Source organism: Burkholderia sp. AU6039, assembly GCF_002223365.1.
Classification (GTDB): domain Bacteria; phylum Pseudomonadota; class Gammaproteobacteria; order Burkholderiales; family Burkholderiaceae; genus Burkholderia.
This window is the reverse complement of record NZ_NKFK01000002.1, coordinates 1-111664: the sequence shown is the minus strand read 5'-3', so window position 1 is coordinate 111664 and position 111664 is coordinate 1. Positions and strand designations below refer to the sequence as shown.

General features: G+C 64.4%; 117 protein-coding genes, 5 tRNA genes, 1 rRNA gene and 1 riboswitch (1 of these 124 cut by a window edge). Of the genes, 13 read left to right on the top strand and 110 right to left on the bottom strand.

Going from position 1 to position 111664, the window contains the following annotated elements; all coding sequences use genetic code 11:
* Positions 1-128 carry the end of a hypothetical protein gene (locus CFB39_RS39170; protein ID WP_144030224.1) on the top strand. 346 nt of this gene lie to the left of the window's left edge, so 128 of the gene's 474 nt are visible here — the last part of the coding sequence; its start codon lies off the left edge, out of view; it ends in the stop codon at positions 126-128.
* Between the two features lie 63 nt (positions 129-191).
* Complete coding sequence (locus CFB39_RS02095; RefSeq protein ID WP_089472036.1) at positions 192-1121, top strand: hypothetical protein; 930 nt, start codon at positions 192-194, stop codon at positions 1119-1121.
* Positions 1122-1485: 364 nt separating this feature from the next.
* Here CFB39_RS02095 and CFB39_RS02090 read toward each other — a convergent pair.
* The 7 genes from CFB39_RS02090 to CFB39_RS02060 all read right to left on the bottom strand — a co-directional run bounded on the left by CFB39_RS02090 (position 1486) and on the right by CFB39_RS02060 (position 6627).
* Positions 1486-1561: transfer RNA gene (locus CFB39_RS02090), tRNA-Thr, on the bottom strand.
* 18 nt (positions 1562-1579) lie between these two features.
* A complete protein-coding gene (locus CFB39_RS02085; protein ID WP_089439080.1) occupies positions 1580-2107 on the bottom strand; it encodes a ClpXP protease specificity-enhancing factor in 528 nt (175 codons plus the stop codon).
* A 71-nt stretch (positions 2108-2178) separates the two neighbouring features.
* Positions 2179-2790, bottom strand: coding sequence for a glutathione S-transferase N-terminal domain-containing protein (locus CFB39_RS02080; RefSeq protein ID WP_006400565.1), 612 nt, complete (start codon positions 2788-2790; stop codon positions 2179-2181).
* 92 nt (positions 2791-2882) lie between these two features.
* Positions 2883-3641 carry a cytochrome c1 gene (locus tag CFB39_RS02075; RefSeq protein ID WP_071335456.1) on the bottom strand — a complete coding sequence of 253 codons (759 nt, stop codon included), beginning with the start codon at positions 3639-3641 and terminating at the stop codon, positions 2883-2885.
* 21 nt (positions 3642-3662) lie between these two features.
* Positions 3663-5045, bottom strand: a complete 1383-nt coding sequence (locus CFB39_RS02070; RefSeq protein WP_089424344.1) for a cytochrome bc complex cytochrome b subunit — start codon at positions 5043-5045, stop codon at positions 3663-3665.
* The gene (gene petA / locus CFB39_RS02065) at positions 5042-5662 is read right to left on the bottom strand and encodes a ubiquinol-cytochrome c reductase iron-sulfur subunit (protein ID WP_039366620.1); all 621 of its coding nucleotides are present in this window, start codon (positions 5660-5662) and stop codon (positions 5042-5044) included. The genes CFB39_RS02070 and petA overlap by 4 nt, the downstream gene beginning before the upstream one ends.
* 218 nt (positions 5663-5880) lie before the next feature.
* Positions 5881-6627 (bottom strand): Nif3-like dinuclear metal center hexameric protein, encoded by a 747-nt coding sequence (locus tag CFB39_RS02060; protein ID WP_089424343.1) that lies wholly within the window; start codon positions 6625-6627, stop codon positions 5881-5883.
* 21 nt (positions 6628-6648) lie between these two features.
* On the opposite strand from CFB39_RS02060, the gene CFB39_RS02055 reads away from it, so the two are divergent.
* Positions 6649-7854 (top strand): Do family serine endopeptidase, encoded by a 1206-nt coding sequence (locus CFB39_RS02055; RefSeq protein WP_089424342.1) that lies wholly within the window; start codon positions 6649-6651, stop codon positions 7852-7854.
* Positions 7855-8064: 210 nt separating this feature from the next.
* Here CFB39_RS02055 and tatC read toward each other — a convergent pair whose 3' ends face one another.
* From tatC to CFB39_RS01910, 29 genes are all read right to left on the bottom strand, one after another.
* A complete protein-coding gene (tatC, locus tag CFB39_RS02050; RefSeq protein ID WP_046544799.1) occupies positions 8065-8853 on the bottom strand; it encodes a twin-arginine translocase subunit TatC in 789 nt (262 codons plus the stop codon).
* 41 nt (positions 8854-8894) lie between these two features.
* Positions 8895-9425: a Sec-independent protein translocase protein TatB gene (gene tatB / locus CFB39_RS02045; protein WP_089424340.1), complete on the bottom strand. Its 531-nt coding sequence runs from the start codon at positions 9423-9425 to the stop codon at positions 8895-8897.
* 26 nt (positions 9426-9451) lie between these two features.
* Positions 9452-9682 carry a Sec-independent protein translocase subunit TatA gene (tatA, locus tag CFB39_RS02040; RefSeq protein WP_021161850.1) on the bottom strand — a complete coding sequence of 77 codons (231 nt, stop codon included), beginning with the start codon at positions 9680-9682 and terminating at the stop codon, positions 9452-9454.
* Between the two features lie 93 nt (positions 9683-9775).
* Positions 9776-10141: a histidine triad nucleotide-binding protein gene (locus CFB39_RS02035; protein ID WP_021161851.1), complete on the bottom strand. Its 366-nt coding sequence runs from the start codon at positions 10139-10141 to the stop codon at positions 9776-9778.
* Positions 10142-10172: 31 nt separating this feature from the next.
* Entirely contained in the window at positions 10173-10565 is a 393-nt protein-coding gene (locus tag CFB39_RS02030; protein ID WP_089472035.1) for a DUF4870 domain-containing protein, read from the bottom strand.
* Positions 10566-10634: 69 nt separating this feature from the next.
* A complete protein-coding gene (locus CFB39_RS02025) occupies positions 10635-11000 on the bottom strand; it encodes a phosphoribosyl-ATP diphosphatase (protein ID WP_006751798.1) in 366 nt (121 codons plus the stop codon).
* Entirely contained in the window at positions 10997-11413 is a 417-nt protein-coding gene (gene hisI, locus CFB39_RS02020; protein ID WP_089472034.1) for a phosphoribosyl-AMP cyclohydrolase, read from the bottom strand. The genes CFB39_RS02025 and hisI overlap by 4 nt, the downstream gene beginning before the upstream one ends.
* Complete coding sequence (gene hisF, locus CFB39_RS02015) at positions 11413-12186, bottom strand: imidazole glycerol phosphate synthase subunit HisF (RefSeq protein WP_089472033.1); 774 nt, start codon at positions 12184-12186, stop codon at positions 11413-11415. The genes hisI and hisF overlap by 1 nt, the downstream gene beginning before the upstream one ends.
* A gap of 107 nt (positions 12187-12293) precedes the next feature.
* The gene (gene hisA, locus CFB39_RS02010) at positions 12294-13049 is read right to left on the bottom strand and encodes a 1-(5-phosphoribosyl)-5-[(5-phosphoribosylamino)methylideneamino]imidazole-4-carboxamide isomerase (protein ID WP_089472032.1); all 756 of its coding nucleotides are present in this window, start codon (positions 13047-13049) and stop codon (positions 12294-12296) included.
* A 164-nt stretch (positions 13050-13213) separates the two neighbouring features.
* Entirely contained in the window at positions 13214-13855 is a 642-nt protein-coding gene (gene hisH / locus CFB39_RS02005) for an imidazole glycerol phosphate synthase subunit HisH (protein WP_089424337.1), read from the bottom strand.
* Positions 13852-14472: a YchE family NAAT transporter gene (locus CFB39_RS02000; protein ID WP_039366649.1), complete on the bottom strand. Its 621-nt coding sequence runs from the start codon at positions 14470-14472 to the stop codon at positions 13852-13854. The genes hisH and CFB39_RS02000 overlap by 4 nt, the downstream gene beginning before the upstream one ends.
* Positions 14473-14538: 66 nt before the next feature.
* Positions 14539-15126, bottom strand: a complete 588-nt coding sequence (hisB, locus tag CFB39_RS01995; RefSeq protein ID WP_006477126.1) for an imidazoleglycerol-phosphate dehydratase HisB — start codon at positions 15124-15126, stop codon at positions 14539-14541.
* 65 nt (positions 15127-15191) lie between these two features.
* On the bottom strand, positions 15192-16265 hold the full coding sequence (hisC, locus tag CFB39_RS01990; protein ID WP_089472031.1) for a histidinol-phosphate transaminase: 1074 nt from the start codon (positions 16263-16265) through the stop codon (positions 15192-15194).
* A 144-nt stretch (positions 16266-16409) separates the two neighbouring features.
* Positions 16410-17726 carry a histidinol dehydrogenase gene (hisD, locus tag CFB39_RS01985; protein WP_089424335.1) on the bottom strand — a complete coding sequence of 439 codons (1317 nt, stop codon included), beginning with the start codon at positions 17724-17726 and terminating at the stop codon, positions 16410-16412.
* A gap of 24 nt (positions 17727-17750) precedes the next feature.
* Positions 17751-18404 carry an ATP phosphoribosyltransferase gene (gene hisG, locus CFB39_RS01980; RefSeq protein WP_089472030.1) on the bottom strand — a complete coding sequence of 218 codons (654 nt, stop codon included), beginning with the start codon at positions 18402-18404 and terminating at the stop codon, positions 17751-17753.
* Positions 18401-19750, bottom strand: coding sequence for a UDP-N-acetylglucosamine 1-carboxyvinyltransferase (murA, locus tag CFB39_RS01975; RefSeq protein ID WP_069246963.1), 1350 nt, complete (start codon positions 19748-19750; stop codon positions 18401-18403). The genes hisG and murA overlap by 4 nt, the downstream gene beginning before the upstream one ends.
* Before the next feature lie 14 nt (positions 19751-19764).
* Positions 19765-20004, bottom strand: coding sequence for a BolA family protein (locus CFB39_RS01970; protein ID WP_006477131.1), 240 nt, complete (start codon positions 20002-20004; stop codon positions 19765-19767).
* A gap of 56 nt (positions 20005-20060) precedes the next feature.
* Positions 20061-20816 carry an ABC transporter permease gene (locus CFB39_RS01965; RefSeq protein WP_089460352.1) on the bottom strand — a complete coding sequence of 252 codons (756 nt, stop codon included), beginning with the start codon at positions 20814-20816 and terminating at the stop codon, positions 20061-20063.
* Entirely contained in the window at positions 20813-21739 is a 927-nt protein-coding gene (locus CFB39_RS01960; RefSeq protein WP_059522281.1) for an ABC transporter ATP-binding protein, read from the bottom strand. Before CFB39_RS01960 ends, CFB39_RS01965 begins: the two co-directional genes overlap by 4 nt.
* Before the next feature lie 192 nt (positions 21740-21931).
* The gene (locus CFB39_RS01955; RefSeq protein WP_089472029.1) at positions 21932-22207 is read right to left on the bottom strand and encodes a lipid asymmetry maintenance protein MlaB; all 276 of its coding nucleotides are present in this window, start codon (positions 22205-22207) and stop codon (positions 21932-21934) included.
* Positions 22204-22833, bottom strand: coding sequence for a phospholipid-binding protein MlaC (locus CFB39_RS01950; protein WP_050013177.1), 630 nt, complete (start codon positions 22831-22833; stop codon positions 22204-22206). Before CFB39_RS01950 ends, CFB39_RS01955 begins: the two co-directional genes overlap by 4 nt.
* A 111-nt stretch (positions 22834-22944) precedes the next feature.
* On the bottom strand, positions 22945-23910 hold the full coding sequence (locus CFB39_RS01945) for a VacJ family lipoprotein (RefSeq protein ID WP_089472095.1): 966 nt from the start codon (positions 23908-23910) through the stop codon (positions 22945-22947).
* Positions 23911-23940: 30 nt separating this feature from the next.
* Positions 23941-24513, bottom strand: coding sequence for an outer membrane lipid asymmetry maintenance protein MlaD (gene mlaD / locus CFB39_RS01940; RefSeq protein ID WP_089472028.1), 573 nt, complete (start codon positions 24511-24513; stop codon positions 23941-23943).
* Positions 24514-24537: 24 nt separating this feature from the next.
* On the bottom strand, positions 24538-25305 hold the full coding sequence (mlaE, locus tag CFB39_RS01935; RefSeq protein ID WP_006486220.1) for a lipid asymmetry maintenance ABC transporter permease subunit MlaE: 768 nt from the start codon (positions 25303-25305) through the stop codon (positions 24538-24540).
* Positions 25302-26123, bottom strand: a complete 822-nt coding sequence (locus tag CFB39_RS01930; protein WP_006477138.1) for an ABC transporter ATP-binding protein — start codon at positions 26121-26123, stop codon at positions 25302-25304. The genes mlaE and CFB39_RS01930 overlap by 4 nt, the downstream gene beginning before the upstream one ends.
* 84 nt (positions 26124-26207) lie before the next feature.
* The gene (gene thiE, locus CFB39_RS01925; RefSeq protein ID WP_089472027.1) at positions 26208-27332 is read right to left on the bottom strand and encodes a thiamine phosphate synthase; all 1125 of its coding nucleotides are present in this window, start codon (positions 27330-27332) and stop codon (positions 26208-26210) included.
* Entirely contained in the window at positions 27329-28144 is an 816-nt protein-coding gene (locus CFB39_RS01920; RefSeq protein ID WP_089472026.1) for a thiazole synthase, read from the bottom strand. The genes thiE and CFB39_RS01920 overlap by 4 nt, the downstream gene beginning before the upstream one ends.
* Before the next feature lie 49 nt (positions 28145-28193).
* Positions 28194-28391 carry a sulfur carrier protein ThiS gene (gene thiS / locus CFB39_RS01915; RefSeq protein WP_011350713.1) on the bottom strand — a complete coding sequence of 66 codons (198 nt, stop codon included), beginning with the start codon at positions 28389-28391 and terminating at the stop codon, positions 28194-28196.
* 32 nt (positions 28392-28423) lie between these two features.
* Entirely contained in the window at positions 28424-29560 is a 1137-nt protein-coding gene (locus CFB39_RS01910; RefSeq protein ID WP_089472025.1) for an FAD-dependent oxidoreductase, read from the bottom strand.
* A gap of 225 nt (positions 29561-29785) precedes the next feature.
* A riboswitch (TPP riboswitch) is annotated at positions 29786-29909 on the bottom strand.
* A gap of 269 nt (positions 29910-30178) precedes the next feature.
* On the opposite strand from CFB39_RS01910, the gene CFB39_RS01900 reads away from it, so the two are divergent.
* The 4 genes from CFB39_RS01900 (at position 30179) to CFB39_RS01885 (ending at position 35546) form a co-directional block, all read left to right on the top strand.
* Positions 30179-31948, top strand: coding sequence for an ABC transporter ATP-binding protein/permease (locus CFB39_RS01900; protein WP_089424329.1), 1770 nt, complete (start codon positions 30179-30181; stop codon positions 31946-31948).
* Positions 31945-32721, top strand: coding sequence for an SDR family NAD(P)-dependent oxidoreductase (locus CFB39_RS01895; RefSeq protein WP_089472024.1), 777 nt, complete (start codon positions 31945-31947; stop codon positions 32719-32721). The genes CFB39_RS01900 and CFB39_RS01895 overlap by 4 nt, the downstream gene beginning before the upstream one ends.
* Before the next feature lie 220 nt (positions 32722-32941).
* Positions 32942-34204 (top strand): MFS transporter, encoded by a 1263-nt coding sequence (locus tag CFB39_RS01890; RefSeq protein WP_089472023.1) that lies wholly within the window; start codon positions 32942-32944, stop codon positions 34202-34204.
* A gap of 25 nt (positions 34205-34229) precedes the next feature.
* Positions 34230-35546, top strand: coding sequence for a D-amino acid dehydrogenase (locus CFB39_RS01885; protein ID WP_089472022.1), 1317 nt, complete (start codon positions 34230-34232; stop codon positions 35544-35546).
* Between the two features lie 114 nt (positions 35547-35660).
* Here the strand turns inward: CFB39_RS01885 and thpR are convergent, their stop codons facing one another.
* The 6 genes from thpR to CFB39_RS01850 form a co-directional block, all read right to left on the bottom strand.
* Positions 35661-36239 (bottom strand): RNA 2',3'-cyclic phosphodiesterase, encoded by a 579-nt coding sequence (gene thpR, locus CFB39_RS01880; RefSeq protein WP_089472021.1) that lies wholly within the window; start codon positions 36237-36239, stop codon positions 35661-35663.
* Positions 36236-37726, bottom strand: a complete 1491-nt coding sequence (locus tag CFB39_RS01875) for a sodium:alanine symporter family protein (RefSeq protein ID WP_089472020.1) — start codon at positions 37724-37726, stop codon at positions 36236-36238. Before CFB39_RS01875 ends, thpR begins: the two co-directional genes overlap by 4 nt.
* Positions 37727-37885: 159 nt before the next feature.
* Positions 37886-38965, bottom strand: a complete 1080-nt coding sequence (locus tag CFB39_RS01870) for a phytanoyl-CoA dioxygenase family protein (protein ID WP_089472019.1) — start codon at positions 38963-38965, stop codon at positions 37886-37888.
* A 61-nt stretch (positions 38966-39026) separates the two neighbouring features.
* A complete protein-coding gene (locus tag CFB39_RS01865) occupies positions 39027-40493 on the bottom strand; it encodes a glutamate synthase subunit beta (RefSeq protein ID WP_089424322.1) in 1467 nt (488 codons plus the stop codon).
* Between the two features lie 85 nt (positions 40494-40578).
* Complete coding sequence (locus CFB39_RS01860; RefSeq protein ID WP_089424321.1) at positions 40579-45282, bottom strand: glutamate synthase-related protein; 4704 nt, start codon at positions 45280-45282, stop codon at positions 40579-40581.
* Positions 45283-45571: 289 nt separating this feature from the next.
* Positions 45572-46285 (bottom strand): transposase, encoded by a 714-nt coding sequence (locus CFB39_RS01850; RefSeq protein ID WP_006477151.1) that lies wholly within the window; start codon positions 46283-46285, stop codon positions 45572-45574.
* Between the two features lie 193 nt (positions 46286-46478).
* Here CFB39_RS01850 and CFB39_RS01845 point away from each other — a divergent pair, with 193 nt between their 5' ends.
* Positions 46479-47204: an OmpW family protein gene (locus tag CFB39_RS01845; protein ID WP_089472018.1), complete on the top strand. Its 726-nt coding sequence runs from the start codon at positions 46479-46481 to the stop codon at positions 47202-47204.
* A 170-nt stretch (positions 47205-47374) separates the two neighbouring features.
* Here the strand turns inward: CFB39_RS01845 and ugpQ are convergent, their stop codons facing one another.
* The 12 genes from ugpQ to CFB39_RS01785 form a co-directional block, all read right to left on the bottom strand.
* On the bottom strand, positions 47375-48148 hold the full coding sequence (gene ugpQ, locus CFB39_RS01840) for a glycerophosphodiester phosphodiesterase (RefSeq protein WP_089472017.1): 774 nt from the start codon (positions 48146-48148) through the stop codon (positions 47375-47377).
* Positions 48149-48175: 27 nt separating this feature from the next.
* Positions 48176-49261, bottom strand: a complete 1086-nt coding sequence (locus CFB39_RS01835) for a sn-glycerol-3-phosphate import ATP-binding protein UgpC (protein ID WP_089430498.1) — start codon at positions 49259-49261, stop codon at positions 48176-48178.
* Positions 49262-49293: 32 nt separating this feature from the next.
* Entirely contained in the window at positions 49294-50139 is an 846-nt protein-coding gene (gene ugpE, locus CFB39_RS01830; RefSeq protein ID WP_039366729.1) for a sn-glycerol-3-phosphate ABC transporter permease UgpE, read from the bottom strand.
* Complete coding sequence (gene ugpA, locus CFB39_RS01825) at positions 50136-51020, bottom strand: sn-glycerol-3-phosphate ABC transporter permease UgpA (protein ID WP_089424317.1); 885 nt, start codon at positions 51018-51020, stop codon at positions 50136-50138. The genes ugpE and ugpA overlap by 4 nt, the downstream gene beginning before the upstream one ends.
* A 106-nt stretch (positions 51021-51126) precedes the next feature.
* Positions 51127-52461 carry a sn-glycerol-3-phosphate ABC transporter substrate-binding protein UgpB gene (ugpB, locus tag CFB39_RS01820; protein WP_089472016.1) on the bottom strand — a complete coding sequence of 445 codons (1335 nt, stop codon included), beginning with the start codon at positions 52459-52461 and terminating at the stop codon, positions 51127-51129.
* Positions 52462-52551: 90 nt separating this feature from the next.
* Complete coding sequence (locus tag CFB39_RS01815; RefSeq protein WP_089424315.1) at positions 52552-53760, bottom strand: deoxyguanosinetriphosphate triphosphohydrolase; 1209 nt, start codon at positions 53758-53760, stop codon at positions 52552-52554.
* A gap of 41 nt (positions 53761-53801) precedes the next feature.
* Complete coding sequence (gene aroB / locus CFB39_RS01810) at positions 53802-54881, bottom strand: 3-dehydroquinate synthase (RefSeq protein ID WP_089472015.1); 1080 nt, start codon at positions 54879-54881, stop codon at positions 53802-53804.
* Positions 54878-55432 (bottom strand): shikimate kinase, encoded by a 555-nt coding sequence (locus tag CFB39_RS01805; RefSeq protein ID WP_089424313.1) that lies wholly within the window; start codon positions 55430-55432, stop codon positions 54878-54880. Before CFB39_RS01805 ends, aroB begins: the two co-directional genes overlap by 4 nt.
* A 40-nt stretch (positions 55433-55472) precedes the next feature.
* Positions 55473-57104 carry a type IV pilus secretin PilQ gene (locus tag CFB39_RS01800; protein WP_089472014.1) on the bottom strand — a complete coding sequence of 544 codons (1632 nt, stop codon included), beginning with the start codon at positions 57102-57104 and terminating at the stop codon, positions 55473-55475.
* Entirely contained in the window at positions 57101-57970 is an 870-nt protein-coding gene (locus CFB39_RS01795) for a pilus assembly protein (protein ID WP_089472013.1), read from the bottom strand. Before CFB39_RS01795 ends, CFB39_RS01800 begins: the two co-directional genes overlap by 4 nt.
* Positions 57967-58575: a fimbrial protein gene (locus CFB39_RS01790; protein ID WP_089472012.1), complete on the bottom strand. Its 609-nt coding sequence runs from the start codon at positions 58573-58575 to the stop codon at positions 57967-57969. The genes CFB39_RS01795 and CFB39_RS01790 overlap by 4 nt, the downstream gene beginning before the upstream one ends.
* Positions 58572-59498 (bottom strand): competence protein ComA, encoded by a 927-nt coding sequence (locus CFB39_RS01785; protein WP_089472011.1) that lies wholly within the window; start codon positions 59496-59498, stop codon positions 58572-58574. The genes CFB39_RS01790 and CFB39_RS01785 overlap by 4 nt, the downstream gene beginning before the upstream one ends.
* Before the next feature lie 220 nt (positions 59499-59718).
* Here CFB39_RS01785 and CFB39_RS01780 point away from each other — a divergent pair, with 220 nt between their 5' ends.
* The gene (locus CFB39_RS01780) at positions 59719-62109 is read left to right on the top strand and encodes a penicillin-binding protein 1A (RefSeq protein WP_179257635.1); all 2391 of its coding nucleotides are present in this window, start codon (positions 59719-59721) and stop codon (positions 62107-62109) included.
* A gap of 91 nt (positions 62110-62200) precedes the next feature.
* Here CFB39_RS01780 and cyaY read toward each other — a convergent pair whose 3' ends face one another.
* The gene (gene cyaY, locus CFB39_RS01775; RefSeq protein ID WP_069246934.1) at positions 62201-62530 is read right to left on the bottom strand and encodes an iron donor protein CyaY; all 330 of its coding nucleotides are present in this window, start codon (positions 62528-62530) and stop codon (positions 62201-62203) included.
* A 36-nt stretch (positions 62531-62566) separates the two neighbouring features.
* Between cyaY and CFB39_RS01770 the strand changes: the two genes are divergently transcribed.
* A complete protein-coding gene (locus CFB39_RS01770; RefSeq protein ID WP_089455451.1) occupies positions 62567-62842 on the top strand; it encodes a lipoprotein in 276 nt (91 codons plus the stop codon).
* A gap of 78 nt (positions 62843-62920) precedes the next feature.
* Here the strand turns inward: CFB39_RS01770 and msrQ are convergent, their stop codons facing one another.
* The 5 genes from msrQ to CFB39_RS01740 form a co-directional block, all read right to left on the bottom strand.
* Complete coding sequence (gene msrQ / locus CFB39_RS01765; RefSeq protein WP_089472009.1) at positions 62921-63607, bottom strand: protein-methionine-sulfoxide reductase heme-binding subunit MsrQ; 687 nt, start codon at positions 63605-63607, stop codon at positions 62921-62923.
* A gap of 20 nt (positions 63608-63627) precedes the next feature.
* Positions 63628-64623 (bottom strand): protein-methionine-sulfoxide reductase catalytic subunit MsrP, encoded by a 996-nt coding sequence (gene msrP / locus CFB39_RS01760; RefSeq protein ID WP_089424306.1) that lies wholly within the window; start codon positions 64621-64623, stop codon positions 63628-63630.
* A 158-nt stretch (positions 64624-64781) separates the two neighbouring features.
* Entirely contained in the window at positions 64782-65972 is a 1191-nt protein-coding gene (gene ccsB / locus CFB39_RS01755) for a c-type cytochrome biogenesis protein CcsB (RefSeq protein WP_071335435.1), read from the bottom strand.
* A gap of 4 nt (positions 65973-65976) precedes the next feature.
* Complete coding sequence (locus CFB39_RS01750; RefSeq protein ID WP_089472008.1) at positions 65977-68193, bottom strand: cytochrome c biogenesis protein ResB; 2217 nt, start codon at positions 68191-68193, stop codon at positions 65977-65979.
* A 204-nt stretch (positions 68194-68397) separates the two neighbouring features.
* Positions 68398-69051 (bottom strand): cytochrome c, encoded by a 654-nt coding sequence (locus CFB39_RS01740; protein WP_089472006.1) that lies wholly within the window; start codon positions 69049-69051, stop codon positions 68398-68400.
* A gap of 214 nt (positions 69052-69265) precedes the next feature.
* Here CFB39_RS01740 and yihA point away from each other — a divergent pair, with 214 nt between their 5' ends.
* Together yihA and hemB are read left to right on the top strand one after the other, a co-directional pair.
* Positions 69266-69925, top strand: a complete 660-nt coding sequence (gene yihA / locus CFB39_RS01735) for a ribosome biogenesis GTP-binding protein YihA/YsxC (protein ID WP_089444802.1) — start codon at positions 69266-69268, stop codon at positions 69923-69925.
* A gap of 252 nt (positions 69926-70177) precedes the next feature.
* Positions 70178-71176, top strand: a complete 999-nt coding sequence (gene hemB, locus CFB39_RS01730) for a porphobilinogen synthase (protein WP_089424302.1) — start codon at positions 70178-70180, stop codon at positions 71174-71176.
* Between the two features lie 152 nt (positions 71177-71328).
* Here the strand turns inward: hemB and dsbD are convergent, their stop codons facing one another.
* The 49 genes from dsbD to CFB39_RS01480 all read right to left on the bottom strand — a co-directional run bounded on the left by dsbD (position 71329) and on the right by CFB39_RS01480 (position 109363).
* Complete coding sequence (gene dsbD, locus CFB39_RS01725; RefSeq protein WP_089472005.1) at positions 71329-73185, bottom strand: protein-disulfide reductase DsbD; 1857 nt, start codon at positions 73183-73185, stop codon at positions 71329-71331.
* Positions 73178-73504: a divalent-cation tolerance protein CutA gene (gene cutA, locus CFB39_RS01720; protein WP_089472004.1), complete on the bottom strand. Its 327-nt coding sequence runs from the start codon at positions 73502-73504 to the stop codon at positions 73178-73180. The genes dsbD and cutA overlap by 8 nt, the downstream gene beginning before the upstream one ends.
* Positions 73505-73706: 202 nt before the next feature.
* Positions 73707-74102: a 50S ribosomal protein L17 gene (rplQ, locus tag CFB39_RS01715; protein ID WP_006477175.1), complete on the bottom strand. Its 396-nt coding sequence runs from the start codon at positions 74100-74102 to the stop codon at positions 73707-73709.
* Between the two features lie 138 nt (positions 74103-74240).
* On the bottom strand, positions 74241-75218 hold the full coding sequence (locus CFB39_RS01710) for a DNA-directed RNA polymerase subunit alpha (protein ID WP_006477176.1): 978 nt from the start codon (positions 75216-75218) through the stop codon (positions 74241-74243).
* A gap of 124 nt (positions 75219-75342) precedes the next feature.
* Positions 75343-75966, bottom strand: a complete 624-nt coding sequence (gene rpsD, locus CFB39_RS01705; protein ID WP_021161733.1) for a 30S ribosomal protein S4 — start codon at positions 75964-75966, stop codon at positions 75343-75345.
* A 154-nt stretch (positions 75967-76120) separates the two neighbouring features.
* On the bottom strand, positions 76121-76522 hold the full coding sequence (gene rpsK, locus CFB39_RS01700; RefSeq protein WP_004197937.1) for a 30S ribosomal protein S11: 402 nt from the start codon (positions 76520-76522) through the stop codon (positions 76121-76123).
* A 28-nt stretch (positions 76523-76550) separates the two neighbouring features.
* The gene (gene rpsM / locus CFB39_RS01695; RefSeq protein ID WP_006477178.1) at positions 76551-76916 is read right to left on the bottom strand and encodes a 30S ribosomal protein S13; all 366 of its coding nucleotides are present in this window, start codon (positions 76914-76916) and stop codon (positions 76551-76553) included.
* 38 nt (positions 76917-76954) lie between these two features.
* Positions 76955-77071 (bottom strand): 50S ribosomal protein L36, encoded by a 117-nt coding sequence (gene rpmJ, locus CFB39_RS01690; RefSeq protein WP_004199844.1) that lies wholly within the window; start codon positions 77069-77071, stop codon positions 76955-76957.
* 20 nt (positions 77072-77091) lie between these two features.
* A complete protein-coding gene (gene infA, locus CFB39_RS01685; RefSeq protein WP_004521905.1) occupies positions 77092-77310 on the bottom strand; it encodes a translation initiation factor IF-1 in 219 nt (72 codons plus the stop codon).
* 7 nt (positions 77311-77317) lie between these two features.
* Positions 77318-78667: a preprotein translocase subunit SecY gene (gene secY / locus CFB39_RS01680; RefSeq protein WP_006482915.1), complete on the bottom strand. Its 1350-nt coding sequence runs from the start codon at positions 78665-78667 to the stop codon at positions 77318-77320.
* A gap of 42 nt (positions 78668-78709) precedes the next feature.
* Positions 78710-79144 carry a 50S ribosomal protein L15 gene (rplO, locus tag CFB39_RS01675; protein WP_006477180.1) on the bottom strand — a complete coding sequence of 145 codons (435 nt, stop codon included), beginning with the start codon at positions 79142-79144 and terminating at the stop codon, positions 78710-78712.
* A gap of 26 nt (positions 79145-79170) precedes the next feature.
* Positions 79171-79353 (bottom strand): 50S ribosomal protein L30, encoded by a 183-nt coding sequence (gene rpmD / locus CFB39_RS01670; protein WP_006400644.1) that lies wholly within the window; start codon positions 79351-79353, stop codon positions 79171-79173.
* Between the two features lie 15 nt (positions 79354-79368).
* The gene (gene rpsE, locus CFB39_RS01665) at positions 79369-79887 is read right to left on the bottom strand and encodes a 30S ribosomal protein S5 (protein WP_006482895.1); all 519 of its coding nucleotides are present in this window, start codon (positions 79885-79887) and stop codon (positions 79369-79371) included.
* A gap of 14 nt (positions 79888-79901) precedes the next feature.
* Positions 79902-80267 carry a 50S ribosomal protein L18 gene (gene rplR, locus CFB39_RS01660; protein ID WP_006477183.1) on the bottom strand — a complete coding sequence of 122 codons (366 nt, stop codon included), beginning with the start codon at positions 80265-80267 and terminating at the stop codon, positions 79902-79904.
* A gap of 12 nt (positions 80268-80279) precedes the next feature.
* A complete protein-coding gene (gene rplF, locus CFB39_RS01655) occupies positions 80280-80810 on the bottom strand; it encodes a 50S ribosomal protein L6 (RefSeq protein ID WP_006758786.1) in 531 nt (176 codons plus the stop codon).
* A gap of 18 nt (positions 80811-80828) precedes the next feature.
* On the bottom strand, positions 80829-81224 hold the full coding sequence (gene rpsH, locus CFB39_RS01650) for a 30S ribosomal protein S8 (RefSeq protein WP_011350677.1): 396 nt from the start codon (positions 81222-81224) through the stop codon (positions 80829-80831).
* Positions 81225-81238: 14 nt separating this feature from the next.
* A complete protein-coding gene (gene rpsN, locus CFB39_RS01645) occupies positions 81239-81544 on the bottom strand; it encodes a 30S ribosomal protein S14 (RefSeq protein WP_011350676.1) in 306 nt (101 codons plus the stop codon).
* 7 nt (positions 81545-81551) lie between these two features.
* Positions 81552-82091 carry a 50S ribosomal protein L5 gene (gene rplE / locus CFB39_RS01640; protein ID WP_006477186.1) on the bottom strand — a complete coding sequence of 180 codons (540 nt, stop codon included), beginning with the start codon at positions 82089-82091 and terminating at the stop codon, positions 81552-81554.
* Positions 82092-82107: 16 nt separating this feature from the next.
* Positions 82108-82416, bottom strand: a complete 309-nt coding sequence (gene rplX / locus CFB39_RS01635; RefSeq protein ID WP_006477187.1) for a 50S ribosomal protein L24 — start codon at positions 82414-82416, stop codon at positions 82108-82110.
* Between the two features lie 9 nt (positions 82417-82425).
* Positions 82426-82794: a 50S ribosomal protein L14 gene (gene rplN, locus CFB39_RS01630; protein ID WP_006482918.1), complete on the bottom strand. Its 369-nt coding sequence runs from the start codon at positions 82792-82794 to the stop codon at positions 82426-82428.
* Positions 82795-83103: 309 nt separating this feature from the next.
* Complete coding sequence (gene rpsQ, locus CFB39_RS01625) at positions 83104-83376, bottom strand: 30S ribosomal protein S17 (RefSeq protein WP_006477189.1); 273 nt, start codon at positions 83374-83376, stop codon at positions 83104-83106.
* Entirely contained in the window at positions 83373-83567 is a 195-nt protein-coding gene (gene rpmC / locus CFB39_RS01620; RefSeq protein ID WP_006400652.1) for a 50S ribosomal protein L29, read from the bottom strand. The genes rpsQ and rpmC overlap by 4 nt, the downstream gene beginning before the upstream one ends.
* 9 nt (positions 83568-83576) lie before the next feature.
* Complete coding sequence (gene rplP / locus CFB39_RS01615) at positions 83577-83993, bottom strand: 50S ribosomal protein L16 (protein WP_006482873.1); 417 nt, start codon at positions 83991-83993, stop codon at positions 83577-83579.
* Positions 83994-83995: 2 nt separating this feature from the next.
* Entirely contained in the window at positions 83996-84796 is an 801-nt protein-coding gene (gene rpsC / locus CFB39_RS01610) for a 30S ribosomal protein S3 (RefSeq protein WP_006482899.1), read from the bottom strand.
* Between the two features lie 11 nt (positions 84797-84807).
* Entirely contained in the window at positions 84808-85137 is a 330-nt protein-coding gene (rplV, locus tag CFB39_RS01605) for a 50S ribosomal protein L22 (RefSeq protein WP_004199272.1), read from the bottom strand.
* 12 nt (positions 85138-85149) lie between these two features.
* Positions 85150-85425 carry a 30S ribosomal protein S19 gene (gene rpsS / locus CFB39_RS01600; protein WP_004199273.1) on the bottom strand — a complete coding sequence of 92 codons (276 nt, stop codon included), beginning with the start codon at positions 85423-85425 and terminating at the stop codon, positions 85150-85152.
* 10 nt (positions 85426-85435) lie between these two features.
* Positions 85436-86263, bottom strand: a complete 828-nt coding sequence (gene rplB, locus CFB39_RS01595) for a 50S ribosomal protein L2 (protein ID WP_006482900.1) — start codon at positions 86261-86263, stop codon at positions 85436-85438.
* Between the two features lie 2 nt (positions 86264-86265).
* Positions 86266-86580 (bottom strand): 50S ribosomal protein L23, encoded by a 315-nt coding sequence (gene rplW, locus CFB39_RS01590; protein WP_004199275.1) that lies wholly within the window; start codon positions 86578-86580, stop codon positions 86266-86268.
* On the bottom strand, positions 86577-87197 hold the full coding sequence (rplD, locus tag CFB39_RS01585) for a 50S ribosomal protein L4 (RefSeq protein ID WP_011350675.1): 621 nt from the start codon (positions 87195-87197) through the stop codon (positions 86577-86579). Before rplD ends, rplW begins: the two co-directional genes overlap by 4 nt.
* A complete protein-coding gene (rplC, locus tag CFB39_RS01580) occupies positions 87197-87847 on the bottom strand; it encodes a 50S ribosomal protein L3 (RefSeq protein ID WP_006482922.1) in 651 nt (216 codons plus the stop codon). Before rplC ends, rplD begins: the two co-directional genes overlap by 1 nt.
* Positions 87848-88025: 178 nt before the next feature.
* On the bottom strand, positions 88026-88337 hold the full coding sequence (rpsJ, locus tag CFB39_RS01575) for a 30S ribosomal protein S10 (protein WP_004199280.1): 312 nt from the start codon (positions 88335-88337) through the stop codon (positions 88026-88028).
* A gap of 287 nt (positions 88338-88624) precedes the next feature.
* A complete protein-coding gene (gene tuf, locus CFB39_RS01570) occupies positions 88625-89815 on the bottom strand; it encodes an elongation factor Tu (protein ID WP_011350666.1) in 1191 nt (396 codons plus the stop codon).
* A 39-nt stretch (positions 89816-89854) separates the two neighbouring features.
* Entirely contained in the window at positions 89855-91957 is a 2103-nt protein-coding gene (fusA, locus tag CFB39_RS01565) for an elongation factor G (RefSeq protein WP_089472003.1), read from the bottom strand.
* A gap of 123 nt (positions 91958-92080) precedes the next feature.
* Entirely contained in the window at positions 92081-92551 is a 471-nt protein-coding gene (gene rpsG / locus CFB39_RS01560; RefSeq protein ID WP_006477195.1) for a 30S ribosomal protein S7, read from the bottom strand.
* A 172-nt stretch (positions 92552-92723) separates the two neighbouring features.
* Entirely contained in the window at positions 92724-93104 is a 381-nt protein-coding gene (gene rpsL, locus CFB39_RS01555; protein ID WP_006400662.1) for a 30S ribosomal protein S12, read from the bottom strand.
* Between the two features lie 227 nt (positions 93105-93331).
* A complete protein-coding gene (gene recQ / locus CFB39_RS01545; RefSeq protein WP_089472002.1) occupies positions 93332-95179 on the bottom strand; it encodes a DNA helicase RecQ in 1848 nt (615 codons plus the stop codon).
* A 239-nt stretch (positions 95180-95418) separates the two neighbouring features.
* Positions 95419-99663, bottom strand: a complete 4245-nt coding sequence (gene rpoC, locus CFB39_RS01540; RefSeq protein ID WP_046544763.1) for a DNA-directed RNA polymerase subunit beta' — start codon at positions 99661-99663, stop codon at positions 95419-95421.
* 21 nt (positions 99664-99684) lie between these two features.
* A complete protein-coding gene (gene rpoB, locus CFB39_RS01535; RefSeq protein ID WP_039339224.1) occupies positions 99685-103791 on the bottom strand; it encodes a DNA-directed RNA polymerase subunit beta in 4107 nt (1368 codons plus the stop codon).
* Positions 103792-104168: 377 nt separating this feature from the next.
* On the bottom strand, positions 104169-104543 hold the full coding sequence (rplL, locus tag CFB39_RS01530) for a 50S ribosomal protein L7/L12 (RefSeq protein ID WP_021161757.1): 375 nt from the start codon (positions 104541-104543) through the stop codon (positions 104169-104171).
* Between the two features lie 63 nt (positions 104544-104606).
* Positions 104607-105104: a 50S ribosomal protein L10 gene (rplJ, locus tag CFB39_RS01525; RefSeq protein WP_021161756.1), complete on the bottom strand. Its 498-nt coding sequence runs from the start codon at positions 105102-105104 to the stop codon at positions 104607-104609.
* Between the two features lie 308 nt (positions 105105-105412).
* A complete protein-coding gene (gene rplA, locus CFB39_RS01520; RefSeq protein WP_006482906.1) occupies positions 105413-106111 on the bottom strand; it encodes a 50S ribosomal protein L1 in 699 nt (232 codons plus the stop codon).
* The gene (gene rplK, locus CFB39_RS01515) at positions 106112-106543 is read right to left on the bottom strand and encodes a 50S ribosomal protein L11 (protein ID WP_006477201.1); all 432 of its coding nucleotides are present in this window, start codon (positions 106541-106543) and stop codon (positions 106112-106114) included.
* A 142-nt stretch (positions 106544-106685) separates the two neighbouring features.
* Positions 106686-107243, bottom strand: coding sequence for a transcription termination/antitermination protein NusG (gene nusG, locus CFB39_RS01510; RefSeq protein WP_006400672.1), 558 nt, complete (start codon positions 107241-107243; stop codon positions 106686-106688).
* Position 107244: 1 nt separating this feature from the next.
* Complete coding sequence (gene secE, locus CFB39_RS01505; RefSeq protein ID WP_006482892.1) at positions 107245-107625, bottom strand: preprotein translocase subunit SecE; 381 nt, start codon at positions 107623-107625, stop codon at positions 107245-107247.
* 43 nt (positions 107626-107668) lie between these two features.
* Positions 107669-107744, bottom strand: a tRNA-Trp gene (locus tag CFB39_RS01500).
* Between the two features lie 59 nt (positions 107745-107803).
* Complete coding sequence (gene tuf, locus CFB39_RS01495) at positions 107804-108994, bottom strand: elongation factor Tu (protein WP_011350666.1); 1191 nt, start codon at positions 108992-108994, stop codon at positions 107804-107806.
* 66 nt (positions 108995-109060) lie between these two features.
* Positions 109061-109135 (bottom strand) — tRNA-Thr (locus tag CFB39_RS01490).
* A 24-nt stretch (positions 109136-109159) separates the two neighbouring features.
* Positions 109160-109233: transfer RNA gene (locus tag CFB39_RS01485), tRNA-Gly, on the bottom strand.
* 44 nt (positions 109234-109277) lie between these two features.
* A tRNA-Tyr gene (locus tag CFB39_RS01480) sits at positions 109278-109363 on the bottom strand.
* Between the two features lie 876 nt (positions 109364-110239).
* Here CFB39_RS01480 and CFB39_RS39165 point away from each other — a divergent pair.
* The gene (locus CFB39_RS39165) at positions 110240-110803 is read left to right on the top strand and encodes a hypothetical protein (RefSeq protein WP_144030222.1); all 564 of its coding nucleotides are present in this window, start codon (positions 110240-110242) and stop codon (positions 110801-110803) included.
* Positions 110804-111538: 735 nt separating this feature from the next.
* Here CFB39_RS39165 and rrf read toward each other — a convergent pair.
* Positions 111539-111651: ribosomal RNA gene (rrf, locus tag CFB39_RS01475) — 5S ribosomal RNA — on the bottom strand.
* Positions 111652-111664 lie beyond the last annotated feature (13 nt).

Below are 111664 nucleotides of genomic sequence, written 5' to 3'. Positions count from 1 at the left end.
AAGATTTCAACAATCTGCCATTCGGCAACGGCGCTTCCGTTGTGATTAGACACAACCCGACCGGACGGCCCAGTACGTTCCTGAATCCCGCAGGCACTGAATCTGTAACCTACAACTACTCGTATTGATGAGTACACGCCCCGCTTGAGAAATCAGCGAGGCGTTTTTGATTTCACGACGCGGGGTTTTAAATGGAAATCAACTCTAACGTTTCGACGATAACGCAAAATAGCGGCACTGCTAAATCACCGACAACACCTGCGGCCAGCGATTCGACCGGCGCTGCTGCTTATGCATCCACTTTGGCTCAATCGACATCGACACAAGCCGATAGCGTGACGCTGAGCGGCGAAGCAATTATGCTCTCGCGGTTATATGGCGGTTCCGAAAAGGGAATCCCGGCAACGCCGTTAGTCGGACCGAAAGACGTTGGTGCTGCTGATCCGGTTATGTGGCTTAACGCAGACGACCGTAGCGCGTTGTCGGATCTGTACGGGTATGCACAGCAGACCGGCGCTGACCTGCATTACGTTGACGATATCGCGTTTCAGCTTGCCTATTATCGGCAAACTGCAGGTACAGTAGTATCGAACTGGACGACTAACCCGATGTACGATAAGGAAGGCCATCGCCTCACATCTTCTTTCAGCGACAGAGACGTGGCATCCGCGAAAGTGATTCAAGATAACAGCAAGAATACCAAACTGGATAAGGGCTTTTTGAATTACGTATTGGATCAAGGTTACGGCCAGAACCACATTATGAATTTCCAGTTTCTGGAGAAATTCGTCACCCACGGCTCAAATTCCGCCGACAAGAATTCTAATGGGGCGGAATTTGGAATATACGCACCGACGCCCAGATCGATTGTCACCGCCTCCAAAGATATCGAACTCAAGCGTCCGGAACCGGATTTCATAAACACAAATGGCGTGTTCACCATTACCGCAAAAGGTACGAAAAACGGCTTTTCACTGGTGAATGGTCAGCCGGTTCAGCAACAGAAAGCGAATACCGTTCAGGCACAAACCGGACATTTTTCGATCAATATTGATAAACCGTCTTTCGCAAAAATGCTACTTTCGACGCTGAAAGGCGCGCTGTTAAACCTAACGCGGTAGCCCACTAAAAAAGCGACGTGATATAAGTTACGCAGCAGATAAAACTACGCGCCTGCACGATAGATCGAGCCCGCCATATGCGGGCTTTTCATTTGGTGGGAAGCTTCGCCTTAATGTTCAAAGGCAAATCGTACAATTGAACATAGCGCTCACCGGCTATGACGATTTACCACTCATAGTCCGACAGGAACTGTCGGAGCTTCGGGCCATTGCCTTGCTTGTTGTCCGCGACACCGCGCAATTCAGTCCCTTCGACGACCAAACGCTCGCCGTGGCCAATGTTGGAGTAACGCGGTTTGTAGAACAACGCTTTGATTGTAGAACAAAAAAATGCGGGCCCCATCTCTGGGACCCGCATGGGTATTGGTGCCGGCTGCAGGACTCGAACCCGCCACCTGATGATTACAAATCAACTGCTCTACCAGATGAGCTAAGCCGGCGTAGCGCGAGATTCTACCTCATTTCACGATCTTGAGGCGAGGTCTGCTGCCACCTTTTGAACCGTCGCCATCGCCGTCGGTTTTCGGCGGTTCGTCGGCGCCTTCGGAGGGCTCCTCGTTCGCGCCGCTGTCGGCCACCGGCGTCAACACCGCAGGCGATTCGTCGCGCTGCGCTTCATCCGTCTGCGCCGCTTCATCATCGAACGCACCCGAATCCGCGCCTTCACCCGCGACCGCATCGACCTGGAACGCCATGCCCTGCCCGTTCTCGCGCGCATAGATCGCGAGCACGTTGGCAACCGGAATCTCGATCTTGTGCGCCTTCCCGGAGAACCGAGCCGTGAACTCGATCCACTCGTTGCCCATCTGCAACTGGCTCGTCGCCTCGAAGCTGATGTTGAGCACGATCTCGCCGTCACGCACGAACTGACGCGGCACGCGCGTCGAGTTGTCGACCCTCACCGCGATATGCGGCGTGTAACCGTTATCGGTGCACCACTCGTACAACGCGCGCAGCAGATAAGGCTTCGTTGAAATCTCTTGCATCACAATCCTCGAACCCGGAGCGGGGGCGCGGCATGCCGCGCCGCCCTCTCCGTCATGCACTCATTGCACCATCAACGACGCATGACCTTTTCGGACGGCGTCAGTGCTTCGATGTAGGCCGGACGGCTGAAGATCCGCTCGGCGTACTTCATCAGCGGCGCCGCGTTCTTCGACAGCTCGATGCCGTAGTGATCCAGACGCCACAGCAGCGGCGCGATCGCGACGTCGAGCATCGAGAATTCCTCGCCGAGCATGTACTTGTTCTTCACGAAGATCGGCGCGAGCTGCGTCAGGCGATCGCGGATCGCAAGGCGTGCCTTCTCGTGGTTCTTCTCCGCTGCCTTGCCCTTCTCGTTCTCGAGCGTGCTGACGTGGACGAACAGTTCCTTCTCGAAGTTGAGCAGGAACAGGCGTGCACGTGCGCGCTGCACGGGGTCGGCCGGCATCAGTTGCGGATGCGGGAAGCGCTCGTCGATGTACTCGTTGATGATGTTCGATTCGTACAGGATCAGGTCGCGCTCGACCAGGATCGGCACCTGACCGTACGGGTTCATCACCGAAATGTCTTCCGGCTTGTTGAACAGGTCGACGTCACGGATTTCGAAGTCCATGCCCTTCTCGAACAGCACCAGCCGGCAACGCTGGGAGAACGGGCAAGTTGTGCCGGAATACAGAACCATCATGTTTGCGTTTCCTCAAAAAAGCCGAGGGCCGGCACGCGGCGAACCCCTTCCGGGGTTCCACCTTGCGCCGGCCCCACGCCGGTCAGGCGTGATTACTTGATATCTTTCCAGTACGCGGCATTGAGCCGCCAGGCCAGGAAAGTCAGGACACCGAGAAAGATCAGCACCCATACGCCGAGGCGTTTACGGGTCTGCTGAGCCGGCTCGGACATCCAGGTCATGTACGCCACCAGGTCGGCAACCGCAGAATCATAATCCACCGCGGACAGTGTCCCCGGTGTGACCTGCTGGAAGCCGACGAGCGTATGGACCTTCTCGCCCGTCTCCTCGTCCGTCTTGTCTTCGAATTTGGCGGTGCGCTGCCCCTGCAGCTGCCACAGTACATGAGGCATGCCGACGTTCTCGAACACCGCGTTGTTCCAGCCGCTCGGCCGTGTATCGTCGCGGTAGAAGCTCCGCAGATACGTATACAGCCAGTCGCGGCCGCGCGCGCGCTCCTCGACCGACAGGTCGGGCGGCGAGGTGCCGAGCCAGTTCTTCGCGTCTTCGGGCCGCATCGCGACGGACATCGTGTTGCCGACCTTGTCGGTCGTGAACAGGAGATTCTTTTCGATCTCCTTCTGGGATATGCCCAGATCCGTCAGACGGTTGTAGCGCATCAGGTTCGCGCTGTGGCAGTTCAGGCAATAGTTTACAAACAATTGCGCGCCGTGCTGAAGCGAAACGAGATTTTCCGTGTTATCGGGCGCCCGGTCGAGCGGAAAATTACCTTCCGCCCGAACCGCCGGCGCCGCCAGCAGCGCACACGCGGTCGCCCCGATCAGCGCGAGTGTCGAAAGCAGTTTCTTCATGTCGTTCTCTCCTCGCTCACGTTAATGGGGCTTGAAGCGCACCCGCTCCGGCGGCTGCTTGAACGTGCCAAGCGGCGTCCAGACGGGCATGCCGAGGAAGAACGCGAAGTAGATCAGCGCACAGGCCTGCGCGATCAGCGTCGAGGCCGGCGATGGCGGCCGCGTGCCGAGGAACCCGAGGGTCAGGAACGCCACGACGAAGATCCCGAGGAACACCTTGTGGAATAGCGGCCGATAGCGGATCGACTTCACCGGGCTGCGGTCGAGCCACGGCAGGAAGAACAGCGAGACCACCGCGGAACCCATCACGACGACGCCCCAGAACTTCGACTCCGTCAGGTACATGAACACGACGATCGCCGCGGCCAGCACCGGCAGGCCGACCTTCCACTTGCCGCGCGCGCGGATCAGCGCGAGCACGCCGAGCAGCGCGATCACGATCATCAGGACGATCTTGAACGGGTCGGTGGTCGCGCGCAGCATCGCGTAGAACGCGGTGAAGTACCAGACCGGCGCGATCTCGGGCGGCGTCTGCAGCGGGTTCGCCGGGACGAAGTTGTTCGCCTCGAGGAAGTAGCCGCCCATCTCCGGCGAGAAGAACACGATCAGCGCGAACACCATCAGGAACACGCACACGCCGAGGAAATCGTGCACCGAGTAGTACGGATGGAACGGGATGCCGTCGAGCGGCACGCCGTTCTCGTCCTTCTTCGCCTTGATCTCGATGCCGTCCGGGTTGTTCGAGCCCACTTCGTGCAACGCGACGAGGTGCGCGATCACGAGGCCGACCAGCACGAGCGGAATCGCGATCACGTGGAACGCGAAGAAGCGGTTCAGCGTGACGTCCGACACGACGTAGTCGCCGCGAATCCACAGCGACAGGTCGGGGCCGACGAACGGGATCGCCGAGAACAGGTTCACGATCACCTGCGCGCCCCAGAACGACATCTGGCCCCACGGCAGCAGGTAGCCGAAGAACGCCTCGGCCATCAGGCACAGGAAGATCGCGCAGCCGAAGATCCACACGAGTTCGCGCGGCTTGCGATACGACCCGTAGAGCAGCCCGCGGAACATGTGCAGGTAGACGACCACGAAGAACATCGACGCGCCCGTGGAGTGCATGTAGCGGATCAGCCAGCCCCACGGCACCTCGCGCATGATGTACTCGACCGACGCGAACGCGAGCGTCGAGTCGGGCTTGTAGTTCATCGTCAGGAAGATGCCGGTGACGATCTGGTTGACGAGCACCAGCAGCGCGAGGGAGCCGAAGAAGTACCAGAAGTTGAAGTTCTTCGGCGCGTAGTACTCGGAAACGTGCTTCTTCCAGGTGGACGTGAGCGGGAAGCGCTGATCGATCCAGCCGGTGAGACCTGTCGTGGAGACTTCCTTGTTGTCGGCCATCACGCTTCTCCTTTCTCGTCCTTGCCGATCACGAGGGTCGTTGCCGACGTGAACATGTAGGGCGGGATGTCGAGATTCTGAGGCGCCGGTTTGTTCTTGAACACACGGCCGGCGAGGTCGTAGGTCGAACCATGGCACGGGCAGAGGAAGCCGCCCGGCCAGTCGTCCGGCAGGTTCGGCTGCGGACCCGGCGTGAAGCGTTGGCTTGGCGTGCAGCCGAGGTGCGTACACACGGCCATCACGACGAGAATGTTCTTGCGATCGGCCCGCGCGCGATATTCGTTCGCGCAATACGCGGGCAACGGCATCGTATAGGGCTTTTCGGTGGTCGGATCGGCCACTTCCTTGTCGGCCTTGACCACATCGGCGAGCATCGCGTCGGTGCGGTTCAGGATCCACACCGGCTTGCCGCGCCACGGCACGGTCACCATTTCACCGGGCTTCAGCCCGCTGATGTCGACTTCGACCGGTGCACCGGCCGCTTTCGCTTTCGCGGACGGCGCAAGCGACGCCGCGAAAGGTATGACGGTGGCTACGCCTCCCACGCCACCTGCTACGGATGTCGCAATCAGCCAGGTACGGCGGCCGCTGTCGACGCGTTTCTCTTCCTTGTCTCGCATCACACGCCCCACTTCTGAGTTGGATTTTCCGTCACGACTTTTCATTCCGCCGCTAGTTTGCGCGAATGGAGTCGCCATTTACAAGGCCCGGAGATGAAAATCCCTTCGAAGTGATTGATAGTTAAGGGTTTTCCCCCACTATCGGAGCGATTAAATCATTTCACTTTTAAGCATCCGCTACATTGCGAGATTTCGATGCGCTGCCGCAAATCCGGCATTCAGACCGGGTTATGGATATCGATAAAAAGGTGTTCGATATCGAATTCTTCCGACAAGTGGGCGCCAAGTGCTTGGATTCCGTAGCGCTCGGTCGCATGGTGCCCTGCCGCAACGAACGCGACGCCGCTCTCGGCAGCCGTGTGCGTCACGTATTCGGACACCTCGCCGGTCAGGAACACGTCCGCGCCGGCGTCGATCGCCGCGTCGAAATAGCTTTGCGCGGCGCCCGTGCACCACGCGATGCGGCGCAGCTGCATGTCCGGATCGCCGAGCACGAGCGGCGTGCGGCCAAGCGTGCGTTCGACCTTCGCGACGAAGTGCTCGAGCGTGACGGGCATCGGCAGCGTCGCCATCCAGCCGAGGTCGCCTTCGCCGAACCGCTGCTCGCCGATCAGGCCAAGCCGGTCGCCGAGCTGCGCGTTGTTGCCGAATTCGGGATGCGCGTCGAGCGGCAGGTGGAACGCGAACAGGTTCAGGTCGTTCGCGAGCAGCAGCTTCAGGCGCTGGTACCTGCGGCCCGTGATCTGCGGCGGCTCGTTGCGCCAGAAATAGCCGTGATGGACCAGCACGGCATCTGCCCCCCATTCAAGCGCGGCTTCGAGAAACGCGACCGACGCCGTCACGCCGGTAGCGATCTTCTCGATCTTGCGGCGCCCCTCGACCTGGAGGCCATTCGGGCAATAGTCCTTGAAGCGCGCGGTTTCAAGGGTATTGTTCAAGTACAATTCAAGTTCGATCCGATCCATATAAACCTCTAATCCATTCAGATGCTTAGACGCTTCTGGCTGTTCTTCGCGCAGGCGGTTACCGTGCTGCTCGCGCTGATGTTCATCGTCGTGACGCTCAAGCCGCAATGGCTGCAACGGCAAGGACAGCTCGGCAAGCAGCTCGCCACGCCGATCGTTGCGCTGCGGGAAGTCGCGCCGGGCATCGGCGGCGCACCGGCGACCACGTCGTACGCCGAAGCCGCGCAAAAGGCGATGCCGGCCGTCGTCAACGTGTTCTCCAGCAAGGACGGCTCGCTGCCGCCCGACCCGCGCGCGAAAGATCCGCTGTTCCGCTACTTCTTCGGCGACCGCAACGCCCGCAAGCAGCAGGACGAACCGGCCGCCAACCTTGGCTCGGGCGTTATCGTGAGCCCTGAAGGTTACATTCTAACGAACCAGCACGTCGTGGACGGCGCCGACCAGATCGAAGTCGCGCTCGCCGACGGCCGCACGGCCACCGCGAAGGTGATCGGCAGCGATCCCGAAACCGATCTCGCCGTGCTGAAGATCAACATGACGAACCTGCCGACGATCACGCTCGGCCGCTCCGACCAGTCGCGGGTCGGCGACGTCGTGCTCGCGATCGGCAACCCGTTCGGCGTCGGCCAGACGGTCACGATGGGGATCATCAGCGCGCTGGGCCGCAACCACCTCGGCATCAACACGTTCGAGAACTTCATCCAGACCGATGCGCCGATCAACCCCGGCAACTCGGGCGGCGCGCTGGTCGACGTGAACGGCAACCTGCTCGGCATCAACACCGCGATCTACTCGCGTTCGGGCGGCTCGCTCGGCATCGGCTTCGCGATCCCCGTGTCGACCGCGCGCACGGTGCTGGAAAGCATCATCACGACGGGCTCGGTCACGCGCGGCTGGATCGGCGTCGAGCCGCAAGACGTCACGCCGGAGATCGCCGAGTCGTTCGGGCTGACGCAAAAATCGGGCGCGATCGTCGCCGGCGTGCTGCAGGGCGGCCCGGCCGACAAGGCCGGCATCAAGCCGGGCGACATCCTGATCTCGGTCAACGGCGACGAGATCACCGACACCACGAAGCTGCTGAACACCGTCGCGCAAATCAAGCCCGGCACGGCGACCAAGGTGCACGTCGTGCGCAAGGGCAAGGCGTTCGACCTGAACGTGGTGATCGGCAAGCGCCCGCCGCCGCCGAAGCAGGCGCTCGACGAGCAGGACAGCGATACCGAGTGACGCCGGGCGAGCGGCGCACGGCCGCATGCCCGGACACCGTCGGAAATGAAAAAAGGGCAGCCGGCTGGCTGCCCTTTTGCTTTGTATCGAAAGACCGTCGTTGCCGGGCAGATGGCCCCGCCCTCCGCTTTCCGACCGACTGCGCCACCGAGTTTCGCTCAAGCCTGACGCCGGAGGCCCGGCCGCAGCGCGCCGCCCGGCGCGCTGCCGTCAACTGGCGGCTTCGCCGTTCTCCGCCTCGCCTTCCTCGGCCGGCTTCTTCGGCACGAAGAACCGCGCCGCCAGCAGCCCGATCTCGAACAGCACGACCAGCGGCAAGGCGAGCATCAGTTGCGAGAACACGTCCGGCGGCGTGACGACCGCCGCGACGACGAACGCGCCGACGATCACGTACGGACGCATCTCCTTCAGCTTCTTCAGCGACAGCACGCCCATCCGGACGAGCAGCACGACGACGATCGGCACCTCGAACGTGACCCCGAACGCGATGAACATCCCGAGCACGAAGCTCAGGTAGTTGTCGATGTCGGTGGTCATTTCCGCGCCGAGCGGCGCGTTGTAGTGCGCCATCACGCGGAAGATCGTCGGGAACACGAGGAAGTACGCGAACGCCATCCCGCACAGGAACAGCAGGTAGCTGCTGCCGACGAGCGGCGCGACGAGCTTCTTCTCGTGCTGGTACAGCCCCGGCGCGACGAACGCCCAGATCTGGTACAGCACGATCGGCAGCGCGATCACGAGCGCGACGAGCATCGTGACCTTCATCGGCACGAAGAACGAGCCGGTGACGTCGGTGACGATCATCTTGCCGTCCTTCGGCAGGTTCTCCATCAGCGGCCGCGCGAGCAGCCGGAAGATGTCGGGCGCCCAGTAGACGAGCCCGAGGAACACGACGATCACGGCCGCGCCCGCGCGAATGATGCGATCGCGAAGCTCGACGAGATGGGAAATGAAGGTTTCTTCCGGGGCGTCGCCCGGGTTCTGCTGGGGGTCGCTCACACCGGCCCTCGGTAGGATTGACGAGCGAGCATGCGCTCGGCTCAGAAGAAGCGCGTCGGCCGGCGCAGGCTGGCCGGCTGGTGGCGCGCGACACGCGCGGCGCCCGACTGCACGTGGGTACGGCGGGTGGTCGCGCGCTTGTACCAGGCAGGCGCAGCCGCCTGCTTGACGCGCCAGTTGCGGCGCTTCGGCGCGAGCGCGGCCGAACTGCCGCGCCACGACGGCATGGCGGGCGTATCGGAACCCGTCGAACCGGCGTCGCCCGCCGCTTCGTTGAGACCGCCGACCGCGGAATGCCACGTGTCGTTCAGTTCCTTCTCGTGCTCACGCAGGTTGTCGTGAATCGTCGTCTCGACATTGCGCGCGGCCGACTCGAAATCGGTCTTCATCGTCCGCAACGCGTCGAGTTCGATTTCGCGCGAGACCTCGGCCTTCACGTCGTTGATGTACCGCTGCGCACGGCCGAACAGCGCGCCTGCCGTGCGCGCAACGCGCGGCAGGCGCTCGGGGCCGAGCACCACGAGCGCGACGACGCCGATCAGCGCCATCTTCGAAAGACCGAGATCCAGCATCGCGAATGCCTGTCAGCGTACCGGCGTTACGCCTTGTTCGAGTCGGAACGCGTCGTTTCCTTCGCGTTGACGTCGACCGAGCCCGAGCGCGGCAGTTGCTGCGCGTCCGCCGGCGCTTCGCCGTCCTTCATGCCGTCCTTGAAACCCTTCACGGCGCTGCCGAGGTCGTTGCCGATGTTGCGCAGCTTCTTCGTACCGAAAACCAGCGCGACGATCAGCAGCACGATCAGCCAGTGCCAAATGCTCAATCCACCCATGATGAAACCTCTCCTCAACCACGCCGCGATGCGGCGTAAATCGCCGGCAACGCGCCGGCTTCGACCATCGATGCGGGGAAACGCCCCGCGCCGTCAACCCATCCGCTGCCAGGGGCGCGGGCCGGCCAGGATATGCGCGTGCAGGTGGTAGACCTCCTGCCCGCCTCCGGGGCCCGTGTTGATCACCGTACGGAAACCGGTTTCGCCGCCCGTATACGCGACGCCGAGCTGGCCGGCGAGACGCGACACGAGCAGCATCAGCCGGCCGAGCATCGGTGCATCGGCCTCGCTCGCCGCCGACAGCGTCGGCAGATGCTGGCGCGGAATCACGAGCACGTGGGTCTCGGCCGCCGGGCGGATGTCGCGGAACGCGACGAATTCGTCATCCTCGTGCACCTTGGTGCTCGGGATCTCGCCTGCCGCGATCTTGCAGAACAGGCAATTCGGATCGTGACTCATGTTGCTCCTGCAGACGCCCGCCCGAGGCCGGTCACAACCAGGCCTGCGGATCGAGCGGCTTGTTGTCGTTCAGGTACAGCCAACCCTTGATGATACGGTACAGCGTCCAGATCCATGTGACAAACATCACTGCGAATCCGATCACCACGAACATCAGCGCGAACCCGATCACATATGCGATCAGCGCGCGCCAGAACGTGCGGATCTGCCACTCAAAGTGGGCCGCATACGGCGTGCCGGCCACATCGTCGCGCTTCACGTAGTTGATGATGATCGCGATGATGCCCGTGACGCCGCCTGTCAGCCAATGAAACGCATAGAGGCCGTAGAGCACGTGAGTCAGCGTGCGCAGCCCGTTCAGGCGCTCGGCGTCCGCGGCCCCCGGCACCGACGGCGGCGGAAACTGGCTTGGCGTATCGGTCATGATGCTACCCCCGTTAGATGACAATTCTTACAGCTTACCGCACTGTGGCCATCCCGCGACAAGGGCCTGTCAACCGCCGTTTTCCTCGCGCTCGCGACGCTTGCGCAGGGCCTTCTCCTCGATCCCCGACAGCCCTTCGCGGCGCTCGAGTTCGCCGATCACGTCGGCCGGGCTCAGGTCGAAATGCGACAGCATCACGAGGCAGTGGAACCACAGGTCGGCCACCTCGCCGACGAGCGCGGTCGGCGCGCCGCCCTGGCGCACGTCCTTCGCGGCCAGCACGACTTCCGTCGCCTCTTCGCCGATCTTCTTCAGCACCGCGTCGTCGCCCTTGTGGAACAGGCGCGACACGTACGATTGGTCGGGATCGCCGCCCTTGCGGCTATCGATCACGGCCGCGAGGCGCAGCAGCGTGTCTTCGGTCGATTGCGTCATTTGTAGATGTGTTCGGGATCTTTCAGCACCGGTTCGACCGCGACCCAGTCGCCGCTGTCGGCGGTGCCTTCGAATTTCTGGAAGAAGCACGAATGCCGGCCGGTGTGGCACGCGATGCCCGACACCTGCTCGACCTTCAGCAGCACGACGTCCTCGTCGCAATCGAGCCGCACCTCGTGCACGTGCTGCACGTGGCCCGACTCCTCGCCCTTGAACCACAGGCGCTTGCGCGAGCGCGAATAGTAGACCGCGCGCTGCGTCTCGATCGTCTTCGCCAGCGCCTCGCGGTTCATCCACGCGAACATCAGCACGTCGTTCGTCGACGCCTCCTGCGCGATCACCGGCACGAGGCCGTTGTCATCCCAGCGGACCTTGTCGAGCCACGCGGGCAATGCATTCGTTTCCGTATTCATCACAGCCTCACCGGGATGCCCTGGCCGGCCATGAAGCGCTTCGCCTCGCCGACCGTGTGCTCGCCGTAGTGGAAGATACTCGCGGCCAGCACCGCGTCGGCGCGGCCGTCCTTGATGCCGTCGGCCAGGTGCTGCAGCGAGCCGACACCGCCCGATGCGATCACCGGCACCGGCACCGCGTCCGACACGCCGCGCGTGAGCGCGAGGTCGAAGCCCGACTTGGTGCCGTCGCGGTCCATGCTCGTGAGCAGGATCTCGCCCGCGCCGAGCTCGGCCATCTTGCGCGCCCACTCGATCGCGTCGAGGCCCGTGTTCTTGCGGCCGCCGTGCGTGAACACTTCCCAGCGCGGCGTCTCGCCGTCGGCCGACACGCGCTTCGCGTCGATCGCGACGACGATGCACTGCGAGCCGTACTTGTCGGCCGCGTCGCGCACGAGCTGCGGGTTCGCGACCGCCGACGAATTCATGCTGACCTTGTCCGCGCCCGCGTTCAGCAGGCGCCGCACGTCCTCGACGGCGCGCACGCCGCCGCCGACGGTCAGCGGAATGAACACCTGCGACGCGACGGCTTCGATGATCGGCAGGATCAGGTCGCGCTGGTCGGACGTCGCGGTGATGTCGAGGAACGTCAGTTCGTCGGCGCCCTGGTCGTCGTAGCGGCGGGCGATCTCGACAGGATCGCCGGCGTCGCGCAGCTCGACGAAGTTGACGCCCTTGACGACACGCCCGGCAGTCACGTCCAGGCAGGGGATGATGCGTTTAGCTAGAGCCATGATGTTGCGCCAAATGCCGCGATGGGACGGCCGGTTGCGGAAAGCCTCGCGCGAGGCTTCCGGTCGGGGCCGCCTGCAGGCAGCCCCGGCGAGCGGGACAACCGCGCTTACGCGTTGTCGAGTTCGCCGTTCAGTTCGTCCGCGCGCCTTTGCGCGGCCGCGAAATCGAGATCGCCGGAGTAGATCGCCCGGCCACAGATCACGCCTTCGACGCCGTGCTCCTCGACTTCGCACAGGTTCTCGATGTCCGTGAGGTTCGACAGGCCGCCGCTGGCGATCACGGGGATGCCGACTGCCTGCGCGAGCTTCACGGTCGCCTCGATGTTGATGCCCTGCAGCATCCCGTCGCGGCCGATGTCCGTGTAGACGATCGATTCGACGCCGTAGTCCTCGAACTTGCGCGCAAGGTCGATCACTTCGTGGCCGGTCAGCTTGCTCCAGCCGTCGGTCGCGACCTTGCCGTCCTTCGCGTCCAGGCCGACGATGATGTTGCCGGAAAACGCGGTGCACGCGTCCTGCAGGAAGCCGGGGTTCTTCACGGCGGCCGTACCGATGATTACGTAGGACAGGCCGGCGTCGAGATACTTCTCGATCGTCTCGAGGCTGCGGATGCCGCCGCCGAGCTGGACGGGAATTTCATCGCCGACCTCGTCGAGGATCGCTTCGATCGCCTCGAGATTCTTCGGCTTGCCGGCGAACGCGCCGTTCAGGTCGACGAGATGGAGCCGCCGGGCGCCGAGATCGACCCACTTGCGGGCCATCGCCGCCGGGTCCTCGGAAAAAATCGTGGCCTGGTCCATATCGCCCTGTTTGAGGCGCACACACTGACCGTCTTTGAGGTCGATGGCCGGAATCAGCAACATAGCAATCGGGTGTCGTCGTGGAAAAAGAAAAGAATCCGGCGCGTACCGGCCAATCCGGTACCGCGCCGTCTCGCTAGTTTAGTACAACTCTTTCGGCGCTTAGGCGCGAGCGCGCCGTGCGACAGGCCGTTCGGCCAGATCGACTGTGGCTCGCGCACCACGTTTTACGGTTTCCAGTGTACGAAGTTGCGATACAGACGCAACCCGACCTCCGCGCTTTTCTCGGGGTGGAATTGGGTCGCGAAGAGGTTGTCCCGCGCGACCGCGGACGTAAACGGCGCGCCGTAGGCCGTTTCGCCAACCGTATGCGCCGGGTTGTCCGGCGTCACGTAATAACTGTGCACGAAGTAGAAATACGCGTCGTCGGGCACGCCGTCCCACAGCGGGTGCGGCTGCGCCTGGCGCACGCGGTTCCAGCCCATCTGCGGCACCTTGAAGCGCGAGCCGTCGTCCTGCAGGCGGCCGTCGAGCGCGAAACGCACGACCTTGCCGGGCAACAGGCCGAGGCCCTTCGTGTCGCCTTCCGCGCTCCAGTCGAACAGCATCTGCTCGCCGACGCACACGCCGAGCAGCGGCTTCGTGCGCGAGGCCTCGATCACGGCCTCCTGCAGGCCCGATTCGCCGAGGCTGCGCATGCAGTCGGGCATCGCGCCCTGGCCGGGCAGCACGACACGGTCGGCCGCGCGGATCGCGGCCGGCGTGTCGACGATCGCCACGTCGGCGGCCGGTTCGGCCTTCTTGAGCGCCTGCGCGACCGAGCGCAGGTTGCCCATCCCATAATCCACAATCGCAATCGAAGTTTTCATCTCAGTGCAGGCAGTAGCGCCCTCAGTCCATTGACGATGAATTCCACCGCCAGCGCCGACAGCATCAGACCCATCAGCCGCGTGGCGATGTTGATGCCCGTGCGGCCGATCCAGTTCGCGATCGGCTCGGCGAGCCGCATCGCGACGAAACACAGAAAAGCCAGGACCGCGCCGATCGCGACCAGCCCGGCCCGCTCATACCAGTGATGCGAGTTCGCCGCATAGATGATCACCGTGCTGATCGAGCCGGGGCCCGTGAGCAGCGGAATCGCCAGCGGCACGACCGCGATGTTGTCCTTCAGCTCGGCCTCGTGGCGCTCCTCCGGCGTCGATCGCGTGTTGCCGATCTGCGCGTTCAGCATGTTGATCGCCATCAGCAGCATGATGATCCCGCCGCCCACTTCGAGCGACCCGACCGAAATGCCGAAGAAGTCGATGATCTGCTGCCCGAGCAGCGTCGTCACCGTGATCACGCAGAACACCGACACCGACGCGATCCGGATCGTGCGCCGCCGCTCGGCATCCGTCTGCTGCGCCGTCAGGCTCAGGAAGAACGGCACCGCGCCGACCGGATTGATCAGCGCCAGCAGCGATATGAACGATTTGAGCAGATCCATCGCAAGCCGGCGCCGCGCGCCGAAGCCGTGAGGTTGTCCTTGACGCGCCGTCCGGTCAGTTCAGGTTCAGAGACTGCCCTTCGTCGACGGGATCTGCCCCGCCGCACGCTCGTCCAGCTCCACCGCCGCGCGCAGCGCACGGCCGAAGGCCTTGAACACCGTTTCGAGCTGATGGTGCGCGTTGATTCCGCGCAGGTTGTCGATGTGCAGCGTGACGCCCGCGTGGTTCACGAAACCGCGGAAGAATTCGATCGACAGGTCGACGTCGAACGTGCCGATCCGCGCCCGCGTGAACGGCACGTGGAATTCGAGGCCCGGCCGGCCGGAGAAGTCGATCACGACGCGCGACAGCGCCTCGTCGAGCGGCACGTACGAATGGCCGTAGCGGCGGATGCCCTTGCGGTCGCCGATCGCCTTCGCGACGGCCTGGCCGAGCGTGATGCCGACATCCTCGACCGTGTGGTGGTCGTCGATATGCGTATCGCCATGCGCTTCAACCTCGAGATCGACCAGCCCGTGTCGCGCGATCTGGTCGAGCATATGGTCGAGGAACGGCACGCCGGTGGCCAGCTTCTGCTGGCCCGTGCCGTCGAGATCGAGCTTCACACGGATCTGCGTTTCGCTGGTATTGCGAACGACTTCCGCCACACGCATGGCAATTCCTTGACTGAGTCGATGTAAATGGGGATTGATCGTTTCGCGCTGCGGCGCCCAGAGGCTCAACCGGGCAGCGCGAGTTTCAAAGCGGCCAGCAGGCGCGCGTTTTCGTCGGGAGAACCGACGGTCAGCCGCACGCATTCAGCCAGCAACGGATGCATTTTACTCACGTTTTTGACCAATACCCGCTCGGTGAGCAGCGCGTCGAACACGGCGGCCGCGTCCGGCACGCGCACCAGCAGGAAATTGCCGGCGCTCGGGAACACCGTCGTGCCCGGCAGCGCGGCCACTTCCCGTGCGAGACGCGTGCGTTCCGCTCGCAGGTCGGCCGCCTGCGCGTCGAGCACGTCGAGATGGTCGAGCAGGAAATCGGCGGTCGCCTGGGTCAGCACGTTGATGTTGTACGGCGGGCGCACCTTGTCGAATTCGGTCAGCCACGCGGGCGAACCGACCAGATAGCCGAGGCGGATGCCCGCGAGGCCGAGCTTCGACACCGTGCGCATCACGACGACGTTGTCGAATTCGGCGGCGCGCGACAGCCACGAGCGAACGGCGAACGGCTGGTACGCCTCGTCGATCACGACCAGGCTGTGCCGTGCGGCCGCGACGATCCGTTCGACGTCGGCATCGTCGTACAGCGTGCCGGTCGGGTTGTTCGGGTACGCGAGATAGACGAGCGCCGGACGATGCTCGGCAATCGCCGCGAGCATCGCGTCGACGTCGAGCGTCAGGTCGGCCTTCAGCGGCACGCCGACGAATTCGAGCTGCGCGAGCTTCGCGGACAGCTCGTACATCACGAAGCCCGGCACCGGCGCGAGCACCTTCGCGCCCGGCTTCGCACAGGCCATCGACATCATGCTGATGATTTCGTCCGAGCCGTTGCCGAGCAGCACGTCGCAACCGGCCGGCACGCCCATCGCATGGCGCAGCTTGTCGAGCAGCGCGGCCGGGCGCGGTGCCGGGTAGCGGTTCAGCGCGACCTGCGCGAGACGCTCCCCGAGCGCCGCGGCGAGCGGCTCAGGCAGCGGGTACGGATTCTCCATCGCGTCGAGTTTCACGAACCCGCTCGCGTCCGGCACCGGGTAGCTCGTCATCGCGAGCACGTCGCGGCGGATGATGTCTTGTGGCGTCGTCATGGTCTCAAGCCGGCGTACGTCGCGCCGGCGTCAATGGGTAGGCAAAGCGGCGGCTGCCGCCCTGCACTGGTGTCTCCCGCCCCGGCCTTCGGGGGCAGGCCGGGCGGCACATCAGCGCCGGCCGCGGCCCCGTGCAGCGTGCGGTCAGTTCTTCATCCGGAATTCGGCGCTCTTCGCGTGCGCCTGCAGCCCCTCGCCGTACGCGAGTTCGGACGCGATCTCGCCGAGCGTCTGCGCGCCTTCCGCGCTGACCTCGATCACGCTCGAGCGCTTGATGAAGTCGTACACGCCGAGCGGCGACGAGAAGCGCGCGGTGCGCGACGTCGGCAGCACGTGGTTCGGGCCCGCGCAGTAGTCGCCGAGGCTCTCGCTCGTGTAGCGGCCGAGGAAGATCGCGCCCGCATGGCGGATCTGCTGGCCCCATTGCTGCGGCTCCAGCGCGGAAATTTCCAGGTGCTCGGGCGCGATGTCGTTCGCGATCCGGCAGGCCTCGGCCATGTCGCGCACCTTGATCAGCGCGCCACGGCCTTCGAGCGACGCGCGGATCACGTCCTGGCGCGGCATCGACGGCAGCAGCTCGTCGATCGCCTTTGCGACGCGCTCGAGGAACGCACCGTCCGGGCACAGCAGGATCGATTGCGCGAGTTCGTCGTGCTCGGCCTGCGAGAACAGGTCCATCGCGACCCAGTTCGGGTCGGTCGTGCCGTCGCACAGCACGAGGATTTCCGACGGCCCGGCGATCATGTCGATGCCGACCGTGCCGAACACGCGGCGCTTCGCCGACGCGACGTACGCGTTGCCGGGGCCGCAGATCTTGTCGACGGCCGGCACCGTCGCCGTGCCGTATGCGAGCGCGCCGACCGCCTGCGCACCGCCGATCGTGAACACGCGATCGACGCCGCCGAGCAGCGCCGCGGCGAGCACGAGGTCGTTCTTCACGCCGTCCGGCGTCGGCACGACCATCACGATCTCGCCGACGCCCGCGACGCGCGCGGGAATCGCGTTCATCAGCACCGACGACGGATACGCGGCCTTGCCGCCCGGCACGTACAGGCCGACGCGGTCGAGCGGCGTGATCTTCTGGCCGAGCACCGTGCCGTCGCTTTCCGTGTATTGCCAGCTGTGCGTGCCGCACTCGATCTTCTGCTTCTCGTGGTACGCACGCACCCGCGCGGCAGCGGCTTCCAGCGCCGCGCGCGCCTTCGGCGCGAGGCCGTCGAGCGCCGTCTGCAGCGCGTCCTGCGGCAGCTCCAGCGCGGCGACGCTCGTCGCGCTCAGCCGGTCGAAGCGGTTCGTGTACTCGAGCACCGCGGCATCGCCGCGCGACTTCACGTCGGCGAGGATCTGCGCGACCGATTGCTCGATCGCCGCGTCTTCGCTCGCCTCGAATGCGAGCAGCGCGCGCAGCTCGGCGCCGAAGCCTTCGCTCGTCGAATCGAGCTTGCGGATGGTGATGGACATGGGAGTTCCGTTACGGTGATGCGCTCAACCGCCATTCTGCGACGCGCGTTCGAACGCGTCGAGGATCGGCTTGAGCGCCGTGCGCTTCAACTTCAGCGCAGCCTGGTTCACGACGAGGCGCGACGAGATCGCCATGATCTCCTCGACCTCGACCAGATTGTTCGCCTTCAGCGTGCCGCCCGAGCTGACGAGGTCGACGATCGCGTCGGCCAGCCCGACCAGCGGCGCCAGCTCCATCGAGCCGTACAGCTTGATCAGGTCGACGTGCACGCCCTTCGCGGCAAAGTGTTCGCGTGCGGTTTCGACGTACTTCGTCGCGACGCGCAGCCGCGCGCCCTGGCGCACCGCGCTCGCATAGTCGGAACCGGCCGACACGGCCACCGACATCCGGCAGCGCGCAATGTTCAGATCGATCGGCTGGTACAGGCCCGAGCCGCCGTGCTCGACCAGCACGTCCTTGCCGGCCACGCCGAAATCGGCCGCGCCGTATTCGACATAGGTCGGCACGTCGCTCGCGCGCACGATGATCACGCGCAGGTCGGGGTTCGTCGTCGGCAGGATCAGCTTGCGCGACGTTTCCGGATCCTCGGTCACCTGCACGCCGGCCGCGGCCAGCAGCGGCAGGGTTTCCTCGAAAATCCGGCCCTTCGACAGGGCAAGGGTCAGCGGCGCGGTCATGCTTGGCTCCCGGAAAGGCGGCGCACGTTCGCGCCGACGGCGGTCAGTTTGGCTTCCATGCGGTCGTAGCCGCGGTCCAGGTGATAGATGCGGTCGACCAGCGTTTCGCCGTCGGCACGCAGCCCGGCGATCACGAGGCTCGCCGACGCGCGCAGGTCGGTCGCCATCACGTTCGCGCCCGACAGCTTCTCGACCCCCGTCACGAGCGCGGTATTGCCGTCGATCGTGATGTTCGCGCCGAGCCGGTTCAGCTCCTGCACGTGCATGAAACGGTTCTCGAAAATGGTTTCGACGACTTGCGCGGTGCCCGTCGCGACCGTATTGAGGGCCATGAACTGCGCCTGCATGTCGGTCGGGAACGCCGGGTATTCCGACGTGCGGATCGTCACCGCCGACGGGCGGCGGTCCATCTTCACGCGCAGCCAGCTGTCGCCTTCCTCGATCGACACGCCGGCTTCGCGCAGCTTGTCGATCACCGCGTCGAGGATGTGCGGGCGCACGCCCGTCAGCATCACGTCGCCGCCGGCCGCCGCGACCGCGCACAGGAACGTGCCGGCCTCGATGCGGTCGGGGATCACCGAATGGCGCGCGCCGTGCAGCCGCTCGACGCCCTGGATCACGAGGCGATCGGTGCCGATGCCGTCGATTTTCGCGCCCATCGCGACCAGCAAGTGTGCGAGATCGCTCACTTCCGGCTCGCGCGCGGCATTTTCGATCACGGTCTCGCCGTCGGCGAGCGTCGCGGCCATCAGCAGGTTTTCCGTGCCCGTCACCGTGATCATGTCGGTCACGATGCGCGCGCCCTTCAGGCGCTTCGCGCGGGCTTCGATGAAGCCGTGCTCGATGCTGATCTCGGCGCCCATCGCCTGCAGGCCCTTGATGTGCTGGTCGACCGGACGCGCGCCGATCGCGCAGCCGCCCGGCAGCGACACTTTCGCCTCGCCGAAGCGCGCGAGCAGCGGCCCGAGCACGAGGATCGACGCGCGCATCGTCTTCACGAGCTCGTACGGCGCGACGAGGTTGTCGACGCGCGACGCGTCGAGCTGCACGCGGCAGCCGTCCGTCTCGCTCTTCACGCCCATCTGGTTCAGCACCTTCAGCGTGGTCCGCACGTCCTTGAGATTCGGCACGTTGTCGAGATCGACCGGGTCACCGGTGAGCAGCCCCGCGCACAGGATCGGCAGCGCGGCATTCTTCGCGCCCGACACGACGATCTCGCCCGACAGGCGGTGGCCGCCTTCGATCACGAGCTTGTCCATCCCATGGCCATGCGCTTCCCCGTTGGCGGCCGGGTGTGCCGTGGCGACGCTCTGGACGGCGTCGCGCTCGTTGACGGTGACTTGCACTCAGTGATTTCCGTTTATGCGTTCTGCCATTCGGCGGGCGTCAGCGTCTTCATGCTGAGCGCGTGAATTTCCTGTTTCATGCGATCGCCGAGCGCCGCATAGACGAGCTGGTGCCGCTGGATCGGCCGCTTGCCTTCGAAGGCCGCCGACACGATCGTCGCGAAGAAATGCTGGCCGTCGCCTTCGACTTCCAGATGCGTGCAGGCGAGACCGCCGGCGATGTATTGCTTGACCTGTTCGGGAGTCGGCAACATGGTGTAAGGCTCCTGTCGGCGCGCGCCGCCCGGATGGCGGCCGCTGCCTGTCGATATCAATGACGCAGTTTGTAGCCGGTCGCGAGCAGCCGCATCGCGATCAGCGCGAGCAGCACGAAGAAACCGGTGACGATCGCGAGGCTCGCGAACGGGTTGATGTCGGACGCGCCGAAGAACCCGAAACGGAAGCCGTCGATCATGTAGAAAAACGGGTTGAGACGCGAGATCTCGCGCCACACGGGCGGCAGCGAGTGCGTCGAATAGAACACGCCGGACAGGAACGTCAGCGGCATGATCAGGAAGTTCTGGAACGCGGCGAGCTGGTCGAACTTCTCGGCCCAGATCCCGGCGATCAGGCCGAGCGTGCCGAGGATCGCCGAGCCGAGCAACGCGAACGCAATGATGAACAGCGGCGCCGCGAAATGCATCGGGATAAACCAGATCGTCACGACGAACACGCCCGCGCCGACGGCGAGGCCGCGCACCACGGACGCGAGCACGTACGCGCCGAAGATGTCGCGGTACGACAGCGGCGGCAGCAGCATGAACACGAGGTTGCCGGTGATCTTCGACTGGATCAGCGACGACGAGCTGTTCGCGAACGCGTTCTGCAGCACGCTCATCATCACGAGGCCCGGCACGAGAAAGCTCACGTACTCGACGCCCGGATAGACTTCGACGCGGCCCGACAGCGCGTGGCCGAAGATCGTCAGATACAGCAGCGCCGTGACGATCGGTGCGCACACCGTCTGGAACGACACTTTCCAGAAACGCAGCAGTTCCTTGTAGAACAGCGTTTGAAACCCGCTCATGCCAATCCCTCGATGACCTCTGCCCCGTTCATCACCTGGACGAACACATCCTCGAGGTCGGCCTTGCGGACCTCGATCTCGTCGAACGTGCAGCCCGCCGCGCGGCATTGCGCGAGGATGCGTTCGACATCGTCGTAGCTCGTCAGGCGCAGCAGGTGCTCGCCCGGCGCGCGGGCGGCCGGGTCGGACTCCAGCCCGCGCAGCTCGGACGGCAGCGCGCCGGTCGCGAGGCGCAGGTAGAGCTGCAGCCCCGCGAAGCGGCGCAGCAGCGCGTCGGTGCGGTCGAGCGCGACCACTTCGCCACGGCGCAGCATCGCGATGCGGTCGCACAGCGACTCGGCTTCCTCGAGGTAATGGGTGGTCAGCACGATCGTGTGGCCTTCGCGGTTCAGGCGCGAGATGAATTTCCACAGCGTCTGGCGCAATTCGACGTCGACGCCGGCGGTCGGTTCGTCGAGCACGATCACGGGCGGCCGGTGCACGAGCGCCTGCGCGACCAGCACGCGGCGCTTCATCCCGCCCGACAGCGCGCGCATGTTCGCGTCGGCCTTCTCGGTGAGGTCGAGATTGGCCATCACTTCGTCGATCCAGTCGTCGTTGCGGCGCAGCCCGAAATAGCCGGACTGGATCCGCAGCGTCTCGCGGACGGTGAAGAACGGATCGAACACGAGTTCCTGCGGCACGACGCCGAGTGCACGGCGCGCGCCACGGAAGTCCTTGACGACGTCGTGACCGCGCACCGAGATACTGCCTTCGTCGGCCCGGGCGAGCCCGGCGAGGATACTGATGAGCGTGGTCTTGCCTGCGCCGTTGGGGCCGAGCAGACCGAAAAACTCGCCTTCCTCGACCGACAGGCTGACGCCCTTGAGCGCCTGAAGCGACTTGTAGCGCTTCTTGACGTGACGGATTTCTATGGCTGACATGACTGTGCGCGACGCCAGGGCCGCGACGCCTATTCTGTGCTTGCTGCGTATGAAAATGGGGGCCGGACGCCGATTGGCTGCCCCGCAAAACGCTTGATTATAGGGCAAACCGGCTGGGGGAGCCGGTGCCGGAGGCACGCGGCCTGAAGCTTGCGCGCGCCGGGCGGCGCGGCAGGCTCCGGTCGGAGAGGGTCAATGTCGCCCGGTGCCGTCGATGAGCGCGTCGACGCCGTACGCGTGCGCGAGGCTGGCGAGCTTCGGAGGGAGATTGTGGATGTCGAGGGTCGCACCGCGCGCTTTGGCGGCACGTTGCCATGCGAGCAGCACGGCGAGCGCGGACGAATCGAACTGCGTCAGCGCCGCGCAATCGACGGCGGTCGCGCCCGCGCCGATGCGCGCAAGACCGTCCGCGAGCGCGGACTTCGCGCTCGCGACGGTCAGCGAGGAGCCGGCTTCGAAGCCGCTCACGACGCTTGCTTGCCGGCGGCAAGTTGCTGGTTGCGCTGCGTGAGGAACTGGATCAGGCCTTCCACGCCGCTTTGCTGGATCTTCTCGTTGAACTGCTGCTGGTACGTCTGGATCAGCCACGCGCCGAGCACGTTCAGGTCATACACCTTCCAGCCGTTCGCCGTCTTGTACAGGCGGTAATCGATCTGGACCGGCTGGCCGTTGTTCATCGCGACCGTCTTGACCACGACATCGGTATCGGCCGGATCGGCACGGAACGGCGGGTACTGGATCTGCTGGTCCGGCTTCAGTTGCGCCAGCGCACCCGAGTACGTGCGGATCAGCAGCAGCTTGAACTGCTCCTGGACCTGCTGTTGCTGCTCGGCCGTCGCGGTGCGCCAGTTGCGGCCCATCGCGAGCTGCGTGGTGCGGCGGAAATCGGTGTACGGCAGGATATCCTTGTTGACGATCGTGATGATGCGGTTGGTGTCGCCCTGCTTGATCGTCTGCTGCTTGACTTCGTCGAGCACCTGCTGCGTCGCCGTCTTGATCAGCGCCTGCGGGTTCGACTGGTCGACTTGCGCGTGGGCTGCGCTGCCGAACGAGAACAGCGCCGCGAAAACGGGGATCAGGAACAGTTTTTTCATCATAGTGGCCTGCATGAATGAGTCGATGCGAAGGTTGGAGCAGGTAGCTTACGCGCAAGTTCGCATACGCTACCGACTGAATCGTTTCCGGCTGTAACGAATGTAAATCCGTCAGTGCAGCCGGATGCTCGGGAACCGGAACCCGCCCGGCGACGGCGGCGCCACCTGCATCGCCGGCACGTTCGTTTCGCTGGCCGGGTTCGGCGATTCGGCCGTGCCCGAAGCCGGCGCGGCCACCGCCGCGCCCGATGCGCCTGCCGGCGCCGTTGCACCGCCCACCGCCGCGGCGCCCGCCGCACCGGCCGCGCCGGCTGCCGCCGGTGCCGCGCCGTCTTCCGGCAGGTCGTACTTCGGCAGTGCGTCGTTGCTCGATGTCGCGGCCGCCTCGCCGCGCGCGTTGCTGATCAGCATCTGGCGGCGTTGCAGGTACGCGTTACGGACGAACGAATACTTGTCGAGCGCCGCGGCATCCAGCACATCGCCCGCGCCGAGCAGGTTCGAACGCGTGTTGACGAGGTTGACGCCGAACAGGCCCCAGCTCAGGCCATCCGGCTTCACGTACGTGAGCGGGTTGCCGACGTAGTCGACGCCCAGGCCCGCCGTGTCGCGCAGCGTGCTCGGGCCGAGCAGCGGCAGCACGAGATACGGGCCCGACGGCATGCCGTAGCGGCCCATCGTGATCCCGAAGTCGGCCGTGTGCTTCGGCAGCTTCGCGATCGTCGCGACGTCGAACAGGCCGCCGACGCCGAACACCGTGTTGATCACGACGCGCATGATGTCGCCGACGCCGTCGGCAATGCGCAGCTGCACGATGTTGTTCGCCGCGATGTAGACGTCGCCGATGTTCGAGAAGAAGTTCGTCACGCTGTCGCGCACCGGCTGCGGCACCACGTACTGGTAGCCCTTCGCGACCGGCTTCAGCGCGTACGTGTCGACCGTGTCGTTGAACTTGTACATCGACCGGTTGAAGCCTTCGAGCGGATCGCCCTTGGTCGGCGTCTGCACGGTCGCGCAGCCGCTCAACGCGGCGACTGCCGCTACCGCCAGCGCGGCCTGCCTGATGCGGATCGTGTGCATGGTCATTCCCTCTTGTTTTCTCTCGTGTGGTTATTGGGCCGCCGAACCGGACGCAGCGGACACCGCCGACGCCGGCACCGCCACCGGTGCGGGCGCGGCAGGCGCGGCGGCCGATGCACCGGCTGCCGGCTTCGCCCCGCCCGCATCGGCAGCCTTGCTGTACAGGAACTGGCCGATCAGGTTCTCGAGCACGATCGCCGATTGCGTCATCGTGATCGTATCGCCCGACTTCAGCATTTCGGTGTCACCGCCCGGATCCAGGCCGATATATTGCTCGCCGAGCAGGCCCGACGTCAGGATCTTCGCCGACGAATCCTTCGGGAATTGATACTGGCCGTCGACATCGATCGTGACAAGCGCCTGATACGTATTCGTGTCGAAGCCGATCGACTTCACGCGGCCGACCACGACGCCCGCGCTCTTCACGGCCGCGCGCGGCTTCAGCCCGCCGATATTGTCGAATTTCATCCTCACCGAATAGGTCGGCTGAAACGACAGCGAACTCATGTTGCCGACCTTGAGCGCCAGGAACAGCACCGCAAGGAAGCCCACCACCACGAACAGGCCGACCCAGAAGTCGAGAGCAGTCTTTTTCATCGTCATCCCAAAATTTGGCTTGGCTGAGGCTTAGCTGAACATCAGCGCGGTCAGCAGGAAATCGAGGCCGAGTACGGCGAGCGACGCGAACACGACCGTCTTGGTGGTCGCGCGCGACACGCCCTCGGGCGTGGGCTTCGCTTCATACCCTTGATACAGCGCAATGAAGGTCACGGCGAACCCGAACACGATGCTCTTGATCACGCCGTTGCCGACGTCGGCCCAGACCTGCACGCCGCCCTGCATCTGCGACCAGAACGCACCCGGATCGACGCCGATCAGCACGACGCCGACGAAGTAACCGCCGAGCACGCCGACCGCGTTGAAGATCGCCGCCAGCAGCGGCATCGCGATGATGCCCGCCCACATGCGCGGCGCGATCACGTTCTTGATCGGGTCCACCGCCATCATCTCGAGCGCGGTGAGCTGTTCGCCGGCTTTCATCAGACCGATCTCGGCCGTGAGCGACGTGCCCGCACGCCCCGCGAACAGCAGCGCGGTGACGACCGGCCCGAGCTCACGCACGAGCGACAGCGCGACCAGCAGGCCGAGCGCCTGCTCGGAACCGTAGCGGTTCAGCGTGTAATAGCCCTGCAGGCCGAGCACGAAGCCGACGAACAGCCCCGACACGGCAATGATCACGAACGAATAGTTGCCGAGGAAGTGGATCTGCTTCGTGACCAGCCGCGGCCGGCGCAGCAGCGGGAAGAATTCCAGCACGAGGCGCACGAACAGCCGCGTGCCGTAGCCCGCGCGTTCGAGGCCGCCGATGACGTAACGTCCGATCGCGCTGATCATGCGCGCCCTCCGCCGAGGCCGAAATCCGCTGCGAGCGGCGGGCTCGTGTAATGAAATTTGAACGGGCCGTCCGGCGCACCGTCGATGAACTGCCGCACGCTCGGATCGGTCGACGCGCGCAGCTCGTCGGGCGTGCCCTGCGCGAGCACGCCGCCGTTGGCCAGGAAATACACGTAGTCGGCGATCGCGAACGATTCCGGCACGTCGTGCGTGACGAGGATCGACGTGGCGCCCAGCGCCTGGTTCAGCGTGCGGATCAGGTTCGCGGTGATGCCGAGCGAGATCGGATCGAGGCCCGCGAACGGCTCGTCGTACATGATGAGCTGCGGATCGAGCGCGATCGCACGTGCCAGCGCGATGCGGCGCGCCATCCCGCCCGACACCTCGGACGGCATCAGGTCACGCGCGCCGCGTAGCCCGACCGCGTTGAGCTTCATCAGCACGAGGTCGCGGATCAGGTCTTCGGGCAGGTCGGTGTGCTCGCGCAGCGCGAACGCGACGTTCTCGAACACCGACATGTCGGTGAACAGCGCGCCGAACTGGAACAGCATGCCCATCTTGCGGCGCAGCGCGTACAGGCCGTCGCGCGTTTGCGCGCCGACATCGGCGCCGTCGAACAGCACCTGGCCGCGGCGCGCGCGCACGAGGCCGCCGATCAGGCGCAGCACGGTCGTCTTGCCGCAACCCGACCCGCCCATGACCGCAACCACCTGCCCACGCCCGAAGCGCAGGTTCAGGTTGGACAGGACGAGGCGGTCGCCGTAGCCAAAGTCGACGTCGCGAAGTTCCAGCAGTGTCTCGGTAGGAGTGGGGCTCACGGAGCTGACAGTCCTTTTACGCAGAACGCCGAATTATAGGGCCTGCATTGGAATGATGTCGTGAAGCCGTTCCGGGCCCTGCGGTCAACGATTGTCAAATTGTCCGGGAAAGCATTGCTGCAATGCAGCAATGGCGGCCCGATAGTCGGTCGCGCCCGTCACCGCGCTGACCACCGCGACACTGCCGACGCCCGTTGCCAGCACGCCCGGCAGCGCGTCGAGCCCCACCCCGCCGATCGCGACGAGCGGCGCCTGGGTGCCAGCGAAGCGCGCATAGCGGGTGATCCGCGCGAGGCCCTGTGGCGGCGCAGCAACGGCCTTGGTCGCGGTCGCGTACACGGGGCCGAGCGCGAGATAGCTCGGGCGCTGGTGCAATGCCCGCAATATTTCGTAATAACCGTGGCTCGAAAGTCCGAGCCGCAGGCCCGCGCGCGCGATCGCGGCCAGATCGGCCGTCTCGAGGTCTTCCTGGCCCAGATGAACGCCGTACGCCCCCTCTTCTGCAGCGATCTGCCAGTGATCGTTGATGAACACGCGCGCATCGGAATAGCGGCGCGCGGCCGCGACCGCGCGGGCGATTTCCCGCCGCAAGGTGTCCGGCGTCGCGCCTTTCACACGCAGTTGCACGGTCCGCACGCCGCAATCGAGCACACGCTCGACCCATTCGGCGTCCGGCACGACCGGATACAGGCCGAGTTGCGCGGGACACGGCGCGAACGCGGGTTCGGGCGCGGCCGGCAGCCCGGCGACCCGCGGAAACCGCGCGGCGTCGACCGGCCACGCATCGGCGGCGCGGGTTTCATCGCCGTCGCGCCAGGCCAGCGCCAGCACCAGCGCGTCGATCGGCGCAAAGCCGCAATCGAGGAACGCCGCGAGCGCGGCGATCCAGTCGTCCCCGAGCGGATGCGCGGCGTCGAGCGCGTAACGCGCGCCCGCCGTGTGAAACACCGCGCCCTGCTCGTCGAATTCGATCGCGACGGCGCCCGGCGCCGCGGGCCGCGACGCGGCCGACACGCGCGCCTGCGCGGTGCGGTCGCCAGCCGAGACGATCAGCACGTCGCCATCGGCCGGCACATCAGGCACCGCGACACAAAGCCGCCACGGCGCAGTGCCGCGCGGCCAGTCGCCGAGCCGCGCGCGAATCCGCTCGGCCGCTTCGGCCAGTTCGTCGGCCGGCGGCCAGAATGCATCGGCGAAACGCGCGCTCATGCGCCGCCTCCGTCCTGGTGCCAGAACGGCATCCCGACGACCGGGGTGCTCGCATGGGCGGTCTCGCGCGCATCCATCGGCCCGGCGAGATAGGCGGCACGGCCGGCCTCGACGCCCTGCGCAAACGCGCGCGCCATGATCTCGGGATGCGTGGCCTGCGACACGGCCGTGTTCAGCAACACGCCGTCGAAGCCCCACTCCATCACCTGGCACGCATGCGACGGCACGCCGAGCCCCGCGTCGACGATCAGCGGCACGTCCGGCAGGCGCTCGCGCAGCACGCGCAGGCCGTACGGGTTCACGACGCCCTTGCCCGTGCCGATCGGCGCGCCCCACGGCATCAGCGCCTCGCAGCCGACGTCGAGCAGGCGCCGGCCGATCACCAGATCCTCGGTGCAGTACGGAAGCACCTTGAAACCGTCCTTGACCAGTTGCGCGGCCGCTTCGATCAGGCCGACCGGGTCGGGCTGCAGCGTGTAGTCGTCGCCGATCAGTTCGAGCTTGATCCAGTCGGTGTCGAAGACCTCGCGCGCCATGTGCGCGGTGGTCACGGCTTCGGCGACGGTCTGGCAGCCGGCCGTGTTCGGCAGCAGCGGCACCGCGTGGCGCTTGAGCAGGTCGAAGAAGCCGGCTTCGGCCGTGCCGCCGGTCATCTGGCGGCGCAGCGCGACCGTCACCATCCCGGGACGCGACGCGGCGATCGAATCGGACAGCGACTGCAGCGACGGATAGCGCGACGTGCCGAGCAACACGCGGCTTGCGAAGGTTTCGCCGTACAGCGTCAACGCGTCGGCGGAGATGAGGGACGTCATGTCGTTTTCCTGAAAGAGCGGGGACGAAGCGTGAACAACGTGGCGGCGCTCAGCCGCCCGCGACCGGGTGCACGACGTCGAGCTTGTCGCCCGCCGCGAGTGCGCGCGCCGCGTGCTGCGTGCGCGCGACGAAGTTGCCGTTCAGCGCGACCGCGTACGGCGGACGCGCGCCGTACGCGGCGAGCGCGTCGGCCACCGTTGCGCCGTCGGGCAACGTCAGGTTCTGTTGGTTGATCTGGATGTCCATGGGGCTTCGTCGAATTCGGTCGGCAGCGCGCGTCAGGCCGGTTGGCGCGCGTCATTGCGGTGATGAAGGAGCGTCGGCCAGCGCTCGGCGTCGCGCCACGCGGCGAACGCATCGGCATCGCCGAACGCGCCGCCGAGCGCGGCTTCGGCAACCGCGACCGCCGCGTGCGCGACTTCCGGCGCGATCATGAAGCCGTGCCGGTACAGGCCGTTGACGGCGAGCGTCGACGCGCCGTCCCAGATCACCGCCGGGCGATGATCGGGCAGCGTCGGCCGGCACTGCGCATTGAGTTCGAGGATGCGCGCCTCGCCGAACGCCGGATGCACGGAGAACGCCGCGCTCAGCAGCTCGAGCGCGGAGCGCACGCTGACGGGCGACATGTCCTCGCCCTCCACCTCGGTCGCGCCGATCACATAGAGATCGTCCTGCTTCGGCGCGATGTACAGCGGGTAGCGCGGATGCAGCAGCCGCACGGGCCGGGTAAGCCCGATGCCGGGCGCGTGCACGCGCGCGACTTCGCCGCGGATGCCGCGCAACGCGGGCAGCGCGGGTTTCGCGCCGAGCCCGCGACAATCGATCGTGAAATGCGCGGCGGGCAGGTTCGCATCGTCGATGGTGACGTGCCAGTGCAGGTCGACGCCGCGCTCGACGAGGCCGGCCGCGAGCGCGCGCAGCGCCTGGCGATTGTCGAGCTGGCCTTCGTTCGGCAACAGCAGGCCGCGCGCGAAGCGGCCCGCGAGCACGGGCTCGGCCGCGTCGACCTGCGCGCCGACGAGCGTCACGAAACCGCGGTCGAACAGGTCGGCCGGCGCGTTCGCGCGCACGCGCCGCTCGAACAGCGGCGCCTCGGCGCGATCGGCGTGGTGCCAGACGACGAGCGTGCCGTGCTGCTGGAAGAAGACGGGGTCGGGCAGTTCCGCGAGCCACTGCGGCCAGCGCGCGAGCGACGCGGCGCCCAGTTCGGTGATCAGCAGCTCCGCGCTCGCCGCTTCCGCGAGCGGCGCGAGCATCGCGGCCGCGATCCACGCGGCCGACTGCTCGCCGTCCGGGCCGCCGCGCTCGTAAAGCGCGACGCGATGCCCGTCGCCCGCGAGCCGCCAGGCGATCAGGCGGCCGACGAGGCCGCCGCCGAGCACCGCGAAATCGGGTCGGGAATCCCGGGCGTTCATCGCGCGCCCTCCGCGCGAGCACGCACGACGAGCGTCGACGCGCACGCGCCGCCGCATGCGAGTGCACGCGGCATCGGGCCGGGAACCATGCAAAAGACTGAAGATTGTGCGGTCATCATTCCTTCCGTAACGCGCAAGGCGCGTACCCAAAAGGACGAAACCGGCAGCAAAGGCCGGCCGGGCGGGACAAGGGCGCTGACCATGTGGGATGGCAGCCAGCGCGACCCGGCGGGATCAGAAACTTCCCTCGCCGGTATTACCCGGATCGGGTGCGAAGGGTCTTTCTCAGCCTCATCGCGCTGCCCGGAACATCTGCCGGCCGCGCCACGAAGCACCCCTGTTTCGTCGTCGGCCATTAGACCATAAAAGCGGAAAGCGCCGCAAACTGTCCCCCTTGCGGCAAATTCGCCGACGTGCCGCGCCGCTCTGGCACAATGCCCGCAGGCCGGCCGCGCGAGCGGCCGGTTGCCGCGTCACCGCCGGCCTTAAGTGCCGTTTAAGACGCGCGGGCGACCATCCGGACGCCCGCCGTCAGTCGGCGCCGCGTCCCGGCATGCCGTATCGCGGCGCGCGCCCGGCTTCGCCCGGCCCGCGCGCCGGCTACTCATCAGGAAGCACATGACCCAATCGATCGATCCCGTCCGCTCCGCCTCCGACGCGCCGCAGGACGAGCGCCCGGTATCCGCATGGAGCCTCATCAAGCCCTACTGGGTATCGTCCGAATGGAAAATCGCGTGGGGCCTGCTGGTCACGATCATCGCGATCAACCTCTGCGTGGTCTGGATCAACGTCCGGCTGAACAAGTGGAACGCGGAGTTCTACAACGCGCTGCAGTCGAAGGACGTCCACGACTTCCCGAACCTGCTGATGCAGTTCTCCGCGCTCGCGTTCGCCTTCATCATCCTCGCCGTGTACGGCCGCTACCTGCGGCAGATGCTCGGCTTCCGCTGGCGCCAGTGGCTCACCGACCGCTTTCTCGGCCAGTGGCTCGGCGATCGCGCGTTCTACCGGATCGAGCGTGACCGCCTCGCCGACAACCCCGACCAGCGGATCACCGACGACCTCCAGTCGTTCGCGACGACCACGCTCGCGCTGTCGCTCGACCTGCTGTCGACGGTCGTCACGCTCGTGTCGTTCATCACGATCCTGTGGTCGCTCGCCGGCGCGCTGACGATTTCGCTCGGCGCGACGCCGATCGCGATTCCCGGCTACATGGTGTGGGCGGCGGCGCTGTACGCGGTGGTCGGCTCGCTGATCATCCAGAAGGTCGGCCATCCGCTCGTGTCGATCAACTACCAGCAGCAGCGCGTCGAGGCCGACTTCCGCTTCGGGCTGATCCGCGTGCGCGAGAACGCCGAGCAGATCGCGTTCTACGACGGCGAGAAGACCGAGACCGGCAACGCGCAAAACCTCTTCATGCGCATCCGCGACAACTGGTGGCGCGTGATGAAGTACACGAAGCGGCTCACGTTCGTGCTCAGCTTCTACGGGCAGATCGCGATCATCTTCCCGCTCGTCGTCGCCGCGCCGCGCTATTTCGCGGGTGCGTTCTCGTTCGGCGTGCTGATGCAGATCTCGTCCGCGTTCGGCACCGTCAGCGATTCGTTCTCGTGGTTCATCAACAGTTACTCGACCCTCGTCGAATGGCGCGCCACCGTCAACCGTCTGCGCGAATTCAAGCGCGTGATGAGCACGTCGCACCTGAAGGAAAGCCTGTCGCCCGCGACCGAGCACGGCGGCATCAACCTGCACTACGTCGACGGCGCGAAACTGTCGACGTCGTCGCTCAAGCTCGCGCTGCCGAACGGCAACGCGCTCGCGAACATCGGCAGCGTCACGATCGAGCCCGGCTCGCGCTGGCTCGTGATCGGCAAGTCGGGTTCCGGCAAGAGCACGTTCATGCGCGCGCTCGCGGGCCTGTGGCCGTTCGGCGACGGCGCGATCGATGCGCCGGTCGGCGCGCGGATGATGTTCGTGCCGCAGACGAGCTATCTGCCGATCGGCACGCTGAAGGCCGCGCTCACCTATCCGGCGACGGCCGACGCGTTCAGCGACGAAGCCTGCCGCGACGCGCTGCGCGCATGCCGCCTCGAGGATTACGTCGACCGCCTCGACGAGACCGCGCACTGGACCCGCGTGCTGTCGCCGGGCGAACAGCAGCGCCTGGCCGGCGCGCGCGTGCTGCTGCACAAGCCCGACTTCCTGTTCCTCGACGAGGCGACCAGCGCGCTCGACGCCGACAACGAAGCGCGCCTGTACCACCTGTTCGCCGAACGGCTGCCGAAGGCCGCGATCGTCAGCATCGCACACCGCGAATCGCTGGCCGCGTTCCACGTCGGCACGATCAACGTCGAGCGCGTGAACGACAGCGACAAGGTCGCGGCTTGAGCGCACGCGCCGCGCACATCGCACGGATCGCGCTGATCACCGGCGCGGGTTCCGGGATCGGCGCGGCACTCGCGCGGCGGCTTGCGGCACCCGGTATCGCGCTGGCGCTGCACGCGCGCGGCGCGGACGAAGCGGCGCGCGCCCGGCTCACCGAAGTTGCTCACGCATGCACGGCGGCCGGTGCGGAATGCGTCACGCTTACCGGCGATCTCGGTGAGCCGGGCGTCGCCGCGTCGCTCGTCGATGCGACCGCCACGCACTTCGGCGGGCTCGATCATCTCGTTGCCAATGCCGGCTTCGCCGCGCGGCAATCCTTTTCCGGTCTTTCCGCGGATGCGCTCGCGTCGGCCTTCACGGCGATGCCCGGCGCGTTCTCCGCGCTCGCGGGCCGCGCGCGGCCGCTGCTCGAAGCGTCGGTTGCGCCGCGGATCGTCGCGGTCAGCTCGTTCGTCGCACACCGCTACCGCGCCGACGCGCCGTTCGCGGCCACCGCCGCTGCGAAGGCCGCGCTCGAATCGCTCGTGCGCTCCGCCGCCGCCGAATTCGCCGCGCGCGGCATCACCGTCAACGCGGTCGCGCCCGGCTTCACACGCAAGGACCACGGGCCGAGCGCCGGCAACGCCGCCGCATGGGCGCAGGCCGAACAGGCGACACCGCTCGGCCGGATCGCCGAACCCGACGATGTGGCCGCGCTGATCGCGTTCCTGCTGTCGGACGCCGCGCGGCAGATCACCGGCCAGGTCGTGCATGTCGACGGTGGCCTGACGCTCTGAAGCACGTGCCGGCGCGTGGACCGTCGCCGTTGCCCGGGCCTGTCTGTCGCCCAAGCGCGATCGGATCGGCCATCCTGCCTTTCCCGGACGAACACCCTCCGCCCTCGCCATTCACCGCGCCGCCACACACCGGCACTCACCTTTTTGGCACCCCGCATCCCGCCCGTAAAATAGCCGCCAGACGGCAGCGCGAGACGAGACAAAAGAGGGGGCGGCAAGCATGCAGGCATTCCAGTGGTTCAACGAACTGTCGACGCGCGAGCGCAGGACGCTGTACGCCGGCTTCGGCGGCTACGCGGTCGATGCGTTCGACTTCATGATCTATTCGTTCCTGATTCCGACGCTGATCGCCACCTGGGGCATGACGAAGAGCGAGGCCGGGATGATCGCGACGAGCTCGCTGATCTCGTCGGCGCTCGGCGGCTGGGTCGCCGGCATCCTTGCCGACCGCTACGGCCGCGTACGCGTGCTGCAGTGGACGATCGCGACGTTCGCGCTGTTCACCTGCCTGTCCGGCTTCACCCATTCGTTCTGGCAGCTGCTCGCGACGCGCACGCTGCAGGGCTTCGGCTTCGGCGGCGAATGGTCGGTCGTGACGATCATGATGGCCGAGACGATCCGCTCGCCCGAGCATCGCGGGAAAGCGGTCGGCACCGTGCAGAGCAGCTGGTCGTTCGGCTGGGGCGCGGCCGCGATCCTCTACTGGGCGTTCTTCGCGCTGCTGCCCGAGCAGGTCGCGTGGCGCGCCTGCTTCTGGATTGGCATCCTGCCTGCGCTGTGGATCCTGTACATCCGCCGCAACGTCAGCGATCCGGACATCTACACGGCCACCCGCCGCGCGCGCGACGAAGGCCGCGTGTCGGGCCACTTCCTCGAGATCTTCTCACCGCCGCACCTGCGCGCCACGCTGTTCGGCAGCGCGCTGTGCACCGGGATGCTCGGCGGCTACTACGCGATCACGACGTGGCTGCCCACCTACCTGAAAACCGTCCGCCACCTGTCGGTGTTCAACACGAGCGGCTATCTCGTCGTGCTGATCGTCGGCTCGTTCGTCGGCTACGTGGTCGGCGCGATCCTGTCCGACCGGCTCGGCCGCCGCGCGTCGTTCATCCTGTTCGCGATCGGCTCGTTCTCGCTCGGCATGGCGTACACGATGCTGCCGATCACCGACACCGCGATGCTGCTGCTCGGCTTCCCGCTCGGCATCGTCGTGCAGGGAATCTTCGCGGGCATCGGCGCTTATCTGTCGGAGCTGTATCCGGGCGCGATCCGCGGCTCGGGCCAGGGCTTCTGCTACAACCTCGGGCGCGGGCTCGGTTCGTTCTTCCCGATCCTCGTCGGCGCGCTGTCACAGTCGATGTCGCTCGTGAAGGCGATCGGCCTCGTGGCCGGCGGCGGCTACCTGCTCGTGATCGTCGCCGCGCTCGTGCTGCCGGAAACGCGCGGCAAGTCGCTCGTCGACGATCCGGCCGTCGCGTCGTGAGCGGCCTCTTCGTTCGGGAAACCGCATGCACGTGATCGTTCTCGGCGCCGGCGTGATCGGCGTCACCACGGCCTGGCACCTGCGCGAAGCAGGCTGCGACGTCACCGTGATCGAACGCGAAGCCGAGGTCGCGCAGGCGACGAGCCTCGGCAACGCGGGCGTGATCGCCCCCGGCTACGTGACGCCGTGGGCCGCGCCCGGGATGCCGGGCAAGATCCTCAAGTACCTGTTCAAGCCCGCTTCGCCGCTGATCTTCCGGCCGACGCTCGACGCCGCGCAGTGGCGCTGGATCGCGCGCTGGCTGCGCGAATGCGAGTTCGAGCGGTTCCGTGTGAACAAGCAGCGGATGCAGCGCATCGCGTACTACAGCCGCGCGTGCCTGCACGCGTTTCGCGACCGCCATCCGTTCGACTACGGCGCGAGCCGCGGCTACCTGCAGCTGCTGCGCGGCGCGTTCGACGTCGAGATGGTGCAGCCCGCGTTGAAGGTGCTGCGCGACGCGGGCATCACGTTCCGAGAACTCGACGCGGCCGGCTGCACCGCGATCGAACCGGGCTTGCGCTGGGCGCGGCAGGCGCCCGTCGGCGGCATCTACCTGCCCGACGACGAAGCCGGCGACTGCGCACGCTTCACGCGCGAACTGCGGGCACTGTGCGAAGCGAGCGGCGTGACGTTCCGCTTTCGCACGCAAGTGCGGGCGCTCGACGTTGAAGCCGGCCGGGTGCGCGGCGTGCGGATCGTCGGCACCGGCGACGAGGATGGCGGACCGAATCCGCGCGCATCGAACCCCGGCGGCCAGCACCGCGACGTGCGGCTCGCTGCCGATGCGATCGTCGTCGCGCTCGGCGTCGACAGCGCCGGCCTGCTGCGGCCGCATGGCATCGACGTACCGCTGTATCCGGTCAAGGGCTACTCGGCGACGCTCGCCGTCGTCGACGACGAAAAATCGCCACGCGCCGCGCTGATGGACGAATCGCTGAAGACGGCGATCACGCGTTTCGGCCCGACGCTGCGCGTCGCGGGTACCGCGGAACTCGGCAACCGGCACGCCGCGCTGCGCCAGCAGGCGCTCGATACGCTGATGAAGGTGCTCGACGACTGGTTCCCGCACGCGGCCGATCGGGCGTCGGCGCGCTTCTGGGTCGGCCGGCGGCCGATGACGCCCGACGGGCCGCCGCTGCTGGGCGCAAGCGGGATCGACGGACTCTGGCTGAACGTCGGCCACGGCTCGACGGGCTGGGCGATGTCGATGGGTTCGGGGAAGGTGGTGGCGGATCTCGTCACGGGGCGAGAGCCGGAGATCGATCTGTCGGGGTTGACGCTCGCGCGCTACGCCCGGTAGGCCCGGTAGGCCCGGTAGGCCCGGTAGGCCCGGTAGGCCCGACGATATCGTCGACGCGATGCGCTGACGCGATACACATGGCGGCCGGCAATCGCAACGCAGCTCACAAGCCACTCACTGCGACGCCTGGCCGCCCGCCTCACCGTCCGCCCGCGCAATCGGCGCCGACACGATCGGCCGATGCGACACGCCTTCGTGCGACAGCCGGCTTTCGAACAGCGTGAGCGCGTCGAACCGCAGCGCGACCGGCCGCTTCACCGCACCGCCGTGCGCCGGCTGCCCGACCGCATCGTGCGGCAGCCGCGCGAGCGTCACGTGCGGGCGGAACGGCCGCCGGTCAGCCGGCACGCCGAGTTCGCGCAGCTTCGCCGACAGCGCGGCATTCAACGCCGCGCACGCCGGCTCGGCGGCCAGCTCGGCGACGATCAGCCGCGCCCGCGGCGGGCTCGGCCACCACGCGATCCGTTCGACCGGCATCAACGGCAGTGCATGCGCGGCCGCGAGCGCCGGCAGGCACGCGGCCAGCGCGTCGCAGCACGCCCGCTCGATCGCGCCGACGAACGCGAGCGTCACATGCAGTTGCGCGGGCAGCGGACGCCGCGCGCCCCGGGTAACCGGCAACGCGTGCAGCGCGTCGCGCGATGCCGCATCGGGCATCAGCGCGACGAACACGCGCAGCCGGTCGCCGTTCATGACTCGCTCGCCACCGCGCGCGGCGCGCGCGCCGGATCAGCCGCGGCCGGACGTTGCGGCAGCGGGCCATGCTCGCCCCACACGTCGGTCGGCAGCACGTTCGCGAGCTCCGGAATCGTGTTGCGCGTGAACACCGGATCGGCCACGCCGTCCGCGCGCTGGCGGCGATAGTCGCGCCAGGCCGCGTGCGCGTACTTGCCGAGCGCGAGGATCGCGATCAGGTTGATGATCGCCATCAGCCCCATGCTCGTATCGGCCATCGCCCACACGAGCGGCAGTTGCCCGACGCTGCCGAACATCACCATCGCGAGCACCGCGACGCGAAACAGCGGCAGCACGCCGCGCCGCTTCGTGATGAACTCGACGTTGCCTTCCGCATACGCGTAGTTGCCGATCACCGACGAGTACGCGAAGAAGAAGATCGCGAACGCCATGTAGATGCCGCCCCAGTCGCCGACGTGGCTCGCGATCGAGCGCTGCGTGAGCGCCGCGCCTTCCATGCCGGTGCCGAGTTCGTACTGGCCCGACAGCAGGATCACGAAGGCGGTCGCGCTGCAGATCACGATCGTGTCGACGAACACGCCGAGCATCTGGATCAGCCCCTGCACGACCGGATGCCGCGTGCTGGCTGTTGCCGCCGCATTCGGCGCGCTACCCATGCCGGCCTCGTTCGAGAACAGCCCGCGCTTCACGCCCATCGCGACCGCCTGGCTGACCGCATAGCCCGTCAGGCCGCCCGCCGCCTGTTCGAGACCGAACGCGCTCTTCACGATCAGCGCGATCACGCCCGGCACCAGCGCGATATGCGTCGCGACCGCATAGACCGCCAGCGCGAGGTAGCCGATCGCCATCAGCGGCACGATCACCTGCGCAACCGCCGCGATCCGGCGAATCCCGCCGAAGATGATCGGCGCGGTCAGCAGCACGAGCCCGAGACCGACCGTCGCGCGGCTCCAGCCGAACGACGTGTCGAACGCATCGGCGATCGCGTTGGCCTGCACCGCATTGAACACGAAGCCGAACGCGAGGATCAGCGACAGCGAGAACAGCACGCCGAAGCCGCGCGAGCGCAGGCCCGTCTGGATGTAGTACGCGGGGCCGCCGCGATAGCTGCCGTCCGGATGCGACACCTTGAAGATCTGCGCGAGCGTCGCCTCGACGAACGCGGACGACATCCCGACCAGCGCCGTCATCCACATCCAGAAGATCGCGCCCGGCCCGCCGACGGTCAGCGCGACCGCGACGCCGGCGATGTTGCCGGTGCCGACGCGGCTCGCGAGCCCGGTCGCGAACGCCTGGAACGACGAGATGCTGCCCGGCTCGCCCTTGCTGCCGACCAGCTTCACGCTGAGCAACAGCGCCTTCAGCTGGATCATCCGGAACCGCAGCGTGAACCACAGGCCCACGCCGAGCAGCAGCGCGATCAGCACGTAGTTCCACAACACGCCGTTGACGGCGTCGATCAGCCCTTGCACGAGTGCTTCCATCCAGAGTCCTTGTAAATAGGGTCAGTCACATGCAGCCACCGCGAATGCGGCCCGAGGGGCGACATGATATGACAGTTCGCAAGGAACATTACAAAATGAAAGATATCAGCGGGTTATTCGCGGTCTCCTGTCCGAACGACGCGGGCACGCTTCGTTGCGTCAGCGAGGCCGCCATTCGGCCGGAACATCAAAGACCAGCCCGGACAATCCGCTGGCGAGCAAGACGCGCGCAAAATGCGCCCAGGCAGGTTCGATCGACGCGAATCGCTCGTACTGCAGGATCTGCTTGGCGATCAGTTCGAGCCGCAATCCGGCATCCGGCAACACGTCGGATTTCAGCAGCGGCGGATTCAGCGGGCCCAGGCTGTCGACCTGCACGCCCATCGACATGCTGATCCGCGGCAGGTCCGACAGCGGGCTGCCGCGGCTGCCCCAGTGCAGTACGGCCTGGCTCCACATCATCAGGTCGCCGGCGAGCCCGGGAAGCGCGCGGATGTCCCGCACGTCGAATTCGGCCTGCGACACGCGATCCGTTCCATAGTCGGGATCGCGATGCTTCGGCAGCAGCATCACGCAACCGGTGGACGAATCGACGGGCGTCAGCGGGATCCACAGCGACAGCGCGCCGGCGCGCCCGTCCGGCAGCAGCGATCTCGCCCCCGCATCGCGATGCATGCTCCAGCCGGCCTGCCCCGCGTTCGCGCGGACGTGCCATACCCAGAAATCCGGCATCAACTGGTAGGTGTCGGCACCCAGCGCCGCCTGGACAATCCGGTGCAACCGCCAGTACGTGAGCCAGAATTCGTCGCACACGAACGCGAACACCGGCGGAATGCCGGCCTGCACGAGGCTCGTCACCATGTCGCGCATCGCCGCGAGCGGAAGGGTGCCCCGCACGTCGTCGCTCGGGGTGAACTGGGCGAAGCCCTCGAGCGCCACCCGGGCGTGGATCGCGTCGGCAATGTGTTGCTCGATTTCGATCGGCCGCTGCCGTCCGACGAATGCGTGATCCTCGACGTGAAGACCACGGCCGAACGAAAGCAGCAGCGCGACGACCTCGTCCAGCCGGACGCGCTGGCCGTCGTCCGTCAAGCACGGTCGGGTGATTTCCGGGGCGGTTTCTCGAGACATGGACTGCGCGATACGTTCGTGGCTGAAACAGGCCTCGACCGTCGCCCGGCCAACGCCTGAACCCTGATTCGCGCATGTTAAGCGGCAACGGCCATCCGGCGCACGCATAAAAAAACGGGCGCCCTTCCGGACGCCCGCCTTTCGTCAAAACCCGCTCGCGAGATTCAGCTTATCGCGGCAGGTTCGAATGCCCCATCAGGTACGCATCGACCGAGCGTGCGCACTGGCGGCCTTCGCGGATCGCCCACACCACGAGCGACTGGCCGCGGCGCATGTCGCCCGCCGCGAACACCTTGTCGACCGACGTGTAGTACGAACGATCACCTTCGGTCGCCGCACGCGCATTGCCGCGCGCATCCTTCGCGACGCCGAATGCCTCGAGCACGGGGGCTGCCGGCTGCGTGAAGCCCATCGCGAGCAGCACGAGGTCGGCCTTCATTTCGAACTCGGAACCCGGCACTTCCTGCATCTTGCCGTCCTTCCACTCGACGCGCACCGCGATCAGCTTCTCGACCTTGCCGTTCTTGCCTTCGAGACGCTTCGTCGCGACCGCCCAGTCGCGCTCGCAACCTTCCTCGTGCGACGACGACGTGCGCAGCTTGATCGGCCAGTACGGCCACACGAGCGGCTTGTTTTCCTCTTCCGGCGGCTGCGGCAGCAGCTCGAACTGCGTGACCTGCTTCGCGCCGTGACGGTTCGACGTGCCGACGCAGTCCGAACCCGTGTCGCCACCACCGATCACGATCACGTGCTTGCCCTTCGCGAGCAGCTGGTCGACGAGCTTGTCGCCCGCGTTCACGCGGTTCTGCTGCGGCAGGAAGTCCATCGCGTAATGCACACCCGCGAGTTCGCGGCCCGGCACCGGCAGGTCGCGCGGCGTTTCCGACCCGCCCGCGATCACGACCGCGTCGAATTCCTCCTTCAGGGTTTCCGGCGAGATGGTTTCCTTCGCGAGGCTGCCGATCGACTCGGGCAGCGGATCCTTGCCGATGAACACGCTGGTGCGGAACGTCACGCCTTCCGCTTCCATCTGGCGCATGCGGCGGTCGATCAGCCACTTCTCGAGCTTGAAGTCGGGAATCCCGTAGCGCAGCAGGCCGCCGACGCGGTCGTTCTTCTCGAACACCGTCACGTCGTGGCCCGCGCGCGCGAGCTGCTGCGCGGCGGCGAGGCCCGCGGGGCCCGAACCGACGACCGCGACCTTCTTGCCCGTCTTGTGCTCGGCCGGCAGCGGCTTCACCCAGCCTTCCGCCCAGGCCTTGTCGATGATCGCGTGCTCGATCGACTTGATGCCGACCGGATCGTCGTTGATCCCGAGCGTACAGGCGGCTTCGCACGGCGCCGGGCAGATGCGGCCCGTGAATTCCGGGAAGTTGTTGGTCGAGTGCAGGACTTCGATCGCCTGCTGCCAGTCCTGGCGGTAAACGAGATCGTTGAAGTCCGGAATGATGTTGTTGACCGGGCAGCCGTTGTTGCAGAACGGGATGCCGCAATCCATGCAGCGCGCGCCCTGGACCTTCGCGTCCGCGTCGGTCAGTGCCGCGACGAACTCCTTGTAGTGCTTCACGCGCGTGAGCGGTGCTTCGTACGCCTCGTGGCGGCGTTCGAACTCCAGAAAACCGGTTGCCTTGCCCATAAGGTGCTCTTCTGTTCGGTGTATCGGGTGGGGGAGCCGCGCGCGGCAATCATGCGCGCGCGGCATTCGCTATGTCGTTCGTCGCTCAGGCGGCCAGTTCTTCCTTCGCCGCCTTCTTCGCACCGATCTCGCCCAGCGCGCGCTTGTATTCGTGCGGGAACACCTTCACGAACTGGCGGCGCGCCGCGTCCCAGTTTTCCAGCAGCGACTTCGCGCGCGGCGAACCCGTGAACTGGAAATGACGCTCGACGAGCCCCTTGAGCAGCGCTTCGTCCGTCGTGCCTTCGTGCCAGAGCGCGCGGTCGACCGTGCGCTCCTGCTCGGCCTGCTGCAGCACCGGCTCGAGCGCGACCATCGACTTGTTGCACTTCGCCGCGAACGTGCCTTCCGGATCGTAGATGTACGCGAGACCGCCCGACATGCCGGCCGCGAAGTTGCGCCCGGTCTCGCCGAGCACGACGACCGTGCCGCCCGTCATGTATTCGCAACCGTGATCGCCCGTGCCTTCGACGACCGCCGTCGCCCCCGAGTTGCGCACGCAGAAGCGCTCGCCCGCCACGCCGCGGAAGAACGATTCGCCTTCGATCGCGCCGTACATCACCGTGTTGCCGCAGATGATGTTTTCCTCGGACTTGCCGCGGAAGTCGTTGGTCGGGCGGATGATGATCCGGCCGCCCGACAGGCCCTTGCCGACGTAGTCGTTGCCGTCGCCGACGAGGTCGAGCGTCACGCCCTTCGCGAGGAACGCGCCGAAGCTCTGGCCGGCCGTGCCCTTCAGCTGGATGTGCACCGCGTCGTCGGCCAGGCCGTCATGGCCGTGCTTCTTCGCGATCACGCCCGACAGCATCGCGCCGACCGTCCGGTTCACGTTGCGCACCGGCTGGATGAACGACACATGCTCGCCGTTCTCGATCGCGGCCTTCGCCTTCTCGATCAGCACGTGGTCGAGCGCGCGCTCGAGGCCGTGATCCTGCACGTCGACGTGACGCGGCGCGACGTCCTCGCATTCTTCCGGCTGGTAGAACACGCGCGAGAAGTCGAGGCCCTTCGCCTTCCAGTGCTCGATGCCCTTGCGGGTGTCGAGCAGGTCGGCGCGGCCGATCAGGTCGTCGAACTTCGCGACGCCGAGCTGCGCCATGATCTCGCGCACTTCCTCGGCGACGAAGAAGAAGTAGTTCACGACGTGCTCGGGCTGGCCCTTGAACTTCGCACGCAGCACCGGATCCTGCGTCGCGACGCCGACCGGGCACGTGTTCAGGTGGCACTTGCGCATCATGATGCAGCCTTCGACGACGAGCGGCGCCGTCGCGAAGCCGAATTCGTCCGCGCCGAGCAGCGCGCCGATCACGACGTCGCGGCCCGTCTTCATCTGGCCGTCGGCCTGCACGCGGATGCGGCCGCGCAGGCGGTTCAGCACCAGCGTCTGCTGCGTTTCGGCCAGGCCGAGTTCCCACGGCGTGCCCGCATGCTTGACCGACGACAGCGGCGACGCACCCGTGCCGCCGTCATGGCCGGCGATCACGACGTGATCGGCCTTCGCCTTCGCGACACCGGCCGCGACCGTGCCGACGCCCACTTCCGACACGAGCTTCACGGAGATGCTCGCGCTCGGGTTCACGTTCTTCAGGTCGTGGATCAGCTGCGCCAGATCCTCGATCGAGTAGATGTCGTGGTGCGGCGGCGGCGAGATCAGGCCGACGCCCGGCACCGAGTAACGCAGCTTGCCGATGTATTCGGACACCTTGTGGCCCGGCAGCTGGCCGCCTTCGCCCGGCTTCGCGCCCTGCGCCATCTTGATCTGGATCTGGTCCGCCGACGCGAGGTACTCGGCGGTGACGCCGAAGCGGCCCGACGCGACCTGCTTGATCTTCGAGCGCAGCGAATCGCCGTCCTTCAGCGGAATGTCGCTGACGATTTCATCGCCGATCACCGACTTCAGCGTCTCGCCCGACTTGATCGGAATGCCGCGCAGCTCGTTGCGGTAACGCTTCTCGTCTTCGCCGCCTTCGCCGGTGTTCGACTTGCCGCCGATCCGGTTCATCGCGATCGCAAGCGTTGCGTGCGCTTCGGTGCTGATCGAACCGAGCGACATCGCGCCCGTCGCGAAGCGCTTGACGATGTCCTTCGCCGGTTCGACGTCGTCGATCGGGATCGCCTTGGTCGGCTCGACCTTGAACTCGAACAGACCGCGGAACGTCATGTGACGCTTGGTCTGGTCGTTGATCAGGTGCGCGTATTCCTTGTACGTCTGGTACGAGTTGCTGCGCGTCGCGTGCTGCAGCTTCGCGATCGAATCCGGCGTCCACATGTGGTCTTCGCCACGCACGCGGTACGCATACTCGCCGCCCGCGTCGAGCATGTCGCGCAGGACCGGGCTGTCGCCGAACGCGTCGCGGTGCAGGCGGATCGCCTCTTCCGCGACTTCGAACAGGCCGATGCCGCCCACCTTCGACGCCGTGCCCTTGAAGTACTTCTCGACCAGGTCGCTCGACAGGCCGAGCGCTTCGAAGATCTGCGCGCCCGTGTACGACATGTACGTCGAGATGCCCATCTTCGACATCACCTTCTGCAGGCCCTTGCCGACTGCCTTCGTGAAGTTGTAGACGGCCTTCTCCGGCGACAGGTCGCCCGGCAGCCCTTCGGCCATCTTCGCGAGCGTTTCCATCGCGAGGTACGGGTGCACGGCTTCCGCGCCGTAGCCCGCGAGCAGCGCGAAGTGGTGCGTCTCACGTGCGGAGCCCGTCTCGACGACGAGGCCCGTGCTCGTGCGCAGCCCCTGCTGGACGAGGTGCGAGTGGATCGCCGACGTGGCGAGCAGCGCCGGAATCGCGACATGCTCGGCGTCCGTCTTGCGGTCCGACACGATCAGCATGTTGTAGCCCGACTTCACCGCGTCGACGGCTTCCGCGCACAGCGACGCGAGGCGCGCCTCGATGCCTTCCTTGCCCCACGCGACCGGGTAGCAGATGTTCAGCTCGTACGCGCTGAACTTGCCGCCCGTGTACTGGTCGATCGCACGGATCTTCGCGATGTCCTTGAAGTCGAGCACCGGCTGCGACACTTCGAGACGCATCGGCGGGTTGATGTTGTTCGTGTCGAGCAGGTTCGGCTTCGGGCCGATGAACGACACGAGCGACATCACCATGTTCTCGCGGATCGGGTCGATCGGCGGGTTCGTGACCTGCGCGAACAGCTGCTTGAAGTAGTGATAGAGCGTCTTGTTCTTGTTCGACATCACCGCGAGCGGCGAGTCGTTGCCCATCGAACCGACGGCTTCCTCACCCTGCTGCGCCATCGGCGCCATCAGGAACTTCAGGTCTTCCTGCGTATAGCCGAACGCCTGCTGGCGGTCGAGCAGCGCGGCGCCCTGCGTGCGGCCGGCCGCGACTTCCTCGGCCTTCGGCTCGATCTCGTCGAGCTTGATGCGCACGGCGTCGATCCAGCTCTTGTACGGCTTCGCGTTCGCGAGGTTGTCCTTCAGTTCCTTGTCGTCGATGATGCGGCCGTGTTCCATGTCGATCAGGAACATCTTGCCCGGCTGCAGGCGCCACTTCTTGACGATCTTCGATTCGGGGATCGGCAGCGTGCCGGCTTCCGACGCCATGATGACGAGGTCGTCGTCGGTGACGATGTAGCGCGCCGGACGCAGGCCGTTACGGTCGAGCGTCGCGCCGATCTGGCGGCCGTCGGTGAACGCGATCGCGGCCGGGCCGTCCCACGGCTCCATCATCGCGGCGTGGTATTCGTAGAACGCGCGGCGGTTCTCGTCCATCAGCGTGTGCTGTTCCCACGCTTCCGGGATCATCATCATTACCGCGTGCACGAGCGGGTAGCCGGCCATCACCAGCAGCTCGAGACAGTTGTCGAACGACGCGGTATCCGACTGGCCCGGGTAGATCAGCGGCCACAGCTTCGGCAGATCGTCGGCGAGCACGTGCGACGCGATCGCGCCGGTACGCGCGTTCAGCCAGTTCACGTTGCCCTTCACGGTGTTGATCTCGCCGTTGTGCGCGATCATCCGGTACGGGTGAGCGAGTTCCCACGCCGGGAACGTGTTGGTCGAGAAGCGCTGGTGCACGAGCGCGAGCGCCGACACGACACGCGCGTCCTGCAGGTCGCGGTAATACACGCCGACCTGGCCCGCGAGCAGCAGCCCCTTGTAGACGATCGTGCGCGCCGACATCGACGGCACGAAGTATTCCTTGCCGTGCTTGAGCTTCAGCGCCTGGATGCGGTGGCTCGCCGTCTTGCGGATCACGTACAGCTTCCGCTCGAGCGCGTCCGTCACCATGATGTCCTTGCCGCGGCCGATGAAGATCTGGCGGATCAGCGGCTCGCTCGCCTTGACCGTCGGCGAAATCGGCATCGCATGATCGACCGGCACGTCGCGCCAGCCGAGCACGACCTGGCCTTCGGCCTTCACCGTCCGCTCGAGCTCCTGCTCGCACGCGAGACGCGATGCGTTTTCCTTCGGCAGGAAGATCATGCCGACCCCATATTCGCCGGCCGGCGGCAGGTTCACGCCCTGCTTCGCCATTTCCTCGCGATAGAACGCGTCCGGAATCTGGATCAGGATGCCCGCGCCGTCGCCCATCAGCGGATCGGCGCCGACCGCGCCACGGTGATCGAGGTTCTCGAGGATCTTCAGGCCCTGCTGAATGATCTCGTGGCTCTTCTTGCCCTTGATGTGAGCGACGAAGCCGACGCCACAGGCGTCGTGTTCGTTTTGCGGGTCATACAGACCTTGTGCGGCGGGCACCGCGGCGAGCGGCTGCTGGTGGTCGTTCATGGGGACACCGTCGTAAAGGGGGCCTGGAGGCCGTTGAACCATTTTCTTGTTGCCGTCGATCCCGCTCCCGACGGGAGACGGCACGGCCGACCGTGGATGGGCATGCTTCGCCCGGGCCACCGGAATTCGGAATATACGCGACGAATCAAAGGAATAGCAACAAAAACCGCTTGATCGAGCCCCAATAAAATGGATGCCTCGATCTGGTGCCGTTTTATTGGGGCCGTATCGTTTTGGTGCAAAAAGAAGCGGCGCCCGCAGCGCCGCCTCCTGAACCGACATTCCTGCGTTACTGCTGGATCGGCGGCGTGTTTTCACGCACCTTTCTGGGGCGTCCGCGCGGCAGCGGCGACACGCGCCGGTTCGCGGTACGCGCCGCCCACTCGCGATAATTCTCGCCGCCGAGCACCCAGCCCTTCAACGTCGCCTGCTGCAGCTGGTCGGCCTGGCGCTCGTCGAGCGGCTGCTCGCATAGCTCCTTGTACGCGCGCTGGCGGTCGAACGGCGTATTGCCGAGCGCCCAGTAGAGCGGATGGTCGGTGATCAGGCTGTCGACGGTGAGCCCGACGTGGTGCCGGTAGCTCGACCAGCGATAGGCCTCGGGCGTCGCGACGAGCTGCGCGCGCACCGGGCTCATCTCGACCACGCGGCTCGCGAGCAGGAAATAGCGCTCGCCTTCGATCACGGTCGCGCGATAGCGGCCTTCCCACAGGGTGCCGCGCCGCGAATAGCGCCGGTTGAAATGCGCGACGTAGCGGCGACCGACGGCCTGCATCGCTTTCGGCAGGCTCGCTTCGTCGCTCGGCGTCACGAGCAGTTGCACCTGGCGGGGCAGCAGCACGTAGGCGTGCACCGACAGGTGATGATCGCGCGCGGCGGCCTTCAGGCAATCGATGAAGAGTTCGTAGTCCTGGTCGTCGACGAACGCGGGTTGCTGATCCAGGCCGCGCAGTATCACGTGCTGCGGCTGGTCGGGAACGTAGAGTCGTGCTAACCGTGCCATGCTGAATGTCCGTTTGAACGCGTTAGGAAATACCCGGGGGTCCGAAAGTGCGCACCTGCGTAGAATGCCTGTCCCCGCTGGGCGCGAAAGCGTACGGTCGTACGAAACCTAGGGAGAAAACTCTAACTTACGAGCTTGTTTGGTTTTAAACGCAGTCGTCATAATGAGCACGCCTTTGATCGGAGGAGACACAATGAAACGAAAACTGGCCATTACGGGGGCCGCAGCGCTCGCATTCGCGGGCGGTACGGCACACGCACAATCCGCAGGTGATTTCTACGTCAGCACCGGCTGGCTGCACCTTTCGCCGCAGGACAGCAGCGACCCGCTGTTCGTCTACCGCGTAGGCGGCACGCCCATCAACCAATCCATTCCCAACACCGGCGCGGGCATCAACGACGCCGACACGCTGGGGCTCGCGGCGGGCTACTTCGTCACCGACCATATCTCCACCGAGCTCGTGATGGGGATACCGCCGAAGTTCGACATTACCGGCAAGGGTCAGTTCGATAGATTCGGCGTACTCGGCCGCGCGTACCAGTGGAGCCCCGCCGTCTTGCTGCGCTACCACTTCAACGACGCCAATGCGAAGTTCCGTCCGTATGTCGGTGTCGGCGCGACGTATGTCTGGTTCACCGGCGCGAAGATCACCAACGGCACGTTCGAGAACGGCGTGCTCGGCGGCCCGACCAGCGCGACGACCAGCAACCAGTGGGCGCCCGTCTTCAACGCCGGCTTCACGTACAACTTCACGAAGCACTGGTTCGCCGGGCTGTCGCTCTCGTACATCCCTGTCAGCGTGACCGCGACCTTCACGACGGCCCGCCGGACGCCGGTCGGCACCCTGACCGAAACGTCGAAAGCGAAGATCTCGCTGAACCCGATCGTCACGTACCTGAACCTCGGCTACCGCTTCTAAGCGTAGTCGAATATTTGGGGAATGGTTAATCCTGCTGCAATTTGTAGCGGATTTTTCGTGACGTAACGTCTCCACGATGCGAAACGCCCCGGCGGGAATCCCGTCGGGGCGTCGTTTTTTCGCATCAGGCACGTTCCTGACGCCGGTTTCGCCGGCCGTTGTCGCGGCCGTCAGGGGATGGCGATGTCGTCCAGCGCTGCCGGGCCGATCAGGTCGATCCGGTCCGTGCAGACCGCGTCGACGCCCCAGCGGGCGAGTTCGCGTGCCCGCTCGAGGTCGTTCACCGTGTAAACCAGGATGCGCAGCCCGGCCGCCTTGATCGCGCGCACGAGCGGTTCGTCGAGCTGTGTGTGGTCTGCATGCAACGAAACGCAGCCGAGCGCGCCGACGACCTGCGCATGCCAATCGTCCGGCACGGACTCGTAGAGCATTCCGCGCGGCAGCGCAGGCGCCGTCGCGCGTGCCTGTTGCAGCGCATCGAACGAGAACGACGACAGGAGCGGCGCAATCGCGGCATCACGCCAGTACGCGGCCGCGTCGGCCGCCACGCGCTGCCCGGTCTCAATCTCGCGCCCCGGGCACGGCTTGATCTCGACATTCGCTGCCAGCCCGTGGGCGAGGCAGCGCGCCGCCGCCGCCTCGAGCGTCGGCATCCGCTCGCCCGCGAAGCGCGCGTCGCGCCACGTGCCCGCGTCGAGCGCGGCCAGCGCGTCATAACGCATGCCCGCCGCCGCGCCGTGACCGTTCGACGTGCGGTCGACCGTGTCGTCGTGCAGCAGGAACGTCACGTCGTCGGCCGACAGCTTCGCGTCGAACTCGACCATCCGGTGGCCACGGCGCGCGCCCTCGTCGAGCGCGGCGAGCGTGTTCTCCGGCGCGAGCGTGCCGCCGCCGCGATGGGCGACGACGCGCGGATAAGGCCACCAGTCGGTACGGGTCGTCATCGTCGGTCTCTCGGCAAGGTCGCAGGGTCAGCCGGCACGCTTGCCGGTCTCGGGATCGAAGAAATGCAGGCGGTGCGCCGGCAGCGCGGCCGCCAGCGCCGTGCCGCGCGCGGGACGGTCCGCGTGCGGCAGGCGTACCGCGACGTCGTGACTGCCCCAGCGGCCGTGCGCGAGATTGTCTGCGCCGAGCAGCTCGCACGAGTCGACCGGCAGCGTCGCCTGCGCGACGCCCGGCTGCGGCGTCATGTGTTCCGGACGCACACCGAGCACCCAGTCGCGCCCGGTGGCGATTGCCGCGCCGATGCCGGGCGCGCCCGCGACCGGCAGCGCGGGGCCGCCGCCCGCGACCGTAAACGTCGCGCCGTCGTCCGACAGCCGGCCGTGCATCAGGTTCATCGCCGGCGAGCCGATGAAGCCCGCGACGAACACCGTCGCCGGCTTCTCGTACACGTCGACCGGCGCGCCGATCTGCTCCGCGTAGCCGCGGTTCATCACGATCACGCGCTGCGCGAGCGTCATCGCCTCGATCTGGTCGTGCGTCACGTAGACGCTCGTCGTCGCGAGCCGCGCATGCAGCCGCTGGATCTCGAGCCGCATCTGCACGCGCAGCTTCGCGTCGAGGTTCGACAACGGCTCGTCGAACAGAAACACCGACGGCTCGCGCACGATCGCGCGCCCCATCGCGACGCGCTGCCGCTGGCCGCCCGACAGCTCGCGCGGCCGCCGCGCGAGCAGCGGCTCGAGCTCGAGGATCTTCGCGGCAGCCGCCACCCGCGAATCGATCGTCGCGCGCTCGATCCCGCGGATCTTCAGCCCGTAGCCCATGTTCTGCGCGACCGTCATGTGCGGGTACAGCGCATAGTTCTGGAACACCATCGCGATGTCGCGATCCTTCGGCTCCAGCGCGTTGACGACACGCTCGCCGATCGCGATCTCGCCGTCCGTCACCGTCTCGAGCCCCGCGATCATCCGCAGCAACGTCGACTTGCCGCAGCCCGACGGGCCGACCAGCACGATGAATTCGCCGTCGGCGATCTCCACGTCGATGCCATGCAGCACGTGCTGCTTGCCGTCGTAGGATTTCCTGACGCCCTTCAAGCTCAGCGCAGCCATTCTTGGTCTTTCTCCCGGTTGCCGTCCGTCATTTATTTCTCGGAATCGACGAGGCCGCGCACGAACCAGCGCTGCATCGCCAGCACGACGACGAGCGGCGGGATCATTCCCAGCAGCGTCGCCGCCATCACGTATTGCCATTCGGTCGCGGCGTCGCCGCTCGCGATCATCGTCTTGATACCCACCACAGCCGTCGACAGCGAGGCCTCCGTCGTGATCAGGATCGGCCACAGATACTGGTTCCAGCCGTAGATGAAGGTGATCACGAACAGCGCCGCGATGCTCGTCTTCGACAGCGGCAGCACGACGTCCCAGAAGAACCGCAGCGGCCCCGCGCCGTCGATGCGTGCGGCATCCATCAGCTCGTCGGGCAGCGTCATGAAGAACTGGCGGAACAGGAACGTCGCGGTCGCCGATGCGATCAGCGGCAGCGTGAGCCCCGCGTAGGTGTTCGTCAGGTGCAGCGTCGACACGACCTGCACGGTCGGGAAGATCCGCACTTCCACCGGCAGCATCAGCGTGACGAAGATCAGCCAGAACGCCGTGTTGCGGAACGGGAAGCGGAAATAGACGATCGCGTACGCGGACAGGATCGACACCGCGATCTTGCCCACCGCGATGCCGAGCGCCATCGCGAAGCTGTTCACGAGCAGGCGGCCGAACGGCGCGGTCGTGCCGCCGCTGCCATGCCCCCAGATGTACGCGACGTTCTCGAACAGGTGCGTGCTCGGCACGAGCGACAGCGGCACCGTGAATACTTCCTGCGCGTTCATCGTCGCCGCGCAGAACGCGACGTAGACGGGAAACACGATCAGCACCACACCCGCGATCAGCACCGCGTGGCAGAACAGGTCGAAGCCCTTGCGATTTTCGATCATGCGTATTGCACCCTGCGTTCGACGAAGCGGAACTGGATCACCGTGAGCCCGACGACGATGATCATCAGCACGACCGACTGTGCGCCCGAGCTGCCGATGTCGAGCCCCTGGAAGCCTTCCGCGAAGATCTTGTAGATCAGCGTCTTCGTGCTCTGCGCCGGGCCGCCGCCGGTGGCCGCGTCGATCACCGGGAACGTGTCGAAGAACGCGTAGACGAGGTTCACGACCAGCAGGAAGAAGCTGGTGGGCGACAGCAGCGGCAGCACGATGTTGAAGAAGCGCCGCACCGGCCCCGCGCCGTCGATCGCCGCCGCCTCGATCAGCGAGCGCGGAATCGCCTGCAGGCCCGCGTAGAAGAACAGGAAGTTGTAGCTCACCTGCTTCCACACCGACGCGAGCACGACGAGGAACATCGCCTGCCCGCCGTTCAGCGCGTGGTTCCACACGATGCCGCTCTTCGCGAGTGCATAGGTGATCAGGCCGATGCTCGGGTTGAACAGGAACGCCCACAGCACGGCAGCGATGGTCGGGGCGACCGCGTACGGCCAGATCAGCAGCGTGCGGTACACGCGCGCGCCGCGGATCACGCGGTCGGCGCACGCGGCGAGGACCAGCGACACGACGAGCCCGCTCACCGTGACGAGCGAACTGAACACGAGCGTCGTGCGGAACGAATCGAGATATAGCGGATCGGCGAACAGGTGCGTGAAGTTCGCGAGGCCGACGAATTCGCTCGACGTGCCGAACGCGTCCTGCATCTGCGTCGACTGCCATAGCGCGACGCCGGCCGGCCACAGGAAGAACACGGCGGTGATCGCGAGCTGCGGCGCGATCAGCAGGTACGGCAGCAGGCTCGTACCGAAACGGGAACGGGATTGCATCGCGAAGATCCGGTCAGGCGTAACGGAAAGGGGGCGTGCCGCCGGCCGGCACGCGCATCCGCACTGGATGCGACGCGGCCGGCCGGCGGCACGGTGCGATGCGGGCTCAGCCGCCCGACTTCTCGAAGCGGCGCAGCAGTTCGTCGCCGCGCGACGCGGCCGAATCGAGCGCGTCCTTCGGCGATTTCTTCTGCGCCCAGACCTGTTCGAACTCCTCGTCGACCACCGTGCGGATCTGCGGCATGTTGCCCAGGCGCAGCCCCTTCGTGTACGGCAGCGGCGGCTTGTTCAGCATCTGCTTGATCGCGGTTTCGGCGCTCGGGTTCTTCGCGTAGAAGCCCTGCTGGCGCGTGAGGTCGTACGCCGCGGTCGTCACGGGCAGGTAGCCTGTGTCCTGGTGCCACTTCGCGGCGACCGCCGGCGAGGCCAGGTACGCGAGGAATTTCGCGACGCCCTTGTAGGTCGCCGGATCCTTGCCCGCCAGCACCCACAGGCTCGCGCCGCCGATGATCGCGTTCTGCGGAGCGCCCTTCACGTTCGCGTCGTACGGCATCATGCCCGTGCCGTAGCTGAACTTCGCGAACTTCTGCACGTTCGCGAGCGCGCCCGACGACGTCGTCAGGATCCCGCAGTCGCCGCTGTAGAACTTCGCCGACGCCTCATCCTTGCGCCCCGCGTACGTGAACGTGCCGTCCTTCGCCATCTGCTGCAGGAACGAGATGTGCGCAATCTGCTGCGGCTTGTTGAATTCGAGCGCCGCGTCGGTACCGTCGAAGCCGTTGTTGCGGCTCGCGAACGGCAGCCCGTGCCACGCGCTGTAGTTCTCGAGCTGGATCCAGCCCTGCCAGCCGGTCGTGAAGCCGCACGCCATCCCCGACTTGCGTAGCTTCTCGGCATCGGCCTGCACGTCGGCCCACGTCTTCGGCGGCTGGTTCGGGTCGAGCCCGGCCTTCTTGAATGCGTCCTTGTTGTAGTACAGCACCGGCGTCGAGCTGTTGAACGGCATCGAGACGAGATGGCCCGTCTTCGCGTCGCTGTAGTAGCTCGCGATGGTCGGCACGAACGCCTTTTCGTCGAGCGGCACGCCGGCCTGCTTGAACACGTCGTAGACGGGCACGACGGCCTTCTTCGCCTGCATCATCGTGGCCGTGCCGACTTCGTAGACCTGGAGGATCGCCGGCGCGTTGCCGCTGCGATAGGCGGCGATGCCGGCCGCGAGCGCCTGGTCGTAGGTGCCCTTGAAGACCGGCACGATCTTGTAGTCGCTCTGCGACGCATTGAACTGATCGGCGATCGCATTGACCCGCTCGCCGAGCGCGGCCTCCATCGCATGCCAGAACTGGATTTCCGTCGCGGCGAGCGCCACGTGCTGCATCCCGAACATCAGCGCGCCGCCGAGCGCGATCGAACGAACCAGTGTCCCCGCAGGCTTCTTCTTCATCGACCTCTCTCCTATGAAAACGTTACCAACAGCGTGTGCAACATTCCCGTCGCCATTGAACCGGCGAAGTCTAGTGATCGTTTGTGACAGTCAGTTGTCGCCGATGACGAACAGGCGCTGATACTCCTTCAGCGCGAAGCGGTCGGTCATGCCGGCGATGTAGTGCGCGACGAGGCGCGGCTGCTGCGCGGTGTCGTCGGACTGGTATGGCGGCGGCAGCAGGCGCGGATCGTCGATGAACGCATCGAACAGGCCGGTGACGACGCGCTGCGCCTTGCTCGCCATGCGCATCACCTTGTAGTGACGATAGAGGTTCTTGAAGAGAAAACGCTTGAGGGCAGCCGCTTGCGCGGCGACCGTTTCGCTGTGCGACACGAGCGGCGGCGCGGCGCGCACGTCGTCGAGCGAAGCGGGCGCGACACGCGCGAGATTGCGCGTCGTCTCGTCGATCAGGTCGACGATCAGCGTGTTGATGATGCGGCGCACCGTCTCGTGCACGAGACGACGGCCCTCGAGGTGCGGGAATTCGGCGAGCGCCGCCTCGTAGTGGCGCTGCCACAGCTCGACTTCCGCGAGCTGCTCGATCGTGATCAGGCCGGAACGCAGGCCGTCGTCGACGTCGTGGTTGTTGTACGCGATCTCGTCCGCGATGTTGGCGAGCTGCGCTTCGAGCGACGGCTGGCGGCCCTGCAGGAAGCGCTCGCCGAGCGCGCCGAGCTTGCGCGCATTCTCGCGCGAGCAGTGCTTCAGAATGCCTTCGCGCGTCTCGAAGCACAGGTTCAGCCCGTCGAACGCGCCGTAGTGCTCCTCGAGCTCGTCGACGACCGCGAGGCTCTGCAGGTTGTGCTCGAAGCCGCCATGCTCGCGCATGCAGGCATTCAGCGCGTCCTGCCCGGCATGGCCGAACGGCGTATGGCCGAGGTCGTGCGCGAGCGAGATCGCCTCGACGAGATCCTCGTTCAGGCGCAGGTTGCGCGCGACCGAGCGCGCGATCTGCGCGACTTCGAGACTGTGCGTGAGACGGGTGCGGAACAGGTCGCCTTCGTGATTGACGAAGACCTGCGTCTTGTATTCGAGCCGGCGAAATGCGGTCGAATGGACGATGCGGTCGCGGTCGCGTTGGAATTCGGTGCGCGCCGCCGGCGGTGCTTCCGGATGGCGACGGCCGCGCGACTGCGACGCGTGTGCGGCATACGGAGCGAGATGGGCTTCCAGCGCCGCCAGCGTCGGCGGCTCGGCCACCGGCGCAGCAGACGCGTGGCCGGCTTCGGGCAGTGTGCTGCTGGATGTCTCGCTCACGTCTCCTCCATGTCAGGGGCGCCGGGGCATCCGGGCCGCCGTTAGCGGGTGGTCTGCGCCAGTGTGGCGAACACGGCTTCGTCCGGCGCCTGCGTGATCAGCGTATCGCCGAATCGCTTCAGCAGGATGAACTTGATCGCGCCGGCCTCGGCCTTCTTGTCGACGCGCATCAGGTCCATGTAGCGCGCATCGCCGAGCGCGGGCCCGCGGGTCGGCAGGTGCGCGGCCGCGATCACCGCATCGAGACGCTGCCGCGACGCTTCGTCGAGCAGGCCGAGCCGTACCGACAGGTCGCCCGCCATCACCATCCCGCAACCGACCGCCTCACCGTGCAGCCACTCGCCGTAGCCGAGCCCGGCCTCGATCGCATGGCCGAACGTGTGGCCGAAATTCAGGATCGCGCGCAGGCCGCCTTCGCGCTCGTCGGCCGCCACCACGCTCGCCTTGATCTCGCACGAGCGCTGCACCGCATGCGCGAGCGCAGCCGGGTCGCGACGGTTCAGCACGTCGACGTTCGCCTCGATCCAGTCGAAGAATTCCGCATCGGCGATCGCGCCGGTCTTGATGATCTCGGCGACGCCGGCCGCCAGTTCGCGGTCAGGCAGCGTCGTCAGCGCGCCGATGTCCGCGATCACGGCCTGCGGCTGGTAGAACGCGCCGATCATGTTCTTGCCGAGCGGGTGGTTGATGCCCGTCTTGCCGCCGACCGACGAGTCGACCTGCGACAGCAGCGTCGTCGGCACCTGGATGAACGGCACGCCGCGCATGTAGCAAGCGGCCGCGAAGCCCGTCATGTCGCCGATCACGCCGCCGCCGAGCGCGACGAGCGTCGTCTTGCGGTCCGCGCGGTCGGTCAGCAGGCCGTCGAAGATCAGGTTCAGCGTTTCCCAGTTCTTGTACGCCTCGCCGTCCGGCAGCACGACCGTCGACACGCGCTTGCCGAGCGGCGCAAGCGCCGCACGCAGCGCGTCGCCATAGAGCGGATCGACTGTCGTGTTCGTGACGATCGTGACGGACGAGCCCTTGATATGAGGCGCGAACAGCTCGGCGCGGCCGATCAGGCCGGCGCCAATGTGAATCGGATAGGCGCGGTCGCCCAGGTCGACGTTGACAGTAATCATGCTTGTAGCGGCTTGGCGATGACGCCGGCCAGTTCGAGTTGCATCAGCACCATGTTGACGAGACCGTTGACCGACGGACGGCCGGTCTCGATGACGAAATCCGCGCATTCGCGGTACAGCGGGTCGCGTACCTCGTACAGCGCTTCGAGACGGCCCTTCGGATCTTCGGTCTGCAGCAGCGGGCGGTTCTTGTCCTTGCGCGTGCGCAGCCACAGATCGTGCGGATTGGCACGCAGGTAGACGACGATGCCGTGGTTTTTCAGGCAGTCGCGGTTTTCCGGGCGCAGCACCGCGCCGCCGCCCGTCGCGAGCACGATGTTCTCGCGCTGCGTGAGATCGGCGATCACCTGCGTTTCGCGATCGCGAAACCCGGCCTCGCCCTCCATCTCGAAGATCACCGGAATGCGCGCGCCCGTGCGGGCCTCGATTTCGTGGTCGGAGTCGAAGAACGTCCTGTCGAGACGACGCGCGACCGCACGGCCCACGGTGGTCTTACCCGCTCCCATAAGGCCGACGAAAAATACGTTTGCATGTGGGTCCCGCGCTTGCAACGGCTTCCTCTGCTTCAATCTTGCTGGTGTGTGGCGCAGCTTACTGGCAAAGCGGCTGCCTTGTCGAGCCTGCGCCGGCGGCTTCCGGCCCCGTTTTCTCCGCATCCGCGCTGACCGCGCCGCGCGCATTGCAGCGCGCATCGACGACGGTCGGCGTGATGAAGACGACCAGTTCGTTACGCTGATCGCGTTGCGCGCGGTGCCGGAAAAGCGCGCCCAGAAACGGTATTTTGCCCAAGAGCGGCACGCGCGTCACATCGTTCCGGTTCAGTTGTTCATAGATTCCGCCGATCGCGACCGTCCCGCCGTTCTCGACCTCGACGCGCGTCTGGACGTGTTTCGTATGAATCGCCGGGCCGGCCGCCGTCGGCTCGCCGATGCTGTCCTTCGTCACGTCCAGGTCGAGCACCACGCGCCCGTCCGGCGTGATTTGCGGCTCGACCTCCAGTTTGAGCGTGGCCCGGCGGAACTGCACGCCGCTCACGCCGTTGCCGACCTTCGCCTGGTACGGCAACTCCGACCCCTGTTCGACGATGGCCTTGACGCGATCGGCGGTCACCACGCGCGGACTCGAAACGATCTGGCCCCGCCCCTGTGCCTCGAGCACGCTCAGTTCGACGTCGAGCACACGGCTGAGCGGCGCGGCGAACAACGTGAAGCCGGCGGTTGCCGCTTCGAAGCCGCCGAGCGGCCGTGCAGCCAGGTCGAGCGCATTGCGGGCACCGGTCGCAAACGTGGCGCTCTCGCCCGACGGCGGCCGCTCCTGCGCCCGCAGTGCGACGCGTGCGCCGAGATTGCGCGAAAACCCCTGCTCGCCCTCGACGATGCGGGCCTCGATCCGGACCTGCCGCGACGGCCGGTCGATCGCCTCGATCAGGCTTGCGACCTGGTCGAGACGCGGCGCGAGATCGGTGACGAACAGCAGGTTCGTGCGCGGATCGGCCGCCGCTGCGCCACGCTTCGACAGCAGGCGCTGGCCGGTCGCGCCGGCCAGCAGCCGCTGCACGTCCTGCGCGCGCGGGTAGTGCAGCGCGAACGTCCGGCTCGCAAGCGGCTCCAGATCGGCGGCCCGCGCGTGCATTTCGAAGCGCTCGCGTTCGCGGGCGGCCAGTTCGACCGCCGGCGTGACCCATATCACGTTGCCCCGCCGGGTCATCGCGAGCCCGTGTGTGTCGAGTAGCGTGTCGAAGGCATCGCGCCAAGGGACATTGTTCAGACGTAACGTGACGGTGCCGCGCACCTGCTCGCTGACGACGATATTGAGCCCCGTGAACCGCGCGAACGCGTCGAACGCGGCCGCGAGCCCTGCGCCCTGCAGATTCAGCGAGATCCGCCGCGTGTCGTCAGCATCGCCCGGTTGCCGGGCCGCAGCGTCGCCCATCCGGGCGGGCGGCGCCAACGGGATCGGCGGCCCCTCCAGCCCGGGTGCCGGGGCGGCGGCCTCCGCCTGAAGCGCCGCGCGAGCCGCCTGACCGAACGGCGGCGGGCCGGCCTCCGTCGATACGGTGTGATCCGCACTGTCCACCCCGCCTTGTGGCAACGGCAGGCCCGGCACCTGCATATCCAACGATGCGGCAGGCCAGACGGCCGGCAGCGGCGGCAATGACGCGCTTGCACTGGCCGCGGTCAATCCGGCCCAAACGGCGAGCACCCGGCATCCATGCTTGATCATGGCTGCCTCCCGTCGTCCAGCGTGACCCGGTACGCGCCGTCCGCTGTCGCGAGCGTCACGGCGACGGGATCGACTCGCACCACCCGCGCGGCCCCGAGGGTGTCGCCGGGGACCACGGCCGTGAACACGCCGTCACCGTCGTCAAACAGCGCGAGACCGGTACGCCAGTCGCGAATCGTGCCGGCCAGGCGGACAGCCGCCCCCTCCGCTTCAGACGAACCGGCCTCGCCGAACGGATCGGCACCGGGCGCGCCGGCCAGAACCGACGCCTCCCCGCCGGTGGACGTTGGCGCCGGCAACGCCGGAAACACGTCGACGGACATTTCCACGCGCGCGGCCTCCTTTCCCCGTTCGACACGCAGCGCGGACGGCACTGCCAGCACCGGGAAACGGGCCAGCCCGCCGACCATCTGCAGCAACGCGTGAAAGCGGCCTTCCGCGACGATGCGCACCGTGCGCCGGCCGTCCGGCACCGCGCCATCGGCGCGCAGCGGTTCGATCGATACGTCGCGCAGCCCGCTCGACGCGGCGCGATCCGCCAGTTCCAGCATCAACGCAGCCCATTCCGGCGTACCCGGCGAGCGATCGCCGTATGCCGCCGCCGGCTGCACGCCGCGTTGCCGTGCAGCGGCAGCCACGACACGCCGCGCATCGGCCTCCCGCATCTGCGCCGCGGCAAGCAACGCGCGGCTATGTGCGAGCCCGCTCCAGTCGGCGGCATTCGCCAGATGAATGCCGCCCGCCAGCACGGCCGCGAATGCGAGCCCGCAGCCTGCGATGTGCGCAGCCGCCGGCGACACACGCCGCATGCCGCCTCGCCATCCGTCGCTGCGCAGTGCGGACCGATGCGCGAACACCGCCGTCATGCGCCACCTCCCGACGCATTCCGGGATGCCATCTTGTCGTGCCAGCGCAGCTGGACCGAGAACCGGAACGGCATCCCGCCTGTCACGACCGGAGCACCGGAAGCAGGCTTCAACGCATCGATATCGATCCGCCAGCCACGTTGCTCGCGTGCCATCCCCGCGAGCCATCGCGCGGCCGCCCGGTAGCTCGCGGCGCGCGCATCGATCACGGCACCGGCCGACGTCGTGCGCAGCGCGTCGAGCCGGACGGTGCCGTCGCGCACCTGCGCGAGTGTGGCCAGCAGCCCTGCGACGTGCCGATAAGGCGCGGCGAGCGCGGCCGCCTGCGCGTCGCGTTGCGCGGCAACGGCCGCAGCCTTGGCTGCGCGTGTCGCGGCCCCCACCTGCGGCTGCAACTGCCGCAGCCGCGCCTCCACACTCGCGCGCTCGGCATCCACGCGCCACCGCGCCCCGGTGGCGGCGCCCGTCCACAGGCCGGCGCCGAGCACACCGAACAGAATCGCCGCACCGCACTGCGCGGCACGGCGACGTCGCAACGCCTGCGCCAGCCGCTCGCGGTACGGCAGCAGGTTGAAGCCGCCCGGCTCCGCACGACAGGCCGTCATTCCCACACCCCGCGCAAGGCCAGCCCGAATGCGACCGCCCATGCCGGGCCGCCCGGCATGCCGGCGGCCCGGCACGGTTGCCCACTCCAGCCGGTGCAGTCGAACGACACCGCAACCGCGCCGAGCACGTCGCCAATCTCGGCGACGGACGTGTCGAAGCAGGCAATACACCGCTCGTCCCCGGCCACGAGTACGCAACACACGGCCCCGAGCGCGCGCTGGCGCAATGCATCGGAAAACGCCCCCGGCACGGCGCCGGACAGCGTCAGCACCGGTACGGCCAACGGGCCGTCGATTCGCCAGCCGTGCACGCCCGAGTCATGAAACCAGAGCGCCGCGTAGGGGCCCGCCTGCGCGTCGGGTTCGAATTGCGCGGCATAGCGCAACGCACGCAGCGCCGCGGCCGACTCGCCGTCGACCACCGTCAGGTCGACACCGGCCTGGGCGGCCACGTCGATCCGGCGTTCGAGCAGCGCCAGCGGGGCCACGGCAATCTCGATCTCACCGGCTCCCGCGCCGCCCTCCTGCCGCCAGTCGAACGCGAGACTGTCCGGCGCCAGCCCCGAGATGCGTTCGGCCGCCTGCCGCGCGGCGTCCTCGACGTCGGCACGCCCGGCCAGATCGAGCGTCGCGGTACGCATCTCGTCATCGTGCAACGCCATCACGCCGCGCGCGTCGCACCGCACTCCGGCCGCCGACAGCCTCGACACGGCGGCGGCCAGCGCACGCGCAACCGCCGCCCAGCGCGCATCCTCCGGCCCGCCCGCCAACCCGACCGGCTCCCGCTCCAGCCCCTCGACGCACACCTCCGCGCCCCGGCCGCGCCGGCTCAGCACGGCCACCCTCACCTCGTCCGCACCGACGTCGATTCCCGTCGACCGTTGCCCACCCTGCGCAAACCGCGCTCGCCATCGTCCCGCCATCCCAGCCTCCCGAAATCGTCGCGGCCCATGCCGCGTTTCCGAGACCTGATTCTGCAAATCGGCGCGTGCGGCCGACAGTCGGCCTAACGGCCAGCATCCGCTCGCGACGGCCATGCACGGGCTATGCTGGAAGCACGCCAGACCGCGTCTTCGCGTCGGGCGCCCCCTGCGTCAGGACCGGTCTTACCGGGCAGCTATAATCGCGGGACTGTTTTCCGGTATGCCTATGCAATCCACGACTCCTACGTCCCCGCCTCCCGCCCCGGAGCCGAAGAAGCGGCCCTGGTGGCAAAAAGTCCTGCTCGGATTCGCCACGATGTGCGTCGCGCTCGTCGTGGCCGGCGGCCTCGTGCTCGGCTACGCGCTCGTCGTTGCGTGGCCGAACATGCCGTCGCTCGACGCGCTGACCGACTATCGGCCGAAGGTGCCGCTGCGCATCTATACGTCCGATCACGTGCTGATCGGCGAATTCGGCGAAGAGCGCCGCGACGTCGTCCATTTCAAGGACGTGCCCGACTCGCTGAAGAAGGCGATCCTCGCGATCGAAGACGCGCGCTTCTACGATCACGGCGGCGTCGATCTCACCGGCATCGTCCGCGCCGGCATCGTCGCGCTGACGAACGGCCATGCGTCGCAGGGTGCGAGCACGATCACGATGCAGGTCGCGCGCAACTTCTTCCTGTCGAGCGAGAAGACCTACACGCGCAAGATCTACGAGATGCTGCTCGCGTACCGGATCGAGCGTGCGCTGACGAAGGATCAGATTCTCGAGGTCTACATGAATCAGATCTATCTCGGCCAGCGCGCGTACGGCTTCGCGAGCGCCGCGCGGGTCTACTTCGGCAAGGACCTGAAGGACATCTCGCTCGCCGAAGCCGCGATGCTTGCCGGGCTGCCGAAGGCGCCGTCCGCATACAACCCGGTCGTGAACCCGAAGCGCGCGAAGGTGCGCCAGGAATACATCCTGCAACGGATGCTCGAGCTGAACTTCATCTCGCGCGAGCAGTACGACGAGGCCGTCGCACAGCCGCTCGTCGTCAAGGGCCCGGGCCGCGATTTCAGCGTGCACGCCGAGTACGTCGCGGAAATGGTCCGACAAATGATGTACGCGCAGTACCGTGAGGAAACTTACACGCGCGGCTTCAACGTCGTCACGACGATCGACTCCGCGGATCAGCAGGTCGCGTACACCGCGCTGCGCAAGGGCATCATGGATTACGAACGCCGGCACGGCTATCGCGGGCCGGAAGGCTTCATCGAGCTGCCGGCCGGGGCCGACGACCGCGAACAGGCGATCGACGATGCACTGCTCGAACACCCCGACAACGGCGAACTGATCGCCGCGGTCGTCACGGCCGCCAGCCCGCGCCAGATCACGGTCGCGTTCATCGACGGCAGCAATGCGACGATCGAGGGCGACAACCTGCGCTTCGCGTCGGGCGCGCTGTCGGCCAATGCGCAGCCGAATCGCCGCATCCGCCCGGGCGCGATCGTCCGCGTCGTGAAGAACGACGCCGGCAAATGGTCGATCACGCAGTTGCCGCAGGTCGAGGGGGCATTCCTGTCGATCGTCCCGCAGGACGGCGCGATCCGCTCGCTCGTCGGCGGCTTCGACTACAACAAGAACAAGTTCAACCACGTCACGCAGGCGTGGCGGCAGCCGGGTTCGTCGTTCAAGCCGTTCATCTATTCGGCGTCGCTCGACAAGGGCCTCGGGCCGGCCACCGTGATCAACGACGGCCCGCTGTATTTCAGCGCCGCCGAAACGGGCGGCCAGCCGTGGGAGCCGAAGAACTACGGCGGCGGCTTCGAAGGCCCGATGTCGATGCGCACCGCGCTGCAGCGCTCGCGCAACCTCGTGTCGATCCGGATCCTGAACCACATCGGCACGAAGTACGCGCAGCAGTACATCACCCGCTTCGGCTTCGACGCCGAACGCCATCCGGCCTACCTGCCGATGGCACTCGGCGCGGGCCAGGTCACGCCGCTGCAGATGGCGGGCGCGTACTCGGTCTTCGCGAACGGCGGCTTTCGCGTCAATCCGTACCTGATCGCCGAAGTCACCGATCCGAACGGCGCGATCGTCGTGCGTGCGCAGCCGCTCGTCGCCGAGCAGAATGCGCCGCGCGCGATCGACCCGCGCAACGCGTACGTGATGAACAGCCTGCTGCAGAGCGTCGCGCAGCGCGGCACGGGCGCACGGACCAACGTGCTGAAGCGCACCGATCTCGCGGGCAAGACCGGCACGACGAACGACTCGCACGACGCGTGGTTCGCCGGCTACCAGCACACGCTCGCCGCGATCGCGTGGATCGGCTACGACAATCCGCGCAGCCTCGGCGATCGCGAAACGGGGGGCGGCCTGTCGCTACCGGTCTGGATCGACTACATGGGCGCCGCGCTGAAGGGCGTCCCCGAGTTCAAGCCGACGGTGCCGGACGGCGTCGAATCGCTCGGCGGCGAGCTGTACTTCACCGAGTTCGCGCCGGGCCACGGCTTCGTGTCGACGGTCGGCGTACCGCAGGCACCGGCCGCGCAGAACGTCGACGCCACCGTGCCGCACGTCGACGAGCAGGAAAAGCAGGACATCATGAACCTGTTCGCGCACTGACCACCGGCCCGGACATGAAAAAAGCGCCCCGCGGGGCGCTTTTTCTTTGGCACGACGCGTCGACGCGCAGCCCCGGCTTCGGCCTGGGCAGTTACGGCGCGCTGAATGTGATCGGCAGGCCGGCCTGCTGCGTCGCGTATTCGGTGAGCGCCGAGAAAAACTCGGTGCCCGTGCGCGTATCGCGCCATTCGCCGTCGATGAAACGGTAGTGGAAACCGCCCGCCCTAGCGGCGATCCACACTTCCTTCATCGGCGGCTGCAGGTTGACGATGATCTTCGAGCCGTTCTCGAACGTCAGCGTCAGGACGCTGCCGTTGCGCTCCAGATCGATGTCGTGATCGCCGTCGTTGGCGTCGTCGACGGTACGCTCGACGGCCGCCAGCACGGCCTCGGCACGGGTCAGGTATTCGGTATCGGACATGCTAAACTCTATCGGTTCAATTGTTCAGGGACGATCATGCGAGTCGTTTTCCGGATGAGCGCGATTGTAGCGGCTTTGGCGATTCTTGCCGGCTGCGGTCAAAGCGGCGCGCTCTATCTGCCCACCGTGCCTCCGATGCCCAAGCCACTCCAGCAGCAGGACACCCCGCCGTCGGACGTGAAGCCGACCGATGAAAACGCGTCGTCCGACAGTGTGCCCGATTCGTCCGGCACGCCGCTCACGCTGTCACCCGAACTGTCGAGCAGCGCATCGTCGATGCCTGCACCGGCGTCGAGCCCGGCCGCGAAGTAACGACGCGCCGCCTGCACGGCTCACGAAACAAGGCGATGACTTCCGAGTCATCGCCTTTTGTTTTTTCAGGCTGTGCCGTCACGCGCGCACGCGCCGCCATCCCCATGCAATGAGCCGCCAGCCGAGCAGCACGGCGACGATTCCCGCATACAGCTTCGGCTGCGCCAGATTGTGCTTGCCGGCTCGCATCCACCAGAAGTGCAGCACGGCGAACAGCGCGATCGCGTAGATCGCGCTGTGCAGCGTCGTCCAGTGGCGGCCCAGGCGGCGCACCATCGCGCGCGGCGACGTTGCCGCGAGCGGAATCAGCAGCACGAACGCGGCAAAACCGACCGTGATGAACGGGCGCTTGCCGACGTCCTTCAGGATCGCGACGACGTCGAACCACTTGTCGAACCACAGGTAGGTCGTGAAGTGCAGCGTCGCGTAGAAGAACGCGAACAGCCCGATCATCCGGCGAAAGCGCAGCAGCGTCGCGAACCCCGTCATGCGCCGAAGCGGCGTGACGGCGAGCGTGATGCACAGGATCACGAGCGTCCAGAGCCCCGTCGAGCGCGTGATGAACTCGACCGGATTCGCGCCGAGCCGGTCGGTCAGCCCGAACAGCACGAGACGCGCGAGCGGATAAAAGCCGGCCGCAAAAACCAGCACCCTGGCCGGCGCGAGCCAGCACGGTGCGGCGGGACGCACCGCGCCGCGCCGTGCGGCACTTACAGCCTGACTAGCGCCGTCTGTGGGCGCGGCCGTCAGCGTCGAAGGGGGCATGTCGTTTCTCACCGTCGCCCTCAGAAATTCTTCTTCAGGTCCATGCCCTGATACATCGACGCGACCAGGTCGCCGTAGCCGTTGAACATCAGCGTCTTGCGCTTCGGCGTGAAAAAGCCGTCCTCGCCGATGCGCCGCTCGGTCGCCTGGCTCCAGCGCGGATGATCGACGTTCGGGTTCACGTTCGAGTAAAAGCCGTACTCGTTCGACGCGTACGTGTTCCAGCTCGTCTTCGGCTGCTTGTCGACGAAGCGGATCTTCACGAGCGACTTCGCGCTCTTGAAGCCGTACTTCCACGGCACGACGATCCGCACCGGCGCGCCGTTCTGGTTCGGCAGCACCTGCCCGTAGACGCCCATCGTCAGCAGCGTCAGCGGATTCATCGCCTCGTCCATCCGCAGCCCTTCCGAGTACGGCCAGTCGAGCACGGGCGTCGAGAGGCCGGGCATCTGCGACGGATCGGCCAGCGTGATGAACTGCACGTATTTCGCGTTGCCGGTCGGCTGCACGCGCTTGATCAGCTCGGACAGCGGCACGCCGATCCACGGGATCACCATCGACCAGCCCTCGACGCAGCGCAGCCGGTACACGCGCTCCTCGAGCGGCGCGAGCTTCAGCAGTTCGTCGAGATCGAACACCTTCGGATGCAGCACCTCGCCCTCGACGCTCACCCGCCACGGGCGCGGCCGCAGCGTGCCGGCGTTCTGCGCGGGGTCGCTCTTGTCGGTGCCGAATTCGTAGAAGTTGTTGTAGGTGGTGATGTCCTTGAACGGCGTCACCTTGTCGGCCGCGACGAACTTCGGGTTCGTCTTCGCCGCAAGCTTCGCGGCCCGCGCGTCGGGCGACGCATAGGCGGCCAAGGCTGCGCCGCTGCCACCGAGCAACCCGCCCGCCGCCGCGAGGCCGGCCGCCTGCAATACGCGCCGCCGGTTCTCGAACACCGCACGCGGCGTGATGTCGCCGGGTGCAATATCGCCGCCGGTCAGTACGTTCCGCAAAGGGCGTTTGATCCACATCGTGCTGCTCCTCCTGCCTGCGCCGCGCGCAGTTTCATGAGCGTTCGACCCGGCCCGTCTTGCGCCGTTCGACGCCCGGACCGCCCGCCCGTTACAAAAGAAAACCGCCGGGCACGCAGTGCACCGGCGGTCTCATAGTCGGCCGAACAGCGGAAATCTTACAGCTTGCCGTAGCTGTGCAGCCCGGACAGGAACATGTTGACGCCGAGGAATGCGAAGGTCGTCACGAGCAGGCCCGTGAGCGCCCACCATGCGGCTACCGTGCCGCGCAGGCCCTTCATCAGGCGCATGTGCAGCCACGCCGCGTAGTTGAGCCACACGATCAGCGCCCAGGTTTCCTTCGGGTCCCAGCTCCAATAGCCGCCCCATGCTTCGGCGGCCCACAGCGCGCCGAGGATCGTCGCGATCGTGAAGAACGCGAAACCGACCGCGATCGACTTGTACATGACGTCGTCGAGCACGTCGAGCGTCGGCAGGCGATCGGCGAGCACGCCGCGCTCCTTCATCAGGTACGCGACCGACACCATCGCCGACAGCGCGAAGCTGCCGTAGCCGATGAAGTTCGCCGGCACGTGGATCTTCATCCACCAGCTTTGCAGCGCCGGCACGAGCGGCTGGATCTGCTGCGCGTCGCGCGCGACCGAGTACCACATCAGGAAGCCAACGGCCGCGCTGATCACCAGCAGCACGAACGCGCCGAGCGCCCGCGTGCCGTAATGGCCTTCGTAATACAGATAGAGCAGCGCGGTGATCAGGCTGAACAGCACGAACACTTCATACAGGTTCGATACCGGAATGTGCCCGACGTCCGCCCCGATCAGGTAGGACTCGTACCAGCGCACCATCAGGCCGGTGAAGCCCATCAGCACGGCGACCCACGTGAGCTTCTGGCCGATCGCGGAGCCCGACGCCGAGCGCGCGAGCAAGCCGATCCAGTAGAAGATCGTCGCGAGCACGAACAGCGCGCTCATCCACAGGATCGCCGACTGGCTCGACAGGAAGTACTTGAGGAAGAACGCCGAATCGGCGCGCGCGAGATCGCCCTGGTAGATCTGGATCGACAGCAGCGCCAGCACGGCGATCGACGCCATCATCAGCCGCGCGGGCTTCCAGCGCCAGCCGAGCGCGATGAGCGCCGGCACGGTGCCGATCATCACCGCCTTGTCGTAGTAATCCATGTGCGCGTTGTAGTGCACGAGCGCATAGCCCGCGCCCACCACGAGCGCCAGTGCGAACAACCAGTCGAGCAGCGACAGGCGCGCGAGGAACGGACGGTCGTCGAACAGCGGCGCCGTCACCGGAGCCTGGGCCGACGCCCGATGGGAAGAGGAGACTTGCGTGAGATCCATGATGTTACCGGGTGGAATTCTCGGAATCGGAACCGCCGCCGGCAGGCGGACGGGCCGTCGATGCCGCACCGGCCGGCGCGGCGTCGCGAGGTGCGGCGTGCAAGGCGGCACCGGCCGCGTCGCGCGTCTGCACGAACTCTTTCTCGAAATCGAAGGTCTTGCGGGCCGTGGACATTGCCATCACCACATCGACGCCCGAACCGGCGTCCTTCAACCAGAACCAGAGGCGCCGCTCGCGCACGTAGAACATCGAGAAGATGCCGGCGACCAGCAGCAGGCTGCCAAGATACACCAGATTCTTGCCGGGTGCGCGCGTCAACTGAAATACCGAAGCTTGCACCTGCTTGAATGAGTCAAGCTGCAAATAGACCGGCGATCCATACAAAAAGCTGTCGGATAGCGCATTGATCGCGTTCTGCACGAAGCGGATCGTGTCGGTGCCCTGCTGCGCCGCCGGCTCGCCCGCACGCTCGCGCGCGATCTGCCAGACCTCCCACATCGAGCCCTCGAGCATGCGCAGCAGCAGGCTTGCGGCCTTCTCCTGCTCGGCCTTCGGCACCGAACGGTCGATGAACGTCGCCACGGCCTGGAAGCCGCCGATCGGCTGGCCGTTGGCGCCACGGCCGACGCTGTCGTCGCTCGCCGCAAAAAGGGTCAGCACCTTCAACGCGCTGTCCTGCAAACGGCTGCGCAACGATGCGTCGGTGCCCGGCAGCGAACGCTGCGCGAAACGCGCGGCGGCCTCGGCGCGCGCGGACGGATCCTCGAGCGCGGCACGCAGGTGCATCCATTCGCCGATCGAATCCTGGCTGTCGGCCGGGATCCGCATGTAGCGGAACGGGTCGTTCGGGCTCGCACGCACGCCGGCGAGGAACACGCGCTCGCCGTTCATGTCGACGGGCAGCATGTAGTTGTTGAATTCGCGCGCCTGGCCGTCCTTGCCGCGGATCTTGTACTGCACGGACGGGCCGATGTTGTGGAGCTGCGTCGGCTTCGACGTCTTCGCGCCGGAGCCGAGGCGTTCGTCGAACGCTTCCTTCAACGAGCTCGTCGTCGCGACACCGCGCACGTCCGGCTTGCCGTTCGCGTCGGCCATGTTCTCGACGTTGATCGCACGGAAATCGGAGAACTCGATCGTGTCGCCGTCGTTGCCCGGCATCTGCAGCGGCGCCGAACTGCCGATCGTCCCCTTCACGGGGAAGGTCTTCGCGTTGCCGCCCGTCATCGGATAGGCCGTCATCTGCATCTGCGAGCCGCCGTCCTGGAAGCTCGACTGGTAGATCGACACGCCCTTGTACGTGAACGGCTTGTTGACCTCGACGCGCGCCGGGATCTTCTGGCCGGTCTCGCGATCGATCACGACGATGTCGCTCGCGAACAGCTTCGGCATGCCCGTCGTGTAGTAGTCGACGATGAACTTGTTGAGCTGGATCGAGAACGGCAGGTCCTGGATCAGCGAGCCGCTCGGCTGGTTCAGGATCGCGGTCGACACGAACTGCCCCTCGGGCACCCACGCGTAGCCGCGGAACGTCGGGTTCGACGCGGACAGGCGATGGTCGGGCGAGATCTCGCTGATCGTCGCGCTCGTGTTGACCGGGCTCTTGCCGAACATCCACATCTGGAATTTGATCGGCAGGTTGCTGTCGAGCAGGCCGCCGATACAGATCACGACGATCGCGAGGTGCGCGGAGATGTAGCCCCACTTGGTCATTGCACCGCGTTTCGCGGAAATCAGCGTCGCGCCGTCGTTCTCACGCACGATGTGCTTGTAGCCGGCCTTGGTGACGAACGTGGCGAGCGTCGCCGTGACCGTCGCGCGCGTGCCGGACGTCGTGTATTCGGCCTTGTGGTGGAAGGCCCGCAGGCTGCCTTCGCGAACCTTGTCCTTCCAGCTCTTCGCATCGGCGAGCATCTTCGGCGCGTTGCGGATCACGCACAGCGAGATCGACACGACGAGGAAGATCAGGATCAGCATGAACCACCACGCGCTGTACACGTTGTACAGGCCGAGCGAGCGGAAGATGTCCGCCCAGAACGGCCCGAACTGGTTCACATAGTTCGGATACGGATCGTCCTGGGTCAGGACCGTGCCGATGATGCTCGCAATCGACAGCACCACCAGCAGCGCAATCGCGAAGCGCATCGAGCTCAGCAGCTCGACCGCGCGCTTGGACGCACCCTGACCCGACTTCGACTGCAACCCCGACGTGGTAACGCTCATTCAAACTCCGACTCAGGGGAAACAGCCCCCAACGCTCACTTTGATTATTGCCCCCGAAGGGGCGGCCAGCACGCGCGTGACGGCCGGCGCGTGCCGACAAAAAAGAAGGGCGAGGCAACCGCAACGATGCGGCGCCCCACCCTTTTCTTGTTCTGACTCCGGCCGCCCTTCGGGCGCCCGGTCATTCCATTCGCCGCTGACCGCTCAACGCAGGCCCGCGATGTAATCCGCGACGGCCTTGATCTCGTTGTCCGACAGCCGCGTGGCGATCTGATGCATCGCCTCGTTGTTGTTGCGCGCGCCGGCACCCTGCTGGAACGCGGTCAACTGCGCGACCGTGTAATCGGCCCATTGCCCCGACAGACGCGGATACTGAACCGGGAGCCCTTGCCCTGTCGGCCCGTGGCAGCTCGCGCAGGCGGGTACGCCCTTCTCCGCGATGCCGCCGCGATAGATCTTCTGGCCGATCGGCACGGTTGCCGCATCGCGTGCGGTGCCGAGCTTTGTCGTCTGCGACCCGTAGTACGCGGCGACGTTGCGCATGTCGTCCGCGCTCAGCGCGCTCGCGAATCCGACCATCACCGCGTTGGTGCGCACCGGCCCCTTCGCGCCCGGCTGCGTCTTGAAGTCGTTCAACTGCTTGACCAGATATTCGGGATGCTGGCCGGCGAGCTTCGGGAAACTGCCCGACGCGCTATTGCCGTCGGCGCCGTGACACGACGCGCAGACTTGCCCGGCAATCGCCTTGCCACGGTCGAGATCCGGCTTTGCCGCATCCGCCGCGTTTGCCTCCGCTACGAAACCTACGAACCCTGCTGCAACCTGAAGCACCATCAGAGACTTGCACAGTCGATTCATTCGCACACCCTGTTTCGTCTTGTGGGAATTTGAGGTTCTGCAAAAAACGACGGCGTTCAGTCTACCGCAGAAGCTACATAAAAGCGCGAGGCAGGCGCCCGGTAGCCTTCGGTAAAACCGCCGTATTGTACAATATCGTGTTGAAAGCTCCGGCGCCTATCGGGGCTACCCCGCCTCCACCAAGCGGCTCGCGCCGCCCGTCCTTCCGGTTCCCATGGCCTTTCTGCTCCATCAAGCCCGCTTCTACACGACCGTCAACCATCTGCGCGACCTGCCGCCGACGGTCCAGCCGGAAATTGCGTTCGCGGGCCGCTCGAATGCCGGCAAGTCGACGGCGATCAACGTGCTGTGCAACCAGAAGCGGCTCGCCTTCGCGTCGAAGACGCCCGGCCGCACGCAGCATATCAACTACTTCTCCGTCGGCCCGGCCGCCGAGCCCGTCGCGAACCTCGTCGACCTGCCCGGCTACGGCTACGCGGAAGTGCCCGGCGCCGCCAAGGCGCATTGGGAAATGCTGCTGTCGTCCTACCTCGCGACCCGCTCGCAGCTCTGCGGCCTGATCCTGATGATGGATTCGCGCCGTCCGCTGACCGATCTCGACCGCCGCATGATCGAGTGGTTCGTGCCGACCGGCAAGCCGATCCACACGCTGCTGACGAAGTGCGACAAATTGACGCGGCAGGAAAGCATCAACGCGCTGCGGACCACGCAAAAGGGGCTCGATGCGTATCGTGACCAGGGCGTTCAGGGCAAGCTGACGGTCCAGCTGTTCTCGGCGATGAAGCGCATTGGGCTCGACGAAGCGCACGAATTGATCGAAAGCTGGGTGCGGCCGTCCGTCGCCGACGAAAAAAGCGAGCCTGTAGCACAATGATCGGGCAACGCGCGGCCGGGATCGGCGGCGCGCACCTGACGGCGCCTGCGGTTTCGGCCGGCTCATAAAAAAACCCGCCGTTGAACGGCGGGTCAAACAGCCTAATCGAAAAACGACAGGCACCCGCTCAGGGAGGAGAAGCGGGGAGCTGCACGCGACGCGTGCCGCTCGATCGCTATCATATACCAACGCTCCCGAAAATGACCTAAGGGTTCCGTAAGGTCTTACTGCCCTGATTTCTACCCAATCGCCATGAGCTTCCATCCGCTTCATCGTCCGCGCCGGATGCGCCGCGACGACTTCTCCCGGCGCCTGATGCGCGAAAACCGCCTGACCACCGACGACCTGATCTATCCGGTGTTCGTCGTCGAAGGCACCAACGAACGGCAGCCGGTGCCGTCGATGCCCGGCGTCGAACGCGTGTCCGTCGATCTGCTGATGCAGGTCGCCGAGCAGTGCGTCGAACTCGGCGTGCCCGTGCTGTCGCTGTTCCCGGCCATCGAGCCGTCGGTGAAAACGCCTGACGGTCGCGAGGCAGCCAATCCGGAAGGCCTGATCCCGCGCGCGGTGCGCGAGCTGAAGAAGCGCTTCCCCGAACTCGGCGTGCTGACCGACGTCGCACTCGATCCGTACACGAGCCACGGCCAGGACGGCGTGCTCGACGAAAACGGCTATGTGATCAACGACGACACGATCGAGATCCTGATCGATCAGGCGCGCGCGCAGGCGGAAGCCGGCGTCGACATCGTCGCGCCGTCGGACATGATGGACGGCCGCATCGGCGCGATCCGCGAAATGCTGGAAAGCGACGGCCATATCCACACGCGGATCATGGCCTATTCGGCCAAGTTCGCGTCGGCGTTCTACGGCCCGTTCCGCGACGCGGTCGGCTCGGCGTCCAATCTGGGCAAGGGCAACAAAATGACCTACCAGATGGATCCGGCGAACAGCGACGAAGCGCTGCGCGAAGTGCGCCTGGACATCGACGAAGGCGCCGACATGGTGATGGTCAAGCCCGGCATGCCGTACCTCGACATCGTGCGCCGCGTGAAGGACGAGTTCCGCTTTCCGACCTACGTGTACCAGGTGAGCGGTGAATACGCGATGCTGAAGGCCGCCGCGATGAACGGCTGGCTCGATCACGACAAGGTCGTGCTGGAATCGCTGCTCGCGTTCAAGCGTGCGGGCGCCGACGGCGTGCTCACGTACTTCGCGCTCGACGCCGCGCGTCTGCTGAAAGCGCAACGCTAAACACCTGCCGGCAGGCGGAAAGAAAAACGGCGGGACACTTCGGTGTCCCGCCGTTTTTTTGTTTGCTGTCGATCGCGGCCGTATGCCTCGATCGTCAATTCATGCCACGCAAGCGCGCCGGTTCGCCACGAGCGCGCCCGCGACGCGCATGGTCATACCGTCGGGACCGCAGCCCGGTCGAGGCTGCGCAGGAACGTCTCGGCCGCCTGATAGCCGACCACGCGCCCGATCTCGTTGCCGCTTCTATCGAAGAAGATGATGCCCGGCGGGCCGAACAGGTTGAAGCGCTTCAGCAGCGCCTGGTCGTCCGGGTTGTTCGCGGTGACGTCCGCACGCACGAGGTGAAGTTGCGCGAGTCGCGCCTGCACACGCGCGTCGGTAAACGTCAGATGCTCCATCTCCTTGCAGCTCACGCACCAGTCGGCGTAGAAGTCGAGCATCACGGGCTGGCCCGCCGTCTTCAGCAGCGTGTCGAGTTCGCCGCTCGAGCGCACCGATGCGAACGCGGGCCCGTCCTGAGCAGCGGCCGCGCCTGCTGCCGCCGTACCGCCCGACGCAACCGTGCGTGCCGCCAGCACCGCCAGCGGCTTGACCGGATCGGTCGAGCCCGCGGCCAGGCCGACGAGCAGCGTAGCCGCCCAGATCGCGAGCGCAGCGCCCACGCCACGGCCAAGGCGACGCCAGATCGACGTGGCGCCGGCATTCGGCGTGAACAGCCCGAGCGCCGCGGCCGCGATCAGCAGCCACAACGCAGCGAGCACCATCTTCAGGCCACCGGCCAGCACCGGCCACACGATCCACAGCGCGGCTGCGAGCAGCACGATGCCGAAGAACACCTTCACGCCGTCCATCCATGCGCCGGCGCGCGGCAGTACCGTCCCGGCCCCGACGCCGACGACCAGCAGCGGCACGCCCAGCCCCAGCCCCATCGCGAACAGTGCAGCGCCGCCGAGCAGCGCATTGCCCGTGTGCGCGATGAAGGCGAGCACCGCGAACAGCGGTGCCGTCATGCATGCGCCGACAACCAGTGCGGACAGCGCGCCCATCGCCGCGACCGCGACGAAATGACCGCCCTGGCGCGCGGTCGATGCCTCGGCCGCGCCGTTCTGCCAGCGTGCGGGCAGCGCGATGTCCTTGCCCGAGATCAGCGAGACGGCAAACGCGGTCAACAGCACGCCGAACGCGCCGAGCACCCACGGGTTCTGCAGCCATGCGCCGAGGCTCTGGCCCACCAGCGCCGCGGCGATGCCGAGCACCGTGTAGACCAGCGCCATGCCGACCACATAGGTCAGCGACAGCGCGAAGCCGCGCGCATGCGTCGCGCGCGTGCCTTGGCCGATGATGATCGCCGACACGATCGGAATCATCGGATACGAACACGGCAGGAGGCTCAGCACGACGCCCGCGACGAAATACAGTGCGACGATCGTGAAGAAGCCATGCCCTTCGAGCAGCGACTGCGCGAAATCGGCGCTCGTGACCTTGTCGAACCAGCTGCCCGCGGCAACCGCATCGGCGGACGACGGCGACGACGAGGCGGCGCCCAGCGCGGCGCCATCGACCTTCACGACGTGCTCGGCCGGCGGATAGCAGATGCCCTCGTCCGCGCACCCCTGCGACGTCACCGCGAGCTCGAACGGACCTGACGCCTGCTTGACGGGCACATGCACGACGACTTCGTCACGGTAGGTCTCGACGTCCTTCTGGAACGTCTGGTCGAACTTCACGTGGCCGGCCGGGAATTGCGGATCGCCGAGCGTCGCCTGCCCGCTCTTCACCGCGAACGCGAACCGCTCGCGGTACAGGTAATAGCCGTTGGCGACCTTGAAGTGGACGTCCACCTGCCCCGGGGATTCACTCGCACTGAACTTGAACGCAACCGACGGATCGAGGAAATCGTCGGCCGCGCGCGCGGCCGACAGGCCGCCGAGCACGAGCATGAACGACAACAGGACTGCGAGGAATCGCAGCGCGCGCACGCGCACGGGAAGCGCCATACCGTTAAACATGAAATAGACGTTGAGTTTCGCTCGTCACCCACTGGCCGTACGCGGCCGATGCCGTCGTCTGCCACGAGACGATTTCGGGCGTCTCGTAAGGATGATGCGCGAGAATAAATCGCTCCAGTTCGAGCGCCCGCACGGGGCTCGTCTTGAACAGCAACTGGATCTCGTCGGCCGTTTCGACCTTGCCCTGCCAGTGGTAGCGCGACTTGATCGCGCCGAGCTCCGACACGCACGCGGCAAGCCGCGCATCGAGCGCACCGTCGGAAAGCGTCTTGGCGGTCTCGGCATCGGGCACCGTCGTCAGCATCAGCACCACTATCATCCGCGCCCTCCTGGCTGGTCTATCGGCTCCCGCCGACGCGAATTGCCCACCTGGAGCGCGCGCCGGCTGCCCCGTATCGTAGCGCAGCCCGCGCAACGCTGCCGGAACCGCCCTGCGACAATCGATCGCAGCCGGCGCCGGAAAAACAAAAAGGGCCAAGCAATTGCTCGGCCCCTTTCAGATACTGCTGCGTACCGGAAGCTTACTCAGCTTCTTGCACGTTTTCCGTTTCGTCGACTTCCGGACGATCGAGCAGCTCGACCAGTGCCATCGGTGCGTTGTCGCCCACGCGGAAGCCGAACTTCAGCACGCGCAGGTAGCCGCCCGGACGGTTCGCGAAACGCGGACCGAGCACGTCGAACAGCTTCGCCACCGAGTCACGATCGCGCAGGCGGTTGAACGCCAGGCGACGGTTTGCCAGCGACGGCTTCTTGCCGAGCGTGATCAGCGGCTCGACGACTTTACGGAGTTCCTTCGCCTTCGGCAGCGTCGTCTTGATGACTTCGTGCTCGATCAGCGAGTTGGACATGTTACGGAGCATAGCCAGACGGTGGCTGCTCGTGCGGTTCAGTTTCCGCAGACCATGACGATGGCGCATTTCAGTTTCCTTGATTCAAAGTTTTGATCCAGCTCTTCTATCGCACCTCGATGGGTGCACGGGCCGGTAACGAAAAAAAGCAAGATGCGGATTTTAAAGGAAAATCCGCATCTTTGCCAACTACAGCAACAACCAGGCTTACTTGTCGAGACCAGCCGGCGGCCAGTTTTCGAGCTTCATGCCCAGCGTGAGACCGCGCGAAGCGAGCACTTCCTTGATCTCGTTGAGCGACTTGCGACCGAGGTTCGGCGTCTTCAGCAGCTCGTTTTCCGTGCGCTGGATCAGGTCGCCGATGTAGTAGATGTTCTCGGCCTTCAGGCAGTTCGCCGAACGAACCGTCAGCTCGAGATCGTCCACCGGACGCAGCAGGATCGGGTCGATCTGCGGTGCACGCGACGGCGCTTCGGCTGCCGTTTCCGTGCCTTCCAGCGCCGCGAACACGGACAGCTGGTCGACCAGGATGCGGGCCGATTGACGGATCGCTTCTTCCGGCGTGATCACACCGCTCGTCTCGATGTTCATCACGAGCTTGTCGAGGTCGGTACGCTGCTCGACACGTGCGCTTTCGACAGCGTAGCTCACGCGGCGAACCGGCGAGAACGATGCGTCGAGGACGATGCGGCCGATGATCTTGGCCGTGTCTTCGCCGTAGCGACGGACGTTGCCGGGCACATAGCCGCGACCCTTTTCGATCTTGATCTGAACGTCGAGCTTGCCGCCCTTCGACAGATGCGCAATCACGTGATTCGGGTTGATGACTTCGCAGTCGTGAGCCAGCTCGATATCGCCGGCCGTGACAACGCCTTCACCTTCCTTGCGCAGCGTAACCGTCACTTCGTCACGGTTATGCAGCTTGAACACCACGCCTTTCAGGTTCAGCAGCAGGTTGACGACGTCTTCCTGCACGCCGTCCAGCGTCGAGTACTCGTGCACCACGCCCGCGATCGTCACTTCGGTCGGCGCGTAGCCAACCATCGACGACAGCAGCACGCGGCGAAGCGCATTGCCCAAGGTGTGGCCGTAACCGCGTTCGAACGGTTCCATGACCACCCTCGCGTGGTTCTCGCCCAGCGATTCCACGGCGATGATCTTGGGTTTCAGCAAACTGGTTTGCATGGGCTTTCCTTTTCAATACCCTCGGCTCGTTACACCGATAAGGCTGACCGGTAACAACCAGAAAATAAACAGCCGAGGCCCCTCCTTGCGCAACGCAATCGGGGTACCTCGGCCGTCAATCGGATTAACGCGAATACAATTCGACGATCAGGCTTTCGTTGATGTCGCCTGCGATTTCAGCGCGTTCCGGCATTTGCTTGAACGTGCCTTCGAACTTCTTCGCATCGACTGCAACCCAGCTCGGCATGCCGCCTTGCTCGGCCAGCGACAGCGCTTCGACGATACGCGCCTGCTTCTTCGCCTTTTCGCGGATCGCGACGATGTCACCTGCCTTCACTTGCTGCGACGGGACGTTCGCGACGACGCCGTTCACGGTGATCGACTTGTGGCTCACCAGCTGACGCGCTTCAGCGCGGGTCGAGCCGAAGCCCATGCGATACACGACGTTGTCGAGACGCGACTCGAGCAGTTGCAGCAGGTTTTCACCCGTGTTGCCCTTGCGGCGGTCGGCTTCAGCGAAGTAGCGGCGGAACTGACGCTCCAGCACGCCGTAGATACGCTTGACCTTCTGCTTTTCGCGCAGCTGCGTACCGTAGTCGGACGTACGTGCGCCCGAGGTACGGCCGTGCTGACCCGGCTTGCTGTCGAGCTTGCACTTGTCGGCGAGCGAGCGACGTGCGCTCTTCAGGAACAGGTCGGTGCCTTCACGGCGGGACAGCTTGGCCTTCGGGCCGATATAACGTGCCACTTTGCATTCCTCTATCAATCAGTCACGCAGATCTGAATCCGCGCTAGTTCGCGCCCTTTGGGGCGAACGGTGGGCTTAGTCAATCAAAAAAGCAACGCCCGTCGACGCTGAGCGGCGACAGGCAATGTGCTAGCACGAACGTGCCAGCACACCTTTAGATACGACGACGCTTCGGCGGACGGCAGCCGTTGTGCGGAATCGGGGTGACGTCCGAAATCGCGGTGATCTTGATGCCGAGGCCGTGCAGTGCGCGCACTGCCGACTCACGACCCGGGCCCGGGCCCTTGATCCGCACTTCCAGATTCTTCACGCCGTATTCCATCGCGACGCGGCCAGCCGACTCGGCTGCGACCTGGGCAGCGAACGGCGTCGATTTGCGCGAGCCCTTGAAGCCCTGACCGCCCGACGTCGCCCATGCCAGTGCGTTGCCTTGGCGATCGGTGATCGTGATGATCGTGTTGTTGAACGACGCGTGAACGTGAACCACGCCTTCAGCGACGTTCTTCTTAACCTTCTTGCGAACGCGTTGCGCCGCGGTGTTCGAAGCCTTAGCCATTACGTTTTCCTGTAACTGTCAGTTCCGCTTACTTCTTCAGCGCTTGCGCTGCACGACGCGGACCCTTGCGAGTACGTGCGTTCGTACGCGTACGCTGACCGCGCATCGGCAGGCCCTTGCGATGACGAACACCACGGTAGCAACCGAGGTCCATCAGGCGCTTGATGTTCATCGTCACTTCACGGCGCAGATCGCCTTCGACGACAAACTTGCCCACTTCTTCACGCAGCTTTTCCAAGTCTGCGTCGGTCAAGTCCTTGACCTTCTTCGAAAAATCGACGCCAGCTGCCACGCAGATGCTGCGCGAACGGGTGCGGCCGACACCAAAGATTGCCGTCAGGCCGATCTCGGTGTGCTGGTGATTCGGGATGTTAACCCCTGCGATACGAGCCATTGTTTTTCCTCAAACAAAAAGCGCAAACAAACGCGCGGTCAGCCTTGGCGCTGCTTGTGGCGCGGATCCGAGCTGCAGATCACGCGAACGACGCCTTTGCGCTTGATGATCTTGCAATTGCGGCAAATGCGCTTAACCGATGCCATCACTTTCATGATAATACCCTTTTTTCAAATCACTTCGCCCGGAACACGATCCGCGCACGAGACAGATCGTAAGGCGTCAATTCAACCGTCACCTTGTCGCCCGGCAGGATGCGGATGTAGTGCATCCGCATCTTTCCGGAAATATGCCCCAACACGACATGGCCGTTTTCCAGCTTCACGCGGAAGGTCGCATTCGGGAGGTTTTCAATCACCTCACCCTGCATCTGGATTACATCGTCTTTGGCCATAGTCCTTTCAACGCATCGGGATGTTGCCGCCCTTGAAGTTCGCCTTCTTGAGCAGTGACTCATACTGTTGCGACATAACGTACGACTGCACCTGCGCCATAAAGTCCATCGTGACGACGACAATGATCAGCAGCGACGTTCCACCAAAATAAAACGGCACGTTCCAGCGCAGCACCAGAAACTCCGGCAGCAGACACACGAAGACGATGTAGATCGCACCGGCCAGCGTCAGACGCGTGAGGATGCGGTCGATATATCGTGCGGTCTGGTCGCCCGGACGGATGCCCGGAACAAACGCGCCGCTCTTCTTCAGGTTGTCTGCGGTTTCCCTGCTGTTGAACACCAGTGCGGTGTAGAAGAAGCAGAAAAACACGATCGCCAGCGTGTACAGCAGCACATAGACCGGCTGGCCCGGCTTCAGCGCTTCCGCAACGTTATGCAACGTATTGGAAATCCAGCTTCCCGTCGGCTGACCGGTACTGAACCAGCCGAGAATCGTTGCCGGGAACAGAATGATCGACGATGCAAAGATCGGCGGAATCACACCCGACATGTTCAGCTTCAGCGGCAGATGCGACGACTGCCCACCGTAGATCTTGTTGCCGACCTGGCGCTTCGCGTAGTTCACGAGGATCTTGCGCTGACCGCGTTCGATGAACACGACCAGGTAAGTCACCGCGGCAATCAGGACGACGATGATGATCGCCGAAATGATGCTCATCGAACCCGTACGCACCAGCTCGAACAACCCACCGACGGCATTCGGGAACCCTGCTGCGATCCCGCCGAAGATGATGATCGAGATACCGTTGCCCAGACCACGCTCGGTAATCTGCTCGCCGAGCCACATCAGGAACATCGTACCGGTAACCAGCGTCACGACCGTCGTCAGACGGAACAGCATGCCGGGGTCAGTAACGAGGCCCGGCTGGTTTTCCAGCGCAGCCGCGATACCGAACGCCTGGAAGGTCGCGAGCACCACGGTGAAATACCGCGTGTACTGCGTGATCTTCCGTTGCCCTGCCTGCCCTTCCTTCTTCAGCGCCTCGAGCTGCGGCGAGACAATCGCCAGCAACTGCATGATGATCGACGCCGAGATGTACGGCATGATCCCCAGCGCAAAGATCGTGAAGCGGGAAAGCGCGCCACCCGAGAACATGTTGAACATGCCCAGGATGCCGCCAGCCTGGCTCTGGAACAGCTTCGCCAGTTGATCCGGATCGATGCCCGGCACGGGAATGTGCGCGCCGATGCGATAGACGATCAGCGCCAGGAGCAAGAACATTGCTCGCCGGCGCAGATCGCCGAATTTCGCCGTGCTTCGACCGGGTTTTGCAAGACTCGGGCTGTTAGCCAAGTACCTTCTCCGATGAATGCAAGTGACGACGCGCTACGCGTGTCACTCGGCGAACGAACCGCCAGCCGCTTCGATCGCAGCGCGCGCACCCTTGGTGGCACCGAGACCCTTCACGACGATCTTGCGCTTCAGTTCGCCCGTCGCGATGATCTTTGCGCTCTTCGTCAGCTCGCCGACCAGGCCGGCTTGCTTCAGTGCGAGCAGATCGATCTCATCGACCGGCAGCTTCTCGAGGTCGCTCAGGCGCACTTCACCGACGAATTCCTTCGTCAGCGACGTGAAGCCGCGCTTCGGCAGACGACGTTGCAGCGGCATCTGACCGCCTTCGAAACCGACTTTGTGGAAGCCGCCCGAACGCGATTTCTGACCCTTGTGACCACGGCCAGCCGTCTTGCCGAGGCCCGAACCGATGCCACGGCCGACGCGACGCTTGGCGTGCTTGGCGCCAGCTGCCGGCTTCAGGTTATTCAATTCCATATCAACTCCTTGATCCGTAGGGCCGCTTACGCGATGACCTTAACGAGGTACGAGACCTTGTTGATCATGCCGCGGACCGCCGGCGTGTCCTGAAGCTCGCTGACCGAGTTGAGTCGGCGCAGGCCCAGGCCACGCACGGTCGCGCGGTGCGATTCGCGGGTCCCGATCAGGCTCTTAACGAGCTGAACCTTGACAGTTTTTTCAGACATGGTGACCACCCGGGCTTAGCCCAAAATTTCTTCGACGGACTTGCCGCGCTTCGCCGCGATGTCTGCCGGGGTGGACTGCTTGCGCAGACCGTCCAGCGTGGCGCGAACGAGGTTGTACGGGTTCGTCGAACCGTGGCTCTTTGCCACGACGTTCTGAACGCCCATCACGTCGAACACTGCGCGCATCGGGCCGCCGGCGATCACGCCCGTACCTGCCTTCGCCGGAGCGAGGAGGACAGCGGATGCGCCATGCTTGCCGTGCACTTCGTGTTGCAGCGTGCCGTTCTTGAGCGGCACCTTGAACATGTTGCGGCGAGCTTGTTCCATTGCCTTCTGGACAGCGACCGGCACTTCCTTCGCCTTGCCCTTGCCCATACCGATGCGGCCGTCACCGTCGCCAACCACGGTCAGTGCGGCGAAGCCGAGAATACGGCCACCCTTCACGACCTTGGTCACGCGATTGACCGAAATCATCTTTTCGCGAAGGCCGTCGTCGCGCTCGTCAGCCTGAACTTTCGCTTGCATCTTTGCCATGACGAATTCCTTCCTTAGAACTTGAGCCCAGCTTCGCGAGCTGCCTCAGCCAGCGCCTTGACGCGGCCGTGGTAGCGGAAGCCCGAGCGGTCGAAGGCGACGGATTCGATGCCGGCAGCCTTTGCCTTTTCGGCAATACGCTTGCCGATCAGCGTCGCGGCATTGACGTTGCCGCCCTTGCCCGACTTGTCGGCCAGTTCTGCGCGCACTTCTGCTTCGAGCGTCGACGCGCTGGCGAGCACCTTGGTGCCGCACGGCGAGAACACTTGAGCGTAGATGTGCGTGTTCGTGCGATGCACGGCGAGACGCGCGACCTGCAGCTCAGCGATCTTGATACGCGTCTGGCGAGCGCGGCGCAGGCGAGATTGAGTCTTATCCATGATTGCGCACCCTTACTTCTTCTTCGTTTCTTTGAGGATCACAACCTCGTCGGAATAGCGCACGCCCTTGCCCTTGTAGGGTTCCGGCGGACGGTAACCGCGAACTTCCGCAGCCACTTGACCGACTTGTTGTTTGTTGATCCCCTTGATCACGATTTCGGTTTGCGTCGGGGTTTCTGCCTTGACGCCTTCCGGCATCTGGTGCACCACCGGGTGCGAGAAACCCAGCGACAGGTTCAGCTTGTCGCCTTGCGCTTGCGCACGATAACCGACGCCAACCAGCGTCAGCTTGCGCTCGAAACCCTTGGTCACGCCGTGCACGGCATTCGCGATAATCGCGCGCATCGTGCCCGACAGTGCATTTGCTTCGCGGCTTTCGTCCACCGGCGACAGGTTCAGCGTGCCGTCGTTGTTCGCCACGTTCACGAGCGGATTGATCGCTTGCGTGATGGTGCCCAGCGGGCCCTTGACGGTGATCGCACCGTCGGCCAGCTTGACTTCCGCGCCTTGCAGCGCGATCGGGCTCTTACCTACTCGAGACATGTTTCTCTCTCCTCGGCTTTAAGCGACGTAGCAGATGACTTCGCCGCCGACGCCGGTAGCGCGCGCCTTGCGGTCGGTCATCACGCCCTTCGGCGTCGACACGATTGCCACACCGAGGCCATTCATGACCTGCGGGATGTCGTTACGGCCGCGGTACACGCGCAGGCCAGGCTTCGACACGCGTTCGATGCGTTCGATGACCGGACGGCCAGCGTAGTACTTCAGCGCGATATTCAGTTCGGACTTCGCACCTTCCGCCTTCACGGCGAAATCGTCGATATAGCCTTCGTCTTTCAGGACTTGCGCGATTGCAACCTTGACTTTCGACGAGGGCATCGACACCGATACCTTCTCGACCATCTGCCCGTTGCGGATGCGAGTCAGCATATCGGCGATAGGATCACTCATGCTCATTTACGTTTCTCCTATTACCAGCTCGCCTTGGTCAGGCCAGGAATCTCGCCACGGAATGCGATTTCACGAATCTTGTTACGCGCGAGGCCGAATTTACGGAACGTGCCACGCGGACGGCCCGTGATCGCGCAGCGGTTACGCTGGCGGGTCGGGTTTGCGTTGCGGGGCAGTTGCTGCAGCTCAAGGCGTGCTTCGTAGCGCTCTTCTTCCGACTTGCTTTGGTCTTCGACGATCGCCTTCAGCGCATCGCGCTTTGCTGCGAACTTCGCGACCAGGCGGGCGCGCTTCTTTTCACGTTCGATCAGTGCCAGTTTAGCCACGGTAACCTCAGTTTCTGAACGGGAACTTGAAGCTGGCGAGCAGAGCCTTTGCTTCGTCGTCGGTCTTCGCAGTCGTCGTGATGCTGATGTTCAGCCCACGCAGTGCGTCGATCTTGTCGTAGTCGATTTCGGGGAAAATGATCTGCTCTTTCACACCGATGTTGTAGTTGCCACGGCCATCGAAAGCACGACCCGACACGCCGCGGAAGTCACGCACGCGGGGCAGGGCAACCGTCACGAAACGGTCGAGGAATTCGTACATCGCTTGGCCACGCAGCGTCACCATCGCGCCGATCGGGTAACCCTGGCGGATCTTGAAGCCTGCGATTGCCTTGCGTGCCTTGGTCACGACCGGCTTCTGACCAGCGATCTTCGTGAGGTCGCCAACGGCGTTCTCGATGATCTTCTTGTCAGCGATCGCTTCGCCAAGACCCATGTTCAGCGTGATCTTGGTGATGCGCGGCACTTCCATGACCGACTTGTAACCGAACTTCTCGATCAGGCCGGGCACAACCTTTTCTTTGTAAAACTCTTGAAAACGAGCCATTTTTTACTCCGCTGCGTCAGGCGCTCAGTACAGCACCGGTCGTCTTCAGGAAGCGAACCTTCTTGCCTTCCTCGACCTTGATGCCAACACGCGACGCCTTGCCATTCGCGTCGACCAGTGCGACGTTCGAAATATGCAGGGGCATCGTCTTCGCTTCCACGCCGCCCGTCGTACCCTTCATCGGGTTCGGCTTCACATGCTTCTTGACGAGGTTGATACCTTCAACCGTCACATGCTCTGCACCGACAGCCAGCACGACGCCGCGCTTGCCCTTGTCCTTGCCAGTGACGACGATGACTTCGTCACCTTTGCGAATCTTGTTCATCGCGACTCCTTACAGCACTTCCGGCGCCAGCGAAACGATCTTCATGAATCGTTCGCTACGCAGCTCACGCGTGACCGGCCCGAAAATACGGGTGCCGATCGGCTCGAGCTTGTTATTCAAAAGCACAGCGGCGTTGCCGTCGAACTTGATCAGCGAGCCGTCTTGACGGCGCACGCCCTTGGCAGTGCGGACCACCACGGCGTTGTAAATTTCGCCTTTCTTCACGCGCCCGCGCGGCGTTGCCTCTTTGACGCTCACCTTGATGATGTCGCCAATGCCGGCATAACGACGCTTCGAGCCGCCGAGCACCTTGATGCACAGGACTTCACGTGCACCCGTGTTGTCGGCTACTTCGAGCCGAGATTCGGTCTGGATCATGGTTTGTCTTTCCCAACTTAATCCGGATGCACCACCATGATGCATTCGGTCAGTCTTGGTCCCGTCAGCCAATCGGCTGCTTGGGTTGGAACAGCAGCGACGGCAAACGAAACCCGCCATCGCAATTCGGTGAATCTTTCGGACAGGCAGGCGCCAGTCCGCTTCCCCCACCAACTTCGCCCGCGACGGGGCTCCCATAAAGAGGGAAGACCAGGATTATAACAAATAATCCTGGTCACGCAAGCAAATACTTTGCGATTTCAAGCACTTCGCGGAGAAGTGCCTGTTACTGCCTACTGCGCTGCCCGCTTAGATGACGCGAGCTGCTTCGACGAGGCGCGACACCGTCCAGGCCTTCGTCTTCGAAACAGGACGAGTTTCCTGGATTTCGACGAGATCGCCTTCGTTGTAGGTGTTCGCTTCATCGTGCGCGTGGTACTTCTTCGAACGCACGACATACTTGCCGTAGATCGGGTGCTTGACGCGGTGCTCGATCAGCACGGTGACGGTCTTGTCCATCTTGTTGCTGACGACCCGACCGACCAGCGTCCGCTTCAGCGAGGTTTTCACGCTATCGTTCATTTCTGGTTCGCCTTCTGAGTCATGACGGTCCGCACACGTGCGATGTCGCGACGAACCTTCTTCAGCTGGCTCGTGTTCGTGAGCTGCTGGGTCGCGAGTTGCATGCGCAGGCCGAATTGCGCCTTCAGCAGGTCCGCCAGCTCCTTGTTGAGCGCGGCCTGGTCTTTCTGGAGAAGTTCGGAAGCCTTCATATTTTCTCCTTAGGCGCCGAGCTGGCGCACGATGAACGCCGTCTTCAGCGGCAGCTTGGCTGCAGCCAGACGGAACGCTTCGCGTGCCAGTTCTTCGGTTACGCCGTCCATTTCATAGAGCATCTTGCCCGGCTGAATCTCGGCGACGTAGTACTCCGGGTTACCCTTACCGTTACCCATACGCACTTCGGCCGGCTTCTGCGAAATCGGCTTGTCCGGGAAGATCCGGATCCAGATGCGGCCGCCACGCTTGATGTGACGCGTCATTGCACGACGCGCCGCTTCAATCTGGCGTGCGGTCAGACGACCGCGACCGATAGCCTTCAGGCCGAATTCACCGAACGACACTGCGTTGCCGCGCGTCGCCTTGCCGGTGTTACGACCTTTCTGCTCTTTACGATACTTTCTGCGTTTCGGTTGCAGCATCGTTATTCTCCAGTCTTGCCGTCTTCGGGCTTGCCGGCGCCGCGGCGCGGTGCGCCACGACGAGCACCCGGAGCGCCGCCTTCGCCGTCACGGCGCGGACGACGGTCGCCCGGACGCGCATTGCGACGCGGACGCTTGTCTTCGGCTACTTCTTCCACCACCGGTGCGTCGTTGCGGCCGAGCGTATCGCCCTTGTAAACCCACACCTTGACGCCGATGATCCCGTAGGTCGTCTTCGCTTCCGAGGTCGCGTAGTCGATATCAGCACGCAGCGTGTGAAGGGGCACGCGACCTTCGCGATACCACTCCGTACGAGCGATTTCGATACCGTTCAGACGGCCAGCGCTCATGATCTTGATGCCTTGGGCACCCAGACGCATCGCGTTCTGCATCGCACGCTTCATCGCGCGACGGAACATGATCCGGCGCTCGAGCTGTTGCGTGATCGAGTCAGCGATCAGCTGAGCATCGGTTTCCGGCTTGCGGATTTCTTCGATGTTGACGTGAACCGGAACGCCCATGCGGCGTTGCAGTTCCGTCTTCAGCTGCTCGATATCCTCGCCCTTCTTGCCGATGACCACACCCGGACGCGAGCTGTAAATCGTGATGCGCGCGTTCTTCGCCGGACGCTCGATGACGACCCGACCGACCGAAGCGTTCTTCAGCTTCTTCTTCAGGTATTCACGAACACCGATGTCTTCCTGCAGCATCGCCGCGAAATTGTTGTTGTTCGCGTACCAACGCGAAGCCCAATTGCGGCTGACAGCCAGGCGGAAGCCAGTCGGATGAATTTTCTGTCCCATCGTATGGCTCCTTAATTCCCGACCGTCACAGTGATGTGACAGGATTGCTTCTCGATGCGGTTACCGCGGCCCTTGGCGCGCGCGGTGAAACGCTTGAGCGATGCAGCCTTGTCGACGTAGATGCTCTTGATCTTGAGCTCGTCGATATCAGCGCCTTCGTTGTGCTCCGCATTCGCGATTGCCGACAGCACAACCTTCTTCACGATGCCAGCCGCCTTCTTCGGCGAGAACGTCAGAACGTTCAGCGCCTTGTCGACCGGCAAACCGCGGATCTGGTCAGCCACAAGGCGCGTTTTCTGCGCCGAGATGCGGGCACCGCGATGAATTGCTTTCACTTCCATCTTGATTGCCCCTTATTTCTTGGCCTTCTTGTCGGCTGCGTGACCCTTGAACGTACGGGTCAGTGCGAACTCGCCAAGCTTGTGGCCGACCATGTTTTCCGAGATGTACACCGGAACGTGTTGACGGCCGTTGTGAACAGCGATCGTCAGGCCGATGAAATCCGGCAGAATCGTCGAGCGACGCGACCAGGTCTTGATCGGCTTTTTGTCGCGCGAAGCTGCAGCCGCCTCAACTTTCTTCAGCAAATGGGCGTCGCAGAACGGACCTTTTTTAACAGAACGTGCCATTGCCTACTCCTTAACGCTTGTGACGGCGCTGGACGATCATCGTCGTCGTGCGCTTGTTGCTACGGGTGCGATAACCCTTAGCCGGCGTACCCCACGGGCTAACCGGATCGCGACCTGCAGCCGTCTTGCCCTCACCACCACCGTGCGGGTGATCAACCGGGTTCATCGCAACGCCACGCACCGTCGGGCGGATACCGCGCCAGCGGTTCGCGCCAGCCTTGCCGATCTGGCGCAGGCTATGCTCTTCGTTGCCGACTTCACCGATCGTTGCACGGCACTCGATGTGCACGCGGCGGATTTCGCCCGAACGCAGACGAACCTGCGCGTAGACGCCTTCACGGGCGAGCAGCATGGCCGACGTACCAGCCGAACGCGCCATTTGCGCGCCCTTGCCCGGCAGCATCTCGATGCAGTGGATCGTCGTACCGACCGGAATGTTGCGGATCGGCAGCGTGTTGCCTGCACGGATCGGCGCTTCCGAACCCGACATCAGCTGTTGGCCGACGGTCAGGCCCTTCGGGGCGATGATGTAGCGACGTTCGCCGTCTGCGTAGAGCACCAGCGCGATGTTCGCGCTACGGTTCGGGTCGTACTCGAGACGCTCGACCTTTGCCGGAATGCCATCCTTCGTGCGACGGAAATCGACGATACGGTAGTGCTGCTTGTGACCACCACCCTTGTGACGCGTGGTGATACGACCGTTGTTGTTACGGCCGGCGGTCGAGCTCTGCGAGTCGAGCAGTGCCGCGAACGGCTTGCCCTGGTGCAGGTTCTTGTTGACCACCTTGACCATCGCGCGGCGACCCGGCGATGTCGGCTTAACTTTAACGATTGCCATGATTACTTGGCCTCCGCTTCAAAGTTGATTTCCTGGCCGGGCTTCAGGCAAACGTACGCCTTCTTCACGTCCTTGCGGCGGCCCATCGAACGGCCAAAGCGCTTCTGCTTGCCCTTCTGAACCAGCACGTTGACGGAATCAACTTCAACCTTGAACAGCAGCTCGACAGCCGCCTTCACTTCCTGCTTCGTGGCATCCGGTGCGACTTCGAACACGACTTGCTCGTTCTTGTCGGCAACCAGCGTCGCCTTTTCCGAGATCACCGGCGCGAGCAGGACCTGCATCAAACGATGATCGTTCTTGCGAATCTCGCTCATGACAGCAACTCCTCGATCTGGGCGACCGCAGCCTTCGTGACCAGCACTTTCTTGAAGTAGATCAGCGACAGCGGGTCAGCGTAGCGCGGCTCGACAATCGCCACGTGCGGCAGGTTGCGCGAAGCCAGGTACAGGTTCTCGTCGACCGTATCCGTAATGATCAGCACGGAGTCGAGACCCATGGTCTTGAATTTTTCGGCCAGCAGCTTGGTCTTCGGCGCTTCGAGGATGATGTCCTCGACGACCGACAGACGGCCTTCACGGGCCAGCTGCGAGAAGATCGAGCAGAGACCTGCGCGATGCATCTTCTTGTTGACCTTGTGCGAGAAGTTTTCTTCCGGCGAATTCGGGAAGATACGACCACCGCCACGCCACAACGGGCTCGACGACATACCGGCACGAGCGCGGCCCGTACCCTTCTGGCGCCACGGCTTCTTCGTCGTGTGCTTGACTTGCTCACGGTCCTTCTGTGCGCGGTTACCCTGGCGAGCATTCGCCTGGTAAGCGACGACGACCTGGTGGATCAGCGCTTCGTTGTAGTCACGACCGAACACGACGTCCGATGCGTTGACCACTGCACCTTCCTGACCATTTTCGTTCAGGAGCTTGAGTTCCATTATTTCGCCCCCTTGGTCTTGACGGCCGGCGTCACGAAGACCTTGCCGCCCTTCGCGCCCGGAATCGCACCCTTCACGAGCAGCAGCTTGCGCTCTGCGTCGATACGGGCGATTTCGAGGTTCTGCACCGTCACCGTCACGTCACCCATGTGACCCGTCATGCGTTTACCCGGGAAAACACGACCCGGATCCTGCGCCATACCGATCGAGCCCGGCACGTTGTGCGAGCGCGAGTTACCGTGCGTGGCACGGCCGGAGGAGAAGTTGTAACGCTTGATCGTACCGGCGTAGCCCTTACCGATCGACACGCCTTGCACGTCGACCTTCTGGCCCACTTCGAAAAGATCAGCACCGACCACGGCGCCATTCGACAGCTCAGCTGCCTTGGCCGCGTCAATGCGGAATTCCTTGAGGATTTCACCGGCTTCGACACCGGCTTTGGCGAGATGACCTGCCAGCGGCTTCGTCACGCGCGAGGCACGACGGGAGCCGAATGCAACCTGCACGGCCGTGTAGCCGTCGGTTTCAACAGTCTTGATCTGCGTCACGCGGTTGTCCGACACGTCCAGCACGGTGACGGGAATCGAATCCCCTTCCGCCGTGAAGATACGGGTCATGCCAACCTTGCGACCTACGAGTCCAAGGCTCATCATTTTCTCCATTCCCGACTGCGATTGGTCGGGGCTGATTTACAAAATGCCGGGCACGCAAGGCCCAACTTTTTTACGCGAATACGCGAAAAGCCAAGCAGTATAGCCCGACCTCTCGATTTCCGCAAGCAATACAAAGACTTAGCGCCGCCCGGCATGCCGATCGGCGCTGGAAGCCTTACTGCAGCTTGATTTCCACGTCGACGCCAGCCGGCAGGTCGAGCTTCATCAGCGCGTCAACCGTCTTGTCGGTCGGATCGACGATGTCCATCAGGCGCTGGTGGGTACGGATTTCGAGCTGATCGCGCGACGTCTTGTTGACGTGCGGCGAACGCAGGATGTCAAAACGCTGAATGCGCGTCGGCAGCGGCACCGGGCCACGGACGATTGCGCCAGTCCGCTTCGCGGTATCGACGATCTCGGCAGCCGATTGATCGATCAGACGATAGTCGAATGCCTTCAGGCGAATGCGGATTTTCTGTTGCTGCATGACGATTCCTTGGAAAGAGCGAGGCGATGTTGCATCGCCGGACACTAAAAGAACGTGAAACTTGACGCCTGCGGGGAGCGAGACATCAGGTTCCGGACGGTACTTCCACTGCTAAGCCCGCGATTCTACACGAAATTCTGGAGCGATGGTGCGAGTTTCTCGCCCCGCGCTTTCGCGTGACGGAAAAACAAAACCGGGTGCCAGCGCAAGCTGGACACCCGGTTTCGACGGTACGGACTGCATACCGCGGAATCGCGGACCCCGTCGGGATCCGCGGATCGTCGATATTACTCGATGATCTTGGCGACGACGCCGGCGCCGACCGTACGGCCGCCTTCGCGGATTGCGAAGCGCAGACCTTCTTCCATCGCGATCGGTGCGATCAGCTTCACCGTGATCGACACGTTGTCGCCCGGCATCACCATTTCCTTGTCCTTCGGCAGCTCGATCGAGCCCGTCACGTCCGTCGTACGGAAGTAGAACTGCGGACGGTAGTTGTTGAAGAACGGCGTGTGACGGCCGCCTTCGTCCTTGCTCAGCACGTACACCTCAGCCGTGAAGTGCGTGTGCGGCGTGATCGAACCCGGCTTCGCCAGAACCTGGCCACGCTCCACGTCTTCACGCTTCGTGCCGCGCAGCAGGATACCAACGTTGTCGCCTGCTTGACCTTGGTCCAGCAGCTTGCGGAACATTTCAACGCCCGTGCAGGTCGTCTTCACCGTCGGCTTGATACCGACGATTTCGATTTCTTCGCCGACCTTCACGATGCCGCGCTCAACGCGACCCGTCACGACCGTACCACGGCCCGAGATCGAGAACACGTCTTCCACCGGCATCAGGAACGCGCCGTCAACTGCACGCTCCGGCGTCGGGATGTACGTGTCCAGCGCGTCGGCCAGGCTCATGATCGCCACTTCGCCCAGCTCGCCCGTGTCGCCTTCCAGCGCCAGCTTGGCCGAACCCTTCACGATCGGCGTGTCGTCGCCCGGGAAGTCGTACTTCGACAGGAGTTCGCGAACTTCCATCTCGACCAGCTCGAGCAGTTCAGCGTCGTCCACCATGTCGCACTTGTTCAGGAACACGATGATGTACGGAACGCCAACCTGACGTGCCAGCAGGATGTGCTCACGCGTTTGCGGCATCGGGCCGTCTGCTGCCGAGCAAACCAGGATCGCGCCGTCCATCTGCGCTGCGCCCGTGATCATGTTCTTCACATAGTCAGCGTGGCCCGGGCAGTCGACGTGTGCGTAGTGGCGGTTAGCCGTTTCGTACTCGACGTGTGCCGTGTTGATCGTGATGCCGCGCGCCTTTTCTTCCGGTGCCGCGTCGATCTGGTCGTATGCCTTCGCTTCGCCGCCGAACTTCTTCGTCAGAACCGTCGTGATCGCTGCCGTCAGCGTCGTCTTGCCGTGGTCAACGTGACCAATCGTACCAACGTTCACGTGCGGCTTGGTCCGCTCGAATTTACCTTTTGCCATGATTCTCTTCTTTCAAAAATTATCGATTGAGATAACGAATTACTTCGACTTCGCGCTGATGATCGCGTCAGCAACGTTGCGCGGAGCTTCAGCGTAGTGCTTGAACTCCATCGTGTACGTTGCACGACCTTGCGTCAGCGAACGCAGCGACGTCGAGTAACCGAACATTTCCGACAGCGGTACTTCGGCGCGCACGATCTTGCCGCCGCCAACCATGTCTTCCATGCCCTGGACGATACCGCGACGGCCCGACAGGTCGCCCATCACGTTGCCCATGTAGTCTTCCGGCGTCTCGACTTCGACAGCCATCATCGGCTCGAGGACGACCGGGTTCGCCTTGCGCATCGCTTCCTTGAACGCCATCGAACCGGCCATGCGGAACGCGTTTTCGTTCGAGTCAACGTCGTGGTACGAACCGAACGTCAGGTGAACCTTCACGTCGACGACCGGGAAGCCGGCCAGCACGCCCGACTTCAGCGTGTCCTGGATACCCTTGTCGACCGCCGGGATGTATTCACGCGGAATCACACCACCCTTGATCTCGTCGAAGAACTCGTAGCCCTTGCCTTGTTCGTTCGGCTCGAGCGTGATGACTGCGTGACCGTACTGGCCGCGACCACCCGACTGCTTGACGAACTTGCCGTCGACGTCCTTCGCCGTCGAACGGATCGTTTCGCGGTAGGCAACCTGCGGCTTGCCGACCGTTGCTTCCACGCCGAATTCACGCTTCATCCGGTCGACCAGAATTTCGAGGTGGAGCTCGCCCATGCCCGAAATGATGGTCTGGCCCGACTCTTCGTCGGTCTGCACGCGGAACGACGGATCTTCCTGAGCCAGACGGTTCAGCGCCAGACCCATCTTTTCCTGGTCAGCCTTGGTCTTCGGCTCGACAGCCTGCGAAATCACCGGCTCCGGGAACACCATGCGCTCGAGAATGATCGGGTTCGCCGGATCGCACAGCGTGTCGCCCGTGGTCGCTTCCTTCAGGCCGACCGCAGCAGCGATGTCGCCTGCGCGAACTTCCTTGATTTCTTCGCGCTGGTTCGCGTGCATCTGCAGAATACGACCCAGACGTTCCTTCTTGTCCTTCGTCGAGTTCAGCAGCGTGTCGCCCGAATTCACCACGCCCGAGTACACGCGGAAGAAGATCAGCTGGCCGACGAACGGGTCGGTCATGATCTTGAACGCGAGTGCCGAGAACTTCTCGTCGTCCGACGCGCGGCGCTCTGCCGACTCGCCGTTTTCGAGTTCGCCCTTGACCGGCGGGATGTCGACCGGCGACGGCAGGAAGTCGATCACGGCGTCGAGCATACGCTGCACGCCCTTGTTCTTGAACGCGGTACCGCACAGCATCGGCTGGATTTCGCACGCGATCGTACGGTCACGCAGCGCCTTGACGATGTCGGCTTCCGGCAGATCGCCTTCTTCCAGGTACTTGTTCATCAGGTCTTCGTTGGCTTCTGCAGCCACTTCGACCATCTTTTCGCGCCATTCCTTGCAGGTCTCTGCGAGCTCGGCCGGGATGTCGACGTAGTCGAACTTCGTGCCTTGCGACGCTTCGTCCCAAATGATCGCCTTCATCTTGATCAGGTCGACGACGCCCTTGAAGTTCTCTTCCGCGCCGATCGGCACCACGACCGGAACCGGGTTCGCCTTCAGGCGCAGACGGAGCTGGTCGTAGACCTTGAAGAAGTTCGCGCCGGTACGGTCCATCTTGTTGACGAACGCGAGACGCGGCACCTTGTACTTGTTAGCCTGGCGCCACACCGTTTCCGACTGCGGCTGCACGCCGCCCACTGCGCAGTACACCATGCACGCGCCGTCGAGCACGCGCATCGAGCGCTCGACTTCAATCGTGAAGTCGACGTGGCCCGGGGTGTCGATGATGTTGATGCGGTGTTCCGGATAGTTGCCGCCCATGCCCTTCCAGAAGGCGGTGGTAGCAGCGGACGTGATCGTGATGCCACGCTCCTGTTCCTGCTCCATCCAGTCCATCGTGGCTGCGCCGTCGTGGACTTCACCGATCTTGTGGTTCACACCGGTGTAAAACAGAATGCGCTCGGTCGTCGTCGTTTTGCCGGCGTCGATGTGAGCGCTAATACCGATATTGCGGTAGCGCTCGATAGGAGTCTTGCGAGCCACTTTGATCCTCTACTGGGATGACACGATGCAGCCCTGCTGCATCATGCTTCAACACAAACGGGCGAGGCGCCTGAAAAGCGCACCCGCCCGGAATTTATTTCCGCTAAAAGCCCAGCCAGGCGCTTAGAAACGGAAATGCGAGAACGCGCGGTTGGCTTCTGCCATGCGGTGAACTTCGTCGCGCTTCTTCATCGCGCCGCCACGGCCTTCGGCCGCTTCGGAGAGTTCACCTGCCAGGCGCAGGGCCATCGACTTCTCGCTACGCTTCTTCGCAGCCTCACGCAGCCAGCGCATCGCCAATGCCATACGACGCGACGGGCGCACTTCGACCGGAACTTGATAGTTGGCACCACCAACGCGACGGCTCTTCACTTCGACCACCGGCTTGACGTTGTTGAGCGCAACCGTGAACACTTCCAGCGGGTCCTTGCCACCCTTGGTCTGGATTTGTTCGAATGCGCCATAAACGATGCGCTCTGCGACCGACTTCTTGCCGGACAGCATCAGCATGTTCATGAACTTGGCTACATCAACGTTACCGAACTTCGGATCCGGCAACACTTCCCGCTTGGGGACTTCGCGACGACGCGGCATGATTCTTCCTTTACTTGTTCAGTTGGAGCTGGTTCCAGCTCCGCGGCCACCAACAAACCCGATCACATCTTCACGACTAACCAGCTTGGCCGGGTGACCACTTACTCGACAGCACCGGCAATCCGGCACTCCCGCCTTGACCGCCCTGTGGCGATCCCTGATCAAAAACTGCTTACTTGGCAGCCTTTGCACGCTTCGCGCCGTACTTCGAGCGCGCTTGCTTACGGTCCTTGACGCCCTGGGTATCCAGCGAGCCGCGAACCATGTGGTAACGCACACCCGGCAAGTCCTTCACACGGCCGCCGCGGATCAGCACAACCGAGTGTTCCTGCAGGTTGTGGCCTTCACCGCCGATGTACGAAATCACTTCGAAGCCGTTCGTCAGACGAACCTTGGCGACCTTACGGAGTGCCGAGTTCGGCTTCTTCGGCGTCGTCGTGTACACACGGGTGCACACGCCGCGACGCTGGGGGCAGTCCTGCAGGGCCGGGCTCTTGCTCTTCGTCGTTTCCGACTGACGGCCTTTGCGAACCAGTTGGTTGATGGTTGGCATTGTTTATTCCTGAAATTGAACAAAATCTGCGCACCGATTTCGGGCAAAGCGAGAATCGGCGCACAGTTGACTTCCGAACCGGCGAAACGGGTGCGAACCTTGGAACGCGACTCGGCCCACCGAATACCGGAACCCAGCATGATATTCCGGAAATACCAACTAAGTCAACGGCTTGCGTGATTCACCCGCCGAACGCGTGGTTTACCGGAAGGGTCGGAACACCTGTGTCAGGCCGACTCGACGACGTCGATGATCTCGTCGCCAAAGCGTTCGAGCTTGCGCACGCCCATGCCGGGGATATGGCGCAGGTCGTCGATCGTCTCCGGCGCGTTGCGCGCGATCTCGGCGAGCGTTGCGTCGTGGAAGATCACGTAGGCCGGCACGCCGTCCGTTTTCGCCGTTTCCGCACGCCACGCACGCAGCGCATCCCACCGTGCGCGCTCACGCGTGCCCATGCCGGCCGTCGGATCGACGCGCGTACCGCTGCGGCTCGACGACTGGCGCGTGCGCTGCGGCTTCACGTAGCGGCGCAGCGTGACCTTCTCCTCGTTCTTCAGCACGGGCTTCGCGGCCTCGGTCAGCACGAGCGCGCCGAAGCCGCCATGATCGACGGCGAGGTAGCCGTACGCGACGAGCTGCCGGAAAATCGCCCGCCATTCGGGCTCCGACAGCGATGCGCCGATCCCGAACGTCGTGAGCTGGTCGTGGCCGCGCTGCAACACCTTTTCGGTGCGCCCGCCGCGCAGGATCTCGATCAGGTGGCTCGAGCCGAAATTGAAGCCGCTTGCACGCTGCGCTCGGAATACGCACGACAGCGCCATCTGCGCCTCACGCGTGGCGTCCCACGACGCCGGCGGCTCGAGGCACGTATCGCAGTTGCCGCACGGCTTGCTCTCCTCGCCGAAGTAGTTCAGCAGCCGCACGCGGCGGCACGAAATCGTCTCGCACAGCCCGAGCAGCGCGTCGAGCTTCGACGTCTGGACGCGCTTGTGCGCGTCGTCCGCATCGGACTCGTCGATCATCTTGCGCTGCTGGACGACGTCGCCGAGGCCGTACGCCATCCACGCATTCGCGGGCATCCCGTCGCGGCCGGCTCGGCCCGTTTCCTGGTAGTAGCCTTCGACGCTCTTCGGCAGATCCAAGTGCGCGACGAAGCGCACGTCCGGCTTGTCGATGCCCATGCCGAACGCGATCGTCGCGCACATCACGATACCTTCCTCGCGCTGGAACATTTCCTGATGCTTCTGCCGCACCTCGAACTCCATCCCCGCGTGATACGGCAGCGCTCGCACGCCCTGCGCCTTCAGCCATTCGGCCGTTTCCTCGACCTTGCGGCGCGACAGGCAATAGACGACGCCTGCATCGGTCGTGCCGTCGGGATTCGTGTGCTCGGCGCGAATGAAATCGAGCAGTTGCGAACGCGCGTTGTCCTTTTCGACGATCCGGTAGCGGATGTTCGGGCGGTCGAAGCTCGACACGAACACGCGCGCATCGTCGAGCGCGAGACGGTGGATGATCTCGTCGCGCGTGATCGCATCGGCCGTGGCGGTCAGCGCGATGCGCGGCACCGACGGAAACCGCTCGTGCAGCACCGACAGCTGGATATATTCCGGGCGGAAATCGTGCCCCCATTGCGACACGCAGTGCGCTTCGTCGATCGCGAACAGGCCGATTTTCGCGCGCTCGAGCAGGTCGAGGAAGCGCCCCGTCATCAGCCGTTCCGGCGCGACGTACAGCAGGTCGATTTCGCCCTCGCGCAGCGCGCGCTCAGTCGCCGCAGCCTCGGCGCCGGATAGCGTCGAATTCAGGTACGCGGCACGCACACCCACTTCGCTCAGCGCGGCGACCTGGTCCTGCATCAGCGCGATCAACGGCGACACGACGATGCCGGCGCCCTGCCCGGCCTCGCGGCGCAGCAATGCGGGAATCTGATAGCACAGCGACTTGCCGCCGCCGGTTGGCATCAGCACGAGGCAATCGCCGCCGCCGGCGACGTGCTCGACGATCTCGCCCTGCTGGCCGCGAAATGCGGGGTAACCAAATACTTCATCGAGGATTTCGAGGGCGCGGGACATGAATGAGGACAGGGACGGCTAAACGATGACCGCAATTTTAACAACCCGCTCGCGCGACGCGTGGCGAATCGTGCGGTTTGGCCGATCGGCCAGGGTTCGTTCGCGCGCATGACGGGCCTGCGGCAGCCGCGCGGCAGGCCCGTCATGCGCATGAACGACAGACGAAAAAAAACCGCCCGGCATAACCGGGCGGTCTCGGTGACAGCAAGGTAAGGCAAGGCGGCTCGCGCCGCCCGCACTTACTCGGCTGCCGGATGTTGCTGCGGCTCTTCTGCCGGCGCGCTCGGCGTGCCGAAGTCGAATGCCTCTTCCGCTGCGATCTGGTCGAAACGCTCGCGATCCGACGATTCCTTCGCCTTGCGTGCCTTGTGGAACGCGAGACCCGTACCAGCCGGAATCAGACGGCCGACGATCACGTTTTCCTTCAGGCCACGCAGATCGTCGCGCTTGCCCATGATCGCCGCTTCGGTCAGCACGCGGGTCGTTTCCTGGAACGATGCCGCGGAGATAAACGAGTCGGTCGACAGCGACGCCTTCGTGATACCGAGCAGCACGTTGTCGTACGAAGCCGGACGCTTGTCCTCGGCGATCATGCGATCGTTCTCGTCCAGCATGTCGGAACGCTCGACCTGTTCGCCCGGGATGAAGCGCGTATCACCGTTGTCGGTGATCTGCACACGACGCAGCATCTGGCGAACGATCACCTCGATGTGCTTGTCGTTGATCTTCACGCCCTGCAGACGGTACACGTCCTGCACTTCGTCGACGATGTAGCGCGACAGCGCCTCGATACCCTGCAGACGCAGGATGTCGTGCGGATCCGCCGGACCGTCCACGATCATTTCGCCCTTGTTGACGACCTGGGCATCGTGAACCAGAACCTGCTTTTCCTTCGCGATCAGGAACTCGTGCTGATTGCCCTCGAGGTCCGTGATGACGAGACGCTGCTTGCCCTTCGTGTCCTTACCGAACGACGTCGTACCGGTGACTTCCGCGAGAATGCCGGCATCCTTCGGCGAACGCGCTTCGAACAGTTCAGCCACCCGCGGCAGACCGCCGGTAATGTCACGCGTCTTCTGCGCTTCCGTCGGGATACGTGCGAGCACTTCACCGACCTGCACCTGCTGACCATCCTTCACGGTGATCAGTGCGCCGACCTGGAAGCCGATCTGCACCGCGTGCTCCGTGCCCGGAATCTTCACTTCGTCGCCGTTCGCGTCGAGCAGCTTGACCTGCGGACGCACGCTCTTCGAAGCTTGCGAGCCACGACGCTTCACGTCGATCACGACCAGCGTCGACAGGCCGGTCACGTCGTCGATCTGCTTCGCGACGGTCACGCCTTCCTCGACGTTCTCGAACTTCACCGTACCACCGTACTCGGTGATGATCGGACGCGTCAGCGGATCCCACGTGGCGAGCTGCGTGCCTGCCTTGATCGTCGCACCGTCGAGCTGCAGCAGCGTCGCGCCGTACGGCACTTTGTGACGCTCGCGCTCGCGACCGAAATCGTCGGTGATCATCGCTTCGCCCGAACGGGAAATGACGATCTGCTCGCCCTTTGCGTTCGTGACGTAGCGCATCGTCGCCGTGAAGCGCACGATACCGTTGCTCTTCGCTTCGACCGACGAAGCCACTGCCGCACGCGATGCCGCACCACCGATGTGGAACGTACGCATCGTCAGCTGCGTGCCCGGTTCACCGATCGACTGTGCCGCGATCACGCCGACTGCTTCGCCGACGTTCACGAGCGAGCCGCGGCCGAGGTCACGGCCATAGCAGGCTGCGCACAGGCCGTAACGCGTTTCGCAGGTCAGCGGCGTGCGCACGCGCACTTCGTCGATGCCGAGGCGTTCGATTTCCTCGACCGCCGTTTCGTCGAGCAGCGTGCCCGATTCGTACACCGTTTCCTGCGTTTCCGGGTTCACGACGTCCGCCACCGCAACGCGGCCGAGGATACGGTCACGCAGCGCTTCGACGACTTCACCGCCTTCGACGAGTGCCTTCATCGCCACGCCGTTCGACGTGCCGCAATCGTCTTCCACCACGACCAGATCCTGCGTGACGTCGACGAGACGACGCGTCAGGTAACCCGAGTTCGCGGTCTTCAGTGCCGTATCAGCCAGACCCTTACGTGCACCGTGGGTCGAGATGAAGTACTGCAACACGTTCAGACCTTCGCGGAAGTTCGCGGTAATCGGCGTCTCGATAATCGAGCCGTCCGGCTTCGCCATCAGGCCTCGCATACCGGCCAGCTGACGAATCTGAACCGCCGAACCCCGGGCGCCCGAGTCGGCCATCATGTAGATCGAGTTGAACGATTCCTGGCGCGTTTCCTTGCCGTCGCGGTCCGTCACCGGCTCCGTCGACAGCTGCTCCATCATCGCCTTGCCGACCGCTTCCGACGTTGCCGACCAGATGTCGACCACGTTGTTGTAGCGTTCCTGCGCGGTGACGAGACCCGACATGTACTGGCGGTCGTACTCCTTCACCTTCTTCGCGGCGTCGCCGACGATCGTTTCCTTCTGCGGCGGCACGAGCATGTCGTCCACGCAGATCGAAATACCGGCACGCGTCGCGAGACGGAAACCCGACTGCATCAGCTGATCGGCAAACACCACCGTCGCGCGCAGACCGCACTTGCGGAACGCCGTGTTGATCAGGCGCGAGATTTCCTTCTTCTTCAGCGGCTTGTTCAGCACCGAGAACGGCAGGCCGTGCGGCAGGATCTCCGACAGGATCGCGCGGCCGACGGTCGTCGCGTACAGCGAGATCTTCGGCACGAACGGCGGTGCGCCTTCCGACGTGTCTTCGTTGTGGACCATTTCGGTGATCCGCACGTTGACGCGCGATGCCAGCTCGACTTCCTTGTTCTCGTACGCGCGGATCACTTCCGACACGCCCGTGAACGACAGGCCTTCGCCCTTGGCGTTAACCGCTTCGCGGGTCGCGTAGTACAGACCCAGCACGATATCCTGCGACGGCACGATCGACGGATCGCCGTTGGCCGGGAACAGCACGTTGTTCGACGCCAGCATCAGCGTACGCGCTTCCATCTGCGCTTCGAGCGACAGCGGCACGTGAACGGCCATCTGGTCACCGTCGAAGTCGGCGTTGAACGCCGCGCAGACGAGCGGGTGCAGCTGAATTGCCTTGCCTTCGATCAGCACCGGCTCGAACGCCTGGATACCGAGACGGTGCAGCGTCGGCGCACGGTTCAGCATCACCGGGTGCTCGCGGATCACCTCTTCGAGGATGTCCCACACCACCGGCGTCTGGTTCTCGACTTCCTTCTTCGCAGCCTTGATGGTCGTCGCGACGCCCATCACTTCCAGCTTGTTGAAGATGAACGGCTTGAACAGCTCGAGCGCCATCAGCTTCGGCAGGCCGCACTGGTGCAGCTTCAGCGTCGGACCGACCACGATGACCGAACGGCCCGAGTAGTCGACGCGCTTGCCCAGCAGGTTCTGACGGAAACGACCGCCCTTACCCTTGATCATGTCGGCGAGCGACTTCAGCGGACGCTTGTTCGCGCCCGTCATCGCCTTGCCGCGACGACCGTTGTCGAGCAGCGAGTCGACGGCTTCCTGCAGCATCCGCTTTTCGTTGCGGACGATGATTTCAGGTGCCTTCAGCTCGAGCAGGCGCTTCAACCGGTTGTTACGGTTGATCACGCGGCGATACAGGTCGTTCAGGTCCGACGTCGCGAAACGGCCGCCGTCCAGCGGCACGAGCGGACGCAGTTCCGGCGGCAGCACCGGCAGCACTTCGAGGATCATCCACTCGGGCTTGATGCCCGAGCGCTGGAATGCCTCGAGGACCTTCAGGCGCTTCGCATACTTCTTGATCTTCGCTTCCGAACCGGTGTTCTTCAGCTCGGTGCGCAGCGTCTCGACCTGCTCGTCGATGTTGATCGCGCGCAGCAGTTCACGCACGCCTTCCGCGCCCATTTCGGCACGGAATTCGTCGCCGTATTCCTCGACCTTGTTGTAGTAATCCTCTTCGGTCATGATCTGCCGCGCCTTCAGCGGCGTCATGCCCGGTTCGATCACCACATAGGCTTCGAAGTACAGCACGCGTTCGATGTCGCGCAGCGTCATGTCGAGCACCATGCCCAGACGCGACGGCAGCGACTTCAGGAACCAGATGTGAGCGACCGGCGAGGCCAGCTCGATGTGGCCCATCCGTTCGCGACGCACCTTCGCCAGCGTCACTTCGACGCCGCACTTCTCGCAGATCACGCCGCGGTGCTTCAGACGCTTGTACTTGCCGCACAGGCACTCGTAGTCCTTGATCGGCCCGAAGATCTTCGCGCAGAAGAGACCATCGCGTTCCGGCTTGAACGTACGGTAGTTGATGGTCTCCGGCTTCTTCACTTCGCCGAACGACCACGAACGGATCTTGTCCGGCGAGGCCAGACCGATCTTGATCGCGTCGAAAACTTCTTCCTGTTGGACTTGCTTGAATAGATCGAGCAGAGCTTTCATTGCTTTCTCTCCGTAGTCCGATTAATTGCGGTCGAGATCGATATCGATACCGAGCGAGCGGATTTCCTTCACGAGCACGTTGAAGGATTCCGGCATGCCTGCATCGATCACGTGATCGCCCTTGACGAGGTTTTCGTACACCTTCGTCCGGCCGGTCACGTCGTCCGACTTCACCGTCAGCATTTCCTGCAGCACGTAGGACGCGCCGTACGCTTCGAGTGCCCACACTTCCATTTCACCGAAACGCTGGCCACCGAACTGCGCCTTACCACCCAGCGGCTGCTGCGTGACGAGCGAGTACGGGCCGGTCGAACGCGCGTGCATCTTGTCGTCGACCAAGTGGTGCAGCTTCAGGTAGTGCATGTAGCCGAGCGTCACGCGACGTTCGAACATTTCACCCGTGCGGCCGTCGTACAGACGGACCTGGTTCTTCGACGGGTTCATGCCGAGCTGTTCAGCGATGTCGTCCGGGAACGCGAGGTCGAGCATCTTGCCCATTTCTTCCTCGGTCGCACCGTCGAACACCGGCGTTGCGAACGGCACGCCTTCGCGCAGGTTCTTCGCGAGTTCGAGGATCTCTTCGTCGGTGAAGCTTTCCAGGTCTTCCTGGCGGCCCGAGTCGTTGTAGATCTTCGTCAGGAACACGCGCAGTTCCTCGATCTTCGCCTGACGCTGCAGCATTTCGCCGATACGCCAGCCGAGGCCCTTCGCGGCCCAACCGAGGTGCACTTCCAGAACCTGACCCACGTTCATCCGCGACGGAACGCCCAGCGGGTTCAGCACGACGTCTGCCGGACGGCCATCGGCCATGTACGGCATGTCTTCGATCGGGACGATCTTCGACACGACACCCTTGTTACCGTGACGGCCTGCCATCTTGTCGCCAGGCTGCAGGCGACGCTTGACCGCGAGGTACACCTTGACCATCTTCAGCACGCCCGGCGGCAGTTCGTCGCCTTGCGTGAGCTTCTTGCGCTTCTCTTCGAACGCGAGGTCGAACTGGTGACGCTTTTCTTCGATCGAGTTCTTGATCGCTTCGAGCTGCGCCGCTGCTTCGTCGTCCGCGAGGCGGATGTCGAACCAGTGGTAGTGGTCGAGGTCTTCCAGGTAAGCCTGGTCGATCTTCGTGCCCTTCGCGAGCTTCTTCGGACCGCCGTTCGCGACCTTGCCCACCAGCATGCGTGCGAGACGCTGGAACGCGTCGCCTTCCACGATGCGCAGCTGGTCGTTCAGGTCGAGACGGTAACGCTTCAGTTCGTCGTCGATGATCTGTTGCGCACGCTTGTCGCGCTGGATGCCTTCACGCGTGAACACCTGGACGTCGATCACGGTGCCGCTCATGCCCGACGGCACGCGCAGCGACGTGTCCTTCACGTCCGAGGCCTTCTCGCCGAAGATCGCGCGCAGCAGCTTCTCTTCCGGCGTCAGCTGGGTCTCGCCCTTCGGCGTGACCTTGCCGACCAGCACGTCGCCTGCTTCGACTTCAGCACCGATGTACACGATGCCCGATTCGTCGAGACGGCCGAGCTGGACTTCCGCCAGGTTCGAGATGTCGCGCGTGATTTCTTCCGGCCCGAGCTTCGTGTCGCGTGCAACGACGTTCAGCTCTTCGATGTGGATCGACGTGTAGCGATCGTCGGCCACGACCTTCTCCGAGATCAGGATCGAATCCTCGAAGTTGTAGCCGTTCCACGGCATGAACGCGATCAGCATGTTCTGGCCGAGCGCGAGCTCACCCAGGTCCGTCGAGGCGCCGTCGGCCAGCACGTCGCCGCGCGAGACCTTGTCGCCCATCTTCACGATCGGACGCTGGTTGATGTTCGTGTTCTGGTTCGAACGCGTGTACTTGATCAGGTTGTAGATGTCGACACCGACTTCACCTGCGACTGCTTCGTCGTCGTTCACGCGAATCACGATACGGCCTGCGTCGACATAGTCGACGACGCCGCCGCGGAACGCCTGAACCGTCGTACCCGAGTCGACCGCACAGGTGCGCTCGATGCCCGTACCGACGACCGGCTTTTCCGGACGCAGACACGGCACGGCCTGACGCTGCATGTTCGAACCCATCAGCGCACGGTTCGCGTCATCGTGCTCGAGGAACGGAATCAGCGAGGCTGCGACCGACACGATCTGCGACGGCGCGACGTCCATGTACTGGATACGGTCCGGCGTGACCATCATCGTTTCGCCGGCTTCACGCGACGACACGAGTTCGTCGATCAGCTGGCCGTTCTCGTCGATCGCGGCGTTTGCCTGCGCGATCATGTAGCGGCCTTCTTCGATCGCCGACAGGTAGTCGATCTGGTCGGTCACCTTGCTGTCCACGACCTTGCGGTACGGCGTCTCGAGGAAGCCATACTCGTTCAGGTGCGCATACAGTGCGAGCGAGTTGATCAGGCCGATGTTCGGACCTTCCGGCGTTTCGATCGGGCACACGCGGCCATAGTGGGTCGGGTGCACGTCGCGGACTTCAAAGCCTGCGCGTTCGCGCGTCAGACCGCCCGGGCCCAGTGCGGAAACACGACGCTTGTGCGTGATTTCCGACAGCGGGTTGGTCTGGTCCATGAACTGCGACAGCTGCGACGAACCGAAGAACTCGCGGATCGCCGACGAAATCGGCTTCGAGTTGATCAGGTCGTGCGGCATCAGGTTTTCGCTTTCGGCCTGGCCGAGGCGTTCCTTGACCGCGCGCTCGACACGTACGAGACCTGCGCGGAACTGGTTTTCCGCCAGTTCGCCGACGCAACGCACACGACGGTTGCCGAGGTGGTCGATGTCGTCCACTTCGCCCTTGCCGTTGCGCAGCTCGACGAGGATCTTGATCGTCGCGAGGATGTCGTCGTCCTGCAGCGTCATCGGGCCGGTGATCTCGTCACGGCTGACGCGGCGGTTGAACTTCATACGGCCGACCTTCGACAGGTCGTACGCTTCTTCGCTGTAGAACAGACGGTTGAACAGTGCCTCGACCGCTTCTTCGGTCGGCGGCTCGCCCGGACGCATCATGCGGTAGATCGCGATGCGCGCGGCCGTCTTGTCGGTCGTTTCGTCGACACGCAGCGTCGACGAGATGTACGGGCCCTGGTCCAGGTCGTTCGTGTAGAGCGTCTGGATGTCCTTGATGCCCGCTTCGCGCAGCTTCTCGAGCACGCTTTCCGTGACTTCGTCGTTCGCGCTCGCGATCACTTCGCCGGTGTCGCCGTCGACGACGTTCTTCGCCAGCACGCGGCCGAGCAGATAGTCTTCCGGCACCGAGATGAACTTGGTCTTCGCGGCTTCGAGGTCGCGAATGTGCTTCGCGTTGATCCGCTTGTCCTTCTGGACGATGACCTTGCCATCACGATCCGTGATGTCGAAGCGCGCGACTTCACCACGCAGGCGCTCGGGCACGAACTCGAGTTGCGCGCCTTCGTCCATCAGCGTGAAGTTGTCGAACACGAAGAAGTTCGCGAGGATCTGTTCCGGCGTGAGGCCGATGGCCTTCAGCAGGATCGTGACCGGCATCTTGCGGCGACGGTCGACGCGGAAGTACAGGATGTCCTTCGGATCGAATTCGAAGTCGAGCCACGAGCCGCGGTACGGAATGATCCGTGCCGAGAACAGCAGCTTGCCCGAGCTGTGCGTCTTGCCCTTGTCGTGTTCGAAGAACACGCCCGGCGAACGGTGCAGCTGCGAGACGATGACACGCTCGGTGCCGTTGATGACGAACGAGCCCGTCGGCGTCATGAGCGGAATTTCGCCCATGTACACTTCCTGCTCTTTCACTTCCTTGACGACCGGCTTGTTCGGCGATTCCTTGTCGAGGATGACAAGGCGGACCTTCGCGCGCAGCGCGGAGCAGTACGTCAGGCCGCGCTGCTGGCATTCCTTGATGTTGAATGCCGGCGCGGACAACGCATAGCTCACGAACTCGAGACGTGCGAAACCGTTGTGCGAAACAATGGGAAATACCGATGTGAACGCGGCCTGCAAACCTTCAGGCTTGCGTTGCGTGGCCGGCACATCGGCTTGCAGAAACGTGCTGAATGATTCAAGCTGGGTAGCCAGCAAGAAAGGAACTTGGTGAACGATGGGGCGCTTCGCGAAACTCTTGCGAATGCGCTTCTTCTCGGTGAAGGAATATTGCATACGATCTCCGAATCACGGCGGGTGCTATCGAGGCGGAATACCTGGACGTTTCAAACCCGAGTGTTCACCGACTGAGACCCGATGGCCGTCCGACGGCTTGAACGAGCCGAGAAGCTTGGTGGTTGGCCGCTACCAACCGCTGGCTGACGGCAGCGGATGCCTGTGTTGCCCGCTACCCGACCAAACTTGCCTTCTGCAGTCGCTTCAGAAGACAAAGAGAACCGCCATTCGTGACCAATGACAACGATCAGGCGGTTTTCTTTGGCTTCTGGGGCCGATTATTCGGGCTCCCGAATGAGTGCCAGAATAACGTCCCCACAAAGCACAAAAAGGCCGGCGGTGAAAATACCGCCAGCCTTCGCACAGCGCGCCGAAACTTACTTGACTTCGACCTTCGCGCCTGCTTCTTCCAGCTTCTTCTTGGCTTCTTCAGCAGCAGCCTTGTCGACGCCTTCCTTGACAGCCTTCGGTGCGCCGTCAACGACGTCCTTCGCTTCCTTCAGGCCCAGGCCCGTCAGTTCGCGAACTGCCTTGATGACTGCAACCTTGTTGCTGCCTGCTTCAGCCAGAACGACCGTGAATTCGGTCTTCTCTTCTGCTGCAGCAGCTGCGCCGCCGCCTGCCGGGCCAGCGACTGCCACTGCAGCTGCCGACACGCCAAACTTCTCTTCGAATGCCTTGACCAGTTCGTTCAGTTCCAGAACGGTCATCCCTTCGACTGCTGCCAGGATGTCTTCTTTTGCGATTGCCATTTGAAATACTCCTAAATTGAATTCGGATACAGCCAGCGATCAATGACGCTGATGCACGCTCGATTACGCAGCTTCCGCTTGCTTCTTCTCGGCCAGCGCGGCCAGAGCGCGCGCGAAGCCCGAAACAGGCGATTGCATAACGAACAGCAGCTTCGAGAGCAGTTCTTCGCGGCTCGGGATGCTTGCCAGCGCTTGCACGCCAGCCTTGTCCATCACCTTGCCATCGAACGAACCAGCCTTGATGACCAACTTGTCATTGCTCTTGCTGAAGTCGTTGACGACCTTAGCAGCAGCAATTGCATCTTCCGAGATGCCGTAGATCAACGGGCCAGTCATCTGCTCTGCCAGCGGAGCAAACGGCGTACCTTCAACAGCGCGACGCGCCAGCGTGTTCTTCAACACGCGCAGGTAAACCTGTTGCTCACGCGCTTTCGCGCGCAGCTTGGTCAGATCGCCAACCGCAATTCCACGATACTCAGCCAGCACAACGGTCTGGGCCTTCGCGACTTGCGCGGAAACCTCAGCGACGACGGCTTGCTTGTCTTCTCTATTAAGCGGCACGGTTAGCCTCCAGAAACGATACGTTCGGCGCGGCCGGCATGACCGAAACCTCACGTACCTCGTTCAACAACGGCGTCCGACCTCGTTAGGAGTATTTCCACCTCATGCCGGGAATCGCTTCGCGGCCTGCGGCTTCACCACTGCAAAACTTTTTCGGGTTCGCCATCTGCGTTGGCTTGAATTAAGGGATCACCTGACTGCTGCGCCCCACCAACGGTCTTTGATAACCGGTTGCCCGTCCTACCGCACGAACAACCGCCCAAAGCCCATGTAGGCCGCTTCGCGAACGAAGCGGCCCGAATACTTGCTTACTGTGCTGCCAGCGTAGCCTGGTCGACACGCACGCCGACGCCCATCGTGCTCGACAGTGCGATCTTGCGCAGGTAGACGCCCTTGCTCGTTGCCGGCTTTGCCTTCTGCAGCGCTTCGATCAGTGCCGACAGGTTCGAACGCAGTGCGGTCGGCTCGAACGATGCACGGCCGATGGTCGCGTGGATGATACCGGCCTTGTCGACACGGAATTGCACCTGACCAGCCTTCGCGTTCTTGACGGCGGTTGCGACGTCCGGCGTGACCGTACCCACCTTCGGGTTCGGCATCAGGCCGCGCGGGCCCAGAATCTGGCCGAGCGTACCGACGATACGCATCGTGTCCGGCGAAGCGATCACGATGTCGAAGTCCATCTGGCCAGCCTTGATCTGCTCTGCCAGGTCTTCCATACCGACGATTTCCGCGCCTGCTGCACGTGCTTGTTCAGCCTTCTCGCCTTGCGCGAACACAGCAACGCGAACCGACTTGCCCGTACCTGCCGGCAGAACGACCGAGCCACGAACCACTTGATCCGACTTCTTCGCATCGATGCCGAGCTGGACTGCGACGTCGATCGACTCGTCGAACTTCGCGCTCGCGCATTCCTTCACGAGGCTCAGTGCGTCTTCGATCGCGTACAGCTTCTGACGATCAACCTTGGCGGCAAATGCCTGACGGCGCTTGGAGATCTTAGCCATTTACACGCCCTCCACAGTGATGCCCATCGAGCGTGCGCTACCAGCGATGGTGCGAACGGCTGCGTCCAGATCAGCTGCCGTAAGGTCCGGCATCTTGGTCTTCGCGATTTCTTCGGCTTGAGCGCGCGTGATCGAACCGACCTTGTCGGTGTGCGGCTTGCTCGAGCCCTTGTCCACCTTCGCCGCCTTCTTGATCAGGACGGTCGCCGGCGGCGTCTTCATCACGAACGTGAAGCTCTTGTCAGCGAATGCCGTGATGACCACCGGCACCGGCAGACCCGGCTCCATGCCTTGAGTCTGCGCGTTGAACGCCTTGCAGAACTCCATGATGTTCAGGCCGCGCTGGCCCAGTGCCGGACCGACCGGCGGCGACGGGTTGGCTTTACCTGCAGGGATCTGCAGCTTGATAAAGCCGATAATCTTCTTTGCCATTTGTGAACCTCATTGGAACGCCAGAGAAGGCGTTCGGTGAGTAATAACGCGCTTTCGCCACGGGCTACTGACGCTCCTCAACGGCCATGACGCGGACCGTAAGCGCGAAGGTGGGCAGCCGAGGCTGCCCACCGAATCGGGATCAAACTTTTTCGACCTGACCGAACTCGAGTTCGACCGGGGTGGATCGGCCAAAGATGGTGACCGACACACGCACGCGCGATTTTTCGTAGTTGACTTCTTCGACGGTGCCATTGAAGTCCGTGAACGGGCCTTCCTTGACACGCACCATCTCGCCGACTTCGAACAGGGTCTTCGGGCGCGGCTTCTCAACGCCTTCCTGCATCTGCGACATGATCTTCTCGACTTCCTTCGGGGAAATCGGGGTCGGGCGGTTGCGCGCACCGCCGACGAAACCGGTGACCTTCGCGGTGTTCTTCACGAGGTGCCACGTTTCGTCCGTCATTTCCATCTCAACCAGCACGTAGCCGGGGAAGAAACGACGCTCAGTCACTGCCTTGTGGCCGCCTTTGACTTCGACCACTTCTTCGGTCGGGACCAGGATCTGACCGAATTTGTCCTGCATGCCAGCACGTTCGATGCGCTCCTGAAGCGCACGCTGCACGCTCTTCTCCATACCGGAGTAGGCGTGCACGACGTACCAACGCTTTCCGCTCGGGGATGCCGGAGTATCGCTCATATCATTTCCAACCCAGAATCGCCGAGAAAATCACCCATTCGATCGATTTGTCACTCAACCAGAGGAAAATCGCCATCACGAGCACGAAACCGAACACGACGAGTGTGGTTTGCGTTGCTTCCTTGCGGGTGGGCCAAACGACCTTCCGGACTTCCTTGTACGAATCCTTGGCAAAGGCGATGAGACTCTTGCCAGGTGCGGACATGAGACCGACGGCCACGCCGGCGATGATACCTACCGCCAACGCAGCACCGCGGACATACCATTGCTGATTGGCCAGCCAGAAGAAGCCCACGAATCCGGCCAAGACCAACAATACGCCCAGGGCCAGCATCAGCTTATCGCCGGAGGTATTTACAGTTTCGACGGATGGATTCGCCATAACACCTTAAAACAAATGCCACGTAGGACACGTGGCTATTTTTTGGCAGGGGCAGAGGGAATCGAACCCCCAACCTTCGGTTTTGGAGACCGACGCTCTGCCAGTTGAGCTATACCCCTAAACCATGCTGGGGCTGGCTGTTGCCAGCCCCAAAACTGTCGATCAACGAATAACTGGCTTACTCGATGATCTTGGCGACGACGCCGGCGCCGACCGTACGGCCGCCTTCGCGGATTGCGAAGCGCAGACCTTCTTCCATCGCGATCGGTGCGATCAGCTTCACCGTGATCGACACGTTGTCGCCCGGCATCACCATTTCCTTGTCCTTCGGCAGCTCGATCGAGCCCGTCACGTCCGTCGTACGGAAGTAGAACTGCGGACGGTAGTTGTTGAAGAACGGCGTGTGACGGCCGCCTTCGTCCTTGCTCAGCACGTACACCTCAGCCGTGAAGTGCGTGTGCGGCGTGATCGAACCCGGCTTCGCCAGAACCTGGCCACGCTCCACGTCTTCACGCTTCGTGCCGCGCAGCAGGATACCAACGTTGTCGCCTGCTTGACCTTGGTCCAGCAGCTTGCGGAACATTTCAACGCCCGTGCAGGTCGTCTTCACCGTCGGCTTGATACCGACGATTTCGATTTCTTCGCCGACCTTCACGATGCCGCGCTCAACGCGACCCGTCACGACCGTACCACGGCCCGAGATCGAGAACACGTCTTCCACCGGCATCAGGAACGCGCCGTCAACTGCACGCTCCGGCGTCGGGATGTACGTGTCCAGCGCGTCGGCCAGGCTCATGATCGCCACTTCGCCCAGCTCGCCCGTGTCGCCTTCCAGCGCCAGCTTGGCCGAACCCTTCACGATCGGCGTGTCGTCGCCCGGGAAGTCGTACTTCGACAGGAGTTCGCGAACTTCCATCTCGACCAGCTCGAGCAGTTCAGCGTCGTCCACCATGTCGCACTTGTTCAGGAACACGATGATGTACGGAACGCCAACCTGACGTGCCAGCAGGATGTGCTCACGCGTTTGCGGCATCGGGCCGTCTGCTGCCGAGCAAACCAGGATCGCGCCGTCCATCTGCGCTGCGCCCGTGATCATGTTCTTCACATAGTCAGCGTGGCCCGGGCAGTCGACGTGTGCGTAGTGGCGGTTAGCCGTTTCGTACTCGACGTGTGCCGTGTTGATCGTGATGCCGCGCGCCTTTTCTTCCGGTGCCGCGTCGATCTGGTCGTATGCCTTCGCTTCGCCGCCGAACTTCTTCGTCAGAACCGTCGTGATCGCTGCCGTCAGCGTCGTCTTGCCGTGGTCAACGTGACCAATCGTACCAACGTTCACGTGCGGCTTGGTCCGCTCAAATTTACCCTTGGCCATTTTCGACTCCCAGAAGGAATTTCACAGGTTGCGCCGCGCGCAAACAAGACACTGACTTTTTACTGCTGGTGCCCATGGGCAGGATCGAACTGCCGACCTCTCCCTTACCAAGGGAGTGCTCTACCACTGAGCCACATGGGCGCTTTACGCTTCAACTTCGCGGTCTGGAGCGGGTGAAGGGAATCGAACCCTCGTCGTAAGCTTGGAAGGCTTCTGCTCTACCATTGAGCTACACCCGCACGGGCCACAAACGATTCCTTACCGCTCACTGCGCTGATAATCTTGGTGGAGGAGGTTGGATTCGAACCAACGTAGGCGTAAGCCAACAGATTTACAGTCTGCCCCCTTTAGCCACTCGGGCACCCCTCCGTAGAGAACTGACGATTATGGGGGTGCATCGCACTTCTGTCAAGCGGATCCGGAAGATTATTTTCACTTCCTTCCCGACACCTGCTTGACCACCGATCTCCCGCCCTTGCCCGGCTAAGGCAAGCATGGGTGCTGCTGATCAGTGCCACATCTTCGTCAGACTCCGCCCTCAACGTCGATCTGCATCTACGCTGAAAACGAAAGACCGCCATCATACGACCTCTTCCGCACTCTGCCAAGCGGGTAAACGAAAAATTTCCGCAAATTTCGTGCCGAGTGGACCCGCCGATCCGCCCCCGATACTTTGGGGGATATTGCTTCCAATCTCACCGGCTGCCTGATCGGACCTGCGGGCGATATACGTGACGAGGCTTTCGGGCGGCGTTTTCCAGCAACTGCATCGGATCCTGCGGCCACGGCTATCGACGGGAAGTGGTGCGCGCGACACCGACCCTAGCCGACTTCAGCCACAGCCGCGATACCATCGCAGACCAACTGCCCGCCTCCGGTTCTGATCCTCACGCGCCTGCTTGCACTCGTGATGACCTTCATGTCTTTGACCGCGCATGCGGCCGGTCCGTCAGATGCCTGGTGTCGCTCGAGCACCATCACCAGAATCCGCCAGCAGGCACTCCCGACAGCCACGCCCCAGGACGCAGCGCGGCAGCTTCATTGCTCTCCTCATATGACCGACTGAAACCCGCGCTCGATGCCGGGTGCCTCGGTTCGGAACACGTCGGTTTCGTTGGCCCCCCCCCGCTTAGCCAAGATGCAATCGCCTATGCGTGGCTGCTCAATGATGCGTCCACGTACCTCGTCGGCGCTGGCGATAGTGCGCCAGAAGGTGAGTCCGGCGCCCCAGCCTGCATCGACGCATTGCAGCCACTACTCGGCGATGATATGCGGCCCCGCCTGGGCCTGCCCCGCAGGCTTGTCGACGCGATCTCGGCGAACATTCTGCAATGTGCCGCCCACTGCCTTTCACCATCATGCAAGCCGTCCAACGTCAACATCTGGACGGCCTACCGCAGCGAATCCACGGCATACGCACGACATCCCGCATGCCCGTACGATGCCCGCCTCGCGCAGCTGAACGCTAGTACCCGCGCAGGATTCGACGCCGGCGCGTTCTCCGCTCCGCATCCATCCGACGACCACTTCGACATCGACTGCTCGCTGCCCGGCGTTGGTCGTGCTAACCCGAAATCAAGGCAGGAACACGACCCGGCGGTTTCCGCCGGGCGATGGCTCCGCACTCCGGGATCCGAGTACCGCATGCGCGGTGGAATCGACCGGCATCGACGCCGGCGGCAAGCACTTCGCGTTATGGGTGAAGGGCGAGACTGCTTTGGCGGCACGGCCTGTTCACTCATCGAAGAAATCTATGCGTTGCGAGACGGGCAGCCCGTGCTCGTCAAAAGGAATAGCGCGGATTTCTGATGCTATCGGGTCGACGAACTCGCGGACGCAGGTTCGCGCTAGCAACGCCCCCGTCCATCCGGTGGGTTACACGCACCCGCTCCTTCGCTCAAGCCGACTTGAGCGAAGATGCAACGAATTGAGTCACGAACCACCCCGGATGGCCATACAATGCGATTCACAGCACGTTTCGACTTCGTACGCTCGATGGGCATCAGTCACTCAGCGCGCGCAGCGAGAACGCGCCAAACGTCCGATAGAGGTGACCCGTTGCCCGGTATGCTGACGGCTCGTGTGGCGGCTGAGGCCGTGAAACATGCTCGGTAGGCACGAAATTGCAATAGTGACTTTTGGCCGAGGATGAGCTCGATACGCCGATGAACGACGCCCGAGGATCGGCAATCGAGGAGTGGGCGTTGCCCCACCGGGCCGCAGCCCGGCGACGCTCAAATCAGCCCCGAGCGGTAGTCAGATACGCGAGATGGAGTCGCTACTCGACCTGGCCGCCATCGTCGTGAGCAGCGGGAGGATGGATGTTTGAATGTGGATTTCAACCAACGCCAGCTACCAGTGCGGGACCAGCTCGATCGGTTTGATCAGTAGCGCAACGCTGCGAGTTCTCGAGAACGGCAGGTGGCTGAATCGACGTATTCTGCGCCTGGATATGGCCAGGCCGTCCACTCCACTCGCCCGTGCATTTCCTCCGCCCAAATGCAAAAACCCCCGCCTTTCGGGCGGGGGTTTCTGGCTTAGGGAGCCTGACGATTACCTACTTTCACACGGGAATCCGCACTATCATCGGCGTAGAGTCGTTTCACGGTCCTGTTCGGGATGGGAAGGGGTGGGACCGACTCGCTATGGTCATCAGGCAAAGAGGGTTGT

Excerpts from the sequence above, each read along its gene's own strand:
- ugpE (WP_039366729.1), bottom strand. The coding sequence starts at position 50,139 with ATGATCGAAAATCGCAAGGGCTTCGACCTGTTCTGCCACGCGGTGCTG.
- rplD (WP_011350675.1), bottom strand. The coding sequence starts at position 87,197 with ATGGAACTCAAGCTCCTGAACGAAAATGGTCAGGAAGGTGCAGTGGTC.
- cyaY (WP_069246934.1), bottom strand. The coding sequence starts at position 62,530 with ATGTCCGATACCGAATACCTGACCCGTGCCGAGGCCGTGCTGGCGGCC.
- CFB39_RS01770 (WP_089455451.1), top strand. The coding sequence starts at position 62,567 with ATGCGAGTCGTTTTCCGGATGAGCGCGATTGTAGCGGCTTTGGCGATT.
- CFB39_RS01860 (WP_089424321.1), bottom strand. The coding sequence starts at position 45,282 with ATGAACGACCACCAGCAGCCGCTCGCCGCGGTGCCCGCCGCACAAGGT.
- tuf (WP_011350666.1), bottom strand. The coding sequence starts at position 108,994 with ATGGCCAAGGGTAAATTTGAGCGGACCAAGCCGCACGTGAACGTTGGT.
- CFB39_RS01835 (WP_089430498.1), bottom strand. The coding sequence starts at position 49,261 with ATGGCTGCGCTGAGCTTGAAGGGCGTCAGGAAATCCTACGACGGCAAG.
- rpsH (WP_011350677.1), bottom strand. The coding sequence starts at position 81,224 with ATGAGCATGAGTGATCCTATCGCCGATATGCTGACTCGCATCCGCAAC.
- rplO (WP_006477180.1), bottom strand. The coding sequence starts at position 79,144 with ATGGAATTGAATAACCTGAAGCCGGCAGCTGGCGCCAAGCACGCCAAG.
- CFB39_RS01960 (WP_059522281.1), bottom strand. The coding sequence starts at position 21,739 with ATGTCAGCCATAGAAATCCGTCACGTCAAGAAGCGCTACAAGTCGCTT.
- CFB39_RS01900 (WP_089424329.1), top strand. The coding sequence starts at position 30,179 with ATGACCCAATCGATCGATCCCGTCCGCTCCGCCTCCGACGCGCCGCAG.
- rpsQ (WP_006477189.1), bottom strand. The coding sequence starts at position 83,376 with ATGAACGATAGCGTGAAAACCTCGCTGAAGCGGACGCTGGTCGGTCGG.
- tatA (WP_021161850.1), bottom strand. The coding sequence starts at position 9,682 with ATGGGTGGATTGAGCATTTGGCACTGGCTGATCGTGCTGCTGATCGTC.
- rplL (WP_021161757.1), bottom strand. The coding sequence starts at position 104,543 with ATGGCAATCGCAAAAGAAGACATCCTGGCAGCAGTCGAAGGGATGACC.
- thiS (WP_011350713.1), bottom strand. The coding sequence starts at position 28,391 with ATGGACATCCAGATCAACCAACAGAACCTGACGTTGCCCGACGGCGCA.
- msrQ (WP_089472009.1), bottom strand. The coding sequence starts at position 63,607 with ATGCCCCCTTCGACGCTGACGGCCGCGCCCACAGACGGCGCTAGTCAG.
- ugpQ (WP_089472017.1), bottom strand. The coding sequence starts at position 48,148 with ATGACGACCCGTACCGACTGGTGGCCTTATCCGCGCGTCGTCGCCCAT.
- infA (WP_004521905.1), bottom strand. The coding sequence starts at position 77,310 with ATGGCCAAAGACGATGTAATCCAGATGCAGGGTGAGGTGATTGAAAAC.
- hisC (WP_089472031.1), bottom strand. The coding sequence starts at position 16,265 with ATGACGACGCCACAAGACATCATCCGCCGCGACGTGCTCGCGATGACG.
- CFB39_RS02000 (WP_039366649.1), bottom strand. The coding sequence starts at position 14,472 with ATGGATCTGCTCAAATCGTTCATATCGCTGCTGGCGCTGATCAATCCG.
- ugpB (WP_089472016.1), bottom strand. The coding sequence starts at position 52,461 with ATGAAGAAGAAGCCTGCGGGGACACTGGTTCGTTCGATCGCGCTCGGC.
- rplF (WP_006758786.1), bottom strand. The coding sequence starts at position 80,810 with ATGTCTCGAGTAGGTAAGAGCCCGATCGCGCTGCAAGGCGCGGAAGTC.
- CFB39_RS02030 (WP_089472035.1), bottom strand. The coding sequence starts at position 10,565 with ATGACCGATACGCCAAGCCAGTTTCCGCCGCCGTCGGTGCCGGGGGCC.
- CFB39_RS01945 (WP_089472095.1), bottom strand. The coding sequence starts at position 23,910 with ATGCACACGATCCGCATCAGGCAGGCCGCGCTGGCGGTAGCGGCAGTC.
- CFB39_RS02035 (WP_021161851.1), bottom strand. The coding sequence starts at position 10,141 with ATGAGTCACGATCCGAATTGCCTGTTCTGCAAGATCGCGGCAGGCGAG.
- rplP (WP_006482873.1), bottom strand. The coding sequence starts at position 83,993 with ATGCTGCAACCGAAACGCAGAAAGTATCGTAAAGAGCAGAAAGGTCGT.
- CFB39_RS01920 (WP_089472026.1), bottom strand. The coding sequence starts at position 28,144 with ATGACGTCCCTCATCTCCGCCGACGCGTTGACGCTGTACGGCGAAACC.
- thpR (WP_089472021.1), bottom strand. The coding sequence starts at position 36,239 with ATGAACGGCGACCGGCTGCGCGTGTTCGTCGCGCTGATGCCCGATGCG.
- CFB39_RS01850 (WP_006477151.1), bottom strand. The coding sequence starts at position 46,285 with ATGGCACGGTTAGCACGACTCTACGTTCCCGACCAGCCGCAGCACGTG.
- rplW (WP_004199275.1), bottom strand. The coding sequence starts at position 86,580 with ATGAGCGAGATTCGCAAGAACGATCATCGTTTGATGCAGGTCCTGCTC.
- rplB (WP_006482900.1), bottom strand. The coding sequence starts at position 86,263 with ATGGCAATCGTTAAAGTTAAGCCGACATCGCCGGGTCGCCGCGCGATG.
- rpsK (WP_004197937.1), bottom strand. The coding sequence starts at position 76,522 with ATGGCTAAGGCTTCGAACACCGCGGCGCAACGCGTTCGCAAGAAGGTT.
- mlaE (WP_006486220.1), bottom strand. The coding sequence starts at position 25,305 with ATGATCAGCGCGATCGGACGTTACGTCATCGGCGGCCTCGAACGCGCG.
- CFB39_RS02085 (WP_089439080.1), bottom strand. The coding sequence starts at position 2,107 with ATGCAAGAGATTTCAACGAAGCCTTATCTGCTGCGCGCGTTGTACGAG.
- CFB39_RS02025 (WP_006751798.1), bottom strand. The coding sequence starts at position 11,000 with ATGACGCAATCGACCGAAGACACGCTGCTGCGCCTCGCGGCCGTGATC.
- thiE (WP_089472027.1), bottom strand. The coding sequence starts at position 27,332 with ATGAGCGCGCGTTTCGCCGATGCATTCTGGCCGCCGGCCGACGAACTG.
- CFB39_RS02055 (WP_089424342.1), top strand. The coding sequence starts at position 6,649 with ATGCTTAGACGCTTCTGGCTGTTCTTCGCGCAGGCGGTTACCGTGCTG.
- mlaD (WP_089472028.1), bottom strand. The coding sequence starts at position 24,513 with ATGACGATGAAAAAGACTGCTCTCGACTTCTGGGTCGGCCTGTTCGTG.
- rpmC (WP_006400652.1), bottom strand. The coding sequence starts at position 83,567 with ATGAAGGCTTCCGAACTTCTCCAGAAAGACCAGGCCGCGCTCAACAAG.
- hisI (WP_089472034.1), bottom strand. The coding sequence starts at position 11,413 with ATGAATACGGAAACGAATGCATTGCCCGCGTGGCTCGACAAGGTCCGC.
- rpsC (WP_006482899.1), bottom strand. The coding sequence starts at position 84,796 with ATGGGACAGAAAATTCATCCGACTGGCTTCCGCCTGGCTGTCAGCCGC.
- hemB (WP_089424302.1), top strand. The coding sequence starts at position 70,178 with ATGAGCTTCCATCCGCTTCATCGTCCGCGCCGGATGCGCCGCGACGAC.
- rplX (WP_006477187.1), bottom strand. The coding sequence starts at position 82,416 with ATGAACAAGATTCGCAAAGGTGACGAAGTCATCGTCGTCACTGGCAAG.
- rplK (WP_006477201.1), bottom strand. The coding sequence starts at position 106,543 with ATGGCAAAGAAGATTATCGGCTTTATCAAGCTGCAGATCCCTGCAGGT.
- hisG (WP_089472030.1), bottom strand. The coding sequence starts at position 18,404 with ATGACCGCGCCGCTGACCCTTGCCCTGTCGAAGGGCCGGATTTTCGAG.
- recQ (WP_089472002.1), bottom strand. The coding sequence starts at position 95,179 with ATGTCCCGCGCCCTCGAAATCCTCGATGAAGTATTTGGTTACCCCGCA.
- CFB39_RS01710 (WP_006477176.1), bottom strand. The coding sequence starts at position 75,218 with ATGCAAACCAGTTTGCTGAAACCCAAGATCATCGCCGTGGAATCGCTG.
- rpsL (WP_006400662.1), bottom strand. The coding sequence starts at position 93,104 with ATGCCAACCATCAACCAACTGGTTCGCAAAGGCCGTCAGTCGGAAACG.
- CFB39_RS01845 (WP_089472018.1), top strand. The coding sequence starts at position 46,479 with ATGAAACGAAAACTGGCCATTACGGGGGCCGCAGCGCTCGCATTCGCG.
- CFB39_RS01965 (WP_089460352.1), bottom strand. The coding sequence starts at position 20,816 with ATGAGCGGGTTTCAAACGCTGTTCTACAAGGAACTGCTGCGTTTCTGG.
- CFB39_RS01865 (WP_089424322.1), bottom strand. The coding sequence starts at position 40,493 with ATGGGCAAGGCAACCGGTTTTCTGGAGTTCGAACGCCGCCACGAGGCG.
- rplE (WP_006477186.1), bottom strand. The coding sequence starts at position 82,091 with ATGGCTCGTTTTCAAGAGTTTTACAAAGAAAAGGTTGTGCCCGGCCTG.
- ugpA (WP_089424317.1), bottom strand. The coding sequence starts at position 51,020 with ATGCAATCCCGTTCCCGTTTCGGTACGAGCCTGCTGCCGTACCTGCTG.
- rpsJ (WP_004199280.1), bottom strand. The coding sequence starts at position 88,337 with ATGCAGCAACAGAAAATCCGCATTCGCCTGAAGGCATTCGACTATCGT.
- rplQ (WP_006477175.1), bottom strand. The coding sequence starts at position 74,102 with ATGCGCCATCGTCATGGTCTGCGGAAACTGAACCGCACGAGCAGCCAC.
- rplR (WP_006477183.1), bottom strand. The coding sequence starts at position 80,267 with ATGGATAAGACTCAATCTCGCCTGCGCCGCGCTCGCCAGACGCGTATC.
- CFB39_RS01740 (WP_089472006.1), bottom strand. The coding sequence starts at position 69,051 with ATGAATCGACTGTGCAAGTCTCTGATGGTGCTTCAGGTTGCAGCAGGG.
- CFB39_RS01800 (WP_089472014.1), bottom strand. The coding sequence starts at position 57,104 with ATGATCAAGCATGGATGCCGGGTGCTCGCCGTTTGGGCCGGATTGACC.
- CFB39_RS02080 (WP_006400565.1), bottom strand. The coding sequence starts at position 2,790 with ATGATGGTTCTGTATTCCGGCACAACTTGCCCGTTCTCCCAGCGTTGC.
- rpoB (WP_039339224.1), bottom strand. The coding sequence starts at position 103,791 with ATGCAATATTCCTTCACCGAGAAGAAGCGCATTCGCAAGAGTTTCGCG.
- rpsG (WP_006477195.1), bottom strand. The coding sequence starts at position 92,551 with ATGCCGCGTCGTCGCGAAGTCCCCAAGCGGGAAGTGTTGCCGGATCCG.
- aroB (WP_089472015.1), bottom strand. The coding sequence starts at position 54,881 with ATGATTACTGTCAACGTCGACCTGGGCGACCGCGCCTATCCGATTCAC.
- rpsE (WP_006482895.1), bottom strand. The coding sequence starts at position 79,887 with ATGGCAAAGATGCAAGCGAAAGTTCAGGCTGACGAGCGCGACGACGGC.
- rpsM (WP_006477178.1), bottom strand. The coding sequence starts at position 76,916 with ATGGCTCGTATCGCAGGGGTTAACATCCCGAATCACCAGCACACCGAG.
- rplN (WP_006482918.1), bottom strand. The coding sequence starts at position 82,794 with ATGATCCAGACCGAATCTCGGCTCGAAGTAGCCGACAACACGGGTGCA.
- rpoC (WP_046544763.1), bottom strand. The coding sequence starts at position 99,663 with ATGAAAGCTCTGCTCGATCTATTCAAGCAAGTCCAACAGGAAGAAGTT.
- rpmD (WP_006400644.1), bottom strand. The coding sequence starts at position 79,353 with ATGTCTGAAAAAACTGTCAAGGTTCAGCTCGTTAAGAGCCTGATCGGG.
- hisF (WP_089472033.1), bottom strand. The coding sequence starts at position 12,186 with ATGGCTCTAGCTAAACGCATCATCCCCTGCCTGGACGTGACTGCCGGG.
- CFB39_RS01795 (WP_089472013.1), bottom strand. The coding sequence starts at position 57,970 with ATGACGGCGGTGTTCGCGCATCGGTCCGCACTGCGCAGCGACGGATGG.
- rplV (WP_004199272.1), bottom strand. The coding sequence starts at position 85,137 with ATGGAAGTGAAAGCAATTCATCGCGGTGCCCGCATCTCGGCGCAGAAA.
- CFB39_RS01885 (WP_089472022.1), top strand. The coding sequence starts at position 34,230 with ATGCACGTGATCGTTCTCGGCGCCGGCGTGATCGGCGTCACCACGGCC.
- CFB39_RS01950 (WP_050013177.1), bottom strand. The coding sequence starts at position 22,833 with ATGAAAAAACTGTTCCTGATCCCCGTTTTCGCGGCGCTGTTCTCGTTC.
- secE (WP_006482892.1), bottom strand. The coding sequence starts at position 107,625 with ATGGCGAATCCATCCGTCGAAACTGTAAATACCTCCGGCGATAAGCTG.
- rplA (WP_006482906.1), bottom strand. The coding sequence starts at position 106,111 with ATGGCTAAGATCTCCAAGCGCCGTCAGGCATTTGCCGCCAAGGTTGAT.
- hisD (WP_089424335.1), bottom strand. The coding sequence starts at position 17,726 with ATGTCCATCACCATCCGCAAGCTCGATTCGACGAGCGAAGGCTTCGGC.
- CFB39_RS02075 (WP_071335456.1), bottom strand. The coding sequence starts at position 3,641 with ATGAAGAAACTGCTTTCGACACTCGCGCTGATCGGGGCGACCGCGTGT.
- petA (WP_039366620.1), bottom strand. The coding sequence starts at position 5,662 with ATGCGAGACAAGGAAGAGAAACGCGTCGACAGCGGCCGCCGTACCTGG.
- CFB39_RS01750 (WP_089472008.1), bottom strand. The coding sequence starts at position 68,193 with ATGAGCGTTACCACGTCGGGGTTGCAGTCGAAGTCGGGTCAGGGTGCG.
- cutA (WP_089472004.1), bottom strand. The coding sequence starts at position 73,504 with ATGATAGTGGTGCTGATGCTGACGACGGTGCCCGATGCCGAGACCGCC.
- hisA (WP_089472032.1), bottom strand. The coding sequence starts at position 13,049 with ATGTTGCTGATTCCGGCCATCGACCTCAAAGACGGTCAGTGTGTGCGC.
- CFB39_RS01875 (WP_089472020.1), bottom strand. The coding sequence starts at position 37,726 with ATGGAAGCACTCGTGCAAGGGCTGATCGACGCCGTCAACGGCGTGTTG.
- nusG (WP_006400672.1), bottom strand. The coding sequence starts at position 107,243 with ATGAGCGATACTCCGGCATCCCCGAGCGGAAAGCGTTGGTACGTCGTG.
- CFB39_RS01910 (WP_089472025.1), bottom strand. The coding sequence starts at position 29,560 with ATGAACGCCCGGGATTCCCGACCCGATTTCGCGGTGCTCGGCGGCGGC.
- ccsB (WP_071335435.1), bottom strand. The coding sequence starts at position 65,972 with ATGGATCTCACGCAAGTCTCCTCTTCCCATCGGGCGTCGGCCCAGGCT.
- CFB39_RS02060 (WP_089424343.1), bottom strand. The coding sequence starts at position 6,627 with ATGGATCGGATCGAACTTGAATTGTACTTGAACAATACCCTTGAAACC.
- dsbD (WP_089472005.1), bottom strand. The coding sequence starts at position 73,185 with ATGTTTAACGGTATGGCGCTTCCCGTGCGCGTGCGCGCGCTGCGATTC.
- CFB39_RS01785 (WP_089472011.1), bottom strand. The coding sequence starts at position 59,498 with ATGGCGGGACGATGGCGAGCGCGGTTTGCGCAGGGTGGGCAACGGTCG.
- hisH (WP_089424337.1), bottom strand. The coding sequence starts at position 13,855 with ATGAAAACTTCGATTGCGATTGTGGATTATGGGATGGGCAACCTGCGC.
- msrP (WP_089424306.1), bottom strand. The coding sequence starts at position 64,623 with ATGTGGATCAAACGCCCTTTGCGGAACGTACTGACCGGCGGCGATATT.
- rpmJ (WP_004199844.1), bottom strand. The coding sequence starts at position 77,071 with ATGAAAGTGATGGCATCGGTTAAGCGCATTTGCCGCAATTGCAAGATC.
- rplC (WP_006482922.1), bottom strand. The coding sequence starts at position 87,847 with ATGAGCCTTGGACTCGTAGGTCGCAAGGTTGGCATGACCCGTATCTTC.
- yihA (WP_089444802.1), top strand. The coding sequence starts at position 69,266 with ATGGCCTTTCTGCTCCATCAAGCCCGCTTCTACACGACCGTCAACCAT.
- CFB39_RS01890 (WP_089472023.1), top strand. The coding sequence starts at position 32,942 with ATGCAGGCATTCCAGTGGTTCAACGAACTGTCGACGCGCGAGCGCAGG.
- CFB39_RS02095 (WP_089472036.1), top strand. The coding sequence starts at position 192 with ATGGAAATCAACTCTAACGTTTCGACGATAACGCAAAATAGCGGCACT.
- CFB39_RS01970 (WP_006477131.1), bottom strand. The coding sequence starts at position 20,004 with ATGTTGCCGACTCCCGAACAGGTCAAGCAATACATCGCCGGCGGTCTC.
- CFB39_RS01870 (WP_089472019.1), bottom strand. The coding sequence starts at position 38,965 with ATGCGTGCGCCGGATGGCCGTTGCCGCTTAACATGCGCGAATCAGGGT.
- CFB39_RS01790 (WP_089472012.1), bottom strand. The coding sequence starts at position 58,575 with ATGACGGCCTGTCGTGCGGAGCCGGGCGGCTTCAACCTGCTGCCGTAC.
- tuf (WP_011350666.1), bottom strand. The coding sequence starts at position 89,815 with ATGGCAAAAGGTAAATTCGAGCGGACCAAGCCGCACGTGAACGTTGGT.
- CFB39_RS01780 (WP_179257635.1), top strand. The coding sequence starts at position 59,719 with ATGCCTATGCAATCCACGACTCCTACGTCCCCGCCTCCCGCCCCGGAG.
- tatB (WP_089424340.1), bottom strand. The coding sequence starts at position 9,425 with ATGCTGGATCTCGGTCTTTCGAAGATGGCGCTGATCGGCGTCGTCGCG.
- rpsS (WP_004199273.1), bottom strand. The coding sequence starts at position 85,425 with ATGGCACGTTCTGTTAAAAAAGGTCCGTTCTGCGACGCCCATTTGCTG.
- hisB (WP_006477126.1), bottom strand. The coding sequence starts at position 15,126 with ATGCGTGTGGCGGAAGTCGTTCGCAATACCAGCGAAACGCAGATCCGT.